General features: G+C 56.7%; 97 protein-coding genes and 2 tRNA genes (1 of these 99 cut by a window edge). 59 read left to right on the top strand and 40 right to left on the bottom strand.

The features are described 5' to 3' along the window. Both C5Y96_RS04900 and ruvX read left to right on the top strand, forming a co-directional pair. Positions 1-386, top strand: partial view of a mannose-1-phosphate guanylyltransferase gene (locus C5Y96_RS04900; protein ID WP_105350463.1) — the end only. The gene continues 691 nt to the left of window position 1, outside the view; the window shows 386 of its 1,077 coding nt (coding positions 692-1,077); its start codon lies off the left edge, out of view; its stop codon occupies positions 384-386. Positions 387-398: 12 nt separating this feature from the next. Continuing rightward, entirely contained in the window at positions 399-878 is a 480-nt protein-coding gene (ruvX, locus tag C5Y96_RS04895) for a Holliday junction resolvase RuvX (protein ID WP_105350462.1), read from the top strand. Here ruvX and C5Y96_RS04890 read toward each other — a convergent pair. Then, complete coding sequence (locus tag C5Y96_RS04890) at positions 875-2,143, bottom strand: MFS transporter (protein ID WP_105350461.1); 1,269 nt, start codon at positions 2,141-2,143, stop codon at positions 875-877. The two genes, ruvX and C5Y96_RS04890, sit on opposite strands and share 4 nt — an antisense overlap. 137 nt (positions 2,144-2,280) lie before the next feature. On the opposite strand from C5Y96_RS04890, the gene C5Y96_RS04885 reads away from it, so the two are divergent. Both C5Y96_RS04885 and C5Y96_RS04880 read left to right on the top strand, forming a co-directional pair. Next, positions 2,281-3,561 (top strand): phenylacetate--CoA ligase family protein, encoded by a 1,281-nt coding sequence (locus tag C5Y96_RS04885; protein WP_105350460.1) that lies wholly within the window; start codon positions 2,281-2,283, stop codon positions 3,559-3,561. Between the two features lie 4 nt (positions 3,562-3,565). After that, positions 3,566-3,895, top strand: coding sequence for a gamma-butyrobetaine hydroxylase-like domain-containing protein (locus C5Y96_RS04880; RefSeq protein WP_105350459.1), 330 nt, complete (start codon positions 3,566-3,568; stop codon positions 3,893-3,895). A 4-nt stretch (positions 3,896-3,899) separates the two neighbouring features. Here the strand turns inward: C5Y96_RS04880 and C5Y96_RS04875 are convergent, their stop codons facing one another. From C5Y96_RS04875 to C5Y96_RS04865, 3 genes are all read right to left on the bottom strand, one after another. Further along, positions 3,900-4,574 carry a hypothetical protein gene (locus C5Y96_RS04875; RefSeq protein WP_105350456.1) on the bottom strand — a complete coding sequence of 225 codons (675 nt, stop codon included), beginning with the start codon at positions 4,572-4,574 and terminating at the stop codon, positions 3,900-3,902. Between the two features lie 152 nt (positions 4,575-4,726). Continuing rightward, on the bottom strand, positions 4,727-4,990 hold the full coding sequence (locus tag C5Y96_RS04870; protein ID WP_105350454.1) for a hypothetical protein: 264 nt from the start codon (positions 4,988-4,990) through the stop codon (positions 4,727-4,729). A 145-nt stretch (positions 4,991-5,135) separates the two neighbouring features. Continuing rightward, positions 5,136-5,393: a hypothetical protein gene (locus C5Y96_RS04865; protein ID WP_105350452.1), complete on the bottom strand. Its 258-nt coding sequence runs from the start codon at positions 5,391-5,393 to the stop codon at positions 5,136-5,138. Positions 5,394-5,707: 314 nt separating this feature from the next. On the opposite strand from C5Y96_RS04865, the gene C5Y96_RS04860 reads away from it, so the two are divergent. Both C5Y96_RS04860 and C5Y96_RS04855 read left to right on the top strand, forming a co-directional pair. After that, a tRNA-Leu gene (locus tag C5Y96_RS04860) sits at positions 5,708-5,793 on the top strand. 29 nt (positions 5,794-5,822) lie between these two features. After that, entirely contained in the window at positions 5,823-6,317 is a 495-nt protein-coding gene (locus C5Y96_RS04855) for a DUF1569 domain-containing protein (protein ID WP_199188629.1), read from the top strand. Between the two features lie 43 nt (positions 6,318-6,360). On the opposite strand, the gene amt is transcribed toward C5Y96_RS04855, so the two are convergent. After that, positions 6,361-10,374 (bottom strand): ammonium transporter, encoded by a 4,014-nt coding sequence (amt, locus tag C5Y96_RS04850; protein WP_146115516.1) that lies wholly within the window; start codon positions 10,372-10,374, stop codon positions 6,361-6,363. A 516-nt stretch (positions 10,375-10,890) separates the two neighbouring features. On the opposite strand from amt, the gene gcvT reads away from it, so the two are divergent. From gcvT to C5Y96_RS04770, 16 genes are all read left to right on the top strand, one after another. Further along, on the top strand, positions 10,891-11,994 hold the full coding sequence (gcvT, locus tag C5Y96_RS04845) for a glycine cleavage system aminomethyltransferase GcvT (protein WP_105350448.1): 1,104 nt from the start codon (positions 10,891-10,893) through the stop codon (positions 11,992-11,994). A 59-nt stretch (positions 11,995-12,053) separates the two neighbouring features. Next, positions 12,054-12,449: a glycine cleavage system protein GcvH gene (gene gcvH / locus C5Y96_RS04840; protein WP_105350446.1), complete on the top strand. Its 396-nt coding sequence runs from the start codon at positions 12,054-12,056 to the stop codon at positions 12,447-12,449. A gap of 114 nt (positions 12,450-12,563) precedes the next feature. After that, positions 12,564-13,937: an aminomethyl-transferring glycine dehydrogenase subunit GcvPA gene (gcvPA, locus tag C5Y96_RS04835; RefSeq protein ID WP_105350444.1), complete on the top strand. Its 1,374-nt coding sequence runs from the start codon at positions 12,564-12,566 to the stop codon at positions 13,935-13,937. Then, the gene (gene gcvPB / locus C5Y96_RS04830; RefSeq protein ID WP_105350442.1) at positions 13,930-15,390 is read left to right on the top strand and encodes an aminomethyl-transferring glycine dehydrogenase subunit GcvPB; all 1,461 of its coding nucleotides are present in this window, start codon (positions 13,930-13,932) and stop codon (positions 15,388-15,390) included. The genes gcvPA and gcvPB overlap by 8 nt, the downstream gene beginning before the upstream one ends. Positions 15,391-15,559: 169 nt before the next feature. Continuing rightward, positions 15,560-16,300, top strand: coding sequence for a biotin/lipoate A/B protein ligase family protein (locus C5Y96_RS04825; RefSeq protein WP_105350440.1), 741 nt, complete (start codon positions 15,560-15,562; stop codon positions 16,298-16,300). A 369-nt stretch (positions 16,301-16,669) separates the two neighbouring features. Beyond that, a complete protein-coding gene (locus C5Y96_RS04820) occupies positions 16,670-17,356 on the top strand; it encodes an FHA domain-containing protein (RefSeq protein ID WP_105350438.1) in 687 nt (228 codons plus the stop codon). A 251-nt stretch (positions 17,357-17,607) separates the two neighbouring features. After that, positions 17,608-18,180, top strand: coding sequence for an RNA polymerase sigma factor (locus C5Y96_RS04815; RefSeq protein ID WP_105350436.1), 573 nt, complete (start codon positions 17,608-17,610; stop codon positions 18,178-18,180). Between the two features lie 40 nt (positions 18,181-18,220). After that, a complete protein-coding gene (locus C5Y96_RS04810; RefSeq protein ID WP_105350434.1) occupies positions 18,221-18,961 on the top strand; it encodes a hypothetical protein in 741 nt (246 codons plus the stop codon). Positions 18,962-19,156: 195 nt separating this feature from the next. Next, positions 19,157-20,140: a DUF1559 domain-containing protein gene (locus C5Y96_RS04805; protein ID WP_233198785.1), complete on the top strand. Its 984-nt coding sequence runs from the start codon at positions 19,157-19,159 to the stop codon at positions 20,138-20,140. Between the two features lie 66 nt (positions 20,141-20,206). Then, a complete protein-coding gene (locus C5Y96_RS27010) occupies positions 20,207-20,581 on the top strand; it encodes a hypothetical protein (RefSeq protein ID WP_146115515.1) in 375 nt (124 codons plus the stop codon). Between the two features lie 253 nt (positions 20,582-20,834). Then, positions 20,835-21,326 carry a hypothetical protein gene (locus tag C5Y96_RS04795; RefSeq protein ID WP_233198783.1) on the top strand — a complete coding sequence of 164 codons (492 nt, stop codon included), beginning with the start codon at positions 20,835-20,837 and terminating at the stop codon, positions 21,324-21,326. Between the two features lie 253 nt (positions 21,327-21,579). Further along, positions 21,580-22,236 (top strand): tetratricopeptide repeat protein, encoded by a 657-nt coding sequence (locus C5Y96_RS04790; protein ID WP_105350931.1) that lies wholly within the window; start codon positions 21,580-21,582, stop codon positions 22,234-22,236. Between the two features lie 289 nt (positions 22,237-22,525). Next, a complete protein-coding gene (gene serC, locus C5Y96_RS04785; protein ID WP_105350429.1) occupies positions 22,526-23,611 on the top strand; it encodes a 3-phosphoserine/phosphohydroxythreonine transaminase in 1,086 nt (361 codons plus the stop codon). 54 nt (positions 23,612-23,665) lie between these two features. Then, positions 23,666-25,288: a phosphoglycerate dehydrogenase gene (gene serA, locus C5Y96_RS04780; RefSeq protein WP_105350427.1), complete on the top strand. Its 1,623-nt coding sequence runs from the start codon at positions 23,666-23,668 to the stop codon at positions 25,286-25,288. A 144-nt stretch (positions 25,289-25,432) separates the two neighbouring features. Continuing rightward, on the top strand, positions 25,433-26,266 hold the full coding sequence (locus C5Y96_RS04775; RefSeq protein WP_105350426.1) for a M48 family metalloprotease: 834 nt from the start codon (positions 25,433-25,435) through the stop codon (positions 26,264-26,266). Between the two features lie 128 nt (positions 26,267-26,394). Continuing rightward, positions 26,395-29,355, top strand: coding sequence for a PAS domain S-box protein (locus C5Y96_RS04770; protein WP_105350424.1), 2,961 nt, complete (start codon positions 26,395-26,397; stop codon positions 29,353-29,355). On the opposite strand, the gene C5Y96_RS04765 is transcribed toward C5Y96_RS04770, so the two are convergent. Then, the gene (locus C5Y96_RS04765; protein ID WP_199188628.1) at positions 29,352-30,218 is read right to left on the bottom strand and encodes a glycerophosphodiester phosphodiesterase; all 867 of its coding nucleotides are present in this window, start codon (positions 30,216-30,218) and stop codon (positions 29,352-29,354) included. The genes C5Y96_RS04770 and C5Y96_RS04765 overlap by 4 nt on opposite strands. Before the next feature lie 211 nt (positions 30,219-30,429). On the opposite strand from C5Y96_RS04765, the gene C5Y96_RS28105 reads away from it, so the two are divergent. The 3 genes from C5Y96_RS28105 (at position 30,430) to C5Y96_RS04750 (ending at position 32,560) form a co-directional block, all read left to right on the top strand. Further along, entirely contained in the window at positions 30,430-30,597 is a 168-nt protein-coding gene (locus C5Y96_RS28105; protein WP_105350930.1) for an SEC-C metal-binding domain-containing protein, read from the top strand. A gap of 98 nt (positions 30,598-30,695) precedes the next feature. Then, positions 30,696-31,436 (top strand): RNA ligase family protein, encoded by a 741-nt coding sequence (locus C5Y96_RS04755; RefSeq protein ID WP_105350421.1) that lies wholly within the window; start codon positions 30,696-30,698, stop codon positions 31,434-31,436. Beyond that, entirely contained in the window at positions 31,433-32,560 is a 1,128-nt protein-coding gene (locus C5Y96_RS04750; RefSeq protein ID WP_105350419.1) for an AAA family ATPase, read from the top strand. Before C5Y96_RS04755 ends, C5Y96_RS04750 begins: the two co-directional genes overlap by 4 nt. 116 nt (positions 32,561-32,676) lie before the next feature. On the opposite strand, the gene C5Y96_RS04745 is transcribed toward C5Y96_RS04750, so the two are convergent. Beyond that, positions 32,677-32,749, bottom strand: a tRNA-Glu gene (locus C5Y96_RS04745). 190 nt (positions 32,750-32,939) lie between these two features. Further along, positions 32,940-33,971, bottom strand: coding sequence for a bile acid:sodium symporter family protein (locus C5Y96_RS04740; protein ID WP_158261096.1), 1,032 nt, complete (start codon positions 33,969-33,971; stop codon positions 32,940-32,942). A gap of 206 nt (positions 33,972-34,177) precedes the next feature. Here C5Y96_RS04740 and aroC point away from each other — a divergent pair, with 206 nt between their 5' ends. Continuing rightward, positions 34,178-35,323 (top strand): chorismate synthase, encoded by a 1,146-nt coding sequence (gene aroC, locus C5Y96_RS04735; protein WP_105350417.1) that lies wholly within the window; start codon positions 34,178-34,180, stop codon positions 35,321-35,323. A gap of 45 nt (positions 35,324-35,368) precedes the next feature. Then, positions 35,369-36,595 carry a hypothetical protein gene (locus C5Y96_RS04730; RefSeq protein ID WP_105350415.1) on the top strand — a complete coding sequence of 409 codons (1,227 nt, stop codon included), beginning with the start codon at positions 35,369-35,371 and terminating at the stop codon, positions 36,593-36,595. A 47-nt stretch (positions 36,596-36,642) separates the two neighbouring features. Here C5Y96_RS04730 and C5Y96_RS04725 read toward each other — a convergent pair whose 3' ends face one another. The 4 genes from C5Y96_RS04725 to C5Y96_RS04710 form a co-directional block, all read right to left on the bottom strand. Next, complete coding sequence (locus C5Y96_RS04725; protein ID WP_158261095.1) at positions 36,643-39,765, bottom strand: cytochrome c biogenesis protein; 3,123 nt, start codon at positions 39,763-39,765, stop codon at positions 36,643-36,645. A gap of 17 nt (positions 39,766-39,782) precedes the next feature. Beyond that, positions 39,783-42,905, bottom strand: a complete 3,123-nt coding sequence (locus C5Y96_RS04720; protein WP_146115513.1) for a YncE family protein — start codon at positions 42,903-42,905, stop codon at positions 39,783-39,785. Between the two features lie 436 nt (positions 42,906-43,341). Continuing rightward, positions 43,342-44,718 (bottom strand): helix-turn-helix domain-containing protein, encoded by a 1,377-nt coding sequence (locus C5Y96_RS04715; protein WP_105350409.1) that lies wholly within the window; start codon positions 44,716-44,718, stop codon positions 43,342-43,344. A 54-nt stretch (positions 44,719-44,772) separates the two neighbouring features. After that, complete coding sequence (locus C5Y96_RS04710) at positions 44,773-45,111, bottom strand: hypothetical protein (RefSeq protein ID WP_105350407.1); 339 nt, start codon at positions 45,109-45,111, stop codon at positions 44,773-44,775. Between the two features lie 641 nt (positions 45,112-45,752). On the opposite strand from C5Y96_RS04710, the gene C5Y96_RS04700 reads away from it, so the two are divergent. The 7 genes from C5Y96_RS04700 to C5Y96_RS04670 all read left to right on the top strand — a co-directional run bounded on the left by C5Y96_RS04700 (position 45,753) and on the right by C5Y96_RS04670 (position 54,828). Further along, the gene (locus C5Y96_RS04700) at positions 45,753-47,081 is read left to right on the top strand and encodes a MotA/TolQ/ExbB proton channel family protein (protein WP_105350403.1); all 1,329 of its coding nucleotides are present in this window, start codon (positions 45,753-45,755) and stop codon (positions 47,079-47,081) included. Beyond that, complete coding sequence (locus C5Y96_RS04695) at positions 47,078-48,742, top strand: hypothetical protein (protein ID WP_105350401.1); 1,665 nt, start codon at positions 47,078-47,080, stop codon at positions 48,740-48,742. The genes C5Y96_RS04700 and C5Y96_RS04695 overlap by 4 nt, the downstream gene beginning before the upstream one ends. Further along, positions 48,739-49,818 carry a coiled-coil domain-containing protein gene (locus tag C5Y96_RS04690; RefSeq protein ID WP_105350398.1) on the top strand — a complete coding sequence of 360 codons (1,080 nt, stop codon included), beginning with the start codon at positions 48,739-48,741 and terminating at the stop codon, positions 49,816-49,818. Before C5Y96_RS04695 ends, C5Y96_RS04690 begins: the two co-directional genes overlap by 4 nt. A gap of 84 nt (positions 49,819-49,902) precedes the next feature. Then, entirely contained in the window at positions 49,903-51,258 is a 1,356-nt protein-coding gene (bioA, locus tag C5Y96_RS04685) for an adenosylmethionine--8-amino-7-oxononanoate transaminase (protein WP_105350396.1), read from the top strand. Then, the gene (locus tag C5Y96_RS04680) at positions 51,255-51,977 is read left to right on the top strand and encodes a type 1 glutamine amidotransferase (protein ID WP_105350394.1); all 723 of its coding nucleotides are present in this window, start codon (positions 51,255-51,257) and stop codon (positions 51,975-51,977) included. Before bioA ends, C5Y96_RS04680 begins: the two co-directional genes overlap by 4 nt. Before the next feature lie 237 nt (positions 51,978-52,214). Then, positions 52,215-52,898 (top strand): hypothetical protein, encoded by a 684-nt coding sequence (locus C5Y96_RS04675; RefSeq protein ID WP_105350392.1) that lies wholly within the window; start codon positions 52,215-52,217, stop codon positions 52,896-52,898. Further along, on the top strand, positions 52,885-54,828 hold the full coding sequence (locus C5Y96_RS04670; protein ID WP_105350390.1) for an ATP-binding protein: 1,944 nt from the start codon (positions 52,885-52,887) through the stop codon (positions 54,826-54,828). Before C5Y96_RS04675 ends, C5Y96_RS04670 begins: the two co-directional genes overlap by 14 nt. Here the strand turns inward: C5Y96_RS04670 and C5Y96_RS04665 are convergent. From C5Y96_RS04665 to C5Y96_RS04655, 3 genes are all read right to left on the bottom strand, one after another. After that, a complete protein-coding gene (locus tag C5Y96_RS04665) occupies positions 54,825-56,273 on the bottom strand; it encodes an APC family permease (protein ID WP_105350387.1) in 1,449 nt (482 codons plus the stop codon). The two genes, C5Y96_RS04670 and C5Y96_RS04665, sit on opposite strands and share 4 nt — an antisense overlap. A 52-nt stretch (positions 56,274-56,325) precedes the next feature. Then, positions 56,326-56,613: an adenosylmethionine-8-amino-7-oxononanoate aminotransferase gene (locus tag C5Y96_RS04660; protein ID WP_105350385.1), complete on the bottom strand. Its 288-nt coding sequence runs from the start codon at positions 56,611-56,613 to the stop codon at positions 56,326-56,328. A gap of 110 nt (positions 56,614-56,723) precedes the next feature. Continuing rightward, positions 56,724-57,539, bottom strand: a complete 816-nt coding sequence (locus tag C5Y96_RS04655; protein WP_105350383.1) for an S-adenosyl-l-methionine hydroxide adenosyltransferase family protein — start codon at positions 57,537-57,539, stop codon at positions 56,724-56,726. A gap of 108 nt (positions 57,540-57,647) precedes the next feature. Between C5Y96_RS04655 and C5Y96_RS04650 the strand changes: the two genes are divergently transcribed. Next, positions 57,648-58,034 (top strand): hypothetical protein, encoded by a 387-nt coding sequence (locus tag C5Y96_RS04650; protein WP_105350381.1) that lies wholly within the window; start codon positions 57,648-57,650, stop codon positions 58,032-58,034. A 17-nt stretch (positions 58,035-58,051) separates the two neighbouring features. Here the strand turns inward: C5Y96_RS04650 and gatB are convergent, their stop codons facing one another. The 8 genes from gatB to C5Y96_RS04610 all read right to left on the bottom strand — a co-directional run bounded on the left by gatB (position 58,052) and on the right by C5Y96_RS04610 (position 65,109). Beyond that, complete coding sequence (gatB, locus tag C5Y96_RS04645) at positions 58,052-59,524, bottom strand: Asp-tRNA(Asn)/Glu-tRNA(Gln) amidotransferase subunit GatB (protein WP_105350379.1); 1,473 nt, start codon at positions 59,522-59,524, stop codon at positions 58,052-58,054. Between the two features lie 119 nt (positions 59,525-59,643). After that, on the bottom strand, positions 59,644-61,182 hold the full coding sequence (gene gatA / locus C5Y96_RS04640; RefSeq protein WP_105350377.1) for an Asp-tRNA(Asn)/Glu-tRNA(Gln) amidotransferase subunit GatA: 1,539 nt from the start codon (positions 61,180-61,182) through the stop codon (positions 59,644-59,646). A gap of 260 nt (positions 61,183-61,442) precedes the next feature. Further along, positions 61,443-61,736, bottom strand: a complete 294-nt coding sequence (gene gatC / locus C5Y96_RS04635; protein WP_105350376.1) for an Asp-tRNA(Asn)/Glu-tRNA(Gln) amidotransferase subunit GatC — start codon at positions 61,734-61,736, stop codon at positions 61,443-61,445. Between the two features lie 98 nt (positions 61,737-61,834). Further along, entirely contained in the window at positions 61,835-62,110 is a 276-nt protein-coding gene (rpmB, locus tag C5Y96_RS04630) for a 50S ribosomal protein L28 (RefSeq protein ID WP_105350374.1), read from the bottom strand. 100 nt (positions 62,111-62,210) lie between these two features. Then, positions 62,211-63,029, bottom strand: coding sequence for a histidinol-phosphatase (hisN, locus tag C5Y96_RS04625; protein WP_233198780.1), 819 nt, complete (start codon positions 63,027-63,029; stop codon positions 62,211-62,213). A 104-nt stretch (positions 63,030-63,133) separates the two neighbouring features. Then, positions 63,134-63,622 carry an RrF2 family transcriptional regulator gene (locus C5Y96_RS04620; protein WP_105350372.1) on the bottom strand — a complete coding sequence of 163 codons (489 nt, stop codon included), beginning with the start codon at positions 63,620-63,622 and terminating at the stop codon, positions 63,134-63,136. A gap of 541 nt (positions 63,623-64,163) precedes the next feature. Then, a complete protein-coding gene (gene lspA, locus C5Y96_RS04615) occupies positions 64,164-64,766 on the bottom strand; it encodes a signal peptidase II (RefSeq protein ID WP_105350370.1) in 603 nt (200 codons plus the stop codon). Next, positions 64,699-65,109: a TraR/DksA family transcriptional regulator gene (locus C5Y96_RS04610; protein ID WP_105350368.1), complete on the bottom strand. Its 411-nt coding sequence runs from the start codon at positions 65,107-65,109 to the stop codon at positions 64,699-64,701. The genes lspA and C5Y96_RS04610 overlap by 68 nt, the downstream gene beginning before the upstream one ends. 238 nt (positions 65,110-65,347) lie before the next feature. Here C5Y96_RS04610 and C5Y96_RS04605 point away from each other — a divergent pair, with 238 nt between their 5' ends. From C5Y96_RS04605 to C5Y96_RS04585, 5 genes are all read left to right on the top strand, one after another. Then, a complete protein-coding gene (locus C5Y96_RS04605) occupies positions 65,348-65,548 on the top strand; it encodes a hypothetical protein (protein WP_105350367.1) in 201 nt (66 codons plus the stop codon). Between the two features lie 324 nt (positions 65,549-65,872). After that, a complete protein-coding gene (locus C5Y96_RS04600; RefSeq protein WP_105350365.1) occupies positions 65,873-66,076 on the top strand; it encodes a hypothetical protein in 204 nt (67 codons plus the stop codon). Positions 66,077-66,282: 206 nt separating this feature from the next. Then, positions 66,283-67,683, top strand: a complete 1,401-nt coding sequence (thrC, locus tag C5Y96_RS04595; RefSeq protein WP_105350363.1) for a threonine synthase — start codon at positions 66,283-66,285, stop codon at positions 67,681-67,683. A gap of 234 nt (positions 67,684-67,917) precedes the next feature. Continuing rightward, positions 67,918-68,712 carry a 4-hydroxy-tetrahydrodipicolinate reductase gene (dapB, locus tag C5Y96_RS04590; RefSeq protein WP_105350361.1) on the top strand — a complete coding sequence of 265 codons (795 nt, stop codon included), beginning with the start codon at positions 67,918-67,920 and terminating at the stop codon, positions 68,710-68,712. Between the two features lie 145 nt (positions 68,713-68,857). Further along, a complete protein-coding gene (locus C5Y96_RS04585) occupies positions 68,858-69,613 on the top strand; it encodes a DUF1080 domain-containing protein (protein WP_105350359.1) in 756 nt (251 codons plus the stop codon). A gap of 74 nt (positions 69,614-69,687) precedes the next feature. Here C5Y96_RS04585 and C5Y96_RS04580 read toward each other — a convergent pair whose 3' ends face one another. Continuing rightward, positions 69,688-71,160: a sulfatase gene (locus tag C5Y96_RS04580; RefSeq protein WP_105350357.1), complete on the bottom strand. Its 1,473-nt coding sequence runs from the start codon at positions 71,158-71,160 to the stop codon at positions 69,688-69,690. Positions 71,161-71,404: 244 nt separating this feature from the next. On the opposite strand from C5Y96_RS04580, the gene C5Y96_RS04575 reads away from it, so the two are divergent. Both C5Y96_RS04575 and ubiG read left to right on the top strand, forming a co-directional pair. After that, positions 71,405-72,649 (top strand): FAD-dependent oxidoreductase, encoded by a 1,245-nt coding sequence (locus C5Y96_RS04575; protein ID WP_105350355.1) that lies wholly within the window; start codon positions 71,405-71,407, stop codon positions 72,647-72,649. A 56-nt stretch (positions 72,650-72,705) separates the two neighbouring features. Next, the gene (gene ubiG / locus C5Y96_RS04570; protein ID WP_105350353.1) at positions 72,706-73,500 is read left to right on the top strand and encodes a bifunctional 2-polyprenyl-6-hydroxyphenol methylase/3-demethylubiquinol 3-O-methyltransferase UbiG; all 795 of its coding nucleotides are present in this window, start codon (positions 72,706-72,708) and stop codon (positions 73,498-73,500) included. 111 nt (positions 73,501-73,611) lie between these two features. Here the strand turns inward: ubiG and C5Y96_RS04565 are convergent, their stop codons facing one another. Both C5Y96_RS04565 and C5Y96_RS04560 read right to left on the bottom strand, forming a co-directional pair. After that, complete coding sequence (locus C5Y96_RS04565; protein WP_105350351.1) at positions 73,612-74,088, bottom strand: hypothetical protein; 477 nt, start codon at positions 74,086-74,088, stop codon at positions 73,612-73,614. Between the two features lie 56 nt (positions 74,089-74,144). Further along, complete coding sequence (locus C5Y96_RS04560; protein WP_105350927.1) at positions 74,145-75,101, bottom strand: DUF1559 domain-containing protein; 957 nt, start codon at positions 75,099-75,101, stop codon at positions 74,145-74,147. Positions 75,102-75,552: 451 nt separating this feature from the next. Between C5Y96_RS04560 and C5Y96_RS04555 the strand changes: the two genes are divergently transcribed. The 3 genes from C5Y96_RS04555 to C5Y96_RS04545 all read left to right on the top strand — a co-directional run bounded on the left by C5Y96_RS04555 (position 75,553) and on the right by C5Y96_RS04545 (position 77,896). Next, entirely contained in the window at positions 75,553-76,932 is a 1,380-nt protein-coding gene (locus C5Y96_RS04555) for a sulfatase (protein WP_105350349.1), read from the top strand. 276 nt (positions 76,933-77,208) lie between these two features. Next, positions 77,209-77,532, top strand: coding sequence for a hypothetical protein (locus tag C5Y96_RS04550; RefSeq protein ID WP_105350347.1), 324 nt, complete (start codon positions 77,209-77,211; stop codon positions 77,530-77,532). A gap of 4 nt (positions 77,533-77,536) precedes the next feature. Continuing rightward, complete coding sequence (locus tag C5Y96_RS04545) at positions 77,537-77,896, top strand: hypothetical protein (RefSeq protein ID WP_105350345.1); 360 nt, start codon at positions 77,537-77,539, stop codon at positions 77,894-77,896. Between the two features lie 31 nt (positions 77,897-77,927). Here C5Y96_RS04545 and C5Y96_RS04540 read toward each other — a convergent pair whose 3' ends face one another. The 4 genes from C5Y96_RS04540 to C5Y96_RS04525 all read right to left on the bottom strand — a co-directional run bounded on the left by C5Y96_RS04540 (position 77,928) and on the right by C5Y96_RS04525 (position 81,731). Further along, positions 77,928-78,887 (bottom strand): ROK family protein, encoded by a 960-nt coding sequence (locus C5Y96_RS04540; protein ID WP_105350343.1) that lies wholly within the window; start codon positions 78,885-78,887, stop codon positions 77,928-77,930. Beyond that, complete coding sequence (locus C5Y96_RS04535) at positions 78,884-79,492, bottom strand: SIS domain-containing protein (protein WP_105350341.1); 609 nt, start codon at positions 79,490-79,492, stop codon at positions 78,884-78,886. Before C5Y96_RS04535 ends, C5Y96_RS04540 begins: the two co-directional genes overlap by 4 nt. Further along, positions 79,492-80,823 (bottom strand): MFS transporter, encoded by a 1,332-nt coding sequence (locus C5Y96_RS04530; protein WP_105350339.1) that lies wholly within the window; start codon positions 80,821-80,823, stop codon positions 79,492-79,494. The genes C5Y96_RS04535 and C5Y96_RS04530 overlap by 1 nt, the downstream gene beginning before the upstream one ends. 119 nt (positions 80,824-80,942) lie before the next feature. Further along, positions 80,943-81,731 (bottom strand): class I SAM-dependent methyltransferase, encoded by a 789-nt coding sequence (locus C5Y96_RS04525; RefSeq protein WP_105350337.1) that lies wholly within the window; start codon positions 81,729-81,731, stop codon positions 80,943-80,945. Between the two features lie 453 nt (positions 81,732-82,184). On the opposite strand from C5Y96_RS04525, the gene C5Y96_RS04520 reads away from it, so the two are divergent. Continuing rightward, positions 82,185-83,159 carry a hypothetical protein gene (locus C5Y96_RS04520; protein WP_105350336.1) on the top strand — a complete coding sequence of 325 codons (975 nt, stop codon included), beginning with the start codon at positions 82,185-82,187 and terminating at the stop codon, positions 83,157-83,159. Positions 83,160-83,654: 495 nt separating this feature from the next. Here the strand turns inward: C5Y96_RS04520 and thiC are convergent, their stop codons facing one another. Continuing rightward, a complete protein-coding gene (gene thiC, locus C5Y96_RS04515; protein WP_105350334.1) occupies positions 83,655-84,992 on the bottom strand; it encodes a phosphomethylpyrimidine synthase ThiC in 1,338 nt (445 codons plus the stop codon). A 174-nt stretch (positions 84,993-85,166) separates the two neighbouring features. Further along, positions 85,167-86,516, bottom strand: a complete 1,350-nt coding sequence (locus C5Y96_RS04510; protein ID WP_105350332.1) for a hypothetical protein — start codon at positions 86,514-86,516, stop codon at positions 85,167-85,169. Positions 86,517-86,708: 192 nt separating this feature from the next. Between C5Y96_RS04510 and C5Y96_RS04505 the strand changes: the two genes are divergently transcribed. The 3 genes from C5Y96_RS04505 to C5Y96_RS04495 all read left to right on the top strand — a co-directional run bounded on the left by C5Y96_RS04505 (position 86,709) and on the right by C5Y96_RS04495 (position 90,264). Continuing rightward, entirely contained in the window at positions 86,709-87,962 is a 1,254-nt protein-coding gene (locus tag C5Y96_RS04505) for an NAD(P)/FAD-dependent oxidoreductase (RefSeq protein ID WP_105350331.1), read from the top strand. 80 nt (positions 87,963-88,042) lie between these two features. Continuing rightward, positions 88,043-89,116: a leucine-rich repeat domain-containing protein gene (locus C5Y96_RS04500; RefSeq protein ID WP_158261094.1), complete on the top strand. Its 1,074-nt coding sequence runs from the start codon at positions 88,043-88,045 to the stop codon at positions 89,114-89,116. 320 nt (positions 89,117-89,436) lie between these two features. Beyond that, positions 89,437-90,264 carry an HPP family protein gene (locus C5Y96_RS04495; protein WP_105350329.1) on the top strand — a complete coding sequence of 276 codons (828 nt, stop codon included), beginning with the start codon at positions 89,437-89,439 and terminating at the stop codon, positions 90,262-90,264. Positions 90,265-90,331: 67 nt separating this feature from the next. On the opposite strand, the gene metH is transcribed toward C5Y96_RS04495, so the two are convergent. Then, complete coding sequence (gene metH, locus C5Y96_RS04490) at positions 90,332-94,042, bottom strand: methionine synthase (RefSeq protein WP_105350328.1); 3,711 nt, start codon at positions 94,040-94,042, stop codon at positions 90,332-90,334. A 319-nt stretch (positions 94,043-94,361) separates the two neighbouring features. Between metH and C5Y96_RS04485 the strand changes: the two genes are divergently transcribed. From C5Y96_RS04485 to C5Y96_RS04470, 4 genes are all read left to right on the top strand, one after another. Then, positions 94,362-95,687 (top strand): hypothetical protein, encoded by a 1,326-nt coding sequence (locus C5Y96_RS04485; protein WP_105350327.1) that lies wholly within the window; start codon positions 94,362-94,364, stop codon positions 95,685-95,687. A gap of 92 nt (positions 95,688-95,779) precedes the next feature. Then, entirely contained in the window at positions 95,780-96,874 is a 1,095-nt protein-coding gene (locus tag C5Y96_RS04480; RefSeq protein WP_146115512.1) for a tyrosine-protein kinase family protein, read from the top strand. Between the two features lie 35 nt (positions 96,875-96,909). Continuing rightward, positions 96,910-97,734: an ExeA family protein gene (locus C5Y96_RS04475; protein ID WP_105350325.1), complete on the top strand. Its 825-nt coding sequence runs from the start codon at positions 96,910-96,912 to the stop codon at positions 97,732-97,734. Positions 97,735-97,796: 62 nt separating this feature from the next. Continuing rightward, positions 97,797-99,329 (top strand): glycosyltransferase family 39 protein, encoded by a 1,533-nt coding sequence (locus C5Y96_RS04470; protein WP_105350324.1) that lies wholly within the window; start codon positions 97,797-97,799, stop codon positions 99,327-99,329. Position 99,330: 1 nt separating this feature from the next. Here the strand turns inward: C5Y96_RS04470 and C5Y96_RS04465 are convergent, their stop codons facing one another. Both C5Y96_RS04465 and C5Y96_RS04460 read right to left on the bottom strand, forming a co-directional pair. Next, the gene (locus tag C5Y96_RS04465; RefSeq protein WP_105350323.1) at positions 99,331-100,383 is read right to left on the bottom strand and encodes a hypothetical protein; all 1,053 of its coding nucleotides are present in this window, start codon (positions 100,381-100,383) and stop codon (positions 99,331-99,333) included. Positions 100,384-100,697: 314 nt separating this feature from the next. After that, on the bottom strand, positions 100,698-101,906 hold the full coding sequence (locus C5Y96_RS04460; protein ID WP_105350322.1) for an NAD(P)-binding domain-containing protein: 1,209 nt from the start codon (positions 101,904-101,906) through the stop codon (positions 100,698-100,700). Positions 101,907-102,156: 250 nt separating this feature from the next. Between C5Y96_RS04460 and C5Y96_RS04455 the strand changes: the two genes are divergently transcribed. Beyond that, positions 102,157-103,317, top strand: a complete 1,161-nt coding sequence (locus C5Y96_RS04455) for a chemotaxis response regulator protein-glutamate methylesterase (protein WP_233198779.1) — start codon at positions 102,157-102,159, stop codon at positions 103,315-103,317. Between the two features lie 6 nt (positions 103,318-103,323). On the opposite strand, the gene thiO is transcribed toward C5Y96_RS04455, so the two are convergent. After that, complete coding sequence (gene thiO, locus C5Y96_RS04450) at positions 103,324-104,478, bottom strand: glycine oxidase ThiO (protein ID WP_105350320.1); 1,155 nt, start codon at positions 104,476-104,478, stop codon at positions 103,324-103,326. Between the two features lie 76 nt (positions 104,479-104,554). Then, the gene (locus C5Y96_RS04445; protein WP_105350319.1) at positions 104,555-104,836 is read right to left on the bottom strand and encodes a glutaredoxin family protein; all 282 of its coding nucleotides are present in this window, start codon (positions 104,834-104,836) and stop codon (positions 104,555-104,557) included. 299 nt (positions 104,837-105,135) lie between these two features. On the opposite strand from C5Y96_RS04445, the gene C5Y96_RS04440 reads away from it, so the two are divergent. The 4 genes from C5Y96_RS04440 (at position 105,136) to C5Y96_RS04425 (ending at position 110,542) form a co-directional block, all read left to right on the top strand. Beyond that, positions 105,136-106,923 (top strand): serine/threonine-protein kinase, encoded by a 1,788-nt coding sequence (locus C5Y96_RS04440; RefSeq protein ID WP_105350318.1) that lies wholly within the window; start codon positions 105,136-105,138, stop codon positions 106,921-106,923. A 307-nt stretch (positions 106,924-107,230) separates the two neighbouring features. Beyond that, positions 107,231-107,947, top strand: a complete 717-nt coding sequence (locus C5Y96_RS04435; protein WP_105350317.1) for a hypothetical protein — start codon at positions 107,231-107,233, stop codon at positions 107,945-107,947. Positions 107,948-108,161: 214 nt separating this feature from the next. Then, positions 108,162-110,090: a c-type cytochrome domain-containing protein gene (locus C5Y96_RS04430; RefSeq protein WP_105350316.1), complete on the top strand. Its 1,929-nt coding sequence runs from the start codon at positions 108,162-108,164 to the stop codon at positions 110,088-110,090. Positions 110,091-110,101: 11 nt separating this feature from the next. After that, the gene (locus C5Y96_RS04425; RefSeq protein WP_105350315.1) at positions 110,102-110,542 is read left to right on the top strand and encodes a hypothetical protein; all 441 of its coding nucleotides are present in this window, start codon (positions 110,102-110,104) and stop codon (positions 110,540-110,542) included. A gap of 74 nt (positions 110,543-110,616) precedes the next feature. Here the strand turns inward: C5Y96_RS04425 and C5Y96_RS04420 are convergent, their stop codons facing one another. Then, a complete protein-coding gene (locus tag C5Y96_RS04420) occupies positions 110,617-111,132 on the bottom strand; it encodes a hypothetical protein (RefSeq protein ID WP_105350314.1) in 516 nt (171 codons plus the stop codon). Between the two features lie 167 nt (positions 111,133-111,299). Further along, positions 111,300-112,412, bottom strand: a complete 1,113-nt coding sequence (locus C5Y96_RS04415) for a tetratricopeptide repeat protein (RefSeq protein ID WP_158261093.1) — start codon at positions 112,410-112,412, stop codon at positions 111,300-111,302. Positions 112,413-112,610: 198 nt separating this feature from the next. On the opposite strand from C5Y96_RS04415, the gene C5Y96_RS04410 reads away from it, so the two are divergent. Then, positions 112,611-113,672, top strand: a complete 1,062-nt coding sequence (locus C5Y96_RS04410) for a peptidase M42 (RefSeq protein WP_105350312.1) — start codon at positions 112,611-112,613, stop codon at positions 113,670-113,672. On the opposite strand, the gene C5Y96_RS04405 is transcribed toward C5Y96_RS04410, so the two are convergent. After that, on the bottom strand, positions 113,669-115,252 hold the full coding sequence (locus tag C5Y96_RS04405; protein ID WP_105350311.1) for a serine/threonine-protein kinase: 1,584 nt from the start codon (positions 115,250-115,252) through the stop codon (positions 113,669-113,671). The genes C5Y96_RS04410 and C5Y96_RS04405 overlap by 4 nt on opposite strands. Positions 115,253-115,343: the final 91 nt, after the last annotated feature.

Genomic DNA, 115,343 nt, shown 5'->3' with positions numbered 1-115,343 from the left:
CGGACAAGCAGGAGGAAGTATTCGACAAAGAATTCGGAGCCATCCAGGGCAAGTCGATCGACTACGCGGTGATGGAACACCACGAAGCGATTGTCGTTGTCGAAGCGCCTTTCAACTGGGACGATGTCGGCAACTGGCAAAGCATGGCTCGCCTGCATGGGCAAGACGAACACGGCAATACGCATCTGGGTGATGTCCTGGCGATCGATTCCAACGGCTGTATCGTTCGCGGAGAGCATGGGCATCTGATCGTTACCCTGGGCACCCAGGAACTGATTGTTGTGCACACCCCAGATGCCACCCTGATCGCCGACAAATCGCGGGAAGAAGACATCCGCAAGGTGGTCAAGAAACTGGAAGAGGGAGGCCTGCGGCACCTTCTATAAAGGGCCGCCATCATGAGCAGCCAGATCCCTGAAATCCCCGATAAAGGACGCATCGCCGCGGTCGATTACGGCACGGTGAGAATCGGCGTCGCGATCACCGATCCCGATCGCGTGCTGTGCAGTCCGCTGGAAAACTACAACCGTCGCAGCCCCTCGAAAGACGCCCAGTACTTTAAGGAACTGGCCGAGTTGGAACGCATCGTCTTGTTTGTTGTTGGCCTTCCTGTGCATATGAGTGGCGATGAAAGCCAGAAGTCGTACGAAGCACGCCAGTTCGGCAAGTGGCTCTTCGAGACGACAGGCGTACCGGTAACGTTCTACGATGAACGCTTCACTACGAGCATGGCCAAAGACCTGCTGCAAGAGGCAGGCCTGACGAAGAAACGCCGCAAAGCGCGACTCGACATGCTGTCGGCGCAGATCTTACTCACGGCGTTTCTGGAAAACCCTGACCGAGCGTTGGGTAGCATTTCAGGATTGGAAGACCGTTAGGCCTCGCCGGCACTAAAGTCTTTTCCGCTACGTGAAGCCACAATCACTAGCAGCAGCCCTACGCCCATGATGATGGCCGAAATCAGGAACGGGGCCAAGATATTCAACTTCAACAGCGGTATACCCAACCCGGAACCGATAATGCGGGCCAGGGAGTTCACACTTTGACCGATGCCCAAGATCCCGCCTTGCTTATCGGGATCGCTACGCCGCGAGATGAACGAGTTGAGCGACGGCATCATGAATCCGAAACCGGCCACCACAATCGCCAACGATCCCATCAACAGACCAACGGACTGATCTTGCGTGGCTTTTAGAATCAGCAGCATGCCGATGGCCATCAAGATACAGCCAAACGAGGCCAGGATTCCTTCACTTATCCTGCCGGCCACGCGTCGCACGATGCCCCCCTGGACCAGCGCCAACGTGAATCCAATGTAGGCATACGTCAAACAGACCTGGCCAAAGGTAAACGAGAATGGCTGCACTTGCCCCTTGCGACCTTTGAGCAGCATCGAAAGCGTAGTCTCGAAATTCGCAAACGCGAACACCACCACAAACAACGCAGTCAACAGCATCGCGATCGACGGAACCGACAAGGCATCACGCAGGCCTGCGACGGAAAGGTTCTGCTTGGCAGCCGATGGGCTATCGACCGACAGGCTTTCCGGCAACTTGAAATAGGCCAACAGCAGTGCCACTAGCGAAAGCCCTGCAGCGGCGAAACCTGGGGCTGGCCCTGGATCGCCAACGCCGGTGGGCACGGCCAGGTATCCAAAGAGCGGACCAAAGGTAAAACCAAGGCCAAACGCCATCCCGATCAGTGCCATCCCTTTGGGACGTTCGGAAAGAGTCGTCGTGTCGGCGATGTAGGCCTGAGCGGTCGAGATGGTCGCCCCGGCGATACCGGCACCAATACGTGACACAAACAACAGCGTCAGCGACTGCATGATTGTCGCTACGCCAAAGAGCGAATAGAAGACAACGCTTCCCAGTAAACCGATCATCAACACCGGGCGGCGGCCGATGCGATCGGAGAGCCTTCCCCACAGCGGAGCGAAGATGAACTGCATGGCCGAGAAACTGGCCATCAGCAAACCAATCAGCCAGCCTGCTTCATCCACCACAAACTGATCGGCATAGATCGGCAACAGGGGAAGAACCATGCCGAAGCCCAACAGGTCGATAAAGACCGTCAGGAAGACAATGCCCCGGGCCGCTCGATTGCCTTGCGGTCCTTCCGTTTCAACTTGGGCATCTGACATGTACTTCTCCGGCTGGGTATGGGTGGGTAAGCGAAACCGTCCATCTTAATCGGAACACCCTGCACTGCGTTAGGAGGGGAAGTGAGCAATCGCCCACCCGACTGGTTTCTGTTGGTCCGACGTTTTATGATTCAAACATGGAATCAACTACCCCCCAACAGCGCGAAACATACCGTTGCAACAGTCCCGGCAACCTGGCCGAGTACCAGTTAGCCAAACTGAACGCGATGCTGGCCGAGATACTTCCGCAGAATAAGTTTTACGCCCAGAAATTCGCGGACGTAAAACTGCCGCTCTCGTCGCTGGAAGAGCTTACCAGGCTTCCTTTCACGTTTAAGGAAGAACTGATCGGCAGCCACGAAAGTGGCGACTTGGCCAATAACCGCACGTACGACCTCGACAAGTACGTCCGCTTTCACCGAACCAGCGGGACACGCGGACGTCCGATGGTGGTACTCGACACCGAGTCCGACTGGCAGTGGTGGGTCGAGGCCTGGCAGTACGTGCTCGATGCGGCCGAGGTCAGCAGCTCAGACCGCTGCTTCTTCGCGTTTAGCTTTGGCCCCTTCGTTGGCTTCTGGAGCGCATTTGATGCGGCGACACACCGTGGCTGCCTGGCGATTCCCAGTGGCGGCCTGAGCACGGCTAGTCGGCTGGAACTGATTCAACACAGCCGTGCCACCGTTGTTTTCTGCACGCCGACGTATGCGTTGCACATGGCGGAAGTCGCCCAGCAAAATCACATACATCTCGACGAACTTGGCGTACGCTGCCTGATCCTGGCAGGCGAACCCGGGGGATCGATTCCCGCGATACGTGATCGGATTCAATCTGCTTGGAACGCTAAAGTAATCGACCATAGCGGTGCAACCGAGGTCGGGCCGTGGGGATTTTCCGATGCCGACCAAACCGGCGTCTACGTCAACGAAGCCTACTTTCTGCCTGAATTCATTTCGCTGGATACCGGGACAGCGGCTGCTGAAGGAGAACTGTCCGAACTGATCATCACCACGCTGGGTCGAAACGGGTCGCCAGTGATCCGCTATCGAACCGGCGACCTGGTGAAGCCCTGTTGGAATACCGCCGGTCGCTGTAATTTCGTGTTGCTGGAAGGAGGCGTGCTCGGTCGTACGGACGACATGATGATCATCCGCGGCGTCAATGTATTTCCAACATCGATTGAGCAGATTCTGCGAGGCTTTCCGGAAGTCATCGAGTATCGACTTACGGCCTTAAAGCGAGGCGAGATGGACGCGATATCGGTGGAGGTCGAAGACCGCAAGCAAGAGCCAGAACGAATCGCCCACGAGTTGCAATTGCGATTGGGCTTGAAGGTCGAGGTCCACCTGGTCGAAGCCGGGACGTTGCCTCGCTTCGAAGGAAAAGGCCGCCGCTTCATTGATTCACGAAAAGGTTAACCTCATGACCGCCCAGCCCACTGCCCTGGCCTTGCTGCCTGACGGACGCCTGCGAATCGATTGGAGCGACGACACCGTTCGCGTTTATAAAGCTCGCGATTTACGGGAAGCGAGTCCCGACGCACTAACGCGTGAAAAGAAATCGCATCAAGCCGAGAAACCATCTAACCAGTTGACCGTTCTGAGTCCAGCCGAGACGGCTCCCCTGACAATCAAAGGGATGAACCCGGTCGGTCATTATGCCTATCAAATCGTCTTCAGCGACGGTCACGACTCAGGCATCTACCGCTACGAATATCTCTACGAACTCGGTGAGCGTTACGAGTCGCAGTAGCCAACTACACGTCTAAGTAGAACTCGTGCAGAAACAGGCTTACGAAGTCTCCGTGCAGGTACACCTGAATACAAACAGATACCAGCATGAAGATCCCCACGACCACTAAAAAGATGCCATAGGGATTGATCGAAAGCTTTTCGTGCTGGCGAGTGATCTGAGCCAAAGCTAGTTCCAGTTGCCGCCAGCCAGTGAAGTCTTGCCGGGGGCCGACTGATTTAATCAGGACGTTACGCGTACCGTAGTCTTCTTCCATGATCAAGTGCAGCTGTAACGTTGGCAGAAAGAGCGATTCGCCCGCCCAGCGAGCGGCCGGATCGAGACCATCAGCTACCTCCCGCAACAGGGGTCGAAGATGCTTGATCGTCGTGTTATAGGCCACGATCCGAGGTCGCCGAGTCAAAATAATGAAGGCCACCATCAGAAAATAAAGCGTCAGCATCATCAGCCAGGCATACGGACCGTAGACGCTAATCGACCAGCTTGGCATCATCAGAGCCAGAGGGCCAATCATCGCAAGCCCACTAAGCCCAATCGACAAGGCCAACGCGTCACGACCACCTGAGGTAATAAACGGTCCACGTCGCAAATTGATAAAGCCAATCAGCGCCAGATAGGCCGCCAGAGGGCAAATGGCAATTGCCAGTCGTACAGGGTCGCCCGTCAAATCGCCGGTCATGATCGATTCCCGAAAGAGTTACGTAAGTCGGGACTCATTTTAGGTTGCGCCAACAACTGCGGTCAATCGACCGCTTTAGAACCAGACGTACTCGGCGGCTACTGCGATATCCAGAAAGCCACCGGCACCCTTGAATCAGATGGCAAGATTTTCTACGCAACCAGTTCGACGTTGACGATTCCGTGCAGCTTGCACAGGCGAAAGACATCGGCTAGATGATCAAAGCGGCAGGCAGATGCCGCAAAAATACGCACGCGAGTGCTCTCGCAACGATTGTCACCGCACAGCTTTGCGAGTAACTCGGTCAATGCAATCATCTTGCCGTCGACGAACGTTTTGCCCGTCGGCGATAACACCACATCGAGTCGTTCCGACGCCGATGTGCCCGCCAAATGAAAATGTCGAGGTGCGATCATCTCTCTCGTTCGCCAATCCCCAAGGGTCAAGTTACCAATGTCTGTAGGACCCAAAGCCTGCCTGGAAAGTTCACTCGGCGTGGCCGAAATGGCTACTTCCTGACTTCGAGATTCAGCCGTAGTGCACTTAACGTGCCAAAATCAACTAACTTCGGCTGAGAACCTGACCTTCGATGATTGTCGGACGAACTCCTTGTTCCCTGGAATGTTGTTTGTGAATCGTCGATCTGCCAAAAATGCGTTGAAAGAACGAACGAGCCGCCTCACCTGCCATCCTTGTCAGTAGCATCACCGCCGTTACCGTTACCATCAGTAAGGTCACCCCAATCGCCACAAATAGGGCGATAGCGGCGGCGAAAAACCAAATCATGGTCTCTACGACGCTAGGCTGTCGGTAGTTCATGGTTCTAGATTTCTTTCTTGAATCCCTGATCAGCGATATGTGAAGTTATGATGCTACTTCGCGGGAATCGTTTCGATCTTGGTCAAAAAGTCAATCCAGACCATTGGGCTGCGGGACACAGAACGTCGATAAGTACGTGCTACCCAACTGTTTGACATCAATCCACTTGTGGTTCCCTGATTGGGGTGTCACAATGCGATTGGTTGCCAACGCCCAGCAATATAACACCGCACCACCGGTTTGGGTTACGAGGTGAGCAATAATTTCTCATTTTTTACCAGAAAACAGACCTGACGGCGGTTAATTTCTCATTAGGCCGAGTGGCGGAACTGGCAGACGCACAGGACTTAAAATCCTGCGAGGGGTAACCCTCGTGCGGGTTCGATCCCCGCCTCGGCCACTTTTTGCTTCACGCATCGGAGACCCTTGATGGGAAACCAGCCCACTCGCCGTGCAAACGATGCGGGTCGACTGCGCGATTTGCAATTCGCGACGCTCGAAGAGGCCGTGGTGGATGCCCGGCAGCTTCTCGCATCTGGTTATGTTCGCCACGGCAATTGGACGCTGGGCCAGATCTGTTGGCATTTGCGCATCGTCCAAGATCCAAGTATCGATGGCTACCCTTGGTATTTCAGCTTGTTTGCATTTCTGCGCCCGATCGTGCGGCGGACGCTGATGCCCAGGGTTCTCAGTGGCGATTCACCAAAGGGAATTCGCACGGCCCCCATCTTCGTTCCTGCGAACGAGCTGAAGGATGACGAGGAAGTCGCTGCGTTTGAGAAAAGTGTCGAGCGGTTCCTAAAGCATGGCGGCTCCTTCTATCCGCACCCTGGCTTCGGTCGCCTAGACCGCGAAACGCTGCATCGTATTCATGCAGCCCATGCCGCTCATCATCTTCGCTTCCTGCAAACAGCTGACGAATGATCGACCAGGGCTAGAGCCGATCATCTGGTAGCGACGCAGCGTTTTAAGAGTTCACTTCATCCGCATACGATGTTCGTTGCGATGCCGAAGTGTCGACAAGCTCCCGCACAAGCTGGATCAAGTGCTGGCGGTTGATGGGCTTGGTGGCGAAGTCGTCGCAACCAGCCTCGATACATTTTTGACGGTCACCGACCATCGCATGTGCCGTCAATGCCACGATGTTTCCTTTGTAGCCAGACTTGCGAAGCCTACTGACCGCCGTATAGCCATCGAGCACCGGCATCTGCATATCCATCAGAATCACGTCGAAAGCAGCCGCTTGGGCAACCGCGGTCAAGGCCGATTCGTAAGCGAGCAGCCCGTTTTCAACGACGCTTACCTCGGCTCCGGCCTTTCTGAGAACGAAAGAAATGAGACGCTGGTTATCAAGGCCATCCTCGGCAAGCAGGATTCGAATGCCCTCGAGAAGTTGTTCGGGGGTTTCTACCTTGGCACTCACCGAGGCCTTCTGCGATTCCACCTCTTCCGTGGCAAGCTGTTCGTTTTGTGAGTCGAGTTTCAGCTGTACCAGTGGTGACGAACTGACATCCCCGGTCGCAATGGAGATGGTAAACGTACTGCCGAAACCTTGCTCGGAATCGACAACGATCTGCCCCCCTAATAAATTCGCCAGGCAATTCGAGATGCGCAGCCCAAGGCCTGTCCCGCCAAACTCGCGCGTTGTGGATGAGTCGGCCTGACTGAAAGGCTCGAAATTGGCGATCTTCTCTAACTGCGCCGGTGTCATCCCCAACCCCGTATCGGTAACGCGGAATTGCATAAGCTGCCGGTGAGGGATGTAAGAAAGCGTAATCGCCACTTCCCCAATCTCGGTAAACTTGATTGCATTGCCAACAATATTCAGCAAGATCTGCCGTAAACGAGTCGGGTCCGATTGAATCGTTTCAGGGAAAGCAGAGTCATATCGGACACGCAGTGCGATCCCCTTGCCGACGGCGCGTACGTTGAGCAGTGAGATCACTTCTTCGACGATCGCATGTGGTTGCGTCGGCAGCACCTCCATGGCCAACTTGCCGGCATCAATCTTGGACATATCCAGAATGTCGTTGATGATCGCGAGCAAGTGCTCGCCGTTGCGATTGATGGTCTCCAATGCATTACGGTGTTCGTCCGTCAAATCCCCCATGGAAAGGTCGTTGAGCAGCAACTCCGAATACCCCAAGATGGCCGTCATGGGGGTCCGAATTTCGTGCGACATATTCGCCAGGAATTCACTCTTGGCCTGGTTGGCCGAGTTCGCTTGTTCGATGGCCTGATGCAGTTCCTGAACGTCGATATGGACGCCGACCATTCGCTTGGGGGAACCATCTTCGTGCCAGGCCACCACTTCGCCAACGTCACGAACCCACAACCACGCACCATCCTTGCAGCGTAGGCGAAGCTCGCTGCAGAAGACCGCATCTTCCCCCCGAAAATGCCGCTCCAGAGCTTCCATTGCGATGGGCAGGTCCTCGGGATGGCAAAGGGTGCTCCACGTATCGATACACATCGGCAATTCGCCAGGCTCGTAGCCAAGCATCGTATACCACATGTCGCTGAAGATGACTTCACCGGTCGACACCACCCAGTCCCAAAGCCCTGTGTTCGATGCCCCCAGGGCAAGGTCCAAACGCTCGGTCAAGCGGCGGTTTTCGTCTTCCGCTTGCTTGCGATCCGAGATGTCCTGCGCGATCCCAAGGTAGCCGATAATCTGGCCTTCCTCATCGTACCTGGCAGTAACCGTAAGGCTGACGCTCAGCAACGAGCCGTCTTTGCGAACATAGGTCCACTCTCGTTCTTCGTGACCATTGATCATGGCCTGTTTGACGAAAACCTCAAAACCTTCGACAGTCTCGCCAAGTAGTTCACTCAGTTCTTTCCCCCGAGCGATCACTTCCGATGCGACATGAATGATTTTCGGCGTTTGCTTTCCGACCATCTCGGCGGCCGTATAACCAAGCATCGCTTCGGCCCCGGCATTGAATGTTGAAATGATTCCTTCGCAATCGGTGGCGATGATGGAGACACGCGTCGCGGCACCGAGTACGCCTTGCAGTTCGTTGCTGGCCGCTATGGAGTTTTCCTCGGCACGCTTTCGGTCAGTAATATCAAACCGAAGCGATATCAGCTTCTCGATCTTTCCCTCAGAATCCAGGAAAGGAATGTTCGTGGAGTCCACCCAATACAGGTGGCCATCTTTAGCACGATTGCAAACTTCACCGCGCCAGGTCTCGCCTGCAAAAAGGGTTCGCCACATCTCTACCCAAAACGATTTCGGGTGATAGCCGGAATTCAGAATGCGATGATCTTGACCAATTAGCTCTTGAGCGCTGTAGCCTGAGATCCGGCAGAAGCCTTCGTTTACCTCGGTAATTTTTCCCGATCGATCGGTAATCGAATAGAGCGTGTGCATATCGAGGGCAGACTTGAGTGAATGTATCTGCCGGCTCGACTCACGCAATTCCTTTTTCGCATGGTAGAGCTCTTCGATCGCGATTTCTACTTGTCTTTGTTTCTCTTTTAGCGATGCAACAACACTATTGTATGCCTGTGCAATCTGGCCCACATCGGTTTGCGATTGCAGGTCCAGGTCAATCGCAAAGTTGCCGGTCTCGGAGTGCTGCTCCATGACGTACAGCAGGTCGTGGAGTTCCGACTTATCGCCGTGTTCGGCCACGTTCAGCCCTACCGTCTCCGTTTGACGATCGACCCGAAATGGACTGAATCGATTGATCGACCACAAGACCCCGAAGCCAACCAGAAAAGACCAGCCAAAACAGACACATACGCCCAACAATTGCACACCCAACTGTTCCCAGCGTCCCAGACCAGTATCAAGTGTCGCCAGGTTGCCAAATAGGGCAACGGACAATGTTCCCCATACGCCAGCAGCGGCATGGACAGGAATTGCCCCGACGACGTCGTCAATCCGAAGCTTCGCGAGCAATTGCGCAGTAGCCATCATGATCAGGCCGGCCACAAATCCGATGACCAAGGCATCGAACAAATTCACCACATGGCAACACGCCGTAATCGCAACAAGCCCCGCCAGAAGACCATTAATCAACAGTTCCAGCTCTCTCCGAATGTGGAGCAGTCGCGCGACCACGAGCGTTGTCGTCGCACCGGCAATGCCAGCGAGGATCGTTGTCGTCACTACATGCGGAATCCGGTCGTCTAATTGCAACGTGCTTCCAGCATTAAATCCTATCCAGCCAAAAGCCAGGAGCATGGCCCCGAGCGCCGCCATCGGCAAGTTGTGGCCATTACAGGTCGTTGAATCCTTGGTATCGAAACGCCCAATTCGAGGACCGACGATGAGGCAAACCGCGAGGCTAATCCAACCGCCCACACCATGCACCACCGAGCTTCCAGCGAAGTCGACAAAGCCCAACTCAGCCAACCAGCCTCCTTCACCCCAGACCCAATGCGCGTAAATGGGGTAGATCAGAGAGGAAACAACAACTGCCGTGAGCAAGTAACTTGCAAACCGCATCCGCTCTGAAACGGCACCGCCAATGATCGTGGTTGCTGTCCCGCAGAACATCAACTGAAACAGGAAAAAGGCCTCGACGTTCCCTCCCTGCGAGTCACCGTCGAAGAAGAAGTCGCTAGTCCCAAACCACCCCATGTACGAGGCACCAAAGATCAGCCCAAAGCCAAAGGCCCAGAAGATCATCCCAGAGACAGCAAAGTCGGCCAGGTTTTTCGCAGCAACATTAATACTGTTCTTCGAACGAACCGATCCGGCTTCCAAGCAACAGAAACCGGCTTGCATGAGAAAGAATAGGGCCGCACTACCAACGAGCCATACATCGTGTAACGTGCGCGAAGAAATCTCCACAAGATGCCCCTCGATGTAGTACCGATAACGCCTTCTGCCCTTAGTGGTCCCCTGCCAGCCCCCCGGCAGATTCGACAGCCGAGAGTCGCCGGAAGGAAGCTCGTTGTAAATCGCCGCGATGAGATCATCGGTCCTCAGAGACCATTGGTTGAGATCACCGTCAACAGACCTCACGGTCGAATTACTTTGTTAAAGAATCGGGTAAACGTGCGCGGATCGATAACCTATTTCAGCTGACCGGATTAAGTCGTCTGTATGGATTGCGACGCACCTCCACAGGCATACCCAGTCCTCCCCCTCGGGGCACCGACATGGCCATTTCATAACCAACCACGGAAGACCGCAATGGATTCCGGCTTCTCGCAGTAGGGTCTCTGTCTGACTGGCAAGCGGGGGGAATCCTTGGCCACCAATCACCGCTAATCCTTTCCCCAACACATGCAATGGTAACAATCTCAACTGTTACCCCCACTTTCTCCTGTAGCTTGCCCCTGTTCACTCGCGCCGGATCGTATACAATCGCAAGCTATCACTTTGTTCCTTTGCTTATTGGCATCTTAGCTCGACTGAGCCCCGCACTTTTCGCGGCGACGCGGTCACCGACACTGGCTTTTTCTCGAAAGGGGAATCGACCAGAGCACTCTACTTGCGCGGTGACCGGCCTGGACGAGAAAACGAGACGTTCGACGGATGACGACCGAAACACTGAAAAAGACACCACTCTACGACTGGCACGCCGCGAACGGGGGACGAATGGTCGACTTTACCGGCTGGTCGATGCCGGTTCAGTACACCTCGATCATTGACGAGCACAACGCAACCCGAAACGCCGTCGGCCTATTCGATGTTTCGCACATGGCCCGCTTCCGCTTCGATGGGGCTGGCGCTCTGGAGTTGATCGACGGATTAGTCACCCGCAAGGTGGCTGATCTGAAGCCAGGCCGCATTCGCTATGGGCTGGTTTGTAAAGAAGATGGCGGCATTCTCGACGACATCCTCACCTATCATCTGCAAGACCGCCAAGGCAAATCATACACCTGGATGGTGGTCAACGCCGGCAACCGCGAGAAGATCGCCGCCTGGATCAACGCTCGTCTGCCTGAAGAGGTGACGTTCACCGACTACACCGAGAAAACGGCCATGATCGCCGTGCAAGGTCCCCGGGCCATGGCCATCGCCCAGGAGCTGATTGAAGGGGACATCTCAGAGCTGAAATACTATCAAGGTCGTGAAGCGACCATCCTCTGCCATCCGGGGCTCGTAAGCCGCACCGGCTACACCGGCGAAGATGGTGTCGAGCTGACCGTCCCTGCCGAAAACGCTATTTCCGTGTGGGAAGCCCTGCACGTTGCAGCCGCCGAAGTGGGTGGCCATGCGGTCGGACTGGGTGCTCGCGATACGCTGCGTCTGGAAGCCGCCATGCCACTCTACGGGCACGAGCTTTCCGAAGAGATTACACCACTGCAGGCAGGCCTCGGCTTCGCCATGTCGTGGGACCACGAGTTCATCGGCAAAGTTGCCCTGGAAGCAATTGACAAAGACTCGCTTCCCGTTCGCGTCGGCCTGGTGATGCAGGACAAACGCGTCCCACGCGAGCACTACCCGCTTTACGTCGGCGACCAGCAGGTCGGCGAAGTGACCAGCGGTTCGCAATCGCCGACCCTGGGCATGCCCATCGCCATGGGTTACGTCGCTCCGCAATTCTCAGCCGAAGGAACGCTGATCGATGTCGACGTCCGGGGCAAACGCCTCGCGGCGAAAGTGGTTCCACTGCCGTTTTACAAGCGGAAGTAGTCCCCCTCCCCTTCATTCCATTCAATTTCCACGCAGGTTAGTTTAGGAGTTTCCCGATCATGTCCACGGACAATTTGCTTTTTGCCAAGACGCACGAATGGGTCAAAGTGGAAGAGTCGGACGGTGCCAAGATTGCCACGGTCGGTATCAGTGCCCACGCGATCGAAGCCTTGAACGACCTGGTTTACCTAGAACTTCCCGAAGTCGGCAAAGAAGTCACCGCCGGCGAATCTTTCGGTGAAATTGAATCAGTCAAAGCGGTTAGCGATATCTATGCTCCCGTTAGCGGTGAAGTGATCGAAGCCAACTCGGCCCTGCCCGACAACCTCGATTCACTGCATGAAGATGCGTACGACAACGGCTGGATTGCCAAGATCAAAATCAGCGACGACTCGGCCCTGGCCGACCTGATGGACAAAGCCGGCTACGACAAGATGTGTGCGGAAGAAGGCTAAGGACTTCTTCGTTTGAAGTTTTCAGTGTGAAGTTTTCAGCAATGAAGGCTTCTTCTTTCTCCCGCTGAAAACTGAACACTGAGAACTGAACACTATCATTTTGGAACAGATTGGATGAGCTATCTCTACAACACTCCGGACGATCAGGCAGCAATGCTGAAGTCGATCGGGGTCGATTCGATTGAAGAGTTGTTTAGCACCATTCCGGAAGATCTGCGGCTCAAACGCGATCTCAATCTTCCGCCGCAAATGGGCGAACTGGAGCTGACTCAGCACCTTTCGGCCCTGGCCGCGAAGAACGCTTCTCCGGCCACCCATGCCTGCTTCCTGGGTGGCGGCAGTTACGATCACTTCGTGCCGGCTGCCGTCGACGCGTTGGCATCGCGGGGCGAGTTCTATACTTCCTATACCCCTTACCAGCCAGAAGTCTCGCAGGGCAACTTGCAGGCCATGTTTGAATACCAAACACTGATCTGCGATTTGACCGGCATGGACCTTTCCAACGCCAGTCTGTACGACGGCGGCAGTGCGTTGGCCGAAGCGGTCATCATGGCACTCAACACCGGCAAGCGGGGCGAAAAAGTCGTCGTTCTCGGAACGGTTCATCCTGAATACCGTCAGATCCTGCAGACCTACTTCACCGACCTGGGTATCGAGATCGTCGAAATTGCCTGCCCTGACGGCATTGCCGATCTGGCCAAGGTCGAAGCTTCGATCGACGCGAGCACGAACTGCGTGATCGTCCAGTCGCCGAACTTCTTCGGCGGAATCGAAGATGTCGCCGCGATTGCGGAGATCGCTCACAAGAATGACGCCGTCGTCATCCAGAGCTTCGACCCGATCAGCCTCGGCTTGCTCAAGCGTCCCGGGGACCTAGGTGCCGACATTGCCGTGGCTGAAGGGCATTCGCTCGGTTCGCCGATGCAGTACGGCGGCCCTTACCTGGGCATCATGGCTTGTAGCGATCAGTTCGTTCGCCGCCTGCCTGGTCGTATCGTGGGCCAAACTGAAGACCGCCGCGGCAAACGCTGCTGGGTGCTGACGCTGCAAACGCGAGAACAACACATTCGCCGCGAGAAAGCGACCAGCAACATCTGCACCAACCAAGGCCTGTTCGCCCTGCGTGCTTCGATCTACTTGTCGTTGCTGGGGCCAAGTGGCCTGAAGCAAGCTGCGATCCTCTGTACTCAGAAGGCGCACTACGCCCAGCAAACGTTGACCGAAATCGAGCGTCTCGAGCCCGTGTTCGGAGGCAGCCCGTTCTTCAAAGAGTTCGTCCTTCGCGATACGCAAGGCAACGTCGAAGGTCTTCTGGCCGAAGCACGCGAAGCGGGCTTCCTGGGTGGCGTTCCCCTGGGGCAATTCTTCCCCGAGATGGAAGACTGCTTCCTGGTGTGCGTGACCGAGAAACGCACCAAGACCGAAATCGACGCCTTGACCCGAACATTCTCCCTCTGTCACACCGGGGGTTCCACGATCCATGCGTAATCAACAAGCAACCCAACTACTGTCAGAGCTTTCCCACCCAGGCCGCGTGGCCGTTCAGTGGCCGGCGTGTGATGTCCCTGAGCAGCCGCTCGAAGACATCATTCCCGCCAACTTCCTCGCGGAAGAAGCACCACGGTTGCCGGAATTGACCGAAGGGGAAGTCGTTCGTCACTACACGAACTTGTCGACCAAAAACATGTCGGTCGATACGCACTACTACCCGTTGGGTTCGTGCACGATGAAGTACAACCCAAAGCGGAACGAGCGGCTCGCTTCGCTGCCAGGCATCGTCGATCTGCATCCTTACCAGGACGAATCAACGATCCAAGGCATGCTGCAACTGCTATACGAATTGCAGGGCATCTTCTCCGAAATCTCAGGCTTGCCGGCTTGCTCGCTGCAACCAGCTGCCGGGGCTCACGGAGAACTCACGGCCCTGATGGCCGCGGCCAAGTACTTCAAGAGCATCGGCGAAGATCGCAAGGTCGTCCTGGCTCCTGATAGCTCGCACGGCACCAACCCAGCCAGCGCCCAGATGGCCGGTTTCAAGGCCGTCAGCATCAAGAGCGACCCCAATGGCGGCGTCGACATGGAAGACTTCCGTAAGAAGTTGACCGACGACATCGCCGTGCTGATGATCACCAACCCGAGCACCTTGGGCCTGTTCGAGAAGAACATGCGCGAGATCGCCGATGCGGTGCATGAAAAAGGTGGCCTAGTCTATCTGGATGGTGCCAACATGAACGCCATTCTCGGCATTGCCCGTCCAGGCGACTTCGGTGCCGACATGATGCACTACAACCCACACAAGACCTTCAGTGGTCCGCATGGTGGTGGTGGTCCCGGTGCTGGTCCGATTTGCGTGACCGAGAAGCTGAAGCCGTTCCTACCATCGCCAATCGTCGAAAAGGATGGTGAACGATACAAGCTCGACTTCGATCGACCTGAATCGATTGGCCGCGTTCGTAGCTTCTTCGGCAACACGGGCGTGCTGGTTCGAGCTTACTGCTACATCCTTTCGCATGGCCCTGTAGGGCTGCGGGAAGTCTCTGAAAATGCCGTGCTCAACGCGAACTACCTGTTGAGCAAGGTAAAGCACTTCCTGCCGGTTCCACGTGGCGAACGCTGTATGCACGAATTCGTCGCCTCCGCTTCCGATCTGAAAAAGGAACGGGGCATCACGGCGATGGATATCGGCAAGCGACTTCTCGACTATGGCTTCCACGCTCCAACGGTCTACTTTCCGTTGACCATTCCGGAAGCGATCATGATTGAGCCGACCGAAACCGAGAGCAAAGAAACGCTCGACGTCTTCGTCGAAACGCTCTTCAAGATCACCGAAGAAGACCCGGAACTGCTGCACGATGCACCTCATACGACGCCGATCAGCCGTCCGAACGAGGTCCAGGCCGCACGAAGCCCATGCCTGCGGGCCGACTTCTGCAGCAGTTAATCGCCTGACCTGATGTCGGGACGACGTCCTTCTGTCCCCTCTCCCTCGTCAATGGGAGAGGGCTAGGATGAGGGATTTCTTCGATCCAATATGGAGTCTTTCTCCATGCTTGTGACTTCAGCCGCGTCCCCCATGATCTAGATCAAGCTGGAGCCCAGAGCGAGTTTCCATGAAAGAGATGCGTTTAATCGTCGACCCACCAGCCAGCGGCACGTGGAACATGGCAGTCGATGAGGCGATATTGCGTGGCGCGGTCGATTTGGGGGTTCCTACGCTGCGTTTCTATGGCTGGGACGAGCCAACGCTCTCGCTGGGCTATTTTCAGAAATATGACGATCGCCGCCAGCACCAGGCAAGCGTCAACTGTACGTGCGTCCGCCGGGCATCTGGTGGCGGGGCGATCATGCACGATCGCGAATTGACCTACAGCTTCGTCGCTCCCGTGCGAGATTCGCGATCCGAAGAGACAACCCGCTGGTTCGATCTGTTCCACGAGACGCTGATCGAAGTGCTAGCAAAGTGGGGCATCAACGCTCATTTAAGCGGAAAACCGCAGTCCACTTCCACTCCCGATCCATTTCTTTGCTTTCTACGTCGCCACGAAGTCGACGTAATCGTCGATGGCAACAAGATTTGCGGTAGTGCCCAGAGACGCCATCAGGTTGCCGTTTTGCAACATGGGAGTGTGATCTTGCAACAATCGGCCTGTGCACCAGAGCTGCCGGGCCTCGCAGAAATTACTGGGCAGCAAATTTCCTCCGAAACACTGATCGAGCAATGGAAAGAGTGCTTAAGCGCTACATTCCAAAGCACTTATGTTCCAGGGGAACTTACCGCCAAAGAGGTAGAATCCGCCCAAGAGATCGAATCGGCGAAATTCTCACATCCCGACTGGACCCATAAACGGTAAGCAATATCAAATTCAAAACCGTTGACCTTGGCTTAACGGCGACATATGCTTAGTTAAGGATGAAAGCCAGATTGCCGATATAAGTTTTAGAGTTATCGATTGGCGGCTGCGGAAAAAACGCCCCGCGTGGTTTACCGCACCCCCAAAGAAACCATTTGCAATCGCGCTTGAAACGGTTATTTTAATGAGACTTTTCTGTGGCTTCAGTTTGCCGATTTAATCTCATTTGTCTTCACTCTCGGCGCGCTGATTGCATCGGAACAGATAGACCCCTTCGGTCGGCTCGGTGAATCCCAAATCAATCCTTTAACCGCCATTATTTGAGTTTCTCAAAGGTGGGATTAGCCGTTGCACAGGAAGGATTTAAATATGCAAGTCATGCTACAAGTAATCCGAGGACCAAGTGCCGGCAAGGAGTTTAAACTCCCAGTCGACAACTTCGTCATCGGACGAGGTGATGGATGTCACCTTAAGCCCAAAAGCGACATGGTTAGTCGCAAGCACTGCGCACTCGCAGTACGTGATTCCAAGCTGTTTCTGGAAGACTACGGAAGCAAGAATGGAACATACGTCAACGGCGAACGCGTCGAGGGCACCATCGAGTTGAAGATGGGAGACGAGCTCCGTGTAGGACCACTCGATTTCCTGATTCTGATCGACCACACCCTGGGTGCGGCCAAACGCTCGAAGGTTAGCAGTGTGAAAGAAGCTGCCAGTCGCGTGGCAGAAGCAAGCGGCCTTGGAAACGATGTCGCAAGCTGGCTCGAAGAAGCCGACGAAGAAGAACGTCAGATGCGGATGGAGAATCCAGAAACGCGTCAGTTCCGCGTGGACGAAACGCGTACGGTTTCCCTCGACGAACTCCGTGAGTTGGAAGAGGAAGAAGCAGCCGCTGCAGACGCCAAAGATGGCAAGACCAAAACGGGCCTTTTGGGCATGTTTGGGTCGAAGAAGAAGACCTACGGCAAATTGCCCCAGGTAGAAAGCACTGGCTCGAAGGATAGCCAATCGGCTGCCAATGACGCCATTCGCCGACTGATGGATAACCGCCGTTAATTGACGGTCTCCGCGCTAATGTAAACGCTTCGTTACAAACCACTTAAGCCACTCATCACTGAGTGGCTTTTTTTATGGCTCCTCGGCAGGCACGGCAAAATGGGACATTCTCACTCGCGGCTTCCAAGAATACCCGCTAAGCTAAGAATAACTGGTCAATTTCCCTCACTTTCTCTAATTCCACGAAACCGTCTTTTCCCATCGTGGGTATAAGTATTCAGAGTGGATGTGATCAGTCCAGGAGCGGTCCTTTGACGAACTTCAGCCTGCTAGTCGACCAGTGCATGGAAGGGGACCAGAGCGCAGTCTCTGAGTTCGTGCGTCGATTTCGAAACCAGGTTTACCTGCTGTGCTATCGAATGGTGGGAGAACACCATGAGGCTGAAGATATGGCCCAGGAAACATTCCTGCGCGTGTTCCGAAACCTCCACAGATGGGATCGAAGTCGTCCGATTGAACCTTGGATCATGACCATCGCCGGCAACCGCTGCCGGACTCACCTGGCTCAAAGAAACCGTCGACCGATCGCCTGCGAGACGCAGGATCATGTCGAAGACCACCGTGGAATCGATACCCGCGGCCAGTTGCTGGCCGAAGAAGTTCAGTTAGCCCTATCCCACGTCCGAGAAGAATATCGCAAGGCGTTCCTTTTGTTCCACGATCACCAGCTATCCTATGGCGAGATCGCCGAGCAGATGGACTGCCCGCTGGGAACCGTAAAAACCTGGGTCCATCGTGCCCGGCGTGAACTGGTCCAACGACTCGCCAACCGTGGCGTTACCCAGGAATACCGTGCGAGCCAACTTGCTCGTTCAGCCGAATAGAAACACGTAATACCAAAAGACATTTGTCAGGAATCGATTCGTGAAGTTCGAAGAGTTTGAAAACACGCTGCAAGACTGGCTCGACGAAGGTCGCCTCGACGAGGTGGAATCGTTGTTACCGCTAGTATGCGAGGCCGATCGGGCCGAGTGTGAAGAGCTCTTATTCACGTATCACGCGCTTTTCGCAGGCCTTAATAGTGCTTCTTCGGTGGAATTGCCACCCGATCACGTATCGCCTGCCACCCACAGGAAACAAAGCCCTTGGAAAGAGGTCTCTTTGCCGGCGATTGCGATGAGTTTGGCTTTGTGCCTGACCATCATCGCCGCCGTACCGGGTCTCTTCTCTGGCTCCAAAGCGGCGAACTCACAGCCTTCGCCGTCGTTGGCTACCGTTCCGCAGCCGGCCGAAGTCGTGCCTGGTCCCCTGCCCCAGCTATCTTCTACGCCCCAAATCGCCTCACGTGAGCCTGGTCTGACGCGATTTGCGACGGTGTCGTTTGAGCCATTGGCTCGGAGCATGGTTAGCCAGACAGACATTGCCCTTAAGTCGATTAATCGCGTGGCAACCGACTTGAACCCGATTGATCATCAGTTCTCGGCCTATCAGGACGCGGCTCCCCTGCTCGATACGCTCACACGCGGCTTCCTGCCGGGAACTCGTTCGCTGGGAAATGCTTTCTCCGTGCTGCATGAATCGACCATCGAGCCGACCGCTCCGACTCAAGAACAAGAGTCGAGCCCTCTTTCCCCCAGCTCTGAGCAGAATCCCGTCGTTAGCTAGATCTAACAGACAAACCCCTCCATTAGCGGGATACCCCCTCCTCGTTTTTTGAATTATTATCAATTTACAGCTTGATCCCTGCCTGCGTACTCATTCTCGGTAATTCACTCCTACCCGCCGGAATAATTTCTCATGCACCCCCATCACTTGCGCGCCCAAACTCGAAATGCTTTCACCCTCGTGGAGTTGCTGGTCGTGATCGCCATTATTGGCGTTCTGATCGCCTTATTGCTGCCCGCAGTTCAACAGGCGCGTGAAGCCGCTCGCCGCAGCCAATGCGTGAACAATCTCAAGCAGCTCGCTTTGGCAATGCACAACTTCCACGACACGAACAACATCTTTCCCCATTGCTTCTACACCAAGAATCCTGGAAATACCAATACCTGGGAACAATGGCACCGGTTCAGCGCCAGCTACAAGATCTTACCCTTCATTGAACAAGAGAATCTCTATAACCAATTCAACTTAGATGGGACATGGGGTTACAACCGCGATAATCCCATGAACGTCCGACTTGAGGCTTTCCTATGCCCTTCTTCGCCGCCCGCCACGGATGCAGCCGGGATCAGCTGGGGGGGACCTGGTTCCAATTACGGCTGGTGTTCAGGTAGCTCCCCTTACACGGCCCACTCGTGCGACCGCAGCGGTTGCAACGGCATGATTACCACGAAAGTCGAAACCAAGATGGCGGATGCGACCGACGGTCTGTCCAACACTGTCTTCGTTTCGGAATTCCTTTCCGGTGACGGAAAAGATGGTACGCCACGCTACCCGTTTGACATCCTCTACACCGGTGACGACACGCCGTTCAACAACATTGTCAACAAGGACTTCCCAACCCAGGCCGAAATCGACGCCATCGGACAAACGGTTGAAGGGGGAGCATCGGGCGAACGCAGCAACAACGGTACCTTGTGGGGATGGTATTCCCATGGTCAGTCCCTCCTGAACACGGCGGTCCCCCCGAACTGGAAATATCCATCGGCAGGTGGTAACTGCTGCCCAGGTGGTGCCCACGACTGGGGCCGCGGCTTTATCGGTGCTCGCAGTATGCACCCAGGCGGCGTGAATGCAGGCCTGGGGGATGGTTCGGTTCGCTTTGTTCCTGAAACGGTCGACCTGCTTACCTGGCAGCGAATGGGGAACGCACGCGACGGTCAGGTAGTCACACTGCCGTAGTTCTTCGCCTGACGTTCAGACTCTTTCCTAATTTGATTAAACGCCTTAGCTGCCGGATAGATAGTAATGCGTACCCGTTCCGTTAATTCACTTGGTCTGCAACTTGTTCTCTTGGCCTGTCTTTGCACCCTTCCCTTGCTCGGCTGCTCTCAGTCGAGCCAGAAGGAACGCGTGATTCCTCTTAAAGCTTCCGCCTCGATGAACAACGCCCGATCGATCCTCGAGAACTATGCCAAAGGCGCACCGATCACGAGCGAGGCCGACTCGTTCGACGCGGTTGTCGCCGGCGTTCGTAAGGATGACGAAGCAGCAGCTGATACGCTGGACAAAGCCTTCAAGCAAATCCGCGAAAACCCTGGTAATCGTGCCAAGATTGCCAAGGAAACGCTGAAGCAGCTGCCAGCCAAGCCGGAACCGGAACCTGCTCCGCCGACAGAATAACCGTAGCAACTACGTTTAATCTCAACCCGAAAGGCCGTGCGAAGCGATTCGCACGGCCTTTTTTCGTATGGCCTACCACCCAGAGTCAGGAACCATGCATTCTTTGCGCAGCCCCAAGGGTCGCGTTAACCAGAATAACCTGCACAAACTGCAAGCTTTACGGAATGTTGCAAAGTTACCACATAAGACTCCGATGAGTTGAGTATTCCCAACACATCCTCCCCAACCATCCAAGTCAACGGAGCTTACCATCGTGGCCAAAGCAAAAACGACAACCCGCAAGACGACTGCTTCCAAGACCTCGACCAAGGCAAAATCGACCAAATCAACCAAGAGCAGCGCTGGTGAGCAAGAAGTTGTGATGGATCGCCGCCGTACCGATCGCCGCAGCAAGGCCGCTGCTGATAAGACCAAGAAGCCAGAAGCTGTTGTGGAAGCCACGAAGGGCCCTGAAGAAGCTCAGCCCAAGATGGAACGTCGTGCAAAGGTGAACCGTCGCCGTCAAATCGATCCAACGACCTGCGAACGCGATTACACCAACGACGAAATTGAATTCATGCAAGCTTTGGACGCCTACAAGCGTTCCAGCGGTCGCATGTTCCCAACGTGCAGCGAAATCCTGGAAGTGATTCGCGACCTGGGTTACAGCCGAGGTGGCAGCCCCCTCAGCGAAGTGACTGAAGAAGCACAAGTCGAAGAACAAATGCCAGCCTTCTCGGACGAAGTTCCGGCAATCGAAGGCTAGGCCGCCAATCACGACAACAAACCAACGTTGCTAGCAAACTCGGGAGGCTTTTCGGCCTCCCGAGGTCTTTTCTTGAGCGAATTCGTCTTGATTAAGGAAGAAGTCGCCACTATTCTCCCCCGACGCATGAAAATAAGTCGCCTGACAACAGGATAATGGGGTTGATGACGTGCATCGACAAACGACCTTTCAACGAAAACTGATTCTCTTCGCACTCTTCGTTCCGCTTACTAGCGCGGGTGTCGGCTGCCAGATGGCTGCTTCAGGATACAACGTCGCCGGTGTACGCGCTGTGGAAGAAGGCCAGCCGCAGGTCGCGGTCAATCAGTTTCAGAAAGCTCTTGGGCACGATCCCACCAATCCTGATGCGTACTACAACCTCGCTGCAACCTATCATCAGATGGGCAAGCAGTCGGGGGACCAAAACACATTGCACCAGGCTGAAGCTCTTTACAATCAGTGCCTGGACCTGAACCCCAACCACACCGAATGCCACCGCGGTCTGGCCGTGTTGTTGGTCGATACGAAGCGCAGCGATAAGGCCTTCACCCTGATGGAACGCTGGGAGCAGCGTGCTCCGCAGTTGGCAGATCCCAAGATCGAACTGGCTCGCCTGTATCAGGAATTTGGCGACAAAGAAAACGCCATGAGTCAGTTGAACCAAGCCTTAGCCGTCGATGCGAATAACTCTCGCGCTTGGGCGGCGATAGGCAGCCTGCGTGAGCAGAATGGCGAACTTGGTCAGGCCTTGGCCAACTACCAGCGTTCGTACCAGCTGAACAACCTCGACGCGGGTGTCGGCTCGCGAATTGCGGCCCTGCAACGTCAGGGAATCCAAAGCGAAGTCCCCATGGCCCCAACCAACGGAACGCAATTGGCCAATCAGCCGAACACCCGCAAACGATACTAATGTGTGCTAACGCGCAGCACACTTGGTCGGATTGAACATTTTCGATCCATTCTAAAACCAGATTGCCGACCAATCTGAACCTCCTTGGGGCATCTGTATCCTTCTGTTATTAGCCAATTTGCGCCCAGTGGATTCAATTCTTTCCTCGTGGCGTGGGGGCCGCTTCTATCGAAAGGGAATTCCCCTTAAAATCTGGGTTTACTTGCTATCTGCCGGTTCCGTCTGGGATGTCTTGCGAAAGACACAGGCGGGCCCAATCGGTTGACCATCTCCCTTTGAGCCGACTGTCATGCCAGAACGCGTATTCAATTTCTCTGCCGGTCCTGCCGTAATGCCCCTTCCAGTGCTTGAAGAAGCCCAACGCGACCTGGTCGCTTTGCCGGGCGTTGGCAGTTCCGTTATGGAACTGAGCCACCGTGGTAAGACCTACATGGATATCCACGCAGACGCGAAGGCCCGGCTCGTTTCGCTGTTGAATATTCCCGACACCCACGAAGTCCTGCTTCTGCAGGGCGGTTCACGGTTGCAGTTCTCGATGATCCCGATGAACCTGCTCAAGGGTACCGACAAGGCAGCCGATTACGTTCTGACCGGCACCTGGGGTAAGAAGGCCCTGGAAGAAGCCGTGAAAGAAGGCAAGACCAACGTGGCCTGGGACGGCAAGCCTGGCAACTACAACAATCTGCCTGGCCCAAGCGATCTGAAGCTGACTTCGGACGCTGCCTACGTGCACATCACCTCGAACGAAACCATCCAAGGTGTGCAGTTCCAAAGCGAACCCGAAGTGGGCAACGTGCCGCTGGTCGCGGACCTTTCGTCCGACTTCATGAGCCGCCCGGTCGACGTCTCGAAGTACGGCATCATCTATGCCTGTGCCCAGAAGAACGCCGGCCCAGCTGGCGTGACCGTTGTGATCATTCGCAAAGACCTGATGGAGCACGCCAGCAGCGATCTGCCCGGCTACATGGTTTATCGCAACCATGCCGAGAACGACTCGATGTGGAACACGCCACCAACGTTTGGCATCTACCTGCTGGGCTTGGTCTGCAAGTGGCTGCAAAACGAGTTCGGTAGCTTGGAAAAGCTTCAGACGCAGAATGAAGCCAAGGCCCAAATGCTGTACGATGCCATCGATCAGTCTGGCGGCTACTACATCGGCCATGCAGTGCCGGAAGTTCGCTCGATGATGAACGTCACGTTCAAACTGGGCGACGAAGAAGCAGATAAGAAGTTCCTGGCCGCAGCCAACGAGATCGGTCTGACCCAACTGGGCGGTCACCGTAGTGTTGGCGGTATGCGTGCTTCGATCTACAACGCGATGCCTGTCGAAGGTGTCGAAAAGCTTCGCGACTTCATGCTTGAATTCAAGAAGTAAACACCCCACACTTCCCTAACTTCGCTGGCAAACCCTCAGCCAAAGAAACGCATCATGCCTAAAGTCATTGTTTTGGATACGCTCGCTCAGGAAGGTCTGGACCTGTTGGATCAGGCCCCTGGGATTGAATACGAAGTTCGCACCGGTTTGAAAGGTGAAGAACTACGCAGTGCCCTCAACGAATTCGATGGGGCGATCTGCCGCAGCGGCGTGAAGATCACTGCCGAGTCTCTCGAAGGCAACACCAACATGAAGGTGATTGCTCGAGCCGGCGTCGGCACCGATAACATCGACTCCAAAGCGGCAGCTCGGCATGGCATCGTGGTGATGAACACCCCCACGGGCAACACCATCAGCACGGCCGAACATGCGTTCTGCTTGATGATGGCTCTTTCGCGAAACGTGCCTGCTGCCAATCAAAGCCTGGTGGAAGGTCGCTGGGATCGCAAGAAGTACATGGGTACGCAGCTGGCCGACAAGACACTCGGCGTGGTCGGACTCGGCCGCATCGGGATGGAAGTCGCCAAGCGTGCGTTGGCGTTCGAGATGCGAGTGATCGCCTACGATCCCTTCGTCAGCCCCGAACGTGCCGCGGAACTGGGTATCGAGCTTTCCGAAACCGTCCCCGGCATGCTTCCGCACATCGATTACCTGACGGTGCACACCCCGCTAACCCCTGAAACCAAGGATATGATCAACGCCGAGTCGATCAAGACCTTGAAGCCAGGTGCTCGTTTGATCAACTGTGCTCGCGGTGGAATCTACAATGAAGAAGCCCTAGTCGAAGGTCTGAAGTCAGGGCACCTCGGCGGTGTCGCTTTGGATGTTTATGCCGAAGAGCCTTGCACCGACAGCCCCTTGTTCGGCATGGAAAATGTCGTCGCTACGCCGCACTTGGGTGCGAGCACTGAAGAGGCTCAAACGCAAGTTGCCGTCGAAGCAGTCCAGTTGGTGGTCAATTACCTGACGACCGGCGAGATCCGTCACGCCGTCAATGTGGCTCCGCTCGATCCGAAGACCCTGGAAAGCATTCGCGGCTATCTGGACGTGGCCTATCGCTTGGGCCTGATTGCCGCCCAGGTTCATTCCGGTGGCGTGAAGTCGGTCAAGCTGACCTATCGTGGCGAAGTGAGCGGCAAGAACACCAAGCTGCTAACCGCTTCGTTCTGTGCCGGCTTCCTGGCCAAGGCCCTCGAAGACGAACCGAACATCATCAATTCCGAGATGCTGCTGCTGGACCGCGGCGTTGACCTCTCGACCGAAACGAGCACCGAACTAGGCAGTTTCTCGAGCAGCATCACGGCAACGATCGAAGAAGGTGGCAAGTCGCACCAGGTCGGCGGTACGCTGTTCGGCAGCAACATGCCTCGCTTGATCTTGCTGGATGGGCAGCGGTTGGAAGCCTATCTCGACGGTACCTTGTTCATCTTCGCTCACAACGATGTCCCCGGCATTATCGGCAAGGTGGGAACGATCTTCGGCAACCACAAGGTCAATATCGCCCAGATGGCCGTCGGTCGATCGAGCACCAACCCAGGCAGCGCCGTGGGCGTTCTGAACCTGGACGGTCTGCCGAGCGAAGAAGCTGTCAAGGAAGTCATGACCAGCGACAACATCACTTCCTGCAAAGTGATCGAACTGCCGGCCGCTGGCGAGATGCCCACCTGGATGCGATAAGACCGCTACAAACGAAATAGCCTGCAAAACCGGCACAGCTTATCTGCTGGCCGGTTTTTCTTTGCGCTGATGGGAATTGTATCCACGACCCGGCGAATTACTTTGAGACCTGGCTGTACGTCTCCCTTCATTTAAAGAACTCCGTTGCTATCCGATTTCCTCACCTCACTTCCGATTGCCTACGTCCCATGGGACTGGAGCTCATTGCTGTGGCTCTCGTTGCTGATGATTCCAGTGGCGGCAGTGATTGCGTACCCACTTTTGGCCAAATCGCTTTTTTCCCTCAGTAAGCTTTCGCGTCTACAGAAACGCAAGCTACAGCGAGCGATGCCAAGTCTCGACGACCAGTTCGCGGAAAAGTTTCGTGTGTGGGAAACCGGCGATCGTGTTTGCAACGCGGCCGTCTTGGGATGCATACCAGGCTTCTCGTTCGTACTGGTGAGCGATGCCCTGCTCCACCGCCTGTCCCCTCGGTATGCCGCTGCGATTGTCGCGCACGAGGTGGGGCATCTTCGCCTGTGGCATGTCCCCATACGGTTGAGCATTGTATTTGCCGGTGGCATCCTGGGCATGACACTGGTACACATGGTCGAGCACTTAACTCAGTGGCAGATGCTCACGCAAAGCGTTGTCATCCTGGGCACGATTGCCTACATGACGTTGATGCTCCATTTCGTATCCCCACTTCTCGAGTTTCAAGCAGACGCATTTGCGGTCGATTTTCTCGGCAAAGACGAGCGCGGCCGGCGACGTAGCGCTCGAGTGCTGATCCGAGCCTTATCCCAACTGACCCTCTTATCTGGGATCGCCCCGAACCAGAAAACCTGGCTCTATCCAAGCTTCGAACAACGCCGCCGAATGATTCTTGGCCTGCAGTACTCCACGCGTCTGCAAAAGTCACTGCGATGGTTCATTGCCGCCGTATTTCTTAGCCAGCTTACTCTGGTTATCTGCTGCTTACTCCTTCTGATCGGTTAGGCGACCAGCGTCAGGAATAATTTAGCGCCGGGAGGCAGGTTTCGGTTTTGACGCTTCGCCTCGATTTCTTGATAATCGAAGGCAACTTGCCTCTTCGATAGCCATCTCGGAGCTGAAGCTAATCCACCGTGAACCTACTTCGTAAATACTTCCTGCTCGGCGCAATCCCGGCGCTGATCGCGGTGGGCCTTTCGACCATCCTCGACTACCAGATCACACAGCGACTGCTTCGCGAGCAGATCGATCAGACGCTGGAAGCCAAGCTAGATGCCAAGCGGAACGAGGTCCGTTTCTTCCTGGAAAAGCACTTTTCGCTGCTAGATACTTTGGCGGCAACCCCGCTGCTGAAAGATGGCACGATTCCCGAGATTCTCAATTTCTTAAAGGTCCAAGAGTGGGCAGTCCGTAATCAAATCGAAGGGCTGTACTACGATGAGCTAGACGGAACGGTTCACACAACCGAAGGCGCGACGTTTAGTGTGGCCGACCGTGACTACTTTGCGGAAGTCCTCCAAGGGAACAAGGTAACCACGCGAATCATGAAGAGCCGCGGCAAGGGCAAAGACGTTCTCTTACTCATCGCTCCCGTTTATACGGAAGACGGAACGCTAAAGGGAGCGGTCGCGCTCGCCCTGCTCGATAGTCAGCTGATTTCGTTTGTACACGGCATGGAGGTTACTCGCGGCGGCTTTCTTGCCCTGGTAGACGACTCGGGGCGTATGATTGCGTCATCCAGCAAGGCAGAGTTCGTACGGCAGCAAGACCTACTTACAAGCAATACGACCGTGATCGACGATAAGGGTACTCGATTCCTGGTTTCTTACACTCAAGTTCCGGACACTTCCTGGAAGCTGATTGTTGCGATTCCTGAAATCGAGATCCAAGGCGTCTACAACCGTATGGCCTGGTCGAAAGTTACCGCGGTGGCATGTGGCATTACGGCCGCTGTTATCTTGGCTCTTTTCTTCAGCGAACGAACACTTCGACCGCTGCAGAAAATTATTCAAACGTTCCGCCAATACGCCAAAGGTGACCAATCGGCGCGTTTTTCCGAAAATGCTCGTGGCGAATTTGCCATCATTGCCGAGTCGTTTAACCACATGGCCGACGAACTTGACGAGGCTCGCATTCAACAAGAAAAACACCTGCGAAAGATCGAGTCGAGCGAAGATCGTTTCCGAAGACTTTTCGATGGTGCTGCCGACGCGATATTCCTACGTGATCTCGAAGGGACCGTCATCGATGCCAACCAGGAGGCCTGCCGTATCCTGGGCTACTCGCGAGACGAGCTTGTGGGCATGTCCGTTTCTCGAATCGATACCGATTGGAATCAGGAAGATGCCCGAAAGGTTTGGAACAAGCTCGCTAGCGAAGGTGGACGGTATCACCCACTGGTCGAGCGAATCCATCGCCGAAAAGATGGCAGCACTTTTCCGGTCGAGATTCGGTTAACGCTGATCGAACGTGGCGGCGAGGTCATGGTCATGTCCGCCGCACGTGATGCAACACTGCGCAAAGCGGCAGAAAAACAAACGAAGGAAGCGAAGGAATTTGCTGAGAAAGTAATCAATGCGTCCCCAGGCGTAATCTATATCTTCGACCTGATAACCCAGTCGATCACCTTCATCAATCGAAACATCGAGAAGGAGTTAGGGCACTCTAAGGAAGACCTGGAGGAACTTGGAGCACGTTTCTATACCGAGATCATCCATCCCGACGACGTCGCCCGCGTCCGCCTGGCATCGACCCGCTGGTACGAAGCTGGCGAACCGGAAGTTCATGTAGACACCTTCCGCTTGAAGCATGCCAATGGCCAATGGGCGTGGTTTGAATTCCATCGGGTGATATTCCAGAAGGATATCAACGGACACCCCACCCAGATCCTGGGAGTCGCCACCAACACGACCGATCGCGTTCTCGCACAACAACAACTCGTCTGGGAGAAGGCCCTACTCGACCAGGTTATGGAGACCAGTGTCGCGGCGATCATGGTGGTCAATACCGAAGGCAACATCCAGTTTCTCAACCCAGCGTTGGAAAAGACACTGCGTATCGGTCGCGACTACGTTCAAGGGAAGAACATCTACGGATTTCCTTGGGAGATCTTCGACATGGCAGGCAAGCCGCTCGCCTTAGAAGCTCGCCCGTTTGCTCGCGTTAAGAGTACCCTCAAGCCGGTCAACGATGTGCGATACCGAATTCAGTTTGGTCCAGACGCCTACGTTACCGTCTCGGCCAATGGTGCCCCACTGTTTGACGAGAAAGGAGAATTCGCTGGAGCCGTTTTTGCATTGGCAGACATTACCGAACGCATCGAATCGGAAAAGGTGCGTGAATCTCTGATCCGCAGCCTGGAAGCCACCAATACCGAGTTAAAGCAATTCACCTACACCGTATCGCACGACCTCAAGTCACCGCTGATTACGATCAAGGGCTTCCTGGGAATTCTCAGTGAAGATATCGAAAACCAGGACAAGCCTGCCATCGAAGAAGATCTTTCGATCATCGGCTCTGCTGCCGACGGTATGAAGCAGCTTCTGGATGACCTGCTGGAACTTTCGCGCATTGGCCGCAATGTCAAATCTCGCACGATGATCTCGCTCGACGAAGTGATCTCAGAAGCAATCACCTTGCTTGCCGGACAGATCGAAAGCCAGAACGCTGACGTAAGAAGCGATATCGAAGACGTGCACCTTTATGGCGATGCCATTCAGATTCGGCAATTGATGCAAAACCTGATCGACAACGGCATCAAACACAATCGCAGCCCCAACCCCAAGGTTACTATTACTGCCCGCGAAGAAGATGACTTCATTCTGATCGAAGTCATCGACAACGGCCCGGGAGTCGCGATCGAATACCAGGAACGCGTCTTTCAGCTATTTGACAAACTCGATCCCGATTCAGCAGGAACCGGGATCGGCCTGGCCATTGTCAAAAGAATCGTTGATTTCCACGGCGGTACGATCGAACTCGATTCCGACGGCCAAGGAAACGGCTGCACGTTCCGCTTGCGTCTGCCAGCGGTCATGCCAACCCTCGATGCTACCTTCAACCTGTCCGATCACAACGAGTCGACTTTGCCTTAGCTTCCTCCCAAGATCGCCTTGCGAATCTCGGCTGGTTTATCCGTGGTAATCGAATCGAATCCCAGTTCGGCGTAGCGTTTGGCCTGATCGGCTTCGTTTACGGTCCACACGTGGCATTCGATACCTGCCTTGCGAATGTCACGAACAAACTCGGCGGTCACCACTTCGTCTCGACCTTGCGTACCCAGGCCCGTCGCTTTGGTGCTCTCCAGCTTCTTCAAGACGGTCCCCAGGTCAGGTGCCCATTTGCCGGTCAACTTATTTTGCTTGTAGCTCGTCAGCCAGTTGGCTTTGTACTGGGGCATCTTTTCGCGACACTGCTTCACGACCTCTTCGTTAAAACAAATGATCACGATTTGCTCTGGTCGCAAGCCGGATTTTTCCAGCACGATTCGCAGCGGCTCGACGATCTCAGGCCCGCACTTGATCTCGACCAGAATCTTGCCGGTCTGCGGAACGGTCGCCAGCACTTCTTCCAATAGCGGAATGCGTTCGCCAGCATACTTTTCATGCTTCCAAGACCCAACATCCAGGTCTCGCAACTGCTCGAGGGTCGATTCGGCCGGGTTGAGCTTGGCCACACCGGCCGTGGTTCGCTCGGTGGTCTTGTCGTGCAAACAAACAATATGGCCATCCTTGGTCAGGTAGAAGTCCCCTTCGATGGCATCAGCCTTCTGCTTCCAGGCTTCCTGAAACGCGGCCAGGGTGTTCTCCGGCGCGTCGAACGATGCCCCTCGATGCCCCACGATCATCTGCGCTTCTCCCGTTGCCACGACACTTGCCCAACAGGCCACCACCACAAAACAATAAACAAACGTTCGCATCATCAAAGTTCCCTTGGCCATCGAAATGAGACGCCTCATCAAATCATGCCTGAATTATAGCCCACGAAACATCCTCACTTCATTCCCCCACGATGGCCGGAAGCACTTGGGCAAGGGGGTGAACCTTTCCCACGTCGTGGCTGTCGTAGCATCGTCCTTCCATCGATATCGAACCCAATCAGCAAAGGCAGGTGTTCCGTGAGCAACGACGATCAAAAAGACTTTGAAGAACAACCATCCTTTCAAGCCGATGAGCAAACGTCGCTACGGCTATCCTTCTGAAACCAACGTCAAACGCGGAGTCCGCATGGTTCACGGCGATAAACTTCTGGAAGAAAAACTGGGGCGAAACGATCTTTGCCCATGTGGATCGATGAAACGCTTCAAGAAGTGTTGCCTGAAAAAGGGACGCTTTTGATGGCACTAATCGGGACGACTACTTTTAGAGAGTAGTCGACCTTCCGGCGACCCTTCCAGGAGGGACTGCATGCCTGACCAAAGCCAAGGAATATGATCATGGGCACCTCCCACGGAAATTTCACGAAGTACCCCCGTACGCCGCACCTGTTCGGTTCCCAAGGAACCGACGATGATAAGCATATGGGGGAACCTGAGTCCCTGGCGTTCATTCAGGACCAGTCGTTGATCGTCGAGGAGAAGATCGACGGCACCAACGTCGGCATTCATTTCTCGGAAGATAACCAGTTGATTCTGCAGTGCCGCGGTCACCTGATCACCGAAGGAATGCACCCGCAGTACGACCTTTTCAAACAATGGGCGACCGTCAAACGGCATGAACTCGAAGCACGGCTGGCGAATCGGTACCTGCTGTTTGGCGAATGGGTCTATGCTCGGCATTCGGTCGCGTACCGAAAATTGCCGCATTACTTTTTCGAGTTTGATATCTTCGATAAACAAAAGGATGTGTTTCTTGACTTGGCCTCGCGGATCGAACTCCTGGGCGGAAGTGGGATCCACACGGTACCGATCATCCATCAAGGCCCTGTCATGCGAAAGCAGTTGGCCAGGCTAATCGGTCCGTCACGGTATGACAGCCATTTCGACAACCCATTTTCCGGTCAGGCCGACAACTTGATGGAAGGCATCTACCTTCGCACCGAGGCCAGAGGCAAAGTCACCGGCCGTGCCAAATTCGTACGCCCCGAGTTCGTCGAGAAGATCAAACAGAGCACCCATTGGCAACATCAGGCCATGGTCCCCAATCAACTGGAAGACAAAGCAGACATTTGGTCATGAACTGGACGCAGCTCGCTACAGCATCGATTCATGAACTCATTGCCTGGGCCCAACCTCAGCCATGGTGTCAGGCCATGGCTGCCTGCGCGCAAGATGCCCAGTGGCACAGCGAAGGAGACGTGTGGACACACACCAAGCTAGTGCTACACGAATTGAAATCACTTGAAGAGTGGCCATCTTTATCATCTCATGAGCAAACCATCCTGAAGTTCACCGCCCTCTTCCACGATATCGCCAAGCCACTGACAACTGAGATCGATTCCATCACCGGCCGCGTGACGTCTCCCAAGCATGCGGTGAAGGGAGAACACCTCGCGCGAAATATTCTCCGCGATCTAGGTTGCAGCCTGACAACGCGGGAAGAGATTGCCCGGATGGTTCGCTACCACGGACGCCCAGTGTTTCTATTGGAGAAACCGGAACCGATACACGAAGTGATTCGTCACTCATGGCTTTTGCATAACCGGCTGCTCTACCTGTTCGCGTTGGCCGATACCCGTGGCCGCGATACCGATTCAATGACGCGACCGGAAGAGAACCTGCACTTCTGGAAAGTCGCGGCTGAAGAGACCGACTGCTTCGATCGCCCTTACGCGTTTGCTTCCGACCATGCCCGCTTTACGTTTTTCCACACTTCGCAGCCCAATCTTCATTACCAGCCTCACGAAGAATTCTCATGCCAGGCAACCCTCATGTGCGGCCTGCCGGGTGCCGGAAAGGATACCTGGCTGGCGCGACATCGGAGTGATTCACCAATCGTCTCGCTCGACGACATCCGAGCAGAAATGGACGTCGCCCCGACCGAGAACCAAGGCCAGGTCGCTCAACTTGCACAAGAGCGTTGTCGAGAACTCTTGCGGAGCGGCACTTCCTTCGCGTTGAATGCCACCAATACCATGCACCAAACGCGCTCGCGCTGGCTCAACCTGTTCGCCGACTATGACGCAAGAATCGAGATCGTCTACCTGGAACCGAGCCTGGACGACCTACTGCAGCAAAACAAAAAGCGAAGCAACCGCGTGCCAGAAGCCGTCATCGAAAAACTAGCCTCACGCTGCCAAGTACCAACCTGGCTAGAATGCCACACCCTCATCTCCGATGCCGAGCCGATTCAGGTCACGTGAACAGAAAACCCCCAATCCCCAGTCGAGCCCTGCCCGCCACAAAACATAATCACATACGACCACGAGAGTTACGAAAGCCCGCGCACAAAAAAAGCCGCAACAAGTGCGGCTTTAGGCACCCCCTAGGGGAGTCGAACCCCTGTTTTCGGGCTGAGAACCCGACGTCCTGGGCCACTAGACGAAGGGGGCGTGAGGTGCTGTCTTGGGGAAGTATCGGCTTGGGATGATGGGTTTCATCAGCCAAGGGCGATCTTCTAAGACCTAATCAAGTTATAACGGTTTTTCCTTCGTGTCTAGGCCCTGCCGCAGGGCGAATTTCTGGAAGAAAAAGCCGCTTTGATTCTGACACCAACTGGCTTCATAGGTTCAAGAGGTGGAGCTAGTCTCCTTCGATGAGCGGCTCTTCGGGATGGGCTTTCTCGAATTCGGCGGCCATGTAACGGTCGGCAACCGCGGTATCCAGGAAGAGCTGGCCAACATGAAACGCCACCATTGGTAGGATCGCCAAGGGATTCGCCGTATAGAACTCACTGGCGATCGCCAGGCCGATCATCAAAGTCTTTTGACTGCCAGCGAAGGCAATCGCGATCTCCTCACTGCGGGGAAAACGAAGTTGTTTCGCTACGCCAACGCCTAGCAGCAAAGCCGACATATGGATGGCCAGGACCAGGCCAATCATCACCCCGAACGATAATATGGTCGGCATCTGATCTGTGGGAAGATTGCGTAATTTGAGACCGCAACTGATGCACCCCAGCAAAACCATGCAAAGCACACCGATCTGAGCCACGATTCCTAGCTGAAATTTGTTCTTTGTGGCCCAACTACCTGCCCCCGGCAGAAGCCGCGCGAGCTGGCCCAGGGCCATCGGCAGCACGACCAACAAAAAAAGTTTCATCATCATTTCGGCCAACGAAAGACCTTTGCCGTCGGGGCTCGCCCAAAGGGTGATTGTGATATGACTTCCGGTGGTCCACAGCAGCCAGAACGGAGTGATCAGAAAGCAAAGGGAATTGGTCACGATCGTGACGATCAAAGCGATCGAGTCGTTCCCCCCTGCCCTGCGTGTCCATACGGCGGCCGACGCCAACGTGCAGGGGATCGCTGCCATCAAGTTGATGCCGATAGCGAAATCGCCGGACGAAAGCAGCGAGCCTCCCCAGGCAATCAGCGGCAAGATGCCGGCATTGATCAGCGTTGCCAAGATGGCAGCTGCCGGCCGGCGGATCGCACTGTGCAGGTCGCCGAAAGCAAGTGGAAAGGCCATCAGAAACAGAACCGTGACCACGATCCCATTTCGCAGTATGTGCATGTCAGGAAGGTGCCGCAGCGGCTCGGAAAAGGCAAATCCCACGATCACCACTGCTAGCAGGCCAGCCAGGAACCAATGTCGCTTCAAAAGTGATCGCACGAGCGTCTCGCTTTCCGGTTCCAATGTGGGGGTTGGCGGCCAGACTCTTTTGCCTAACCGATCTATCTGTCGATCGGGGTTGCGGTTAGAATCGAAGATCGGTTTGCACTTAACCTCGGTACCTGGGGAAGTTACCCCGAACAGCGTCGCTGGAATCGAAGCGATCGCTCGGAACTGGCTCAGGACCAAAGTCTTTATTTTGCATAATGTTGCGTTATTGGACAGCGGGCGAATCCCACGGAAAAACTCTTCTCGCCATGATCGACGGCTTTCCGGCCGGCCTGGCAATTGACGAAGAACCCATCAATCGCGAGCTTGCTCGACGCCAGGGAGGGTATGGCCGTGGTGGACGACAGCGAATCGAGACCGACAAGGTCGAAGTGATGACCGGCATCTGGAAGGGTCTCACGCTGGGAAGTCCAATCGCTTTGCAGGTTATCAATCGCGACTACAAACTGGAACGCCTGGAAGATCTGCCGCGTCCGCGTCCCGGCCATGGCGACCTCACTGGCGCGATCAAGTTCCTCGGTCCGATCCGAGCTATCCTCGAACGTGCCAGTGCTCGCGAGACGGCTGTTCGCGTCGCCGCTGGTGCCCTGGCCAAACAGCTTCTGGCTGAGTTCGGCATTCAGGTTTACGGCTTCGTGGACGAGCTCGGAGGCATTGCCATCGATCGTCCGGAAAACGTGGACGATGTCGATGCGATGATCGCCAAACGGGATGAGAGCATCATCTACTCCCTCAATCCTGCACAAGATCCCCAGTTCAAAGAACTGATCGACAAGACGGGCAAAGCAGGCGATACGCTGGGCGGGATTGTCGAAGTCCGTGTAGTCGGTGCTCCGTTCGGTTTGGGCACCCATGCTCAGTGGGAACGCAAGCTCGATGGCAAGTTGGCCCAGGCGGTCATGGCTGTGCAAGCGATCAAAGGGGTAGAGATCGGCATGGGCTTCGAGGCGGCTCGCTTACCGGGCTCTCAGGTTCACGATCCGATCCACTACGACGCAACCCAATTGGAATCGACCAACCTGGGCTATACCCGCCCCACCAACAACGCTGGCGGGCTGGAAGCCGGCATGACCAACGGTCAGACGATTGTCGTGCGTGCCGCCAAGAAGCCGATCAGCACGCTGGCCAAGCCGCTGGAATCGGTCAACCTGGAAACGAAAGAGTCGGCCACGGCTTCGTACGAACGAAGCGACGTGTGTGCCGTCTCGGCAGCAAGTGTGATTGTCGAAAGTGTGGTGGCATTCGAGATCGCCACGGCTCTGGTCGACAAATTCGGTGGCGATAGCCTCGAAGAAATGAAGGCCCGTTACCAACTGTTCATGAATATGGCTCGGAAGCGTTAATCCGCGGCCACCAATTACCAGGCACGCCAAGCAAGGATGTTCGGCATGCATGAATCTACGAGACGCCTGCTCTGTCGGGTCGCATTCCTGCTGGGATGCGTCGTACCGACGATCTGCACCCTCTCGTGGATTACGTACCGGCAGTCTTCCTGGTCGGTCGCGGCGGTCGAAGACCAACTCTCCGAAACGATCGGCCTGAAGTGCCATATCTCGAAGTACTACAACCCCAAGCCAACCAAGTGGGTTTTCGAGGACGTACGTCTTGAACGAGCTGGCAGCGATGCGGTCGTCTTTCCAACCCTCAAAGCCGAACTGGTCGACAATACCTGGCAGCTCTCGGCCGATGAAGTCGAAGTCGACTGGGCTTCCAGGCATCGCCTCTGGGAAACGCTGCAGGAAGGGGTACTACTCAAGCGTACCGACGGCAAACGGCTGCAACTGAACGTGGCGCACGTTCGTTTTCGTGAAGAGGTACTTCCGTCACTGCAAAAGCTGGAAGTGAAACATGATCCCGAACAGCAGCCTGCCCTGTCGAGCTCGCTGCTGGTAGGCGATTCGCTCGCTGCTCCGCCATTGATGGCGAGTGTCGACACCTCGAATCCGCAGCATTGGCAGGTACAGCTTGCCACCACCGAGCAGCCGATCCCTACGCATCCGCTGCGTGCCGCAATGCCGCAGCTGGCAGGCCTGGGCATCGATGCCAACTTCATGGGGCAGATTACGTTCGAGCTGAACCACGCTTCGACCAACGTGGAGATGGCAGGCGTGTTCCGGCAGATCGACCTGCAATCGGCATTGGCCACCAACTATCAGCACGGTGCCGGCGGTGCCGACCTCTACGTGACACGGCTTGTTGTACGGAACGACAACATCCTGGAAGCGTTCGGTGGGATCCTCTCACGCAATGGGCAGTTGTCGCGACGCCTACTTGATCGTGCCGCTCAACACTTGAATGTACAAGTGGTTCCACCGAGCCGCCATCAAGACTTGATCGCCTATCACGAGATGGCGATCGGTTTCAACTTCGATCGCGGCAGCATGACGCTGACTGGCCTATGTGACAACATGCCGCCAGGAACGATGCTGGCCGGGCTGGAACATCCGCTCGTCTACGAAAGCCCCGTGAACATCTTGCCGGCCACCAACCTGATCAGCGTCTTCTTCGACAACGACTCGCCCACCATTCCCGCTTCCCAGCCGTCGGTTGATTGGGGAAGGTGGCTCACCGCTCCGATGATCGCGGATCGGCCCAGTGGCTCGATGCCGCGATAGGGATCGTCGACACAGCACCACTCACGGTGTGGCCGATGCAGACTGGTCTACTTCGTATCGACCAGGTCTTCTTCCTCGGAAGCTTCTTTGTCGGCTGGCAGGTCATCCTTGATGACCACTTCTTCGACTTCGTTTTCGTCGACCACGGATAGCCGTGAGAGCTGGAACCTAAGAGCAACGAAACCGAGGGCAATCCAGTTGGCGGCGACGAAGCCCATCACCATGATTTCGCTTCCCTTACCACCACTACCGTACGAGTGCAGACCGACGGCATCGCCACCTTTGAATAGCGGCAACAGGAAGTTCACCCCGTACCAGCTTCCGACAATCGCCGAGAAGCCGATGATCGTTCCCACGACCAGGCCGAAGTTATTGAACCAGCCGGCGAAGCGGGCATGCAGAATCGCTACATAGATCAACAGCGTCACCAACGCCCAGACTTCTTTCGGATCCCAGCCCCAGAAACGGCCCCAGGAAACGTCCGCCCAGATACCACCCAGAATCGTTCCCGTAGCCAGCAGAAGCACGGCCACCTGAATAGCGCGGTAACAATGCTGACCGAGGGTGAAGCACTCTTCCGGTGGACGATAGCTCATTTGCGGGCTGTGCCCCTGAGCCGGAGCCAGACCAGCATTCATCGGGCTGGCCACGACCGGAGCACGATACTTGCCGAACATGTAGTAACCCAGCGCGAGCCAACCCAGGCCCCACGCCAAAATACCGGCACCGTAGCTGGCAACGATCGTGAGCACGTGAATGGTAAGCCAAACGTTCGACCGCAACACTGGCTGCAGCGGCGAGAACTCGGTGTTCAGCACGCGTGACGAACCGGTATCGACAATCGGAGCGATCGAAGCAACGCACAACAGGAACGTTCCGCATGCCGACGCTGCCAACCCGTAGTAGTTGCGGTGGTAGGTTTTCTGGAACTTATCTTTCAGCTGCGAGTCGATTGACCAGTCATACGCACAGAAGATGGGCAATGCGACCGTGGCGATCAAAAGCCGCGGGATATACCAGACGCTCAAACCAAGCACTAACAATTTGACGAACAAAAAGATCGACGCGTAGATGACACCATGCGCGGCCATCTGCTCGCTGAAGTCGGTCAGGTTGATGATCGGGCGGTTCCCATCGTAAACCGGACGCATCGTCATGAACTGAATCATGGCGAGCATCAGCGGAACACGAATCAGAAGCGAGCCCCAGTTGAAGATACTCCAAACGCCCGCCGAGAACATTTCGCGCTGGCTCGGCTCCAGGTCTGCTTGTTCCCAAGTAAACGGAGCGGCTGTCGCCCGCCAGGCGGCCAGGCGACCACGATCGATCAGTGGAAGCACCAGGAACATCAGCCCCAAACTGCACACCACCCACGGAACGAAGATGACGGTTTCATACATGTTGGTCACCGGGGCCCAGCCAGTCACGACAACTCGCATATAGAAGCCGTACGTCGACCAGATCAAGCCAAACACCAGGAACACCATGCCCATCCAGAACATCGGTTTCCGCATGACGGCAAAGGCCAGCGCGAAGCCGATCGTGGCGATGAACGTGAATACCCAGGCATACATGAACGGGTCCATCGTGTTGTAGCGGACCTCGGTCGCAATCCGGTAGCTATTGGCTGCTGGATAGGCCGTGTAAGCGAGAATACCAGAGTCCTTCTGGTCGCTGCCAAGCGTGTCTTCGATCACCGCAACGCGTTGTTGGGTATCCTGGTCCCCCAAACGCTGCAGGCTTTCGGCCAGCTTCTCCATCGCGGGGCGAACATCTCCACCACTCAGGTAGGCATCCTTGGCGGCTTTCCAGTTGGAACGCACGGCTTTGACCAGGCCCATGTCGTAGCCTGCCAACACATCGTCCGAACCATACAGGAGCGTTGTCAAACCGAGCCACGGCTGCGACAGGTCGCTCGGATCGCGTGACTTGCTAAGGGCATAAGGATTGAGCGAAGGAACGATCTGCAGATGATTGCCGCTGCGATCCATCGACGTCGATGCCGTCAGTGCACCAGCATTGGCATTCTCGTACAGTGCCAGGTGAATTTCGATCGCGTTATGTTCCAACTGACGAACGCGAACCAACATCGACTGAAACATCGGCTTGATGTTGTTATACTCTTCGTCGGTGAGGGTCGTGCTGTCGTTCACGTTATCCCGCTGTTCTTCCAGGATGTCTCCCAGCGACTTCGCGGCTGCCTGAAACTCTTGCACCAGTGGCTCGGTCTCTTCCGTGGTCGGAGCAAACTCAGGCTTCAGCGGCTGATCGGCCGGCGTATTGAGCACCGACATGGGGTCCATGTAGGCAGCTGAAGACAACTCGTGCAGGTCTCGATACGAATCGATCAATCGCTTCGAGGCGACGCTCAGCGGATGCTCACCGCCAAACTGCTGTAACGTTTGCAGCTGGCTGTTGAGCGTGCGTTCTTCACCCGAGTTAGGATCGCCGAACAACGTTTTCCCAGCGGCATAGACCTGTCCGATGAATCGATCGCGTTCGCCTGGGGTGGGTAGTGGATTGGTCGAAACGACATCCTTGCGTGGATCAAGCGAGACTTCGCGGAAGACGGCATAGCGGAACAACAGCTCTCGCCAGATGTGAGCGTCCATGGCAGTCTCTTCGAGCTCGCCACTTGCGGCCTGTTCCTGGCGACGCTTCTCCATTCCCTTCAGGTATTCGCGCAGTTTCTCCGACGTCGCAATGTCGTGCGGCGAGACGAAGTTCAGCTTCATGCTGTTGTGGCCGTTGATCGGAAAACCGAGTTCTGCACGCACGTCTTCGCGGCCCAAATAGATAAACGGTACGCGTTCCCATTTCTCAGGACGAACGGTCCATTCGTAGACGAGTTCGCTTGGCGTGAACTTGCGCAGCTCACCATCCGGGAAGATCTCGAGTGCGTCCTTGAACTCTGGCTTTTGAAGCTCTTCTTCCGTGTAGTAGTCGGTCAAGTTGAACTTGGGCTTCGACTTATTGAACTCGGTGATCTTTTGCACCACCTGACGAGCATAGCCATCCATTGGCTTGACGCGGCCATGGTGATAGACGGGGATCTCGCGCCAGATATCATCCGGGAAGGCCTCGTCCGCACGGCCGCTACCCGATGCGATAAACGTACCGCACATTACCAGTACGAGGGTCCAAGTCGTGCGAAGAATTCCGCTGTTCATGTTGTACCTAGTCATTATCACGAAACCACTTCTGTCTGAATCTTCGCCGGGTGAGCTTTGGCTCGGGCCTGCGGATCAGACGATCGTTTAGTTTTGAAGAAATAGGCCCGCATGTAGAACATGCAAGCGATGCCTCCGATCACAAACAAGCAACCCCAGTAACGCAGGGCCGTGCCGGGATCGTAGTTGACCGAGAACACCGATTTGTAAACTTCAGAGTCATTGCTACGCTCAGGGACGAACTCGCGATACTGCGGCGTTCCGGCCAGGTAAGGCCCTTCGAACGATTCCTGGAAGATACGCAGGTCACGTCCCCCAGCCGGTTCGGTGAAATCGTCTGGAGCGTTCATCGTGATCCAGACGTCCCGCTTCAAGAGAGCCGTCTGCGTAAACAGTAAATCGCCCGAAGCCGGATCGATCGCCAGCCCATCAGGCTTGGACAACAAGTCGGTATGCAGTGTCTTCGGTTCTTTGTCCTTCCCTTCGAGATCGAGCACCCGAATGACGGTGTTGATCTCCTGCGGCTTGCTACGATCGAGCGAAGGATCCCCCAGTTGCTTGCGGGCATTGGGGTCCAATCCATTGGGCGTATCGTCGCTCCAATACAGCAGCCCCTTATCGCTGACGACGAGACTGTTGGGATGACCATCCTTCGAGTAGGTGTAAACATACGAGACACGCGGCTCATCCAGCGAAGACTGACCGATCGCGTTGTTCAGCACGTCGGTGAAGTACAGCCTTTTCTTGGCCGGATAGAGAGCCACATCGGCTACCAGTCCAGTACCGGCGAGCCAGTTGGCTTCCATCTCACTGCCATCAGTCTTCACGCGACCGACCGACTTACCAGCAGGGTTACCAAAATAGGCCCAACCACCGGCCGAATCAACGGCCAAGCCACGCGGAGCCCGGTCGAACATGGCCACGGCTTTGGGGCTTCCGCCGACCATATCGGCCTCCATAAGGACATCGACATCCGAGCGAGCCAGGCGACTGGGCTGCTTGGCCAGCCACCAAAGCTTGTTGCCAGTGGTATCGACCACCAGGTTTCGCGGATTCTTGCCGGTGCGCGTCGTAAGCTCCGAGGCGGGCTCATCGGGCTTGCTCAGGTCTTTCACCAGGATTTTCTGGCCACTATCGGAATCGTCGATCCAATAGAGCATCGTGCCGGCCATTCCCAGCGAAACGGGGTTGCGGGCCTCGGCGATATCCATGTGCTCGATCTTATCGCTACCGACCAGCGAGGCCATGATATATCGATCGTGCTGGCGGTCGAGGTACTGCACGTCGCTCGAGTAGTGCGACGGCTGCGAGGTGCCTGGATCGAGACGACGCTCGAATTGATCGAGGTGAATCCGGAAGCCAATCGGGTAAGACTTGATCGGCATCGAAAGCTTCACTTCCCGGTCACCTACCTTCAGCGTATGCAGCGTCGAACCATCATCGAGCCCGACGTCTGGTTCGTTCATGTGGGCTCGCAGCCAGAATACTTCTGATTTGTCGTCGACGGTCAATCGCACTTTCACCGCAGGCGTATTGCCCATCGGACCGGAAACGCCAAAGGCAACCGGAACTGGTTGAGCCTTCGGTTCACTAGCGGCAACCAGGCTCTTCACATACATGCGAAGCGTAGCAAACGGCATCTTGAACGCTTCGACCGCGTCGACTTCCGTCGCGTCATCTTTGAGTTCGCCAGAGGCCACGACCTTCTTGCGATTCCAGTAGCGATAGTAAACGCGTTTCGCTCCGGGATTATCTGGGTCACTGGTCCCTTCGACGACTCCCTGAATGAGGTCGATACGCGAGCCCCCTTCTCCACCCCGCATCAACTCTTCGGTCGACTTCTCGCCGTAGTCATACCAGAAGTGACCAAAGACGTCGGAAGCAAAGCCTTGCATGTTCATCTGCGGCATGTTGGCCAGCAGCGTCAGCTGATCGACCTTCTGGTCACCATCCAGAATATCGATCACCACCGTCGGATTGCGTGGTTCCGCTCCTTCTGCTTCCGGAACTTCCACCCAGGCAAACTCCTGACCGTCGACCTGATCGAGCTGAGCCGTGGGGTAGTAAGCTTTGACCTGGTATTTCAGCTTCGACCCTTCAATTGGCTGAGGATCCTTTTCCAGTTGCTCTTTGACGTCGATGACGGTCGTTTTGCCGCCGACGTACAGAATCGCTTGACCGCTCTCGCCGATCGATCCTTCTTCCGGCACGCACTTCAGGAAAGCTTCGGTCGCGGCGCGACTGCCTGCCATGTGGAACGTCATGTTACCGCCGCCGCTACGCTGGCTATCGCCGATGCCGAACTTATACTTCGGCTGCTGCGTGGCCTTAAAGACCGACAAGCGAATAGGAATCCACTGCTCGCCAACGGCTTTCATCGTTCCGTCTTCGGCACGCTCGGTCGTTTTGGGCATGCTCATCATCAACTGCACGGTGGGTGTATTGTCCCACCAGTTGCAGTCGGCATAGTAATCCAGCACTTCCAGCTTCACGCCATCCTGGTTGTACATTACGTTGCCGGCGCGGTTTCGCATCGAGATGTAGAACACCGGCGTGAACCAACGGGCCAGTTCAGGCTCAGCGACCTTCCACTTCGAGAACCCATCGTCGTACGACGACCAGTTGAACATCCCTGGCTGGAATTCGATCATGTGCCGCTCAGCTTCGCCAGCGTCAGCGATCGCCATGGGGATCGTTTTAGTGTCGTTATCGACTCGCAGATCAAAGTAATACGAATTGTCGAATGCCAGTTCTGACGAGTCGTGCTCCCAGACATGAACCTGGGCATCGATCCCCTTGGAACGACTGATCGCACCACTTAGCAGCAACATCAATAAACCGATGTGCGTGATGACGAAACCGGTTTGGTAACGTTTCCAGGGATAGCGAATCGCGGCGGCGCAGAAAATATTGACGGCCAGCAAGCCGTAGATCAAACCGAACCACCAAGACTGATAGACATAGAACTGCACCACGTCCGTGTTGAAGGTCGCTTCGACGAACGTAGCAAAGATCAGCGAAATCGCCATCAAGCTTAGCAGCACCACGGCAAGGCTGAGCGAGGCAGCGAATTCGTAAATATGCAGCAGTAGCCGAACAGGTAGGGGCTGGTCTGGGGAGACAAGTCTCGGTCTTGCCACGAGTTATTCCATGAAGTCAGGAAGCTCGAATCGCGGGGTGAGCAAGGCGGGGTGGAGGTGAAACCGAATAGGAAGGAGTTCGGTCCTGAGCCACGCCTTCGACACCACGATCGCGGCTTCGTAGTTCTTGCGGTTTGGGGGAATCGGAAAGCGGGGCCCAACTCCCATCGCCAAATTGGTCTCATCATCCAGTACAGTAACGAGTTACGCCTATGTACTCGTCCTCTGCCTGAACGCTTTTCTTTATTATAGCGCCCGAGCCCCGATCGGATACATGGTCTTGGGGAACCCGCAGTCAGAAGTAGCGAGAATTGGTAGCGATTTTACGGCGTGATGCCCCGAATCGCCCTAACTACCAACCGCCAAAAACAAAAAGAACCGCGTCTCCCGTGGGGGAAACGCGGCTCCTGTTTGATCAGATTCAAATCATGAATCACTACGAAGGTAGCAGATTCAAGATACCGTCCATCAGCGTGCTGGTCAGGGAATAGGGCTCGCTGAAACTCCACATGTTCCACATCAGGTCGGTCACCATCAGGCCGCACACTAAAAGCAGCAGCGCGGTGGCCCCCAGGCTGAGAACATTCATGAACGAGTAAGGCACCTCGGCTGGTGCTGCGGCCACAGGAGCCGCGGCAGCCATCGTTCCGGCACCGGCCATCACTGAGTCGTCCGCCTCCAGGCCGTCGCTATCACCCAAGCCGCCGAAATCAGCCCCTTCGAGCGATGCACTTCCAAACAGGCCCGATTCCGAAGACATCGAATCCGAGTCCAACGCAATCACTTGCGATCCGCTATCGTCGTCTTCCAGATCCCCTTCGACCGGGGTCAACAGGAAGTCATCTTCCGCGGCACCGCCAGCTACGGCTTCGCCGATCTCGTCGTCGTCGGTGCTGTCGGCGACCATTTCTTCCGCTTCGTCAGCGCTGATCAGTTCGAGACCACTGTCGCCGGTCGAAAGCGAAAAGTCATCGTCTTCATCGGCTTCCGCAACCAGACCCAGGCCACTATCGTCATCAACCAGGTTGATTTCGCTATTGCCGCTTCCCGCCTTCGCTGCAGGTTCGTCGGCCAGACCAAGTTCACTTTCCGAGGCCAGCAGATCCATGCTGCTGTCTTCGTCATCTTCGATATCGAGCGTGAGTTCACCACTGCTGTCGTTGTCGTCCATGCCGATACCGCTGGTACCAAGGTCCAGCGATTCATCTTCCAACGCAAGGCTCAAACCGCTGCCGGTCCCTTCCGGGTCGGATGGTTCACCCCCCAGATCGATGTTCGCATCGCTGCCTTCATCGCTGAGGCTCAGCTCTACGTCGTCATCTTCCAGGCTGAAGCTATCGTCGTCGAGCGGCTTGTTGATCGACGAACCTTCGAGAATGTCGGAGCCTTCGCCGAGGCTCAAGCTGCTTAGATTCGATTCCCCGGCAGGGTCAACGCTGCTGGAATCGTCGGCCAAACCGATATCACTATCCAGGCTCAGCGAGCTGTCGGAATCTTGTCCGATGATATTGGACGAACCGCTGTCGCCGCCTTCGCCGGTATCGGAAATCAGAATGCTGTCCATCGAACCGGACGAGCCTTCATCGGAATCGGTAATTCCGCTGAGCTCGAATTCCTGGCTCTCACTGTCACCTCCACCGAGATCTTCCTCGGCCAAGATACCACGGGCCTTTTCGAGTTCGTCTTCCTTGAACTTCCAGCTCGATCCATCGCGGAACGCACGCACCTTGCCGCGCTCGCGCAGATCTTGAATCGTGTCTTCAGATACGCCTAACTTGGCAGCGAATTCAGAAAGCGGAAGATAGTCAGCCATGATGGCTCCCAAAAGGTCCAACCTAGCGGAAGCCTATGAGCTTGGACTTCGTCGCTACGATTGGTTGATCAGTGTACGAATCTCACGCGGGCTCGGCGTGCCCCCGTTAAATTCCTCGATGAGTAAATCCCATTGTAAGTTGCGAACGCTTTTCAGGGAAACTTTCCCTGTATTTCCGTCCACGTGATACACGGCCATAACCCGGGTCTCCGGATCGACCATGATCATGAGCTGCCCGCCGTCCTCTGTCTTGGCCGCATGAACGACCAGACTACTCGAAACCGGTAGCCCACCATGTTTCTGGGCCATTGCAGACGGAGTACTGCGGAAAAGTTCAACGCTTAGCGTTACCGCGATCATGACAACGATCGCCGAAAGAAGCGACTTCCACATAAATCACCTAGATTACGCGATTTACGGAATCGTTCCTCCAAGACTTATTCTAGAAGCCCAATTCCGAGATGCAACTAATTATCTGATGGTTAGTTAGGGAGAATTCACAGGCAACAACAGCCACTTCAGGGGGTTCAGTGTTGCAAACAAGCCATTTTCGCCCTAAGAAGCGGCAGTTTATCAGTGCTGGGGAAACCCACAAACAGCGATTTTGAGGGAAGAAGGGGTGCTGGCGGATACCCGAAAATTATTTGGTCAAGAAAGAACATCGGCCGACGGACAAGTCCGTCGGCCGAACATTCATTTCCCCCCCGGGATTTAATTCGACGCGCTTTTGCGCGATTGCATTTCAGCAAGTCCGCCTGTGGGCGGTAGTTATCGAAGCGTTGATTGCCTCGACGGTTAAAGTTATCGGCACTCCGGCGATCGCTATTGAAGCTCTTTTGGGGCGAAACTCGAAAAATCTATCGCATTATCGCAACCCTCCGTATCTCCCCAGACTAACAGCGTTCGAAAACGACTTCCGATTTTGTCTGATTAGTTAGGGGTCGAAATGTCGATTCTAACGATTAACGCGAGTTTCCCTTTTGTTCCGCCCCCTTACCCCGGGATGAGCGGTGCCATCGAGAAGGAGTTCGATTGTGCAACAGACGGACGCCCCCAAAATTTCCCAGTCCATCGCCGCAAAGTTGGGTTGGCCGATTCTGATCGGTACGGCTCTGACGGTCTTGTTCTATGGTGCTATCCACTTTGGCATCATCCCCCATCACCCTCTGCTTCGCTACGTTACCGCTCACCCGGTCGAATACGCGGAAGTTGCCATGTTTATGGTGGGTGTAGCTGCATTGCTATTAAAGGGAGGTCAACTGATCGGCGAGTTTCGCTCGCTGAGCCAGGTCGATCTGCCGCCGCAAGAGAATGGTCGCGACAAGATTGAGAAGGCCCCGCTGCTGCTCAATGCGTTGCATGAATTGCCGGAGTGCTTCCATCCAACACTTTTGTTTCAGCGGCTCACCAAGGGCCTGCAGCATGTTCATGCCAGCCAGACGGCCTCGAATCTGCAAGATGAACTGAAATACCTGGCCGATATTGATCAAGAGAAATGCGAACACGATTATTCGATGGTTCGCATCGTGATCTGGGCCACTCCGATGCTGGGCTTTTTGGGTACCGTGATTGGTATCACGCTGGCACTGGGTAACCTTTCGCCCGAAGCATTGGTGAACGAACCTAAGGTCGCCATGGAGAGCCTGCTACAAGGTCTCAGCGTGGCGTTCGATACCACTGCACTTGCGTTAACCCTTTCCATTGGGCTTATGTTCGCCCAGTTCGTATTGGGGCGTGTCGAGTCCGAACTGCTCAGCAATGTCGATGCGATCGCCGCCGACGAACTGACAGCACGATTCGAAACCGAAGGTAGCGCGACCGATCCTAGCGTACTGGCCGTCAAGAAGATGGCCGAACGTACCATTCAGACTACGCAAGATCTTGTCGTTCGCCAGACAGAACTATGGCGAGACACGGTATCCTCAGCTCATCAACATTGGCAACGGTTGATCTCGGCAAGTAGCGAGCAGATGGAAACGGCCCTGCACAACGCCATGACCGAATCGCTGAAAACACATGCCGACGCATTTGCTGCTGCCCAGCAGCACACGATTCAACGTTCGGCCGAGCAACTTAACGGCGTGATTGATGCTTTGTACCAGGTCAGTTCGTCCATTCATGCCCAGCATGAACAATTGACGGAGCAAGGGACCATCCTATTGAAGGTGGTCGAAGCGACCGGCGAGGTTGCCAACCTGGAACACTCCCTCAATCGCAACCTGGAAACTTTGGCCGGCAAGCAGCACTTTGAAGAAACGGTGCAAAGCCTGGCCGCGACCATTCACTTGCTCAACTCGCGGATGTCCAGTGGTGGACATGCCACGGTTCAACTCGATCGCAAGGATAAAGGCCAAGCCGCGTGAGTCGACGTCGTTCAGCACGACATACGGTCGAGATCTCGCTGTTCCCCTTCCTGGCCGTCCTGATCTGCACTATGGGAGCCTTGATTGTGCTCTTCGTGGTGATGGTCCTTCAGGCCCGTACGGAAGCGGTCGCGGTCGATCTACCGGCGCTCTCAGTCCCTGCTCCTGTAGAACCAGAGCTTCCTGCTCCGGCACCAGAGCCGGAACCGGTAGAAGACTACACCGAGCAGATGAAAGAGCTCGAGCAACTGCGAGTCGCACGACTCAAGCAACTGGAAGAGGCTCGTCTGCAACTTTCCGGCCTGGAAGACCATAGCCACCGTCTGACCGAAAAGATCCGCAAGCTACGCGGCGATATTGCCGTCCTGGAAGGGGAAACGGAAAACGTCACCGGTAGTGCCGACGACTTTGAAACGCAGAAGCAGCGTCTGAATCAACAGATCGCCGAAGCCCAGACTGAGCTCGAAAAAGTTCGTCAAGAAATCAAAGGACGCAAGCCAGCCTATGCATTGGTTCCCTACGACGGCCAGAGCGGTACCCGCCGCCAGCCGATCTACATTGAATGCACGGCCGATCGCGTGATTATCCAACCGGAAGGGATCGGTCTGACCGGCATCGATTTTCAGGAACCGCTCGGGCCTGGAAATCCGTTGGCCGCCTCGTTGCGGACGATTCGTGAGTATCGACAATCGCAAGGCGTACCTGGCCAAGGCAATCCTTATCCCCTGTTGATCGTGCGTCCTGGCGGAGCCGAGTCGTACGCCGCGGCTCGTGAAGCCTTGAATGGCTGGGACGACGAATTCGGCTACGAACTGGTCGACGAAGATACCGAACTTGCCTATCCACCTGCCGATCGCTTCCTGGCAAAGCGGCTAATCGAAACTGTCGAACTAGCCCGACGCCGCAAGATCGAGCTAGTCATGGCGGCTCCCAAGAAATATGGCCGGATCGAAGATCAGTATCTCACCGCAACGCGCAACGGCGGCTTCCAAGCTGTCGGTGGTGGCGGCGGCGACGACGAAGAGTTCCTTGAAAATCGCTTCGTCGAACGTGGCAATGGTAACGGTGACATGCCTGCCGAAGCGTATGGTGGTTCCGGCCAAATGGGAACCGGTCGTGCGACAAGCCCTGTCGACGGCACGCAGCAAAAGCCACCCCAACAGCAACTATCATCCGCCTTCTATCCTCAGCAAGCTCCACCCGAGTTGCGCACCGGGGAAGGCAAACATGGCGTTCAGTACGCTCAACCCAACGGTCCCGACCAAAAAGACGCTTCCGGCGGAACAGGCGGAAACCGTTCGTCCGCCAAGCCTATCGCGGCAACACGTGGTGGCAACTGGGCTTTACCTTCGGCAGGTCCTAAGAATACGGCCATCACCCGTCCTGTCACGCTAGTCGTAAGTGGCGAGCAAATGACATTGGTTCAAGAACGAGGCGTCCTTGGTCCGGCGGAAACCGTGCCGGTCAATGGTGACATGGAAGCAGCCGTCGACAAGCTGGTTCGCCTGATCCATACCCGCATCGATAGCTGGGGCATGGCCGGCCGTAACTTCTACTGGAAACCCATCCTGCAAATCACCGTCGAACAAGGCGGCGAGCCCGTGGTGCGGCAGTTGGAAACGCTCTTGTACGGTTCCGGGATCGAGGTGAATCGCAAGTGAGACGTCCAGCCAAATCCAATAGCGTTGACAAGAACGCCCCGTCGCTCGATTCATTTCTCGACGTGGTGACCAACCTGGTTGGGATTCTGATCATCCTGATCATGGTGGTGGGCATCACGGCCCGCGATGCCATCGTGGACGCTGCCATTGGCAAAACGGACGAGCCCGTCAAACCGCCGTCCCTATCGATCCCAGCCCCCACGCCCGAACCCGAGTTGCCCAAGTCGCCACCCAAACCGCAAGGCCCAACGCTGGCCGAGCTGAACAGCATGGCCCAAGACGTGGCGACCATTCAGCAAGAGATTGTCAGCGTTCAACAACAAGCGAAGCTGGCCTTCGAAGAACGCAATCAGCTGCAATTGTTTCTGACGGCGGCAGAAACCACGCTAAATCAAAAGCAGCAAGAGCTTTCTAGCACGAAACAAGAGGAAGTCGCCCAGCAGCGCGAATTGCTGCATACCACTTCCCAGTTGGAAGAACTGTACGATCAGATCGAGAGTCTGCGTGACTACCGGCCCGAAGTCAAAGAACTGGCCCACTACCCCACGCCGCTGGCCAAGACAGTTTTCGGCCAGGAAGAACACTTCCGCCTGCGTCATGGACGTATCTCGTACGTTCCGATGGAACGCCTGGTTGAAGCGATGAAGAATGATGCTCGCAGCCATTTGGACCGTGCTCGGCGAGACGGTCAGGCCGTTGCTCGCGTGGGCCCGATGAACGGCTACGTCATGCAGTACACGCTGGTCAATCGTTCCTACGAAATGGAAACCTCACTCGGCACCGCCACGCGGGGTGGTATCGAGCTGAAGAATTTCACGTTGGAACCAGAGACGGAAGAGCTCGGTTTCCCGGTGAACGAAGCCTTGCAGCCAGGCTCGCGTTTCCGTGACATCGTCGCCTCGCTCGATCCGTCTCGGACCACGATCACCATCTGGACCTATCCCGACAGCTACGGCGACTTCCGCAAAGTCCGCGACGACTTGTACGAAATCGGGTTCACGACGGCCGCACGTCCGCTGCCGGAAGACTACCCGATTGGTGGGAGCCCACAAGGTTCTCGCTCCTCTTCGCAGTAGCGAGCGACCGGTCCCAGCCTGACCTTGCTTGCGTCTTGCTCTACAATAAGGTCTTTCCTTTCGGGCCTTATTTCTGTTTCGCATATGACTCCGACCACGCAGCAGCTAAACGACTGGGACAAGCACTACGTCTGGCATGCCTTCACCCAGATGGCTTGCTACGAGCCGCTGATCATTGAATCGGCCCAAGGGTGCGAACTGATCGATACGTCAGGTCGCCGGCTGATCGATGGGGTGAGCAGCATGTGGTGCAACGTCCACGGTCACCAGCACCCGACGATTGATGCCGCGATCAAAGAGCAACTGGGCAAGGTCGCCCACGTGACGAACCTGGGCTGCTCGAACAGCACAACCATTCAACTGGCCAAGCGTCTGGCAGATCTTACGCCAGGAGATCTCGATCACACTTTCTTTTGCAGCGATGGCGCATCGGCACTCGAAGTCGCGATCAAGCTGGCCTTTCAATATTGGCATCAGTGCGAGAACCCCCAGCCGCAGAAGACATCGTACATCGGATTTGAAGACGCCTATCACGGCGACACCATCGGCACGATCAGCGTGGGGGGCGTCGATCGCTTCAACGCGGTGTTCAAGCCGTTGATGTTTCCGGTTCATCGCCTGCCTATTCCTGATCGCCGCACACCGACCAAGGACACCAGTTGCCAACATCATCTTCAGATACTCGAAAAAACCTTGGCCAAGCATCACGAGTCGATCGCTGCCGTGGTGATCGAGCCGCTGATCCTCGGGGCGGCAGGCATGATCATGCAGCCGGAAGGATACCTGCGAGGTGTTCGCGAATTGACGCGAAAGTATGGCGTATTGATGATTGCCGACGAAGTGGCCGTGGGCATGGGGCGCACAGGCACCATGTTCGGCTGCCAGCAAGAGGATGTCGTGCCTGATATTCTGTGCCTGGGCAAAGGGCTTTCCGGCGGTTACCTTCCCATGAGTGCCGCGATCGCGACCACTGAAATCTGGAACGCCTACCTGGGTGACTATGCCGAGGCGAAGCAGCTTTGTCATGGGCACACGTTCGGGGGTAATCCATTGAGCGCCGCAGCGGCGATAGGCACGCTCGATGTCTTCGAGCAGGAAGATACGCTCGCCCAACTTCCTGCTAAAATCGAACGCATCGCGCAGTACTTAAGCCGCCTTAGCGAGCATCCTCACGTGGGCGACGTGCGGCAATATGGCATGATCGCGGCCGTCGAACTGGTCAAGGATCGCGAGACCGGCGAGCACTTCCCCTGGCCCCAACGGCACGGCAACCAGGTCTGTCAGTTTGCTTTGGAGCATGGCCTGTGGATTCGACCTCTGGGGGATGTAATTGTGATCATGCCTCCCTTGGCCGTTTCCCCCGAGCAAATCGATACCATGTGCGAGGTCATCGCCCAGGCAATTGATTACGTCACTTTGCATAAAGCGACTCTGTCATGAACGACTATCGTTACCTGCTGATTCAGATTCGCGATGCCGATGATCCCATTCGCGAGCAAGAGATCGGCTGCTTTGCCGACGCCCTGCGGTGTCCGCAAGAGTCGATCACGGTCTTCGACTTGCTTTCCACAAGCCTGGATGCTTCGCACCTGGCCGAAGTCGACATGGTCATGATTGGCGGCTCGGGACGTTACAGTGTTACCAGCAATGCCCCCTGGATGCAGCACGCGTTGGTCAGCTTACAGCGACTACTGGACAGTGGAAAACCAACGTTCGCGTCTTGCTGGGGATTTCAATCCTTGGCCAGGACAGCCGGCGGCAAAGTCATTCACGACCTGGAGCACGCCGAGTTGGGAACCAGCCTGGTGAGCCTGACCGAAGCAGGCAAGCTCGACCCCATCTTCTCGCATCTGCCCGAAAGCTTCGAGGCCTATATGGGGCACGAAGATCGCGTCATCGAGCTGCCACCGGGAACCACGTTGTTGGCCTCGACCGAGACTGTCGCCCAGCAAGCATTTCGCTTTGATGGACGCCCCATTTACTGCACCCAGTTTCATCCCGAACTGACGTTACCAACGCTGCTCAGTCGCGTCGAAGCCTACCCGGAATACTGCGAACGAATCGCCCAGGTTCCTTACTACGAATTTCGCAGTCAGTGCCAGGCGGCCCCCCAGTGCGAAACCTTGCTAAAGCTCTTCCGAGATCACTATCTGCGCTAGGTCATCAGGGAACGCGGTTGCCCAAACGCCAAAGCTCACTTCCAGACACCCCTTCTAGGTGTCCCACCGCTCCGGCACAACCGGAGCAACCGTCAAAGCCGTTAGAGCTTACCTACGGTTAGCCTCATCATCATGTTGAAATAACGCATCGCGTTTCCCACTGACCTAAGCTTTGGCTCAGACGGGAATCAGTGGAGAACCCGGCTGGTGCAGGTTCTTGATCGGAATTTCACTCCTATGTACGACCAATGGCAACAAGCGATGAAGGAAGACACCCAACCGCGTGGGATATCTCACGCAGGGCGGTCCCTACTTCCCGTGATTGCCGGTATTTGGGTGGTGTTAATCGGAGGCGCGTTCACGGCCCTGCTGGGCTATCACAATATCCCGGGGCAACGAAGCGACCATGGCATGGTGTGGCCGATCAACCACTCCATCAAGCTTGACACGCAGCGTCCCAATCTGATGGTCTTCATTCACCCCCAATGCCCTTGCTCGGTTGCAACGCTGAATGAACTGGCCCGCATTCAAGCGGTTTGTGGCGTTCGCCTCAATACGCAAGTGATTTTTTATTCACCAACGGAAATGCAGTGGGAAGATACGAGTAAGGTTCGTCAAGCATTGGCAATTCCCAACGTACACATCACCAATGATGCCGACGGCCAACTCGCACAACAGTTCGGTGCTTTAACCTCCGGCCATACGATGCTTTACTCCGGCGACGGACGAAGAATCTTCAGTGGCGGCATCACGCCGACACGAGGCCACGAAGGGGACAACCTCGGTCGCAAATCGATCGTCCAGTACGTTCTCGATGGAGAAACCGACTGCGACCGAACGAATGTTTTCGGCTGCCCGATACTCGTTACGCCATCTGAAGTCGTGATCAACAGCCGAGGATCTGAACATGGCGTTAAGTGAAGATCGTCCCATCAACGACCGAGCTCGCGAGTTGCTGGAAGAGCATCGCGATTCGATCTATCGCCGCACGGACCACATGTTCGCGTGGCTCATGCTCTTTCAGTGGATTGCTGGAATCGGGATCGCGCTGTGGGTTTCGCCTTACTCCTGGGCTGGTCGAACGCAATACATTCATCCCCATATCTGGTCGGCCTTGGTCGTCGGCGGGCTGATCTGTAGCTTACCGATATTGTTGGCCAGGTACTATCCCGGCAAGGCCATCACCCGGCAGACCATTGCGGTCGGGCAGGCTTTAGCATCGGCACTGCTGATTCACCTGATGGGTGGCCGCATTGAAGCGCACTTTCATATCTTCGGTTCGTTAGCGTTTCTCGCGTTCTATCGAGACTGGAAAGTCCTGGTTACCGCGTCGATCGTTGTCGCGGTCGATCACCTGGTGCGTGGCTTACTGTGGCCGGAATCGCTCTACGGCATTTCGCTATTCGGTTGGCATCGGTCCCTGGAACACGTCGGCTGGATAGTCTTCGAGGATGTCTTCTTGATTTACTCGACCTGGATCAGCTGTCGCGAAATGACAGTGATCGCCAATCGCCGCGCCGAGATGGAGAAGATGCAGGCCGAAGTCGAACGGGAAGTGACCGAGCGAACCCGCGAGATTGAACTGCAGCGTTTGGTTCTGCAGGAATCGCACGAACGCCTCGAACGACAAACCATCGAGCTTCGCAAGGCCATCGAATCCAGCGAGGGTGCCAACCGGGCCAAGAGCGCCTTCTTGGCAAACATGAGCCACGAAATCCGCACTCCACTGACCGCCATCCTGGGGTTTGCCGACGTGCTGCTGGAAACGGGCGACATTTACAAGGCACCTGTCGAACGCATTGATGCCATCGAAACAATTCGTCGAAATGGCTCGCACTTGATTTCGCTGATCAATGACTTACTGGACTTCTCGAAAATCGAAGCCGGCAAGTTCCAAGTCGAGAACTTGCCCTGCTCGCTGCATCGCCTGATTGCCGACATTCGCCAGTTGATGCAAGTCCGCGCAGAAGAAAAGAAGCTGAACATCAACGTGGAATACAGTGGTCCGATTCCCGAAATGATTCTGACCGACCCAACCCGACTGCGGCAGATCCTGATGAATCTGCTCAGTAACGCGATCAAGTTTACGCATGAAGGCAACGTAAACATGAACGTCGGCCTGGTCGGCAAGGCACCCAATCGCAGAATTCAGATCGATGTAACCGATACCGGCATCGGCATCTCGGAAGAAATGCGTGGCAAACTTTTCCAACCATTCACCCAAGCGGATGGTTCGATGTCGCGTCGTTTCGGTGGAACCGGCCTGGGACTGACTATCAGTAAACGCTTCGCGGAACTCCTGGGAGGAGATCTGACGATTCTGGAAACATCGCATACCGGAACCACCTTCCGCCTGACCATTGACCCAGGCCCGCTCCACAACGTGACCTTCCAAGAGCCGGAAACGACCTATTCCGCACCGGATCTGGAAAAGAGCAAGCCGAGCGATACCAAGAATGCGCTGCGTGAGCTGAAGATCTTGCTTGTCGAAGATGGCCCGGACAATCAGCGTCTGATTTCGTTCCTGCTGAAAAAAGCAGGGGCTGAAGTCGACATGGCAGAAAATGGCGAGCTCGGCTACCAGAAAGCGACGGCTGCCAGCGAATCGGGCAGCCCTTTCGATGTTATCCTGATGGACATGCAGATGCCGATCATGGATGGCTACACGGCCTCGACCAAACTGCGTGCCGACGGATACAACGGACCGATTATCGCGTTAACCGCCCATGCGATGGCCGAGGATCGTAATCGCTGTATCGAAGCGGGCTGCACGGACTACACGACGAAACCAGTCGATCGCGCCAAGCTCATCGAACTAATCCGCTTCCATGCCGAAGCCGCATCGGTTTAGGCGGGACGACTACGTCGAGCCAGGAAGTAGGCCACCGGCAATCCCAGCAAGATCGTCAGCAAGCTGAGCATGGTTGTCGGCAATTTGGGCTCGTCGAGTTGTAGCCCCTGCACGTCTTGCAATAACCCCGTCGCCACAATCCATCCCATTAGGGCCAAATACAAAACTGGGGGCAGCGGATAAAGCGGCAATCGATAAGGGTGCGGCAAGTCCTCGCGATGCCGCAGCGGAAAGATGCTGGCAACCACCAGCCCTGATACCACAGCCAGACCGATCGCCGTGTAGTTCAGGATCGCCAAAAATGGGCCTGCCCAAACCATGCCGATCGCAACAAGACCTTGTGCAATAATCGCAGCGACAGGTGTCTGACGGCGGTCATGCAGCCTGGAAGCGAAGCGAGGAAACGCACCGTCGTTGGCCATCGCGAATGCAATACGTGGTCCGGAAAGCATATAAGCACTCACGGAAGCCAACATGCCCAGACCCAACAGAATCGAAACCACGTCTGCGACCTGGCTGCCAAAGAGCTTCTTGGCCGCCAACTGAGCAACCGGAATGACTTCCGGAATACTCAACTGAGTCATCTCCTGCGGATCCAAGGCGAACACGTACGTCAGGTTCACCAGCAAATAAAGCCCCATCACCGACGCACACCCGGCGATCAAACTGCGCGGCAACAGACGTTCCGGATCGCGCACTTCGCCAGCCACGTAGGCCGCTGCATTCCAGCCGGTGTAAGCGTAACTGACGTAAATCAATCCTATTCCCAGCGTGAAAAACTCGCTCGAATCGGGCACATGGCTGGCAGCAAAGTGCCCCCAGTCCCCCTGGCCGAAGCTCAAGCCAATCACGACCAGACTCACCAGCAGAAAGATTTTTACGAGCGTCGAAAGAACCTGCAAACCGCTACTCTCGCGATGCCCCAGGCAATGAATCGTCATCAGGATTGTCACAAACAGCGTGGCCAGCCCTGGCTCCAGATAAGGTGCTGCAAGCCCCAAGTCGAAGTGCTCGATCATGGGAATCGAAAGGTAGTTTGCCGACAGGCGTGCCACAACGGCCGTCGGTGCGGCAAAGCCCAGCACGAACGTCGCCCAGCCGACGACAATGCCAGCTTCGCGTCCGAATGCTTCTCGCACGAAGAGATAGTCACTACCAGCCCTGGGAAGCATGGTGGCCAGTTCCGCGATGGTGACCGTTCCGCACAAAGCGAGCAGCCCGCCCAACACCCAGATCACCATCAACGCCGCCGGGTTGGCGGTGTCGTGCAAAGTGAACCCGGACGAAGTCAATATCCCAGCCCCAACCATGCTGGCGACAACCAGAAAGTAAGCTGCCCAGAAGCCAAACTTCCGCGGCTGATGATCCACTTCGGTCTGTGCATCTGACGAGGTCACGCCAGAAGAAGCGTTGGACGCTGCCGATTCGTTAGGGTTGTGCGTCATACGAAGAACTCTTTGCCGCTAGAGAAAGGACGCACATGATGAGTTGGCCTGACTACCACTTAATCGTGACGTCGTCGTTGACTTTCAGTCCCAGGAACTTCGCGGCACTGTCCCCAATGAGCGACAATTCCAGGTATCCGCTACCGCCGAGAACCGCCACATAAGTCATCTCAGGCTGGTCGTGATCAAGCGGATAAATGCCTAGCGTAGTGTGCCCCCCGCACTCGATGGAAGTCCGATCGTCTTGAGGGACGTCCACCAATTGGTCATGAGCCAAGTCGGTAATGGCGTCTCCCGTTTCCGAGATGGATACGACTTTTCCGGAGATGCGACTCGGCACGTTGACATGTTCCTGATGTGGGGAAGAGAAGGAATCTTGCGAGCGATTCTAGCTATCTCCGCCCATTTCGCCAAGCATCTTGTGACTGCTAAGGGCAGATAACCACCCAATCAAGCCTTTTCACGCACGATCTTAACCGCCATCCCCGCCTCAAACCCATACTTTTGGGCGGCACTTCCCTGAACGACCGCCCACTCCACCTGCCCAGACGAGCCCAGCAATGCCGCGGATTCCCCTGGCTCACGCTCTCCATACGTGGAAACGATACCGTCGACCGAGAACAATCCCGACTCTACTTTCAACTGCCTTCGATCCCAGTCTTCGGGGATGTCGTCTTCAAAAATGCTCGTCACACAGTTCCCGAACGAGTCGGCGTAGACAAACTGCCCGTGAATCTCGTCTCCTTCGCGTTCGGCGAATACCTTGGCCTTCGCCTGGTCGGTAACCAGCGGACGATGAATAGCTTCGCCGAGACTCATCAGGGGAATCCCACGCACCAGGTGCGCGGCCACGGGGGCCATGATGTCGCGTCCATGGAATGTACGAGAGCGACGCGGACCGAAATAGACTTCGTTATTCAGTTCGATCGCGGCTGCAACGTGGTACCTGGACGCGATCACATCAAATAGCCCGTTGTCCGGCGCAATCACTGCCTGGCCGTGAATGATCACAGCCAAAATCTTACGCTCGGTGCCCACACCTGGATCGACCACGCAAACATGCACCGTCCCTTCGGGGAACGCTTCCAAAGCGCGAAGTAGCGTCCAACTCGCCTGCTGGATATCTTGCGGAGGAATAGCATGCGTGACATCGACGATCATCGCATCACGCGCAATCTGATGCGCGGCGACTTTCATTTCAGCGACGTAGAACGAGTCACTCTGAAAGTCGGTGGTAAGAGCGATGATTCCGCTAGGAGTGAACATGATGCGGCAATCTGAAGGGATGATTCGATCAAAAGTTGCGGCGACACGGCGTCAATCATTATAACGACCGAGTAGACACGCTCCCACTTCGTACTGAGTACCGCATCAATGACGCCCCTCAAAGTTAATCCGTTTGAGTCGCCGAAAATCGACACCGGCCAGGTGCCAAACGAGACCGGCGAGGCGACCCTTCGGGTCACGCGGCCTTGGGAGCTTCAGGGATGCGCGCGGGCCTACCAAATCTTCGTCGATGGCATCCGCTGCGACTCCGTTCGGATCAACCAAACGATCACAATCCCTGTGCATTCTGGCGAACTGGTCGTGGTCGCCAAGGTGGACGGATGGAAAAGTGAACCCATTGAGCTGAATGTCCAACCCGGAGCCCTGATCGACCTGGAGGTCAGCGGCACGTTCAAACGCTGGCGAGTTTGCCTCATCGTGCTGTATGCACTATTCGCTCCGTCGCACAAATGGCTGTGCCTGAAACGGACCTGAACTCGCGTATCCGAGTTCTACATATCCTTCACCAACTCCAAGCACTTCTCGCGGAAGGTACCGGGGTCGATGTTGGGGTTCTTCTTCTTGGCTTGACCGATCAGCGCACCCACGGCCTTTTGCACGCCGTTTTTCAGGTCTTCGACCGCCTTGGGATTGGCCAGCAGGATCTCTTTGACCAGGTTGTCGAGTTCCGAGTCATCGACCTTCTCGATCCCCATTTCCTGCATGATCGCTGGGGCGTCTTTCTCGCTGTCGAGCATCTGCGTGAAGACATCCTTGGCCCGCGTTGTGTCGATCTCTTTGTTCATGATCGCTTTGAGAAGGCCCGACAGCCGCTCGACCGTGATCGGGAATTGATCGAATTCCAGATCGCGTTCCTTCAGCACACGCAGCACATCCTGCTGGACCCAGTTACTGGACATCTTCGCGTCGCCTGTCTTGAGGGCCAGGTCCTCGAAGTACGTCACGGCAACGATGCCTTGGTTGACGATCACGTCGGCATCGTAGGCGGGTATACCGTACCCATCGTGCAGACGTTCGCGAATGGCCATCGGCAGTTCACATAGAGCTTGCTGTACGGCTTCCACTTCTTCTTCGGTGGTGATCACCGGGGCCAGGTCGGGATCTGGGAAGTAGCGATAGTCGCTCGAATCTTCCTTCTCGCGCTGCGGCCGCGTGACCTGGGCCTGATCGTCCCAACCGCGCGTCGTCTTTGGGGCGTCTTTGATCGTCTTGCCCGTTTCCTGCCACTCGTCGTACTGGCGAATCGCCTCGTAAGCGAGGGCCCGCTCGACGGCGCGGAAGCTGTTCATGTTCTTGATTTCGACAATCGGCGTCGCGATCTTGTGGGGGTCGTCCGACTTGATGTGCAGGTTGACGTTGGCATCGACGCGGAGGCTGCCTTCCTGCATGTTGCAGTCGGAAACGCCAAGATAGGTCAAAATCAACTTCAGCTCGTTCAGGTAGGCCTTCGCTTCCAGCGGCGAACGCATGTCCGGCTGGCTCACGATTTCCAACAGCGGCGTCCCGGTGCGATTCAAGTCGATGCGTGTATCAGCCTTACCGGCGGCCTCGTCGTGCATCGACTTACCGGCGTCTTCTTCCAAGTGAGCCCGGATGATACCGACCTTCTTGGCCTCGAACTGTTCTTTCGGATCGCTGATCCACAGGTAGCCATCTTCCGACATCGGCAGATCAAACTGGCTGATCTGATATCCCTTAGGGAGGTCGGGGTAGTAGTAGTTCTTGCGGTCCCACTTGGTGAAACGAGGAACATTCAGATTCAACGCACAGGCCGTCTTCAGCCCTAGCGCGAATGCCTCGCGATTCATGACCGGCAACGAGCCTGGCATCCCCAGACAAACAGGACACGTCTGCGTATTGGGCGAAGCCCCGAACTTCGTACTGCAGCGACAAAACAGCTTGGTCTTGGTCGCCAACTGCACGTGAACTTCCAGCCCGATAATGATGTCGTAATTGTCGCTCATGACTTTTCCTAATCCGCAAACCTCGCTGGTGCGAGCGTCCATCTCTTGAGCCCAAACGGGCGACTCAACTCTTGGCCCTGATGCAATAGCCGGGGGCGAATGCCCCTGGTATTTGCCTTCTACAAACTCGGCGTCTTGGCGTGCCAGTCGGTTTCCTTCTGGAACATGTAGGCGGCCCGCAACAGGCGATCTTCTTCCAAGGCCGGGGCCTGCATGTGCAGACCGACCGGGAGGCCGCCGCTGGTGAACCCGCAGGGAATCGACATCGCCGGAATGCCGGCCAGGTTGGCAGTCACCGTGTACAAGTCTTCCAGGTACATGGCCAGCGGATCGTTGGTCTTCGAGCCGGCAGCGAACGCTGGGTTCGGAGCAGTCGGCCCCACGATCAGGTCGACGGTCTTGAATGCCTTGTCGTAGTCTTCGCGAATCAAGCGGCGAACCTTCAAGGCTTTCAGGTAGAACGCATCATAGTACCCCGCGCTAAGCGTGTAGGTACCCAGCATAATGCGCCGCTTCACTTCCGGACCGAACCCTTCGGCGCGGCTCTGGCGGTACATGCGAATCAGTGGCGTATCCATCCGCTTCACGCCCAGTTCATCGCCGGCTGCCACCAAAGCATCCTTTTCCTTCTGCAACTCCTCCAACATCGTCGCCTCATCGCAACGATGCCCGTAGTGGGCACCGTCAAAGCGAGCCAGGTTACTCGAGGCCTCGCTCGGAGCGATGATGTAATAGGTCGCGATGCCGTACTTGTTATGCGGCAGCGAAATGTCGACCACCTTCGCCCCCAGTTTTTCGTAAACCGAGACCGCTTCGCGAACCGCCTTTTCGACGTCGCCATCGAGACCTTCGCCAAAGTGCTCTTTCACCAGGCCAATGCGCAAACCTTCCAGAGGTTGATCGACCGTCTTACTGAACAGCGGACAAGGAACGTTTGCCGAAGTCGAATCCTGCGGATCGTGGCCGCTCATCGCTTCCAGGAAGAGGGCCGTGTCTTCCGCCGTGCGTGCCATCGGGCCGATCTGATCCAGGCTACTGGCGAATGCGATCAGACCGAAACGGCTCACACGGCCGTAGGTTGGCTTCAGGCCGACGACACCACAGAACGAAGCTGGCTGGCGGATCGAACCGCCGGTGTCGGTACCGATCGAAAGGGGAACCATCTGGGCGGCCAGGCACGCCGCCGCACCACCCGACGAACCTCCAGGGACGAGGTCGGTATTCCAAGGATTGCGTGTCTTGCCAAGGGCCGAGTTCTCGGTCGAACCACCCATGGCGAACTCGTCCATGTTGGTCTTACCGACGATCACCGCGTCGGCGGCTTGCAGCTTCTTGATCACCGTGCTGCTGTACGGCGGGACGAAGTCTTTGAGCATCTTGGAAGCACATGTGGTGACTTCCCCTTCGGTACACAGCAAGTCTTTCACCGCGACCGGCACGCCAGCCAATAGGCCCAACTCTTCGCCTGCTTTACGCTTGCGATCAACTTCGGCAGCTTGGGCCAGCGCCTTCTCGTCCATCACTTTCAGAAACGCACCCACGGCACCATCGTGCTGGCGGATACGGTCGAGACAGGCCTTGGTTACCTCGACCGAGGTGACTTCGCCTGATTCAAGCTGAGACAACAACTGGGTGGCGGACGCTTCGTACAAAGCCATCGTGCGTTTTGCCTTTTCTTTCCGACAGTGATGCGAACAAGCCGCATTAAGTGATTATTGAATTATGGACAGGTGTACTTAATTCAATGCCTATGATGGCGGAATTGGCCGCAGTTGACTAGTCGTCGTAAGGGGCAATCACCGAGAGAAGTGAGAGCGATTTACCAACAAGAAGGTGACCATTCGATCAGACGCAGCACCGAGGTGCACACCGATATCGAGGGTCATAATTTAGGCACTGCGAATAACGCGGCAGCTACCTAGTCGCCCAAAACGGCCGGAACGCGGAAGCATTCGTCGTCCCGCTTGGGGGCATTGGCCAGTGCCGCATCGCGTGGCAGCGACTCGTGCACGGCGTCTTCAGCAAATACGTTGTGCTGCTCGACCGCGTGAGCCATCGGCTCGACGTCGTCGGTGTTGACTTCTTCGAGAAGCTCGACGTAGCTGACGATCTGGCTCATCTGCTCGGTCATCGTCGAAAGCTCTTCCTCCGACAATCTCAAACGCGCCAGCAGCGAAACCTTTTCGACTTCTTCTCGGGTCAGCGAGGACATCGAACTTCTCCAGAGTTAGCTCTTCACAGAACCCCTCACCCTAACCCTCTCCCCTCAGGGGCGAGGGGACCGGACAAAGAGCAAGGACGAAGCAGGCCTTAGCGACCGCGTTCTTCCGAAGGCAGCTTGAAGGGGCGATGACGCACAACCTTCTTCACGTAACCGCTGCGAATGCACTGGGTGCAAACACGCAGCTTCTTGTGTTCGCCATTGGGCATAACGGCTTTAGCGGTCTGCAAGTTCGGCTTGAACTTACGGCGAGTGATGCCCGTGATTTTGGTACCGACACCGCCCAGGTACTTCGCCTTACCACGGAGGGTAACCTTATTGCCCATGCTGTGGCCCTTGCCACAAATTTCACACACGTTGGCCATTGCCAGCGACTCCTAGACGGTCGTCCAATGCTTAATACGAAACGGACCAGTTTACCGAGATACGGCCTGGTCCGCAAGGTGCCGAGAAAAATGAACCGAGCTACTTAGGCATCGGATAGTTGCGGCAAACTTCCAGGATTTCCTCGAGCACCAGCCCGTTGGTTCCAATTCCGTCGCCGCTGTAAATGGTCGATTCACCGGTCCAGCTGGTGAACGTCCCGCCAGACTCTTCCATGATCGGCTGAAGTGCGGCCGCGTCCCAGATGCTCATCATCGGGTCGATCATGCAGACCGCGCGCCCCGTGGCTACCAGCATATAGCCGTAGCAATCACCCCAAGTCCTGGTGACAAAAGACCTTGCTTCAAGCTCAAGAAAGCCCTGCGTGGCGTTACGCTTGTTGAACGTGCTCACCTGGCTGGTCACCATCACCCCGTCGGCAAGCTTAGGCGTCTTGTTCACCTGAGCCCGAATTGGGTCGTGATGGGGACGTTCGTACCACGCTCCCTGGCCTTCAGCGGCCGAGATCATCTCGTCTAGCCCTGGAATGTAAACCACCCCCAGGCGAGACTTTCCGTCCTTTTCGACCCCAATCATGGTGCCGAACAGAGGAACCCCAGCGATGAATGCTTTGGTCCCGTCGATCGGATCGACGATCCAGTTGTAGCCGGTGGTGCCGTCTTCACTACCAAACTCTTCCCCGATGATGCCATCGTCGGGGAATTCGTCCTTAAGCCCTTTGCGGATAATCTTTTCCGCATTTTGGTCCGCCACGGTAACGGGCGAAGCATCTTCCTTCTTTTCGAAGGAGAGATCAGCACGTTGGAAGTGCTCCAACGTGCTTTTCCCGGCAAGACGAGCCAGACGGCGTGCTGTTTCCAAACGCTTTTCGAGATCGCTATGTGAGTTGTTCATGGACATGAGAATAAATTGGCTTGGCGCGGGGAACAAGCCCCCGAAACCGCTTCACACAACCTAAATACACATCCACCCATTCACACGCTATATCAAGCCGCAGAATGGATTCACGTCGCTGCCTGTGAAACGCTACCACTGAGCGCTTCGCTGCGTGTGGGCGACAGTGGCACATCCATGTCTTCGTCATCCTCTCCCTGCGACGGCTCTAGGATCAATTGCGAAATCTTGATCGAATCCAACTGCTGACGCGCGGTCGCGGTGACCTCCTGCAAAGCCTTTTGCAGGTTCTGTTGCGTGAAGTCCCCCGGAGCGGCCGGCAGGGGCAACTTCGAGTCCAAAGGACCTTCAATCGCCTCGATGACGTCAAGCAACGAGATTTCGTCGGGAGATCGAATCAACATGTATCCCCCGTCAACACCGCGGGTGCTACGCAGCACTCCGTGATTCACCAAACTACGCAGGACTTGCAGCAAAAAACGCTCTGGCATGTCCCCTTTAGACGCAATTTGACTGCATGGTACTGGTGTGTCTGAATCAGACACGGCTAACTGCATGGTCGCTTGCAAAGCATAGGCGACGGTTCGCGAAAGTTTCATTCCACTGCCCTCTTGAAAAATGGAACGACTTTAGTTCGGACGCATCTGTGAAAAACTGCTTCGATCAAAGCTGGCCGAAGTTCAACATGTGCGTCGTAATTTCCCCGATATCCAACGAACTAACGCGACGCGACGTGCTCTGAGTTAACCTTCCCCAAAAGCAGCTCAGAAAAAATGGGACCAAGAGACGAAGGATGAGCAACTGACAAAGACAACTGGCTTCAGCGCGAAAAATTCACCACTTCGGCAATCTTATTACTTACACCCCACATGCGGTAAAAATGAAAGATACACCCATTGCATAGGGGTTTCAATAGAAAAGGCAGATAAAAACGGCATTTTTAATCGATTCATTATCCGTCTCCCCGATTAAATGCCAATCATGCCCCTCTGCAGCCGCACTAATGCCTAACACTCTTACATTGATGTAACTGTTTCAGCAATACGCCGAGGACGTAGAAAAGCCGGGGTGCGCAAAGGACGACGCTGTCATGCGCAAATCAGAGGTAGTCGCGTAGATCGCGAAAGACGCTTGAGGCGTTTAAGAAGGATCGCCAGAGACTTCCTCGCTTTTGGAGGCAGTACTAGCGAACACAGAGTGCCAAAGCATCAGAATCGCGCCACACACCAACAAGGCGTCCGCGATATTGAAGTTCGGCCAGACGTACTGATCGTTGTAACGAAAGAGAATAAAGTCACGCACCGCCGGCTGTCCCCAAATCCCCAGACGATCGTACAGGTTGCCGAAGATGCCGCCGGTAATCAGCCCCAGCGCGGTGGTCAGAATCGCATCGTGCGCTGCTTTAGCAATGAACAGCCAGTACAAAATACCCAGCGCGGCCACTACGGAAAACACCGCAAATACCGAGGTATATCCCTGGCCTAGTCCAAAGAGCGCCCCTTCGTTGAGCGAAGTTTGAAAGCCAACGTACGGCTCAATGAACCAGTGGTAACGGTTCTGCCCCGGCATACCCAGCCAGGCAAACACGGCGTACTTGCTCCAAAGATCGATACCGCATCCCACGACAGCTAGCGTAAAGAAAAGTACGTAACGGCTGACGGGAACAGCACCCAGGCTATCCGCGGCTTTCTTGGTCTCGCTCGCTGGCACAGTCGATACAGTAGTGGGTGAAGGGGATGGCATTGAGTCGCGACTTTTTGATGCGTTGTCCACACTCGACGCAAGCACCATACTCGCCTGATTCAATTCTGGCCAGGGCAGAATCGATCTCGGCCAACGTCACCTGCTCGGCTGCGAGAAGATTCAGAGAGAATTCCTGCTCGTAATTATCCGACCCGATGTCGGCCATATGAATGGGCATTTTCGACAGATCGCCGGCAGCTTCACTTCGCGTCCGCTTCAGCGCAGAATCCGCGAGATAGTTCGTATCGCCGACCATTCTGGCGCGCAATAGCTTCAGCTTCTCGTGGTAAGGTTCGGCCTCACTCTTGGAGTAAGCTCCTTTACTATTGCGTGTACTTCCCATGATTCGCCTCGCGTTGATGGGCCCGTTATTGCCAAAAACACCTCGATAATAAGCAGAATTCCCAGTTTACGGCTTTTGTTAGGAAACGGTCAAACTTAATCCCGTCAATTTTGGGGTTAAGTAGAGTTTTCGGATTGCACCTCTTCTCGCAAAAAGCGCAAAATGCATTTTCACCAAAAGAGGGATTTCATGGCATGACGCCTGGATCGCGAGAATTTCGGTCTGGAGAGCGTTTGCCATGCTTCACCTGACGTTGATAACGGTAGCCTTAGCCATTCTCTTGGCAGTTCTTGGCAACGGAATACGCGAGCTCTTTGCTCCTCATGCCCCCAGCGAAGAACCCTTCGCAAAGATCACCACGCGAATTGGGCTCGCGGCTGTGGGAGGCATTATCACACTTCTCTGTGCGACGTTGCCGTGGATCATCGCGTCCCTCTAGTCGACGAACTTGGAGCTTCTGTTTTCGTCCGAAAAGACTTTGCCTGGCTCCAATCATTCCTGATTGCTACCCAATCAAAGTGATACGAAGGTCGCAATTTACGACGGACTTGGCCTCTCGAACATTGCCTAGATTCCGATAATGCCCGGCGAATTGTTTGATTCTTGCACAAATCCTGCGTGAATCTGGCCGCCAAACCTGCCTTCCTCCTCCAGCTTAAGACTCGGAAAAGAAAGCACTGAAAGGCACGCTGATTGCTCCAGGGAAGATTGGCATGCAAACGCGTTCTCGATCCAGGTCTGCTAGAAGTGGGGAATCCTCGATATGCTGCAATTCGCCATCGTTTTTGTCGGTACGACTCTGTTGCTGGCGATCCTTTCTGATCGCTTGCAGGACGTAATCTTCGTGGGATCCTCCACCGAGTCTCCTGTTTCGGCTTGGAAATCGAGCAAACTCTTCATCATTGCATTTAGCGTGGGTTTCACACTCCTTTTCATCATGTTACCGCAGTGGGTCGCCGCCATCTGACGTACGCTTGTGCGCGGAGTTGCTCTCTGGTCACACTCAATACGGTCATTTCCCCGCGAACCGTTCTTTTCTAATGACACTCCCCTCCGGTAGAATCGCTACCGTGTTCTAAACTCAAGTGAGCACAAACAATTCGGGCAAACTGCGGCGCGGCGACGCGTCTCCCGTGACCACCCAAAACCCTTTGACGATAAGCAATTCAAAGCGTGACCACGACTCCTGCTGCCTTTCAGCGCTGCATCTCGCCCGAGTGCGGCCAGACCTATGATTTGTCCCAAGTTCTCGTTGCCTGCCCCGAGTGCGGTGATCTGCTGGATATCGCCTACGACTGGGACCGCTGCGCACCACCCAAGACGTGGAAAGACATCGAAGCCAATTGGGCCCGGCGCACCAACCCGCTCAACTTCAGCGGCGTCTGGCGTTTCCGCTCGCTATTTCCTTACGCCACTGACGAGCAGATCGTCACCCTGGGCGAAGGGCAAACGCTGCTGCAGCAGACCGACCATGTCGGCAAGTTCGTCGGGCTCGATCCCGGCAAGCTGCACCTGCAGTACGAAGGGATGAACCCCAGCGGCAGCTTCAAAGACAACGGTATGACCGCCGCGTTCACGCATGCCCGCATGGTGGGTGCCAAGCGTGCCGCGTGTGCTTCGACGGGCAACACCAGTGCCTCGCTGGCCATGTACTGTAGCGTCACCCGGCTGATGAAGGCCGTCATCTTCATCGGCAGCGGTAAGATTTCGTACGGCAAGCTTTCCCAGGCCCTCGACTACGGCGCGCTAACGCTGCAGATCGCCGGCGACTTCGACGACGCGATGGCCCGCGTTAAGGAAGTCAGCAAAGACATGGGCATTTACCTGGTCAACAGCGTGAACCCCTTCCGCCTGGAAGGGCAGAAGTCGGTCATGTTCCGCGTGCTGGAAGCTTTGCAGTGGGAACCGCCAGATTGGATCGTCGTTCCCGGCGGTAACCTCGGTAACAGCAGCGCCTTCGGTAAGGCGTTCGCCGAACTGAAAGAGTTGGGCCTGATCAGCCGCATCCCGCGCCTGGCCGTGATCAACGCTAGCGGGGCCGATACGCTCGATCAACTCTACAACAACCACAACGTTCGCTGGAACGATGGCCACTACCCGCGCGAGATCATCGGCGACTACTATAAGAAGATGGACGAAGAACAGCGCAAAGCATCGACGCTGGCCAGTGCCATCGAGATCAATCGCCCGGTCAACTTGCACAAGTGCCTGCGAGCTTTGAACGACTGCGACGGCGTCGTGCGTCAGGTTTCCGATCAAGAGATCATGGACGCCAAAAGCCAGGTCGGTGCCGGCGGTATGGGCTGCGAACCGGCTAGTGCCGCCAGCGTGGCCGGTGCGAAGATCCTGCGCGAGCAAGGGATCATCGCCCCCAGCGACCGCGTCGTCTGCATCCTGACCGGCCACCTGTTGAAAGACCCTACCGCGACGGTCGCCTACCACACGACCGACCAGGAAAACTTCAACAAGGTCCTCGGCAGCCGCGGCGTCAAACGAGCCACCTTCGCCAACCGAGCCGTCGCCGTGAAGAACGACATGGACGACATCGTCCAGGCCATTCAACTGTACGGCTAAACGGACATAACAATCTCGGGTGCCATACCCACGTCTGCGTGGGCATGCTCTTTCGCTTTCTCGTCCTCTCGCCCCAGCGGGGAGAGGGATAGGGTGAGGGGGGGCGAACCTGGTACCCGCTTCCCAACCCTCACCCTTTGAAAGCGGAGAGGGGCATGATGGAAAGCATGCCCGCGCAGTCGTGAGCATGGCACCCATCCCTTAAAACATCGTTCATCACGAAAGAAGCAAATCATGGCCACTCGAATCGCCATCAACGGAGCCGCAGGTCGCATGGGGCAACGCCTGGTTGCCTTGGGTAGTGCAGACAAGGACCTCGATATCGTGGCCTGCTTTGAATACAGCGGCCATCCGAAGTTCGGCCAAGACGCCGGCACCGTCGCTGGCATCGGCGAGATCGACGTTACTCTAGCCGAGGAAACTGCGGCCGAGTACGCCGCGATCATCGACTTCTCCGTTCCAGCCGGCGCGCATGCCGCGGTCGAGCGAGCCGTGAATGCCAAGGCCGCGCTGGTCATGGCCACTACCGGCCTGGAAGAAGAACACCAGGCCAAGATCCGCGAAGCCGCCCAGGTCATCCCCGTCGTCTGGGCACCCAGCATGAGCACCACGGTCAACCTGACCATGAAGCTATGCGAGATCGCCGCCGAAGCATTGAAGGACATCCCTGGCGGGGCCGACGTCGAAGTCCTCGAGCGTCACCATCGCTTCAAGGAAGACAGCCCCAGCGGTACGGCACTTCGGTTTGGGGAACTGATCGCCAATAAGATGGGCATTACCAACTTCGTGCATGGCCGCGAAGGGCGTCCCGGGGCCCGGCCCCACAACGAAATCGCCTACCACGCAATCCGCACCGGCGACAACCCAGGCGAACACACCATCATCTTCGGCCTGCTCGGCGAAACGATCGAAATGACCGTCCGAGCCAGCAACCGCGACTGCTACGCCACCGGAGCGCTGCAAGCCGCCAAGTTCGCCGCCGGCAAAAAGCCAGGGCTGTACAACATGAACGACGTTCTGGGGCTGTAAGAAAAAAGCCTACAGTGCCGGTGATTTAAATGCTTCGCCCCCAAAGGAAAGGGGGACCATTCTCCTTTCCGATGGGCTATACTTGTGCTCCACCCTCATCCTCTTTCCCTCACCGAAGTTACCCTTCCTTACTTTGGAGCACACCATGAATCGTCTCTTTCACCGCGCGATCGTACTGAGCCTGGTCTTGGCTGGTGCGTCGTTTATCGCTTCCACCAATGCCGCGGAAGCTCAGCCTCCTGAAGGTTTCACGCCGATATTCAATGGCAAAGACCTGACCGGCTGGCACGGCCTGAATCCGCATGCTTCCGCCAAGCTGACCGGCGAAGCGAAAGAAGAGAACCACAAGAAGCAGCGGGCCGAGTTCGCCGATCACTGGACCGTCGAAAATGGCGAGCTCGTCAACGACGGCCACGGCCCGTACGCCACCACCGACAAAGACTACGGCGACATCGAACTGCTGATCGATTACAAAACGGTTCCCAAGGCCGACAGCGGGATCTACCTGCGTGGTACGCCTCAGGTGCAGATCTGGGACATCACCACTCCCTTCAATCCCAAGCAGCCTGACATCAAGCGTCACCTCGGTTCCGGCAGCTTGTGGAACAACGCCGTCGGTGCCCCCGGCCGCGATCCCCTGGTGCTGGCCGATCGCCCGTTCGGTGAATGGAACGAAGTGCGTGTTCGCCAGATCGGCGACGTGACCTGGGTTTGGCTGAACGACAAACTGGTTGTCGACGGTGCCGTGATGGAAAACTACTGGGATCGCAGCAAGCCGCTGCCGGCCACTGGCCCAATCATGCTGCAAACCCACGGCGGCGAGATCCGCTGGCGAAACATCTTCATTCGCGAGATCAGCGAAGAAGAAGGCAAAAAGATCCTGGCCGAAGCGAAGAAGTAAACCATGCTTCACGCCCAAGACTCAATAACCCATTGCCCCGGTTCCTGCCGGGGCAATGTTGTTTCGAAGGGGCCTTACTTCACCCAGCCTGCTTCCCGCACGCCGGTGCCTTCGACACCGGTCAGCGAGTCCCCCAGATCTTTGCGAACCGGCACGGCCAATTTCGACAGCCGTTCGACCACTTCGGGATACTGGCTGGCCAGGTTCTTCGTTTCGCCGGGGTCGTTTTCCAGATCGAACAGGCTCAGCTCGATGTGCTCGACACGTCCCCCGTGACGACTGGCGATCCCTTCGATACCGCTTTGGGTGATCGATTGGGCCGGGTTCTTGCCCCAGTTCGAAGGCTTACCACCTTTGCCGGGCTCGCCAGCGACGGTGATGTAAGGATGCGGGAAGTGCAGTTTCCACTTCCCACTGCGAACGGCCTGAAGCCCCGTGCCGCCAAAGAAGAAGTACGCCTCGTGCGGTGTCTTGCCATCTTGCTTGATGAGCACGTCAGAAATGTCGAGCCCGTCGATCTTCTTCATCGGCATCTGGCCCCCGACGATCTTGGTAAGCGTGGGTAACAGGTCGATCGACATGATCGGCTCGGCACACACGCGACCAGCCGGGATGTGCCCAGGCCAGCGCATGATGCACGGCACACGCACGCCTCCTTCAAAGGTAGTCAGCTTTCCTTCACGGAATGGGCCTGCGTCGCCGGCATGTTCCCCATAGCTGGGCCACGGTCCGTTATCGCTGAAGAAGATCACGATCGTATTGTCGGTCAGCTTCAATCGATCGAGCGTTCGCATCAGTTCCCCCACCGACCAATCGAGCTCTTCAATCACGTCCCCGTACAAGCCGTGCTCGGTTTTGCCCTTAAACTGCTCGGAAGCAAAGATCGGCACGTGCGGCATGATCTGTGGGAGGTACAAAAAGAAGGGGCGTTCCTTGTTACGTTCGATGAACGAAACGGCCTTCTCGGTAATGCGTTTGGTGAACTGGCTTTGATCGGGATCGAGTTCGATAACCGTCTCTCCTTCGTACAGCGGAAACGGAGGCATCTCGTCGGCCAGCACCGGGTGGTACTTCGTGTTGTCGTTGGAATAGGGCGTACCGAACCACTCGTCGAAGCCGTTACGTGTCGGCCAGAATTCCATCACGGTTCCCAGGTGCCACTTCCCCATGCCGGCCGTCGCATAGCCCAGGTCTTTCAGCATCTCTGGCAGCAGATACTCCTCGGGATGAATCCCATTCTTGCTGGTGTGATTGAGCGCTCCCTGCAAGCTCAAGCGGTTCGGATAACAGCCACTCAAGAACGCCGCACGACTGGCCGTGCACACCGGCTGAGCGACATAGAAGCTCGTGAATCGAGTCCCCTGCCCCGCCAGTTTGTCGAGGTTAGGCGTGCTGAACCCTTTCGCTCCCTGGCTGCTCATATCGCCGTATCCCATGTCGTCTGTCACGATCATCAGGATATTGGGCAACTTATCGACAGAACCCTGGGCGAGCAGATCCGCGGCAAAGATCAACAGAAGCAAAGGAGCGACGCAGGCAAATTTCATGGTGGGATCTCGACGTGTTGGAATGGGGAAGAGTCGGGTTTCATTCTGAAACAGTGAGTTGCCGCCGTCAACGAAGGGAAAGTCCGTCCCTCCTTAAATAGCCACCCTCAAGATACCTTTTCAATTGGGAACAAAACCCTCCTAAACGGTAGATTCCACCCATTCTTCCCAGTATTTTATAAGAACCCCATTCTCGCGCTTTCCTCATGTTCACTCGCATCCTGAACTCCATCCTGAAATTCGAATGATTGCCGACCGCTACGACATCGTCACCATCGGAGGAGGCATGGGCGGTGCCACGTTGGCCAAAACAATGGCCCAGCATGGTGCCCGTGTCCTGGTTCTTGAGAAAGATCGAACGTTCAAAGATCGCGTCCGTGGCGATGCGATGGCCCCGTGGGGAAGCCCTGAGGCGAAAACTCTGGGCATCTTTCAACTGCTGCTCGACACGTGTGCCCAAGAGGTCCCCTGGGTCGATGGTTATCTCGGGAAGATGAAGCTGGAACACCGCCATCTTCCCACGACCACGCGTTGCCAATCGTCGGAGCTTGCGTTTCATCACCCGCAGATGCAGGAGGTGCTGATCCAGGCTGCCAGCGATGCCGGAGCCACGGTGCTGCGTGGCGCGGTTGCTCGCGATGTGCAAACAGGTCCACAGCCAGCTGTCACCTACATGCTTGACGGTGTCGCGCATACGGTCCAGGCTCGAATCGTCATCGGTGCCGACGGTCGCACATCGGCTTGTCGGCGGATCGGGGATTTTGAAGTCTTGAACGATCCCCCCGAGCGGATCCTCTCTGGCGTGCTGATGGATGGCATGAACATCCCGCAAGACACCAGCGTTTCGATCTTCGATACACGGCAGAGCCAACTGGTGGCCCTCTTCCCACAAGGTGGCCAGCGCGTCCGCGTCTATTTCAGTTACCTGAATACAGCCCGGCCGCGGCTTCAGGGTCCGAAGGATGTCAACGAAGTCGTCGAGCAGTGCATCATCTCTGGTGCCGAACCCCAGTGGTTTGAAGGCTCCGAAGCGGTCGCGCCACTGGCCAGCTTTCCTTCCGACGATATCTGGATTCCACATCCCTACAAGAACGGGATCGCATTGATCGGAGATGCCGCCGCCAACAACGATCCGATGTTCGGCCAAGGCATGGCGGTCACCTTGCGTGACGTGCGCGAACTGACCGATCGGTTGAAGGCCACCGACGACTGGGACGCCGCCGGCCATGGTTATGCCGAGACGCACGATCACTACTTCAACATTATTCACACTTACAGCCACTGGTTCGAGCGTTTGTTCTATTCCAGTGGCAAAGAGGGGGACGCACTTCGGTTCCGGGTGCTGCCTCTGTTGGCCAAAGATCATTCACGGATGCCCGACTATCTCTTGAGCGGCCCGGATGGCCCGGTAACGGAAGAAATCCGGCAGCGGATGTTCGGGGAAGACGTTCTCCCCGCAGCCGCAAGTTCCCAGCAGACGATCTCGTAAGAGACCTGGGCCGGATCGTACATCACCACGATCCCCTTCGCAAAAAGAATTGTCGCATGCCTGCTCCGCCTGACACCATGATCGATAACGAAGTCTACTCGCGCATCGCCGATACGTGGTGGACGGAAGACTCGGTGCTTTGCCTGCTGCGGCACCATCTCAATCCTTGCCGCTTCGACTATTTCGAGGAAGTCCTCGAGCAGCGGCTAGGCAAGAAGCTGGCCAACTGCCGCGTGCTGGATGTCGGCTGCGGTGGTGGCTTCCTGACCGAGGAGTTCGCCAAGCGGGGCTGCGAAGTGGTTGGCGTCGATCCTTCGGCCGAATCGATCGAAGTTGCCCGGGCACACGCCGCCCAGTCGGGCCTCGATATCACCTACCATGTGGGCTACGCCGAGAACCTGCCTTGCGACGACGCCTCGTTCGACGTGATCTGCTGCTGCGATGTTCTGGAACACGTCCAAGATATCGAACAGGTCATCGCCGACGCGTCGCGTGCATTGAAACCGGATGGTGTCTATTGCTTCGATACCGTCAACCGAACGTTCATCAGTTGGCTGTTCTACATTAAGATCGCCCAGGAGTGGTCGTTGACGTCGTACATCCCCGAGAACCTTCACGATTGGCGGATGTTCGTTCGCCCGAAGGAATTGGAAACGCTGTTCCAAAACAACGGCATGGCCGCGCAAGACTTTATCGGCATGGGACCGAACATCAACGGCATTCGTGTCGTCCGCGAACTGCGCCGCCTGAAGACCGGCAAGATCGACTTCCGCGGATTTGCCGACCAGATGAAGACCATCCGCACCCGTGACATGGCCTGTTCGTACATGGGTTACGCCACCAAAGTGTGAGCCGTGCTGGCCATAAAAAAGCGGGCCGAGAAATCCCCCACGTTTCTGCCAAATCGTGGTGAACTTCTCGAACCCGCTTAGGTTCGCGTCGTTTGCATTAACCAGGCAAGCTTAACGACGACCGCCTGCCTGCAAATTCATCCTCCGCTTGTCTTCCGTCGAGAGCCCACTCTTGGGCTGCAGTTCGCTTCCTTCCAAGGCCACCTCCAACGTCGGATTGGAAGCCGTGATGTCCATCTCGAGTGTCGATTCCGAATTAAACTTCGGCGGTACAAACTGGAACATGATCGGCTTCGCTTCCGGAATGCGATCGGTGGGGGGCGTTTCACCAATTTTCTTTTCGGCAGTTACTTTCACCAACCGCTTACCAGGCGTCGTTTGCAGACGGAACTTGCCATCCACGATCTCGGCACTGGCAAAGTGCCCGTCGCCGACCGGCTGCAGTTCGATGTACCCTTTCTGGATCGGTTGCCCGTTCCAGGTTGCCGTGCCATCGATCGACAATTTGCCGTCACCGTTGCACCCAACCAGGGCAACGATGACCAGTAGTGCTGAGCACATCAGGCTGCGAGATGAGGTTATCGCCATGATGTTTAATCTCCCGTTTATTAAAGACGTTGTTGGGATCGAAGTTTCCCAGCCGATTAGTAATCGGCCAGAACTTCACCACCACTGCGAGTACCTAGTCCACGCCAGACCGTCAAGTTAACCGTTTCGGCGACAAAACGAACCGAACCATCGGTCAGGGCCACGTTCACACCACCAGGGTGCCAGCTGCGCGGAGCGACCACGTTGGCTCCCCAGTCCCAGTCGGCATGCTGCGTGCATTTCTGCCCTAGCGAACCACCCAGGTTCAAGTGGCAGCGGTTGGTTCGATCGTTCGCATCGGCATTCGGGGTGAGGTAAGTCGTGAAACCGGCACCCATGGCGACCTGAGCACGCCCGACGCTGCTCCAGTAATCCTCTTCCGACGGGGTAATGATTTCCGAGAACAACAGCGTGTTGGAAAGACCATCGGTGCAATCACGCAGACCGGCTGCTTTTTCAGGGACGAACATGCCCGCCTTGCCGGCGTAGCCATCGACCACGTTCCAAGGGGTGCCTGAGTTGAAGTTCGAGTCGCCGTAGCAAACAACATAGTTGTGCAGCGAGTTCTGCCAGTCGTCGGCCCCCACTTCCTGAATCTTCGAGTCGTCTGAAGGACACAGCATCGCATCCAGCAGTTGCATCCGAGCATAGCTGCGAACCGAAGAACCACCGTTGATCTTGTTGGACAGGTTCAGCTCTTCGTACATCGCGTTTTCTTCAATGAACGGCAGGATGTAGCAGTACCACGAGTAGGAATCGCGTCCCCAAGAGGCATTGTTGTAGCTACCGGCCGGCAGCTTACCGTACGTATCGTGATGATTGTGCATCGCCAAGGCGAGTTGCTTTTGCTGGTTGGTGCATTGCATCCGGCGAGCGGCCTCACGGGCTTGTTGAACGGCCGGCAACAACAATGCAATCAAAACACCGATGATGGCGATCACCACCAACAGTTCGACCAAAGTAAAACCACGTCGCTGAAGACGTCCAAACAAACGGCAAGAGGCTTTGCACATGACTTGAAACCTTTGAAAAGAAGGAGGCAGATCCCCTGACTAAGTTATGAGGCGCTTAGTACCGGGGTTCATTAGGACTCGTAATAAGTCCCAGGCGAAAAAAGGAAAAAGGAAAACATGCCGAAATGGCGACATCTCTCTGAGCGGCGAGAAAGTGAAGATTACTCATAGACAAGGAGGCTGACCTGCCCTTTAATCTCGCTTACCGCGTCAAGTGATTTCATCAGAATAGCAACGGGCAAGAGATAGCCCAATGAAACTTTATTCATACATGCCTTAGTAATTTACATGTATAATTTACGGGTGCTTTGTCGCAAAAACTCCGGTCGACACTCAGAACTTTGCCACGAATCTTTCCCGAAATGTTGCAAAGTTTCGTCTGTCGTGAAAAGAATGAATGGCAAACCGCTACTCCCCGTACCTCTTGCCTCTGTAACGGAATTCCCCCCTTATGTTTCGTGCAACTCTCTTCCTACTGCTATCCCTATTCTCAATCACCACTCTTCAGGCAGCCGACCGCCCCAACGTGTTGTTTATTGCGGTCGATGACCTACGTCCTGAACTGGGCTGTTACGGGAAGTCGCATATTCATTCACCGAATATCGATCGCCTGGCGTCGCAGGGTACCGTCTTCGAGCGTGCTTATTGCATGGTTCCGACCTGCGGAGCCTCGCGGGCCGCTTTGATGACCAGCATTCGCCCCGCCCCCAAACGCTTCGTGACGCACCTTGCTTCGGCCGAAGAAGAAGTGCCAAACATCACTACGCTGAATACCCACTTCAAGAATGCCGGGTACACAACGATTTCCAACGGCAAGGTCTTTCATCACATGACCGACAACGAGAAAGGTTGGAGCGAAAAGCCATGGCGTCCTAAAGGACCGGCTTACAAGCTGCCTGAGAGCCTCGCCGCGGCGAAGACCACCCCCAAAGGACGCGGTCCCGCCTACGAATCGGCCGACGTCAAAGACGACTTCTACAACGACGGCAAACTGGCCAACAAGGCCATCAAAGACCTTCAACGACTGAAAGAGGCGAACCAGCCGTTCTTCCTGGCCGTCGGCTTCTTGAAACCTCACCTTCCGTTTGTGGCTCCGAAGAAATACTGGGATCTGTACGATCCCAACTCCATCGCGCTCCCTGAAACGTATCACCGCCCCAAGAATGCACCCGACGCCGCGATTCACAACTCGGGCGAACTTCGCGCCTATGCTGGCATTCCGAAGAATGGCCCCGTGAGCGATGAAACGGCCCTCAACATGATTCGCGGTTACTATGCATGTGTCAGCTACACCGATGCCAACATCGGCAAACTGCTCGACGAACTCGATCGCCTCGGCCTGGCCGACAACACGATCGTCGTGCTATGGGGAGATCATGGCTGGAACCTGGGCGAGCATACCCTCTGGTGCAAGCATTCCTGCTTCGAGACCTCGATGCACGCTCCCCTGATCGTGAAGGTCCCCGGCAAGTACGCCGGCCAGAAGACCCCGGCCCTGACCGAGTTCGTCGACATCTACCCTTCCCTGTGCGAGTTGTGCGGGCTCGACACGCCAGAGCACTGCCAGGGCGAAAGCTTCGTACGGTTGCTGAAAGATCCGACCGCCCCCGGCAAGCCGTTCGCCATCGGCCGCTTCGGAGCTGGCGATACCATCCGCACCGATAACTTCCGTTACACCGAGTACTCCTCCAACAAAGATGGCGTGCATGCCAAAATGCTGTACGACCACCAGCGTGATCACGCCGAGGACACCAACATCGTCGGTCGACCCATGCTGAAAGAAAACGTCCAACAGTTGTCTGAGCAACTCAATACCAACAAAGGCAAATAGGTTTAGCCTCGACCACCTCCAGCGTTACCCTGTGCCCGCCTTACTCGATCAGGCGGGCACGCGTTGGTATCTTGTTGACTAGAGCATTTCCATGAGAGTTGTAGCGTCACTGGCGTAGGCAAGACAAGCAAGTGAACGTGGTTACAAGACTTCAGCAAGCCGCTTCTTACGTCCCCCGGAAACGCAGAAAACGTTAGAATGCATGGTGGATAACGGATCCGCTGGCCAGTCTCGGCAACCCCTCTCGCTTCATGTTCGACTTCCCCAGGTTTTTGGATGAAATACTTCTACTTCGACAGCGTTACGCAAGAAGGCGTCGAGTCCAGTTCGACGATCGACGGCCAGGAAGCCGATATCCTCAACCGCTGGCAGACACTCTCGCCGGAGCATGGCTCGTTCCTGGGGGTCTACTGCGACAATGGCCAGATCCTGCAGTTCATGTGGGAAGAGAACTACCTGCAAGTCGACATCCCCGACGCCGATCGTGGCGGCTCGATGCAGAAGCCGGTCACCCGCGACCAGGCGAGCGAACTGCTTGTCCAGGCCATTCGCGGAGCCGATCCCGGCGAGATCCCCGGCCTCGAATTCTTCAAGTGGTAAACCGATGGCCAAGTGCGACGAAGGTTATCTGTGCGATGTCTGCGGCCAGCCGGTCGAGCGTCTGTTTGAAAGCGACCTCTACCTGCGTTACGTGATCGGCATGCTCGATCCCGAAGTGCTACATACCACTCCTGAACGCCACACCCGCTGCAACCCTGCCCTGGCCCAGTTCATCGTGCACGAGAAGTTCACCCCGGTCGATTGCCCCGGCGACTTCGACAAACGCAACCTCGACCCCGACTTTGTCCGCCAGCGCGAAGAACTGATCAGCCGCGGCTATGATCGCCTACGAGAACTGGCCCGGCTCGATCTACCGATCGTCGACTATCCCCTGCCAGAGTTTCGCGGCAAGTACGTGAAGTAAACGCATCCTACGGGACGGAACCACTTATATTTCAGCCAAGAGACTGCCTGGCCAGCAGCAGTGCCCCTTTCACGACGACCGCTTCGCCGAGTTCGGCCCGGACGATTTCATAGCTGCCGGCCAGCGGTGGGAAGACATACGTGGCGATGTTTTCCTTGAGTGGGCTCAGAAAGAGTCCTTCCGGCATCAGCGAAACACCGCCGCCGATCACCACCACTTCCGGTGCCATCAGCGTGATCATCTGGCCAATAGCCCAACCGAGCGTCTCGACTGCTTCGGCTAATACCACACACGCAATACCGTTGCCGCGGGTAGCGGCCTCGGCAATGTTTTGCGTGGTGAGTGCGTCGAGGTTGCCGTCGCACGCGTTCACCAGTTCCCAGTAGTCGTCCCCTTGCTCTTCGCTGCCGATCCCATGCAGGATATAGCGAACCTGGCTCGTGATGCCGAAGCCGGAAGATTCCGCTTCAACCGTGTTCGCCGCTTCGGTGTTCAGCACGCCGGGACGCAGGTGACCGATCTCGGCAAACGCGGGCCGACCAGTCCCCATCAGTTGCCCGTCGACAACATACCCGCCGCCGATTCCGCTGCCCACGGTCACATAGAACGAGCTCTGCTTTCCCTTGCCGGCACCCAGGGTCGCTTCGGCCAGCGCGGCCGTGTCGCAGTCGTTGCGAATGACGGTCGGAATCCCAAACTGATCGCGGCACCAGTGCGCCAGCGGGAATTGATCCCAGCCGCTAACCTGGTGGCTTGTGGTGATCGTCCCGGTCTTCGCGTCCAAGGGGCCACCAAACCCGATGCCCATTGCATCGATTACATGCGTAGCCTGAAGCGAACGAATCATCGCTTCCAGCTGATGGCGAATCCCCTGGGCACCCTTGGCCGGGACGATCGTCTCGCGCAGCGAACCAATCACTTCCAGCGATGCGGAATCGGCCAGGGTGGCCTGCAGCTTGGTGCCGCCGATCTCTACGCCTACGACTTTCATTTTGCGTAGCGGCCTTCATCGTTGATGCGGGCAAAGACATCGTTAAGCACCCAGTGGAAAATGGCCAGGTGAATGCTTTCGACCATTCCCATGTCATCCAGCGGTACGTGGAAACTATGGTGTGCCAGGTCACGCAGCTTGCCGCCGCCGTAACCGGTCAGGCCCAACGTCTTCAGACCGTGACGATTGGACCAGTCGACCGCCTTGAGGACGTTGTCGCTATTACCGCTGCCGCTGATCGCCAGCACGACGTCCCCTTCCTGACCGTAGTTCATCACCTGCTGCAGGAAGATCTGGTCGTAGCCGATGTCGTTACCCACGGCCATGATCCAGCCGGCGTTGTCAGTCAGACTCAGTACCTTCAAGCGTCGCAGCGATTCGTCACCCAGGTCACTTTCGCGAAGCGAGCTCTTGCCGAAGTCTTCGGCCATGTGGCTGGCATTACAGCCGCTGCCGCCGTTGCCGAAGATGTAAACGAACTTGCCATTTTCGTACGCTTCGTAAACCAGGTCGGCCCACTTCTTGATCTGAGCCTGATCCAGCTTGTCGAGTTCGGCCTTGAAGCGATCGATATAGGCCGCGATGTCGAGCGATGCTCCGAGCATTACTGAGTATCCTTATCCGATTCGAGCGATTCCGAGTGCGGGTGATAAAACAACGCCACCGGAAGCATAATGAGTAGGGTGAATCCAAACAAATAACAACGTTTCCAGTCTCCCCAGATCAGAACCTGATCGAAGACCGAATACAAGAACCCCGACAGGAAGATGGCCAGCCAATTCGCGCGGGACATCTCGGCGATGACCTGCCCTTTCTGGTCTTCCGGGGCTTTCGCTTGCAAGTAAACCTGAATCGGAACCGAAAACATCCCGGTGAATATCCCCATCAATACCAGCACCGGCAAGCTGCCCCACAAACCCAGCAGGTGACCATGGTACCCGCCAGGGGTGGCCATCAATGCCAGGCAAAACAAAATGCCCCAGGCACCAATCTGCACCAGGCGAAACTCGATCTTGCCGCTCGAAAGCAAACCGGCCAGCATGCAGCCCAGCCCGATCCCCAAACCAATCGCTCCGCCGAGCCAGCTGGTTTGCGTGTCGCTTAGCTCCAGTTGCACTTTACCCAGCGAGTTGACCGCTTGCTGCACAATGCCGGCACATAGCCAGAACATGCACGAGGCCAACAGCGCCTTCAAGATCGCACGATCCTGCATGAACAGTTGCCGCGTCTTCTTGGGAATGCCGATCGCCTGGAGCGTGAACTTCGCCTCCGGCGTAGCTCGATGGGTGCGGCGAATAGGAATGGTCGTCAGCGTTCCCACGATAGCCACCACCACACACACCAGCGAAGCCATCCACAAGTTGCCTGGTAGCGAGTCACGCAAGATGCCGGCGAGCACCGTGCCGAAGATGATCGCCAGGAAGGTGGTCATCAGGAACACGCCGTTTACCTTCGGCAGATCGCGTCCATGAAACAGCTCTGGCAGAATGCCATACTTGGCCGGTGCGAAGAGCGTGCTTTGAAAGCCCATGAACGCCAGCACCACCATCAGCCCTGCCATGCCCAGTTGGTCGTACCAATAGAACGCCGCCACCCCAAGCGCCATCGCCACGATCTCAAGCACCTTCGAGATGCGAATGATCGACGTCTTACTATATTTATCTGCCAGAAAACCTGTTGGCCCGGCAAACAGCACAAACGGTGCCGCGAAGACCACCATGGCCAGCCCCTGATAGTCGGCATCGCCACTACTTTGCAGAGCCTGGTTCACTGCTACCAATAGCAGCAACTGTTTGAAGATGTTGTCGTTGAACGCACCAAAGAACTGCGTCGCGGTCGTCCCCCAGAAAGACGGATCACCAGCGAGACGATCAGGGATCGTATCGTCAGTTGCACCACCGGTAGGCGACTGGTAGGGATTCGAAGGGGCGTCCATGAGAGCATTATCAACACTATCGCGAATTCGTCCTAGGCGAGTGCCTACAGAAAACGCGATGAAATCGCCCCACCCTGGTTAATTTTCCCAAAGTTTTTCCGCGTGCTAGTGCTGCCACATTACTTGGTCAGCACGGTGATTCCGCCAGCTACGAGCGAATGATCGATCAATCGCCCGACACGTTGCTTGGTACGCCGCCGCTGCCGACCTGCGCGCAAGTCGCGCTGAATTCGCTCGATCCACCCCCACAATCCCTGCTTGCTGGACTGCAGTGGACGTCCCTTTTGAAACTTCAAGCTATCGACAATCTCGCTGGCAAACGGCAGACACCGAGCCGACGAAAATCCAATCTCGGTCGCCAGGTCGATGATGTGCCGCGCCGGCATATCCTTCTCGGTCACACCGTACTTCTGCACCGCTTGAAGCGAGATCTCGGCCACCGCATGCCCCTGGCCAGGCTCATGCGTCACGAGAACCCCTCCTGGTTTCAGCGCGCGAAAGACGGTCCTAAGCGCCAGGCTTTCATCCTCGGCATGGTGCAGCGAATCGTAGAAGCAGGCCGCGTCGAATTCATCCTGAAAGTCGAGCGACTCGTAATCACTCACGACAAAGCGAACCGACGAGGCATCGAATCGCCGCTGATTTTCCGCAGCGGCCTGAATCATGTCCGGGGCGATATCCTGCCCCACCACGTCGTAACCCATCAGGGCAAAAAAGCAGGACGTCCACCCGTTGCCACATCCCAAATCGAGCAGCCGCGCCGGTGGATCAGGCAGCAAGTTCCGCATCATGCCGATGTCGCTCAGATGCCGCCCCCGATAATCGGGCGAGAACGGCTTGTTCGCCAGCCGCGTGGCCCCTTTCTCATCAAGGTCGCGAAAGTAGGTCAGTTCTCCAGGTTTTGCCATCGCCTCGTTCCATCTGTGATCGCCTCCTGGCGGAAACCGTGCATGCCAATCCGTGCTCCAACACCGACAGCCGACACACTTCAGGAAGCAAAGTATGGGGATCGAATCATGCGAAGCAAGAGGAATTCCTCAGCAAGACAAGCCCTGAAAAATATTTCAGACAAATATTTGACATGTATACACATGTTCATATATCTTAGGGGGACCCCGCGAGTCTCACACAACTCCCCGGGTGCCACGCCCAAGTCTTCTTGAGGGTGTCCGATAATTCAATTCCGGAAAAAGCATACTGTATAGCCGTTTAGCAATCAGCGAGTTTCCTATTGGTTGAACCCGTCGCTAGAGTGCTTCTGGTATGCCCATTTTCTCGGGGGTTTATACGATTTGAATTATCGGACACCCTCAAGTCTTCTTGGGCGTGCGAACACCATTTCCACCCAACCCACAAGAAAAATGTCCCATCCCGACCCCCAACCTGAACCCCCCGGAGCCGGCCATCACAGCCAGACTCCGCAGGTTGCCGTGCGCGATGGGAACCGCATCATCTGCCCCTGCTGTGGTGAAGTCCTGATGGTCATCCCCGATCGCCCGATCGAAGAGATGACCATCTTCCAACAGGCCAACCAGGTCCGCGTCTCTCCCAAAGGAGACCCGCGGCGAACGTGCGCGGCCTTGGAAGAAATGATTGCCCGGCAAGAGGCCGAAGAACGAGGCGATCACAAACCTCCGCAAGAGGAAGAACCGCCGCCTGAGCCGTTCGTCTACGTGCCAGACCCCAACCGGCTAACGTACCGGGCCGACCCGCTCGTCGAACCGATCGACCCCGAGGTCGCCGCCCACCAGTTCCCCGACATGCGACCTCCCTGGGTCGTCCCCCAGGCCAAGAAACCGCGGAAACCGCCTGCGTACCGAGCACCGCGCGAACGCGACGACAACACGCGCGAACGGGAATGGCAACTGCGGCGCATGAAACGCCCGCCCGAAGAGGCCTGGACGTACGAGTTGGCGCGGCTCTACGCGTGGACCTATTACCGATTGCAGAAGCTGGACCGGCAATTGCAGGGAGAAATCTGCGCGAAGCAGGCCGAGCTGGATCGGCTGGAACAAGAGTTGTTCGAGTTGAACCCGGAACTCCTGCCCTTCCAAACGCAACCACGACAACCAGCGCTAACGGCAACACGTTTGTTAAGTGAAGCGAATGTGAGCGCCCCGACATGTAATGCGAGCGAACTGCCAACCGGCGCTCCGCACGCCCAAGCAGACTTGGGCTTGGCACCCGGGGAATCGTCTGGTGTGTCGTCCGAAACGTTGAGCAACGTTTCATCTGGCGAGTTGGTTTACGCGTCATCTGCCAAGTCGATCGACGAGCCGACCGTCGAGTTTAAACACGAAACGCCTCACGCCAACGAACGCGGCCCGCCAGGCTAATGTCAGCTCCAACGGAGCGACCGTTAATAGCCAGGGGCGGCAGCCCCTGGTACCCGTGCCACCAACATCGAGTCCTAAGCCCCAAGGGGGCGGCCGAGTGTGCGCGCACCGGTTCGACCGCCCTTTCAGGGCTTAAGATGTGTTTAATGAGATCGCTTTCCAGGGGTTTCCACCCCTGGCTATGAACGGTCGCCCCTTTGGGGCTGGCGAGAAGAAGATTGCGCGCGCACATGGCGTTGCCATAATGGACCGCAGCAAATGCGATCTCCATCTCAAAGGCCGCGGGTTAGCGTTGTGTCTGGTGCGACTGGCTGCGCTGTTCGCGTCCGACGTTTTCCATTGGAATGTCTGCTGGCGAAACACCCCTCACCCTAACTCTCTCCCCGCCGGGGCGAGTTTGTGATCCGCTAGGTAACACCGGGCACGAAACCCAGCAGCCCACCAAAACACCACGCCCAAGTTGGCTTGGGCGTGCTTGCTGCGTGGGCCGAGGGATTAAGAACCCTTGTCGGTCTGCAAGGCGATCAGTTCGTCTTGCGAGGCCATCGCGCGGATTTCCTCGGTGATCTTCATGCTGCAGTACTTCGGACCGCACATGCTGCAGAAGTGGGCGCTCTTGAAGGTGTCTTGCGGCAAGGTTTGATCGTGGTACGCCTGGGCCGTTTCCGGATCGAGCGACAGACGGAACTGTTCGTTCCAGTCGAACGCGAAGCGGGCCTTGCTCAATGCGTCGTCACGATCGCGAGCACCGGGACGATGACGTGCGACGTCGGCGGCGTGGGCGGCGATCTTGTAGGCGATCACCCCTTGCTTGACGTCTTCCGCTTCCGGCAGACCCAAGTGTTCCTTCGGGGTGACGTAGCACAGCATCGCTGCACCGTGCCAGCCAGCAAGGGCCGCGCCGATCGCGCTGGTGATGTGGTCGTAGCCTGGGGCAATGTCCGTCACCAGTGGACCGAGCACGTAGAACGGAGCACCGTCGCAGACTTCCTGCTGACGCTTCATGTTCATTTCGATCTGATCCATCGGCACGTGGCCTGGTCCTTCGACCATGACCTGCGTTCCGTTGGCACGACCACGTTTGGTCAGCTCACCCAGAACGTCGAGTTCCGAGAACTGGGCGTCGTCCGAAGCATCGGCCAGCGAACCAGGACGCAGGCTATCGCCCAGGCTCCAGGTTACGTCGTACTGACGCATGATGTCGCACAGATCGTCAAAGCTGGTGTACAGCGGGTTTTGCTTGCGATGAGCCATCATCCACTTGGCGATCAGCGAACCGCCGCGGCTGACGATACCGGTCACGCGGTTAGTCGTCAGGTGCAGATGTTCGAGCAGAATGCCGCAGTGGATGGTCATGTAGTCGACCCCCTGCTTGGCCTGATGCTCGACCATATCCAGGAAGTGCTGCGGCGTCATGTCTTCGATATTGCCGCCCAGGTTTTCCAACATCTGGTACATGGGAACCGTACCGATGGGAACTGGGCTCTTTTCGATGATCTGAGCGCGGATTTCGTCGATGTTCTTTCCGGTCGAAAGATCCATCACGGTATCGGCACCATGATGCACGGCGACGTGCAACTTGTTGAGTTCGCCGGTCAGATCGCTCGTCACGGCACTGTTGCCGATGTTGGCGTTGATCTTGCACTTGGCGGCCAGGCCGATACCCATCGGCTCGAGAACCCCTTGAAGGTGAACCTTGTTCGCTGGGATCACCATGCGACCGGCGGCGACTTCGTCCCGCACCAACTCAGGAGAGATGTTCTCCCGCTTGGCCACATACTCCATTTCCGGGGTGATCGTCCCCTCTTTCGCTGCAAGCAGTTGCGTCGACATGAAATTTAGAATCCTCGTTCAGGCCGCCGGCCTGTTTCGTGTGACGCGGTTTTGGTCGTAACCGCTGAATTTTTAAAGGCTTTCGCTCAGAGTTTCATGGTATCGAGTCCCCCTACCGTGTCAATCTGGTAGAGGGGCCATCCAGGGGGCAAGTGGCCTGTTTTCGCCCGAAAATCAGAGGGTTTTCAGATACTCGAGGAGGTCCTCTTTTTCCCGTTCATCCAGCACATTGGGGAAGTCGTGCCCCGCAGCACTCTTACCAAAGCGCGACGTATCAAAGACTTCACGTTTGTCGATGGATGACAGCCCGCTTGGCACCTCATTAAGTACTTCGACCGAAATGCCCATATGTTGGTGGTCATAGTCCAGGTCCTTCCACCGCCAAACCGGGGGCCGTTTGTCAGGATGCAGCAGATGCCACAGTGTCGGCACCGATCCGTTATGCAGATAAGGAGCCGAAGCCCACACACCATCCAGCGGTGGTGCCACGTAACCGGCGGGATCGGCGATCAGTCCTTTTTGCTCGCCATAAGTATTGAACCAGCTTTGGCCGTACCCTTCGCGGTGGGCTGGCGTCAGCGAATCCAAGCGGGCCCGATCGGTCTTCACCTCGTCGATCGGGACCATACGTTCGGGGTACTCGGCTTTGTCGCCGTAGGTGCCGTGACACTCACTACAGTGACTGGTGAAAACGATCCGGCCTTTGTCTGCTTTCGCCTGGTCGACTGGGCCTGGGTACTTGGGAGCTGCGAGCGAACTCAAGTAAGCGTACACATCGCGGAAGTCCTCTTCCCGATCGCGAAACGCTTTGGCCTTGTTATCCCTCACGAGCGTGAACTGCAAGAGCCCCCGATGCCCCTTGGGGGCGAAGCCATCGAGGTAGATGTTTTCCTTCTTGGCGAAATGCCACCACGGCGGAGGTTCCATATCGTGATGCAGCATCTTCGGAAAGCTGGCACCCGGCACGAAGTTCAAATCGGCGTCGCGCAGCGAAAGCAGCGCCACGCCAAAGTTCACCGCGTTGGTTGTTCCTTTATTGTTCCCCATCGGGAAGACGAGCGAGCTGTAATCGGTTGGGACCAGCTTCTTTCCCAGCAGGGCCTTGGCCAGGCGAATCTCGTCGGTGATCCCGGCGAAGTCGAACCGATTGTTCGGCAAACCGGGAATCGTCTTCCCATCGACCTGCCCGCCGTGACACGAGAAACAGTTGAGCGTCCAGTTCCCTTTTGGATCGACCACATATTGCAGCGGCTTGGTCGGGTCCTCAGGCCGGCCCGTCAGACCGTACCGCTCGAACGCCATGCGTCGCCGCGTGTCGGCATCGGCTTGTTCGGCCTCGTCCCGCAATGCCTTCGGCCATACCTTCCAGACATTGTCGAAGGTCTCCTGATCGAAGTACGGCGGCAGATACGGCGTATTGATCAGGTGATCGTACCCGGCCTGCGGATCTGGCGTGCGGTCCTCGGCCACAAGCACGCTCGATAACATAACCGCGATCAAAAGTGCGACGATTCGCTCCATCATGAAATCTCGATAGGGATCCAACTTCGTACACTGCAACTGTTCATATTAATAGGTAACCGCAGGCCGCCTACGCGGGTAACGGTGCCTCCTGATTATAGAAAGACAGACGATCGATATGCCAGTTTACCTGCCAGCCCCTTGTCATCGGCCTTCCCGGCAACCACATTACAGGGCACCAAGGGGAACCATGCATTGAGTGAATCGAAGACGTCAAACCGAGCCGACCTAGCCATCGTGGGTGGTGGCGCGGCCGGGCTGTTTGCGGCCATTTGGGCCGGGCGAACCAATCCCGATCGCCGCATCGTCATCCTGGATGGGGCCAAGCGGATTGGGGCCAAGATCCTCATTGCCGGGGGAGGCCGCTGCAACGTGACCAACGAAAAGGTCACCCCAGCCGACTTCTGCGGCAGTTCCCCCAACGCCATCAAGAAGGTCCTGGGACGTTTCACCCAGCCGCAGACGATCGAGTTCTTCGCCGAGCTGGGCGTCAAACTGAAGCGAGAACCAACCGGCAAGCTGTTCCCCACCACCGACAAAGCACGCACCGTTCTCGATGCGATGCTGGCGGAAGTCGAACGGCTGGGGGTCAAGATCTTCTTGAACCACCGCGTCGAAAACATTCGCCCCCCATCTGCAGCAGACGAGCGACCTCACTTCGAGATCGCCGGCCCCTGGGGACACTTAGTCGCCCCGAAGCTGATCCTGGCAACCGGCGGCAAAAGCGTTCCGCAAACCGGCAGCGACGGCCACGGCCTGGAAATCGTGCGGCGGCTGGGGCATGAGCTCACGCCGAAGATCTTCCCCGCGCTGGTTCCCCTGCAACTGGCCGACGGCGATCCACTGAAGCAACTCTCCGGCATTGCCCTGCCAGCCATGCTGCAGCTAAGCGAAACGAGCGGCAAGCGAATTGAAACGGTTCACGGCGATATGCTGCTGACGCACAAAGGGCTCTCAGGGCCGGCAGTGCTCGATATGAGTCGCCACTGGATCGCTGCTTCGTCCGAAAGAGCCGTTCGCCTGAGTGCCAGTTGGCTGCCTGAGTTCAACGAGGATGCCCTGCAGGCCGAGCTTCAGTCGCTCGGTCGGCGTTCGATCCGCGGCCTTCTGCGCGAGCGTCTGCCGGACCGGCTGGTCGATCATCTGCTGACCTACGCTGACATTCCGCCTGAGCAAACTGGCGTCGATCTGTCGAAGATGCAGCGGAAGAACCTGGTAACGGCAGTCTGCAATTATCCCTTGGATGTCACCGGCACGCTGGGCTTCAAGGTCGCGGAAGTGACGGCCGGGGGTGTGCCTCTTGCGCAGATCGAACTGAAGACGATGCAATCGCGCGTCACCCCGGGGCTGCATCTGTGCGGCGAGATCTGCGACGTCGACGGACGCATTGGCGGGTTCAATTTTCAATGGGCCTGGTCGAGCGGCTATGTGGCCGGAGTTTCTGTCTGAAATCCCAGTGCCTCCGTTCGGCAAAAAGCGATAGAATAGTGAGAACCTCCGCGACTGGCTTCTCTAGAGGACCCTCGATCATGCGTCTACTGCTTCCCCTCCTGCTGTGCACATTGGTAATTGGCTGCTCTTCCGGCGATGTACCAACAGACTCCCCGCCCGCTGCCCAGGCACCCACGCAAGATGAGCGCGCGGCTGAAGCAATGATCGTCAACGCAGGGGGGCGAATCGATAAAGATGCCAGTGGGGCAGTCGTGCTGGTCGATTTTTCCGGCAAGCCGATCGACGAGAACCTGATGAAGCGGATCGGCACGCTGCCCAAGCTGCAGAAGCTGCTGCTGCGAGGCTGCCCCGTCGATAACGCCATGCTGAAGGCAGTGGGCTCGCCCAAGGATCTACAGATACTCGACCTGCGCGAAACGAAAGTCACCGGCACGGCGCTCGATCAGATTGCCAAGTGCACCAAGCTGAAGAGCCTGCAATTTCGGGGCAATCCGATCACCGATGCCGACCTGCGGCAAGTCAGCCGGCTGGAACAACTGAAGGTGCTGGGGCTCGACGAAACGGCGGTCGAAGGAAGCTCGCTCGAGAGCCTGGCAGGCCTGAAACAACTGGAAGAACTGTACCTGTTCGGCACCCCATTCCAGGAAGCCAACCTGGCAAGCCTGGCTCCGTTTACCAAGCTGAAGCGGATTCGCCTGCGTGGGACCAAGATCGACGGCAGCGGCTTCGCGGCCCTCGGCGACCTGACCTCGCTGGAAGATCTCGACGTCAGCGAAACTAACTTCAGCGATACGGCGGTCGAACATCTGTTGGGCTACGCCGGCCTGAAGAAGCTGAACCTGTGGGCGACCAAGATCACCGACGCTTCCCTTCCCAACGTAGCCAAGCTAACGACGCTTGAATGGCTCAATCTCGATCGCAACTCGATCGGCGATGCCCAGATCGAGGAGCTGACCAAGCTGCCCAACGTTACCTGGCTGCATCTGGGTTCGACGGCCCTGACCAACGAGGGGCTCCAGAAGCTTGCGCCGATGACGCAGCTCAAAACGCTGATTGTCACGCGAACCGGCGTCACCGACGAAGGAGCCGCGGCCCTGGCCACGAAGCTGCCGGAAACGGAAATCCAGCACGTTTACATGCCGGAAAATTAGGCCTGTCCACTTCGCGACAAGCCACACATCGTGCGGGGAATTGCCTGCCGATATTCCCTTCAACCGCTGTAATCGTTACTAGCGGTCTGCTTCTTTGCGGTGGATACCCCGCGGGTTTAAGGACGTTACGTATCGTCCTCATCCACCGACACATTTCGATGCTATAGTTTCACCGACCGACCAGGAGTAAAAGCACGAGCGGCAATCGTGCTGGGCAGCCCGTCGGTTCTAATCTTTTTCATCCACGACGATAGAGTCGCTTGAGGGCAGGCCACTCGGCCCCTCTCTCGACCGGAAACTTGAGAAGACGCCAGGGAAGTATGACCGCTATCGAAACGATCTCGAAGCAATTGCAGGGTACCGTCAAGGACGTGATGTCGGTTAAGGTGCATACCGCGACCGTAGGCACTCACGTCAATATTGTCGCGGACCTGATGGCTCGATATTCGTTACGCCGCGTGGTGGTCGTCGATAACGCCAAGCAAGTCTTGGGGGTCGTTTCCCAGCGCGATATCGTGCGTGCGCTGATGAGTGCCATGAAGCCGGAAGGTCAGGAAGTCGTTCACAAGCGTGTCGAACAACTGATCAGCATCGAGAAGCCAATCACCGTCGGTCCCGAAATTCCGCTGGCCCGCGCCGCTTATGTGCTGGCCACCAATAAGATCGGCTGCCTGCCGGTCGTCGACGAACATCGAATCCTCGCCGGTGTGCTTTCGATTTCCGATATCATTCAGTTCCTGGCCGATGATAACGTCGAAGGCATGGAAACGGCCTTCCAGATGTATTCCCCCAAGAACGACGCTAAGACCCGCAGCCCCGCGTACGTTCGCAAGATGAACGGCGACCTGGTCATCCCACTGAAGAACATCGAGAACAAGCGTGCCCGGATGGATTACGCCGTGCTCGGCTACGATCCACCCACCGGCCGCATTCTCATCAAGTTCGTCCGTGCGACTGCCGACGAAGCGATCGCCACAAAGGTGCAGGACGATAATCTGATCATCCCCGCCAAGGGCTTCGTGCGTCACTTCAGCTTGATTGGCAAGGTGGCCGCGTTCGACGTCACCGACCACAACCAAAGCAAGTTCCTGGTGCTATCCCCCAAGAACGCCAGTAGCGGCAACGTCAACGCCGTCGGCACGACGTAGTGCCCTACGCCATTTAGTAGAGATCGCTACATTCGCAGGATGGCTACCGGCGTCAGCATAGCGGATCTTACGGATCGTACGAAAGGTTCGGCGAGAGCCACTTCTCGACGTCTTTCAGCGGCATTCCTTTGCGTTTGGCGTAGTCTTCGACCTGATCGCGGCCCAACTGATGGATCGCGAAGTAGCGAGCCGCCGGGTGAGCGAAGTACATGCCGCAGACGCTCGCCGCCGGCATCATCGCCAGGCTTTCGGTCAGCTGAATGCCTGTTTCCTTTTCCGCATTGAGCAAACGGAAGAGGGTCCATTTCTCGGTGTGGTCAGGCTGAGCCGGGTAACCTGGGGCGGGTCGAATGCCGCGGTAGTCTTCGTCGATGAGCTGCTCGTTGGTGAGCCCTTCCGCTTCGCCGAACTTCCAAGCCTTGCGGGCTTCCAGGTGCAAGCATTCGGCGAACGCCTCGGCCAGTCGGTCGGCCAGGGCCTTGGCCATGATCGAGTTGTAATCGTCATGGTCGGCATCGAACTTGGATGCCAGCTCCTGACAGCCAATCCCGGTCGTTACGGCGAAAGCACCCAGGTAATCGCGTCGACCACTTCCGACCGGAGCGATGTAATCGGACAGAGCCCGGAAGTCGCTTTGCCCCTTGCGTTCCCACTGCTGACGCAGGGTGAAGAAGCGTTCGATCTCCTTCTCGGGGTCGTTGGGGTCGTAGATGATGATGTCGTCCCCGTCGGCGGCCGCTGGCCAGAAGCCGAAGATCCCATTGGCGGTAAAGAGCTTCTCTTCGATGATTCGATCCAACAGCACGTTCGCATCGTCGAACAGTTTCTTCGCCTCTTCGCCAACGTACTCGTCCTGGAAAATCTTGGGGTACTTCCCCTTTAGTTCCCACGAGTTAAAGAACGGCGACCAGTCGATGAAGTCACGAAGCGTTTCCAGCGGAAATTCTTTCAGCGTCTTCGTGCCGGTGAACGATGGGGTGGGGATATCGACGCTGGCCCAGTCGGTTTCGAAGTGCTTTTCGCGGGCCTGCTTCAGCGATACAAGCGAGATCGCCTGACGCTTGCGATACGATTCGGCCAGCTCCTGTTGCAGCTTGCGGTTCTTTTCCAGAAACGCCGGCGAGTTCTCTTTGCTTAGCAACTGATCGACCACACCCACGCTCCGCGAAGCATCGAGCACATGCACCACGGCGTGATCGTACACCGGAGCAATCTTCACGGCCGTATGCTTGGCACTGGTCGTGGCTCCGCCGATTAGCAGTGGGATGTTCATGCCGGCGGCCTGCATTTCGGCGGCGACGTGCACCATCTCGTCGAGGCTGGGCGTAATGAGCCCGGACAGACCAATCACGTCGACCCCATGTTCCTTGGCCGCGGCCAGGATCTTGTCGCAATGAACCATCACACCGAGGTCGATGATCTCGTAGTTGTTACAGCCGAGAACCACGCCCACGATATTCTTGCCGATGTCGTGCACGTCCCCTTTGACGGTCGCCATCAAAATCTTGCCGCGGGCATCTTCGTCGGTGGTGCCCAGCTCTTCCTTTTCCTTCTCCATAAAGGGAAGCAGGTAGGCAACTGCCTTCTTCATCACGCGAGCACTTTTGACCACCTGCGGCAGGAACATCTTGCCGGCACCGAACAAGTCGCCGACGACGTTCATGCCGTCCATCAGCGGGCCCTCGATGATATGCAGGCAACGTTCCACGTTCTGGCGGCACTCTTCGGTGTCTTCGATGATAAAGCGATCGATCCCTTTGACCAGCGAGTGAGCCAATCGCTTTTCGACCGGTTCTTCTCGCCACGCCAGATCTTCCTGCTTCGGCCCGGCACCCTTTTGATGCTTGACCGTTTCGGCGAAATCGACGAGACGTTCGGTCGCGTCGGGTCGCTTGTTGAACAGCACGTCTTCGATCAGGTCTTTCAGGTCGGCCGGTACTTCGTCGTACACGGCCAACTGTCCGGCGTTGACGATCCCCATGTCGAGACCCGCTTTGATGGCGTGGTACAGGAACACCGCATGGATCGCTTCGCGAATGACATCGTTACCGCGGAACGAGAACGAGACGTTGCTCACACCGCCAGAGACCTTCGCCCCGGGGCAGACTTCCTTGATCTTACGCGTCGCTTCGATGAAGTTGATCGCGTAGTCGTTGTGTTCTTCGATACCGGTGGCGACCGTCAAAATGTTCGGGTCGAAGATGATATCGGTTGGTTCAAAGTCGAGCTTCTCGACCAGCAGATCGTAGGCACGTTTGCAAATCTCGACCTTGCGTTCGAGTTCGACTGCCTGGCCCACTTCGTCGAAGGCCATCACCACGACGGCGGCTCCGTAATCGCGGCACAAGCGAGCCTTGTTGAGGAACTCTTCTTCCCCTTCTTTCAAACTGATCGAGTTGACGATCGACTTCCCTTGCACGCAGCGCAGGCCAGCTTCGATGACCGACCACTTCGAACTGTCGATCATGATCGGCACTTTGCAGATATCTGGCTCGGCCGCGATCAGGTTCAAGTAACGCGTCATGGCCGCTTCGCCGTCGAGCAAGGCATCGTCCATGTTCACGTCGATGACGTTGGCACCACTTTCGACCTGTTGCAGAGCGACGGCAATCGCTTCTTCGAATTGCTCTTCGCGAATCAGCCGGGCAAACCGCCGCGAACCGGTCACGTTGGTTCGCTCGCCAATCATCACGAAGTTAGTGTTCGGGGTGATCGTGAACGGTTCCTGACCGCTCAGGCGGGTGAGGTGCGGCAGTTCGTGCAGATGGCGAGGTTCGATATCGCGAACCGCTTCGGCGATCGCTTTGATATGGGCAGGCGTACTGCCGCAGCAACCGCCGACGATGTTCAGCCAGCCGTTCTCGGCGAACTGGCGAATGGTGGCCGCCATTTGATCGGGCGTCTGGTCGTACTCGCCCATTTCATTCGGCAAGCCGGCATTGGGATGGCAGCTGATATAGCAGGACGAAATCTGCGAGAGCTCTTGCACGTAAGGACGCATCAACTCGGCACCCAGGGCGCAGTTGATCCCCACGCTGAGCATCGGGAAGTGGGAGACCGAATTCCAGAACGCTTCCACCGTTTGACCCGATAGGGTTCGTCCCGAGGCATCGGTGATTGTGACCGAGGTCATCACCGGCAGTTCGATTCCCTTTTCGCGATAGTACTTCTCGATCGCGAATAGACACGCTTTCAAGTTGAGCGTATCGAAGGTTGTTTCGGGGAAGAGGATGTCGACACCCGCTTCGACCATCGCATGGATCTGTACCAGGTACGAATCGACGAGTTGATTGAAGGTCACATCGCGGAAGCCAGGGTCTTCGATCCGACGCGAGATCGAGGCGGTCTTGCTGGTGGGGCCGATCGAACCGGCAACGTAGCGGCGGTTGTTGGGATCGCGGTCGTTGAACTCGTCGCACACCTTCTTGGCCAGCTTCACCGCGGCCACGTTGATATCGGTGGCCAACGATTCGCTCAGCGAGAACTCTTCCATCGCGATGGGGGTCGCGCCGAAGGTGTTGGTCTCGATGATGTTCGCCCCGGCCTCGAGGAACTCGCGGTGGATTCCTTCAATGATCTCAGGCTTGGTCAAACAGAGCAGGTCGCTGAAGTTCCGCAGATCCTTCTCGGCATTGGCGAACTGTTTGCCGCGGACATCGGCTTCGGTCAGCTTATACTTCTGAATCATGGTCCCCATGGCACCATCAAGAATCAGAATACGCTTTTGGATGTCGGTGAAGATCGGGTGCTGGCGGCCGGCGAATCGAGGACCTGGCATGGACTGCTTCCGGGGGGACTGAAATGCCCGCCACTATTCGACTTAGATGCTGTCAGCAGCGGTGCAGCCAGCTAGCAGGTCGCAGTATGGCGAGGAGGAATTCTATGCGTCAAATCTACTAAATATCCCAGATTTCCGGTTCCCTCACAACCGGCATGCTAGCGCAGCTAATCGCTAAAGTTTACCTAGCCAGAAATCCTGATTTTTCTTATCTAGAGCTAAAGACCGCTACAAACCGAACCGATGGATAGGACAACGGGCCACAATCAGCGCGTGGCCGTTGTGCGTCGATCTTACGTCAGGCAAGGAAGCCGAAACGATGACGAAACCATTGGGAACTCCCCAGAATCGTGAAACCCAAGACACTCAAGGCACCTTCTACGGTCATCCGATCGTCATTCGCGTGAAGGACCTGACGTGGCAGCCACCGGCACCTGAACCGGTTGCCGTGCCACAGCAAGATTGGGTTTCGAACCTGCTGGGCGAAGACCCACACGAAGCCGACTACCACGAAAGTCTGCTCGTTCCCCCGACGACCAACTTGCCGCCGGAGCCACAGCCGGTTGCCGCTCCCCTGCCGCAGGAGCCGGTTGCCGCTGCACCTGAGCCACCAGAAGAGCCAGTTGCCCCGGCCAAGCCAAGCTACATTCATAATTCCAACGAAGCACGCCAACAGCGCCGCGCGACCATTCTCAGCAGCCAGATGAAAAATCGCCTGGCCCTGGGTGGCGTTGCCGTTTCGCTGCTGCTGGTCAGCTTCTGGGCACTTAGCGGTAGCGGCGGCTCCGACGAGTCCCCTGTCGAAAACGTGCCGCAAGACTTGTTTGTCTCGACCGGCGAACTGGGGGATGCCCCAGCCTGGAATGCCAGCCCAGCCGCTACGGACCCTGGCGAAACGATCACCGTCGAGCCGTTCGAGGGCGAGATTCCGCATATGGCTTCGCTGCCGGTGCGTAACAACCCGTCGAATCCGACAATGTCGAATCCATCGCGCGATACGCAGATGACCCAGATCGCGACGCCTAACATGCAGCAGCAAGAGACGCTTCCTGCTTCTTACGGCAACCCAGCCCAAGAGGACATCGGTTTGCCGATGGGCGGTTCGCCAGCCGATCAGATCTGGCAGTTCGGTCCTTCGAACATGAGCCCTCAATACGAAGAAGTTCCGATCAATCCTTACTCCGATAACGGCAGTTCGGTTCCGACCGGCAACATTCCAAACTTCGATGCCTCGCAGTCGCAACCATCGCAAACGCGTCCTCTGCCAGGCGGTTCGATGGACCTGAACGATCCGCGCACCTCGCAGTACCAGCAGCCTGCCGCCGAAAACGACGGCCGTCACTGGATGCAGCAGGAATCAGGCAACTATTCCTATGAGAATGGAACCTTGACGGAAAACCGTTCGAGCGGCAGCACTGCTTCGTCTGGCACACAAATGCCTGCGATTTACGAAGGCTACCAACACCAGGCCGGCATGCCGGTGGTGAACAACCAGATGCCAACGAACGCGCCAGCACCCACTGCCCAACAAGACAACAGCCAATGGGGTTTCGGTCCCTACTCAGGCTCCTCGATGCCGCAGGAAGCGGTTCAGCCTCGTGCTCGCCTGGGTGGTATTCAACCTCTCGACTTGGAATCTCGCTAATGAGCCAACTCGACCGCGCTTTTATCCGTGCTTATAACTCGGAGCAAATCGGCTCCACGGCAGACGCCTCGGTCCCATCGTCGGAATCCGTCATGAATGCATCCCAATCATCGCAGCAAAAGTCTTCCAATTCGGTTCGCAGCATGTCGCGTAAGCCGACCCTCAGCGAACTTCAGCACTGGAAGAACCAAGGCATCCGCATCGACATGCCTGGCTCGCCCCTGGTCGGTTCGTACGACGACTCCAGCAGCCAGCAAGAGGCCACCCAAGACGAGTTCATGCTGGCCGCCCAGAACACGGCCGCCGTGGCTGAAGCACTCGATCGCTTGATGCTTCGTGCCGGCCGTAAGCATACGCCGGTCAATCCGGTTTCCGCCCAGGCCCCCAAGCCTGTCAAAGCGGAACTGCCAACCCCGACTATCGAGATCGACACCTACGAACCCCCGATCGAACCGGTCGCCGAAGAATCGGAGGAAGCAGGCTTCACCTTCGTCGCTGGCATCCCCACGACAGAAGCACCCCAGAAAACGGAAGCGGCTGCCCCAACTGCCGCGGCGGCAACTTCGCCTGCGTATCGTCAACGTCGACTCGCTCATCCCAAGTGGGAAGCCGAAACACTTACCTGGCCGGAAGAGACCGACATGGTGCTCGACCTGTGCCACGACCAATGGGTCAACCTGGCGGCCACCATTGCCGTTTCGATCAAATCGCTGGCCCTCGTTTCGCTGGGCGAAGGTACCGGCTGCTCGACGATGACCATGTGCCTGGCCAAGCTACTGGCCGCCGTAGGTCGCCGTGTGCTGATCATCGACGAAGGAACCGGCAGCGAAAGCCTGACCGTTCGTCTCGGGCTGAACGAAGCCGCCGCAAGCAGCCAGCCAGTAGAGACCTTGTACGAAGCGATGATTCAAGCCGCCGATCAACCGATCGCGGTCTTGCCGGCCGGATATCGCAACCTGGCCGACCTGTCGGCTCACCAGTTGCAGCAGTTCACCAACGATTTCGACGTGGTGCTGTGGGATGGTGGCGATCACGCAGAAGTGTGGAAGCGACTAGCCCTGGTCAGCGGCGTGCTGGTCGTACGCGATGCCCGCGGTACTCACGATCACGAGCTCAGCCAGATTCTACCTAAGCTCCAGCAGCGCAAGATCAACGTGATTGGCATCGCCGAAAACTTCTGGCGATAAGTTATCACCAAGCGTAGGCGGAAACGGAAAGCTCGATGTACGAAGCGTACTGGAATCTGAAATCTCGCCCGTTCGAGAACACTTACTCGGAAGCGTCTTACTACCCTTCCGAGTCGGCCCAGGCCGCGCTTCTGAAGCTTCGTTATGCCGTCGAGAATCGCCGCGGTGCGGCCATTTTGGCCGGTGCTTGCGGGCTCGGTAAAAGCCTGCTCGCGCGAACACTGCTGATGCAACTGCCCGATACGTTCTCGCCCAAGGCGCACCTCGTTTTCCCGAAGCTGCCCAGCGATGCGCTCATTCCGTATCTGCTGTTGAACCTCGGCCGCAGTCCGAAAGACAACCACATCGCCAGCAGCCCCAGCGAAAACGTCTGGCAGTTGCAACAGTTTCTGTCCGAAAACACCCGAGCAGGCAACCACGCCGTAATTGTCGTGGACGATGCCCACCTGCTAAGCGATCACGCTTCCCTGGAAATGCTACGGCTTTTGACCAACTTCGAGACCGACGGCAAGCTCGACCTGACGCTGGTTCTTGTCGGGCAAACGGCCATCATTCCGGCGGTCGAACGCTTCCCTTCTTTGGAAAGCCGTATCGGCGTGAAGTCGCTGATGCGCTGCTTCACCCCCGATGAAACGGCCGCCTACGTGACGCATCGCTTGCGAGTTGCCGGCTGTGCCGAAGAGATCTTCGTTCCCGAAGGTTTGCAGCGTCTATTCGAGATCACCCGCGGCAACCCGCGCGAGATCAACCGCCTGTGCGACCTGGCGTTATTGATCGGCTACGCCGAAGAAATCCGCGTCATCGACGCCGCCCAGGTCGAATCAATCCACGACGAATTGGTAACCGTCGTCCCGGAATAAAGCGGTTCTCAAACCCACCTGCACCCTAGCTTCATCCCTCTGGCCGATTAGAATCAGTCGGCGTGAATACCAACGAGCTTAACCCGTCCCCTGCCCTGCCATCTTGGAAGACCAGTGCGCTATTGGGCGTAGGCACTGCGCTGTTGGCTGTTGTTTTACGCTGGCCTGCGATTGGCGAGAGCTTGTGGGTCGATGAGCTTCACACGGCCTGGGTCGTTTCCGATGGCATTGCCGATGTTCCCTATCGGGCCGAGATGGGGAACCAGGCTTCGTTTTACTTTCTGATTGTGTGGCTCTGGACGCAGCTAACAGGGCTGCATGAATGGTCGTTGCGATTGCCATCGCTGGTCGGCGGTGTGCTGTGTGCGGGGCTGATCGCGGCGATTGCTCATCGCTGGACGCGCGACGTTTGGGTCGCCGCCGCGGCCGGAATCATTGCGGCGATGGATATCGACTGGATCTTCTTCGCCACCGAGGCCCGCGTCTATGCCCTGGTACAGGTCATGGCCGTGGTGCAGGTTTTACTCGCATGGCAGCTTCTGCAGCACGATCGGCGGAACGACTGGATCTGGCTGGTGGTGGTCACGGTCGCCAGCTTCTATCTGCATTACAGCACCATTCTGTTTTCGTTCTGCCTGGCCGGCATGATCGTGGCACTGGCGGATAATCAGCGGAAACGGCAACATCTGCTCATCGCCGCCGGATGCGCGATGATGCTCATTGTGATTGTCTTGCCGGTGCTGGCCGGAATCTTTCAGCGCCGCGAAAACTGGGCTCAGTTCATCACGGCCACCTCCCGCAACGAATGGACACGCTGGGGAACCGCGCTGGCGGCTTTGGTTCCGTTCGTTCTTTTGACCGCGATGTATGTCCGCCACTGGTCGGCGGAAGCCAGGCGAGCCGTGCTGATCGGCGGGATGGTCTTCGTGCCGATCGCGACGGCGTGGCTCACGACCGCCACAGGCGTGGCGGCCCTCTTCTTTGGCCGCTATTTGATCTCGTCGGAAACGCTCATTCCACTGCTGCTGGTGAGCCTGGCCGCGCTGGTGCCGGCTTCCAAGTGGCGAATGGGGGGGCTCGTTCTTGCCGTGGTCATTGCCTTCGGCCTACGTGCTCCACAGTACCTGGGTCCGATGCGGGGAGAAGACTGGCGAACGATCACCCAGGCCGCTTCGCGCGAACTGGAAAGCAACCCTCAGCCGACCGACGTGCTGATATCGGCGGGGCTGATCGAGACCGATATCCTGGCACGCCCCCCCAAACGATTGATGCTGTTTATGCACGTCTGGGAATCCTACGCGCGGCTGCCGATCGAATCGATCTATGCGTTGCCTGAGCACGAGGGGGATCATTTCGGCCTGACGTACACCAACCCAGGTAAAGCGACCCCGGAGTACCGCCGCGATTCCCAAGCGGATCGGCCGATCGTGTTGATCGTACGCGGCACGCAGCCGGTAGCGGACCAGGTTGTGCAGAACTTTCTGAACTCGATGCCGGATCGCCAGTACGTGGTAACGACCCCGGAAACGCAAACAGCACGCGTGCAATGGCGCGTGCTGCTTCCTCGAGATCAGGCCGCTCAAACCGAGCCATAGATTACGAAGCGTCGGCCGGTGCTTCGATTCGCTTCAAAGCTTCATCGAGACGCTTCAGGTCGACATGATCGATCGCGTCGGCGTCGATCTCTTCCAGACGCTTCAGTACGTCGGATAGTCGCTGGCGGACTTCTTTCAGTTGCTTCTCGTCCACCTCTTGGCTTGGGGCAGCGACTTGCGGAAGTTGGCGACGGTCCTGCATGTTCTGTCGGAGCTCGTTGACGAACTGCTCGTGCCGGGCACGCATCTCTTCCATCCGTTGATCCATTTCGGCAAACGGATCGAAGCCTTCTCCTGCACGGGGAACGCGAACATGAACACGAGGAGGATCCGGCATGCCGGGCAGGCGGCCAGGACCGGCGTCTGCGATCTTGTTCAGCTCTTGGAACTTGGCCAGCGCTTGTGGATCTTTCTGTTGCAGCTTGTCGATGCTTTCCGCTTCAACCTTCTGCTGCTTACCGCCTGGCAAATGCCAGGTGATGCTGACGTGACCGTTGGCCATGGTGCGGGCCACGACTCGCTCGCCGTTCTCGGTGACGTCGATTACTTTATCGCCGTTCACATCGTTCGAGATTCGCACCGAGCGATTGAAGTTACCAGGGGGCAGAACCGGCGGCTGCTCTGGCTCGCCATCGGTAATGCGATCGGGGCCGAGCTTTCGCTTGAGTTGGGCGATCGCTTCTTCGGCGATATAGCCGGCAGTCTGGTTGCCACTGGCCGCGAGCCGTTTGAGAGCCGAGTAGGCCATCGACGAAATCTCGTCGTCGGGAGAGCCAGCATACCCTTTGAGCAAATCGACCGAGCGGCTGGCGACTTCACCGGTACCCGTTAGCGCGGCCTTCTCGATTTCAGGAATTGCATCCTTACCAAGCTTGGCCAACTCGTCGGCGGCTTGCTGGCGTTCGGCATAGCGATCGGCGTCGAGCTGCCGAATCCATCGACGGATCGTCTGCTGCTGGTCGCCGTCGACTGGCTCGGCAGACAGGCTGCCCACCATGACCAGCGTCAAAAGCATCATTCCAAAAATCGACTTCAACACGGCAGGCAAACTCATCTTCAGGCCTTCGTAGACTCGGCGTGGGGCAGTATCTCGGAAGTGTCCGGCGCGGGAATCCCCGTAATATAAGGGATACGTCAGGGGAACGCACGCCAAGCTGTACGAAGCGTTTCAAGAAATGGTTGGCGCGCAGTGGGGGCTTTTTACCTGCATTTCTCGGAGAAAACAGGCTCTTTTCATGAATCCACGTCGAAGATTGACCAAACTTTGATCACAAATTACGTGATAGCAGAGCCATTCTCCACACGACAGGTGGATGTTGCCTCTTGGATATCACGTGCTGGTGACTGGCAGAGATTCCTCTCGCGGGCCTAGGCCATGTTCGAGGGGCCTGGGGGTTCGGCGTAGAGGTCAAGGTTCTCTCGATCGCCGATGATGGCAAAGACGCGGCGGATTTGATCGAAGCCGTCCGACAGCAGGTAGCTCGAATCGCGGCCGAAGCTCTTCGAGCCGAGGATGTAGAAATTGGGCTCCGGCTGAATCAGGCCCTTGGTCCCTTCGGTATTGGGGCATAGATCGAGTTGCAGTTCGTGCAGCATCTCGAGATTCGGTCGGAAGCCGACATTGGCCACAATGCGGTCGAACGTATGCACGCCGGAGTGTTTCCCTTCCAGCGTCACGTGGAAGTGATCGTTCTGTGGTTCGTAGTGCAGCGATTTCACGGTCGTTTCAGGCCAATGGTCGAGGTGGCCGTTCTCGTCGATCAAGAGCTGATTCGCTTCACTGGCAACACGCTTGCGCTGGGGTAGCGGGTCGTCTTCGATCACCGGTACCGGGCCATTTTGCCCCTCGGCTTTGCCATCGCGGGTCACCCAGGTCACGTGCGTTTCCAGGGTTTCGCGGGCCAATAAGCCGAGCTGGCAGATATTGGTTGCCGCGGAGTGCCCTGCCCCGATCACCAGGATCTGCTGATTGGCATAGCGATTCGAGTCGCTGCCGTGGGCATCGACCAGGCCGGTTTCGAAGTGGGACCTGGCTGCCAGTTCGCCGACCGCGGGACTCCCCCCGCCGCCGATGAAATTGGGCTGACCCCCGACACCGCTGCAATCGAGGACGATGTCGCTTTCAAAGACGTGTTCGTGCCCGTCCTGATCGCGGGCCAGGGTCACCAAAGGGGTCTCGCTGCGGGCCGGCAGGCCGTAGTTTTCTGCTTTGGTCTGCGAGCTTCGCGCGATCGAAATCACCGTGTGATGCGGCTTCAAGCAGTCCGCCACCAGGTCGGTTTTGGCCAGCGGCAGCAGGTACTGCTCTAGATACTGCCCGGCGGTCACGTGCTGATCGGCCAGCGGGAACGAAAGATCTGGGTACTGAGCTGCCAGGGCAGACCTGCCCAACTTGGTGCAATTCGCCCGAAACGGAGTGAACATGCGGACGTGTGCCCACTTCCGCAAGTGAGCCCCGACATCGCCAGAATCGAGGAGGGTTACCTGGTACCCGAGAAAGCGGGCATACAACGCGGCTTCGATGCCAATCGATCCGGCACCAACAATCACGATATGGGCTGGCGATTCGACTGCCATCCGATGGCCTTTGCTATGAGGAAGGAGGACCAGGCGATTAAGTAATGTACGTACGACGCTGCCTGAGCGACGCCCGATGCTAACGATTATAAGGAAGAAATGGTCTCTCGCTCTTACCCCAGGCAGCAATGGTTAAAAAACACCGCAGATTCTACCGTGTCCATCTCCCCCCCGGCTGGCATGACCTACGTTTTCCCAGGGAATTTTTGAGCACGTTATATCACACGTCGCTCTTCCCTAAATGATTGCAATGGAAATAAAACCACAGACTTGGGGCGGGATGATGGTCCAACGCACACTACGAGTACTCGTAGTCGATGACTCGAAATTGATCCAGACCTTGATCTCGGATCTGCTGGAAGAAACGCCTGACATCGAGGTGATTGCCACGGCTGCCGATGGACACGAGGCCGTTCGACTTGCGCGCTCCTTGAAGCCAGATGTCATTACGCTCGATGTCCAGATGCCCAAGATGGACGGACTGGAAACGCTCGATGCCATTCTGGCCGAGCAGTTGATCCCGGTCATCATGGTGAGCGCCACCACGCAGTTGGGTGGACAGATCACGCTGGAAGCACTCGACCGTGGGGCGATTGACTACATCGCCAAGCCCGAAGGTCTCAAAGAAGCCGAGACCACCCTGCGGACCGAACTGGTCCGCCGCATTCGCATGGTCAGCAATACGGACGTCCAGAAAGTGCTCACCATGCGCCGCGAGCGTGCGCAGAAGAGAAAAGAGCGTCGCGAAAAGCTTGGTCTGTCGAACGATTCAAAGATCATACCCAAGCCCATTTTGACCGAAAAGCTACCCGTATCCGACAAATGCATCGCACTGGGCATCTCGACCGGCGGCCCGCCTGCGTTGGCTGCGATGTTCGAGATCCTGCCCGATACGTTGCCGCCGATTGTGATCGTGCAGCACATGCCGGCCAACTTCACCGAGGCATTCGCTGGGCGACTCAATAGCCTCTCAAGGGTTCGTGTCAAAGAAGCCGAGACCGGCGACGTGCTTCAGCCAGGGCATGCCTATCTGGCCCCCGGTGGTAAGCACCTGGAAGTGGTTCGCAGCGGCACCCAAGGAGGCAAGCTTTTGGTGCGTGATGGGGACTTTGTCAGTGGTCACCGCCCTTCGGTCGACGTGATGATGTCGTCGGCGGTGAAGGTTTATAAAGACCGACTACTGGGAGTCATCATGACCGGCATGGGGCGTGACGGCTCGGATGGCTGCGGAGAAATCCGAGCGGCCGGCGGCTACGTGCTGGGGCAGGATGAAGCGACTTCCGACGTATACGGCATGAACAAGGTCGCCTTCCTGGAAGGGAACGTCGATCGTCAGTTTTCGCTGGACGAAGCCGCCGCGACCGTCACCGCCCAGGTTCGACGGCTGTGGGGTACCGCCACGGTTAGCTAGTACGCGTTAAGCTCGATTGACGCGGAAGGGATGCAGATCGATTTGGGGGGTCTCGCCGCACATCAACTGGCTCATCACCGTAGCCGTCGCTGGCGAAAGATGCAGACCGCTGCGATAGTGCCCGGCCGCTAAGTAAATATTGGCCATCCCGGGAAGCTGCCCCAGGTACGGAATACGATCGACACTGGCCGGACGCAGCCCCGACCACGCTTTGACCTGCTTCGCCTCGGCCAGCTTCGGCACCCACTGCCGCGCGAACTGCGTGAGATCTTCGATCGCTTCAGGCGTATTCGATTTATCGAAACCAACCTCTTCGACCGTCGCTCCGACCAAGACGAGTCCGTCTCGGCGCGGCACGATGTAACGCACCCCTTCATTGATCGGCGAGGTAAAGAACCTCCCTCCGGCATCGAGCAGGACTAGCTGCCCGCGGATCGGCTCGATCTCGGGGCGTTGGATGCGACCTGAAAAGTTCCCCCGGTCGAGCACCTGATCGGTCAATAGCTGCGACCAGGCCCCCGTCGCCAGGCAGCAGGCCCCCGGCGAGATCTCTTGGCCGTCGATCTCGACCGCCGTGAGCTGCGTGTCTTGAAATCGCCAGCGTGCGACCTCGGTGTTCTCGAGAAACTGAACACCTCGGTTGCGGCAGCCCTGGACCAGGGCCTGGAGGTGACGCGGGTTTCGCACGACCGCTTCCCCTGGCAGAAAGACAGCGTCTCGAATCGATTGGCTTGTCTGCAAATGGGGGAAATGTTCGGCGAGTTGCTGGGGATCGAGCCGCTGGACTTCGACCCCTTCCTCTTCGTAATGCACGCAGGCCATCCGCAGCGAAGCGGCCTCACCAGGATCGCGAGCCAGGTAAAGCCCGCCGGTGATCTCGAACTGGTTATCGATCTGTGTTTCGGCTTTAAGGCGGGCCGACCATTCAGGGAACAGCCGATGGCTTAGTCCGCGTAGCTGTTCCTGAGGATCCCAGGCCTCTTTCTCGTTGGCTGGTGGTAGCAAGCCAGCTCCGGCCCAGGAAGCCTCGCGCCCCAACGGTCCCTTTTCCACCAGCAGTACCTGGTGTCCTTTGCCGGCCAGTTCATAGGCAAGGGAAAGTCCGATCACCCCTCCTCCGACAATCAGGAAATCAGGGCGAGTCGTAGCAAGCGAGGGCAATTCAGATCACCTAAACCAAGGAAAACCGCGAACCCAAGATCGGTTCACGTGGATAGTAGCAACAACGACCGATGGCTTACGACGCCGGCCCAGCAGCTTGCCTGGCTTCGGCAGCCAAGGTTCGCTCGAGCAGCATCGGCGAGACTTTGCCGCGAAAGCGAACTTTGCCATTTATTTCGACCACGGGCACAAGCGTATTAAATTTCTGTAACAGTTCCGGATCGCTGTCGATATCGACCCGGGTAATGTCCGACACGAACTTGCGGACCACGGCTTCGGCATTTTCGCAGCAATGACACCCTTGCCGCGTGTAGAGGACAACCTGAGCATCGTATTGTGGAGGGGAAACGTCGCTCACGGATCGATCACCTTGTTAAGATTCGTTGAAGCCAATCGGCACCCCTGTAAAGGCGGGGCCACTACAAATGGATGTAGGGATTTGATTTTACCCTTTAAGCCGACCGGCGGTTTCTGGGGGGCTTACAGCGCGTGAAAATTGCCAGAGATTGTTGTTACCAGCAATGTGTGTCTGTTAGTCTATACACTGTATTTATCCCGTGACTTCGCCTGATTAGAGAATTTTCCTCCCAACCGAGCTGGAAGTAAAGCACTTCCCCGGTGAATGAGGTCGTCCGTTTCGCGTCATTTCGGATTCGTATGCCAGCAGTAGTTGATTCCCAACGATTTATCGAGCTGATCGACAAGAGCAAGCTCGTTGATCCGGCTGCCTTAGAGCAGGCCGTGGAAGCCCTGCGCGCTTCCAACGAAGGGGAACTGCCTAACGACCTGGATGCCCTGCAAAAGTACTTCGTCGAGAAGCAACTTCTGACTAGTTGGCACTGCGAAAAGCTGCGTAATGGCAAGTACAAAGGGTTCTACCTCTCGAAGTATCGCCTGCTGAAGCACTTGGGCACCGGGGGGATGAGCAGCGTCTACCTGGCCGAACATACTTTGATGAATCGCAAAGTGGCGATCAAAGTCCTTCCGCGACGCCGCGTGAACGACGCTTCGTACCTCGCTCGCTTCCATTTAGAAGCCCAGGCAGCCGCTCACCTCGACCATCCGAATATTGTCCGGGCCTTCGACGTCGACAACGAAGACAATACCCATTACATCGTGATGGAGTACGTTCCCGGGGCCGATCTCCAGCAGATCGTGCGAGAAAGTGGCCCCGTTCCGTTTGAAGCGGCGGCAGATTACATCGCCCAGGCGGCCGATGGCCTGCAGCATGCCCACGAGAAAGGGGTCGTACACCGCGACGTTAAACCAGCCAACCTGCTGCGTGACGATCGAGGGATCGTCAAGATCCTGGATATGGGTCTGGCCCGTATCAGCCAGGACGAAAACGCCTCGCTGACGATCGCACACGAAGAGAACGTGCTAGGAACGGCCGACTATCTCTCGCCTGAACAAGCCGTCAACAGCCACAAGGTCGACCACCGGGCAGACATTTATAGCCTGGGTTGTTCCTTATATTATCTGTTGACTGGGCATCCTCCGTTTCCCGAAGGGAGCCTGGCCCAGCGAATTGCCAAGCATCAAAGCGTGATGCCGGATCCGATTGCCAAGTCGCGGCCGAATTGCCCTCCATCGCTGCAGCGTATTTGCGAGAAAATGATCGCCAAGCGGCCAGAGGACCGGTTCGATAGCGCAGCGGATGTGGCCCACGAACTTCGCATGTGGATGGAATCTCGCGGCAAAGAACCCACCCAACTGGATGAGCAACCTGGTTCGGCGATCTTATCCACCTCGGCCCTGGAAGTGGCCAATCGGTCGCGAGCGGCCCATCATTCGAACCTTCCGCGTGGTGGTGGAGGAGGAGGATCCTCGTACGAGGTAGACGACCTGCTTCCTCCTGACATGCGGGATTCACCCTCTTCGAGCAACTTCGATCCGGCGGTCGGCGACACGATAGCCGATCGATCAAACGATACGTCGCAGCGTCCCATCGCCCCCAAGCGTCCTTCCCGCAGCGGAGAGTCCTTGCCGGTTGCCAAGGCGCTGGACGACGACGAACACGTTGGCCCCGCTTCGATTGACTCTCTTTCGTCGTCAGGCTCGTCCCTGTTCGATTCTCAAGAGTTCGACGCCGATCCCTTCAGTATGGATGTCCCGGCGAGCGACGTGGGTGGCTCCCTGTTGATCTCGTCAGCAGAACTCAAGCAACAAGCCGAAGACCGCCATGCCGCTGCTGAAGCCAAGAAGCGACGAACAGAATCGCAATCGGGCCTGGGAGATTCCATCAACACCCTGAATGCTTCGATTCAAGGGATCCCGATTGTCATCTGGGTGGTGGTCGCGGTGCTCTTCATGTTGATTGGCATCTTAATCGCTATCAGCTATCAAACAGCGGAAGAGACCTCGGAACCCATTGACCCGAAAAAGGGAAATCTCGAGGCCCGTCGTTGGATCCAGCAGGGCAAAAGCCCCCGGGTTCTCGCCTAGAGACCCACTCTGCAGAGGTATCTTGACAGAGCTGTTTTGGCCTGTTTCTTGTGTCCCCCGGTGCTGTCCGGTCACTGCCAGCAACACGCTAAGCCTATACCAAATAGCAACTTAACAAAATCGCTTGAAAACTGCTCGGACCGCGACGTAGGATAAGGTAGAAGAACAGAGAGCCCAAACAGCGGCCATCTGTTCCCGAAAACCTGAAATGGAATTCGCGGTTCCGCATGTCGCAGGAAGACCGACCCAGATTGACACCATGAGCGACTTGTAAGCGTCGCTCGACAGGCCTAACTCAGAGAATTCCATGGCACGCATGTCGCATCGAGGCATCACGCACACGAAAGTGGCGAAGACGAAAGTCGCGTCACGCGATTTTCGTTTGCCAACGCAAGCGTCGCGTCGCCGTGGAGGAGAATCGGGCCGGACAGCCGAATGCGGCGGCTACTTCGTGCCGCCAGAGGATTGGCACGAACCAACCGGCAATACCGGCTCGAACTATAAGTTTATCTATCAGGACGCTGGCGAAGGCTTCCGTCACATTCTGACCGAGGACGAGATTCGTTCGCGACTGGCCGAGCTTCCCTCGTGGATGATCGAAGGGCTGGAAGTCGTGCAGTTGAGCCGGCTGACCAAAAAGAAGCTGAGCTTTCCCTGCTACGGCATGCAGTGGGGTGCAGCAATCTACTTGTACCCGATGGACGAGTCCCTGATCGAATACTTCCCTCATCCACCCCGCCCCGAGCAGGTGGTGGAAGCGAAGATGTTTGGTGCCATTTGGGAGCAAGACGAAGACGGTTTCTGGAGGTTGGAGTGGAGCGAAGACACGATCCGCGACTTCTACCTGAACAATGTCCTGATTCACGAACTGGGTCACCTGCTCGATACGCGGAATAACAACTACCTGGCCCGCGAGCGGTACGCCGAATGGTTCGCGATCGAGTACGGCTATCGCCCCACGCGGCGCAAGCAAATGGCCGAACAAGCGGCGAAAAAGGTCACTCGCCGCCACCACCATACCTAAGCAATACATGCTATGCTTTTACGATACTTAGCCGTAAGTAGCTGTGCAGCCGAAGTTTAGGGTTCTTATCCGATCATCCATGGACGATCGTGGGTACATTTCGCCGTGCCGGGCGTTCATTCCTAATGCATCGGTTCGCGGTTCTCGCTACCATGGCGTTTAATATCGATGCTTCTTTATTCAACTTGTCACCGTCGTCTCACAGGGCCGAACATTGACCAGATTACCCTCCATCAAGACCACGGCCATCGTCGTTCTGCTTAGTGGACTGTTTGTTTCGAGCGCTTATGCTGCTCCCAATGCCGAACAGCAACGACAGCTTCAGGCCTTGAAGCTCGACATCCGCAAGACGTCGAACTTCCTCAAACGAGGTATGATCGCGGAATCGGTGGAACTGGTACGCGACATTCAATCGCGCATGGAAAAGCTGGGTACCGCTGGCGACGCCGAAGTTACCCAGGAGCTACAAAACCTGGCCGAGAGTCTGGCTGTTTCCCACGGCGTGTTGGAGCTGGAAGGCTACACCCTGAAGCCGTTGACCGCTGCTTCGATGGCTTCGGCCCCGATGATGATGGCCAACCAGCCTGGCACACCTCCGCCGGCCGCGGCAGCTCCGGCTCCTCTGCCGACGACATTCCCCACTGCCAATATCAGCTTCACCAAGCACGTCGCGCCGATTCTGAATGCTCGCTGTGGCAACTGCCACGTGACCGGCAGCCGAGGTGGTTTCAGTGCGAGTACCTACGAGATCCTGATGAAGGGCCCAGCCGAAGGGAAGGTGGTTTTCCCCGGCGACGATATCGGCAGCCGCTTGATCGAAACGATTGAAACCGGCGACATGCCGCGCGGCGGTGGTCGTGTTCTTCCGCCGGAATTGACCGCTCTGAAGACCTGGGTCAAAGAAGGGGCCAAGTTCGACGGCCTCGATCCAAAGGCCCCAATCAACCAGGCAGCCGGTGCGGCTGCGAACCCAGCGGCCATGATGGAACTGCAAGTCACTTCCGCTACCGGTAACGAACAGGTTAGCTTCGGCATGGATGTCGCAGGCGTGCTGGCCAATCGCTGCGTCAATTGCCACAGCGGCAACAACCCGCCGGGTGGCCTGGGCATGGACAACTTTGCCCGCTTCATCCGTGGTGGTGACAGTGGTGCCCCGTTTGTCCCTGGTAAACCCGAAGACAGTATGATTGTCCGCCTGATCAAAGCGACCGGTGATGGTCGGATGCCGCGCAATGGTCCACCGCTGACTGCTGAGCAAATCACCAAGATCGAAATGTGGATCCGTGAAGGGGGCAAGTTCGACGGCGAATCCCCCAACGACGCTTCGATGCTGCGGAATAACCAGATCGCCCTGGCCAAGAAGGCAACCCACGATCAACTCGCCGCGATGCGGGCCGAAAGCAGCCAGCAGATGTGGGACCTGGGCATGCCGAACGTGAAGTCGTCCAAGGTCGACTCTCCTAACTTCCTGGCCTACGGCACGATGGGAGAAGCCTCGCTGCAAGAGCTTGTGGGCGAAGCGGACAAAGCAGCCGACAAGGTCCGCACCATCCTGAAGATCCCAGGCACCACGCCGCTAGTCAAAGGGAAGATGACCCTGTACTTCTTCCAGAAACGCTACGACTACGCCGAGTTCGGCAACATGATCGAACGCCGCGATCTACCGCCTGACTGGAAGGGACACTACCGCTACAACGTGACCGATGCCTATGGCTCGATTCAAGTGCCGTCCGACAACGAGTACGACCTTTCCGTCTTGATGGCACAGCTGATTGCCTCGAGCCATGTGGCTTCGCTGGGCAATGGAACGGTGCCTGATTGGTTTGCCGAAGGGGTCGGCCGCGTGGTCGCGTCGCGTATGAGCAAGAACGATCCACGCGTGGTTGCCTGGGACAACCAGATCGATTCGGCCCTGGGCTCGATGGCCAAGCCGGACGACTTCGTCATGAACCGGTTGTCGCCTGATCAGGCCTCGGTGGCCAGCTACGCGTTCATGAAAGCGATCATGGGACGCGGCAACTCGTTCGACGCGATGATGAACTCGCTCCGCAAAGGAACCAGCTTCGACGAAGCATTCCAGTCGGCGTTCAACATGTCGCCATCGAAACTGGCCGAAGCCTGGGCTGCGTCGGGAAGACGATAAGGTACCCGGGCATGAAAGTGTACGAACATCCCACGATAGGGAAGTTTATCCTCGGCGACGAAGGCTACACCCAACAGCAAAAGTCCAAGATCGGCAAGTTTCCCTTGCTGCTTGATTCCGACTTCGGTCCCAAACAGCAGTGGGACGCCAACCGGGAAGCCGCGGCCAAGGTTGCCACACGCTTCTACGATCGCATCGATCAACTGGTGATCGATGCATTGGATCAGGCAGCCAAGCGTTTGCTAAAAGGGTGCAACATCGTCCGCAACATCGAAGGCAAAGCCCCCCTGACGAGCGATCAACTGAAGAAGAAGTTGAAGCTGATCGACGTGTGCGTGAGCCCGGAAGATTTTGTCGTGACCTTTGAAGGTCGTGCATTCGACGACGAGCACAATTTGTTTCGTATTCGCTACGGTCCCAAAGGGGGTCTTCGCGAAGCGTACATTGAATAGGCCTGAACACAAAAAAAACGCGATGCCCGAAAGCATCGCGTTTTTCATTTCTTAACCAGGACGAATCGAAATGATTAGTGATTGTGGTGCTCGATTTCGCCTTCGAAGGGGGTCCCTTCGATTTCGAGCGTGACGGTGGCTTTGGCCTCGTCGGCAGTCACCAACGCAAACAGGTCGGCGTCCTTGGTTTCAAACTTGGCGGTCTTGTCGGCACCTTCTTCACGCACAGCTGGGACTTCGAAGTCCTTCTTGTCTTCACCCACCGCCACGGTGATCTTGATGTTTTCGCCAGCGATAGCCACATCGTTCTTGGCGTCGCCATCCAGAACGAAGAAGGTCAGGACCTTGGCTTCGTCGTCATGCTCCCATTCCAGGTGATACTTTTCACCACCCAGTTCGATCAGGTGACCACCGTGCGGGCCCAGCTCGTGGCTGTGACCTTCTTCGCCGTGATCGTGATCATGGTCGTGACCGTGGTCATCGGCATGTTCGCCGCTAGCGGCCGTGTCGGTCTTGCCGGTGTTACAACCACTTAAAGTAAACGGCACCGCCAGGGCACACAAAACTAGTAACAGCTTTCCAATCTTCATCGCGCCAAACTCCTCAGTGGCTTCGGTCGAATCTCAAAACAGGCTTGCCGCTCCATCAAGCGGCACCTTCCGCCTCCCGTACTATTCGCGGGAAACCATCGATTATTCGGCAGAAATTCGCGTGCGCCAATCACAGACGATTTGAATTACGATGCGCAGGCGGCGTTCTAAATGTTTAATCCGTTGGGATTTGTGACCGTTGGATGAAGATACTTTTCAAACGCATCGATGTCGTCTGAATCTCCCCCGGCTTGCCTTGCCGCCTGGAAACACTGCAGGGCTCGGTCTTTATCGCCATCGAAAAAGAGGAGCACACCGACGCAGAACAGGTACTCGGGATTCTGCGGATCGGCCACCGCGCGGCGGGCATTGGCTTCGATAATCGAAGTTTTCGCCAGGCCGTTATTTCCCAACAAAGCATCCATCGTCAGGCTGGTGCCGGCGACCTCGGGGTTCTGCTGAATGGCCAGCTCGATCGCGTCGACCGCCTCGTCTGGGCGGTTGGTAGCCAGGTAAGCGAGCCCTTTGCGGAGGTGACCTTCCGCATAGCCAGGTGCCGCGGCGATAGCATCTTTGTAGCGGCCCAGGGCTTCCTGGTAACGCTGCTGCTGGAAGAGGTTATCGCCGGCCTGAATGAAATGCTCGGCCCGCTCGATCGCCTGGTCGCTGGGCTGTTGGATCGTTACCGGCTTGGCTGCTTCGATCCTCAAAGGACTCGGTAGCGGGGTGACCAGGGACTCGAATTGCCCGGTTCGCTGCGGCTCGATGGCGAAGTCTCTCGGCAGCCCCATGAACTGCTTCATGGCCTGGGGGCCATAGTTCAGTTCGGCAGGCTGGGTCGGCGGCAGAAAGTATTCGATATGTTGATCGCCGGGGCGGTAATAGGTGCCATAAGGAAAGAGGCCCGAGTAACCATAGGTGTAGGGGTAACCCGCCGCGAAGAAACGATCCGTGCCGTACGCCGGTGGAAGCCACCATCCGAATGACACGCCCGTTCCGCCCCAGAAACTACCGGTGTAGGGATAGCCACCGTAGCCGCCGCCATATCCACCACCGTAGCCACCATGATAATGGTGGTGATCGTTGTGGTAATTGTCGTGGTGATAACCGCTCGAGTATCGCCCGGTGCTCCAACCGGGGCTGGTGACGTCGGCATAGCCGCCCCGTCCGACCGAGATGTTGCTGCGGCTTTTGTACTGGTATTGCCCCAAACCCTGGGCTTGAACGCTACTCGCGGCGACCAGAATCGCCAGACCAACCATGATCGAAAGGGTACGCACTGCGACATCTCCGGGAAAAAAGAATTCACCGATTCCATTATCCTCACGTTCTGCACAAAGGGCAAAGAAAAATCCCCCCGTGGGCATTCGAGGTGATCAGTTTGGGGCCTTCCTCTTCCATTTTGGCAGAGAAAGTAACTACACTAAGCGAGGAGATTCCCCCTTTGATTGATTCGACTTGCTTGATGAAGTCATGCCGTGACCAAGTCCGACCTCGACGATTTCCTCGATATCCTGAAACAGCTTGTACGTCATCCCTCGGTGGTTGGCTCCGAGCATGCTTTCTTCCGCTATCTCCAGCGAGAGCTGGAAGAGACCCACGCCAAGGTCACCTTGTACGAGGGGTTGTTGGTGGCCAGCGGTTCGCGGCCTGACCACATGCATATCTCGGCCCACGTCGATCGGCACGGCTTGATCTGTACCGGTCCGAACGAGTTCCAATACGCGGCCTTCGTGGCCCGCAACCGGGGCGACCTGTTGGGGGACTCGGTCTCGGAACAAACATTTCAGACCATCGCCGAGCGGTTCCACGAACGATTCGTTCAGGCCTACGTCCCTTGGAGCGGTACCTACCTGGGCAAGGGAACCATCAAGCGTTCGTATCTGTGCGAGCGTCGCGGGAACCTGGTGTTCGAAGTGGAAGGGCTCGACCACGTGCTGCCTGGCACGCCGGTCGCCTATCAAGATCGTCTGACGGTGAACTACAGCCGCGTATCGGCCCAGCTCGATAACGTGCTGACCACGGCCATGCTGGTCTACCTGTTCCGTCACGGCTTTCAGGGAACGGTTCTCTTCACGGCCCAGGAAGAAGCAGGCCGCAGTTGGCGTTTTCTGCTGGAATGGTTCCGCCGCTGTGGTATCGAAACGCAAGACCTCTTGGTGCTCGATACGAGCCCCTTCCCCGATATCGCCACGGCCGACGCGCAGCAGGTTGTGCTGCGAAGACGCGACGCCAACGCGGTGTTCAACCCAACCGTGGTCGACAAGCTGGAAGCGGCCTGCAACAAGTACGGCATTCGCTATCTGTTCAAAGACGAATACATCGCCCGGCAGAATGAAGTGCGCGTGGCGGAAGGGAAGTCTCCTACTTCGCTAGGCAGCACCGAACTGGGACGCGTCGTGCTGGCTTCGGAAGGAGCGATCCAAGGAGCCACGCTTCAGGTTCCGACGACCGGCTATCACACGCCAGAAGAGTCTGCCGCATTGGCATCGATCGAAGCGATGCTCGACGTTCTGTGCGAAGTGGCCCTGGACGACTAAGTCTGCCCGGTCAATTGGCCGCGAATGGCCTCGAACATGGCAGCGAACTCTGGGTCGGCTTCGCGGAGAGCGTTCAGGTACTCGGTGCGTGAGGCATCCGCGGCGGCCTGTTCCGCTTCTGGGATTCGGTTCATCTGCTTCAGACAGATTGCCTTGCCGGCGAAGCCAAACGCTTTCGCTTCGACGTAGATTGCCTGCTGCTGGGCCATGCGATCAAAGACACGTAGCGCTTCGGCATTGCGTCCCCGGTTCATCAGCAGCACGGCTTCCTGCTTCATCGCTTTGAGCCCCCAGACACGGTTCTCTTCGCTTTGATCCAAGGGAAAGTTGCGGTAGACGCTGGCGAAGAATTCGGGATGCTGATCTTGCCCGAGGTTCTTGTTTTTGAACATCGCAAAGTCGAATTGCTCTTGCGCCGTTCGTCCCAGCTTAGGCAGCAGTTCGGCCTGTTGTTCCGGCGGAATATCGAGCAGGTTGGTCTGCTTGGATGCGAGTGCCAAGGCCCCGCCGACGATCAAACAGACCAGCCCCAGGCCACCGATCATCACGATCCGCTTGCCCCACGAAGGACGGCGGTAAACGGTGACGGCGGATGTCTTCATCACGTCGGAAAGCTCTTGCAGTCCGCCGCTGCGAATCTCGGACAGAGAAGCCAGTTCGGCGATCGACCAGTCGGAAGGATCGCTGCCGAACGCATCGCTGCCGAGCGACTTTTGCACTTCGCGCAGTTCACGCAGCAGTTCCGAGGCACTTTGAAAGCGGTCTTCCGGCTTCTTGGCCAGCATCTTGTGGATCACCCGGGCCATTGCCGGTGGAACGCCGCCGCGTACCTTTTCCAGCCGCTCGGGCTCGGTGTTCAAGTGCTTCACGGCGACCGTTAGCGGGTTGTCTCCTTCAAAGGGAGGTCGCCCGGCAAGCAGTTGATAACAGGTCACGCCCAGCGAATAGATGTCGCTGCGTTGATCGAGCGATTTGCCTTCGGCCTGTTCGGGGCTCATGTACAGGGGTGTGCCCATGGTGATGCCGACCTGGGTCAGGTTCATCCCGTCGGCACCGGGGGCAATCACGCGGGCCAGGCCGAAGTCGGCCACTTTCACTTCGCCGGTTGCCGTGATCAGGATATTCTCTGGCTTGATATCACGGTGGACGATCCCCTGCTCTGCCGCTTTGTAGAGTGCCGCACCGACCTGGCGGAGAATGGCCCCGACCAGCTTCACTTCGAGCGTGCCCTGCTTGTTGAGTAGTTGTTTCAGGTTTTGCCCCGGAACGTATTCCTGAGCGATGAAATGGATCCCCTCCGAGTTGCCCACTTCGTAGATCTGCACGATGTTGGCGTGGGTCAGGGCCGCGGCGGCCTGGGCTTCGCGATGAAAGCGACGGACGTAGGCCTGGTCTTTGGCCAGTTCCGGCATCAGAATTTTGACGGCCACATTTCGCTTCAGGCTCTGCTGTTCAGCCAGAAAGACCTCGGCCATCGCCCCCCGGCCAAGTCGACGCAAAATACGGTAGTCCCCCACAGACCGCCCTGCCAGGTCGAGTTCCGGGGCGGGTTCACCGCCGTTTTTCTTCTGCTGGGTCATCAATGTCTCAACGTGGGGGCGTCAGTGAGGTCAATCACGAGGGGACGACCCTCGGTGCTCTTCATAACTACTTACCGAGAACGAAGATGGA

The organism is Blastopirellula marina (assembly GCF_002967715.1).
Lineage (GTDB): Bacteria > Planctomycetota > Planctomycetia > Pirellulales > Pirellulaceae > Bremerella > Bremerella marina_B.
This window is presented reverse-complemented; position numbering and strand designations above follow the sequence as displayed.

Excerpts from the sequence above, each read along its gene's own strand:
- C5Y96_RS04550 (WP_105350347.1), top strand. The coding sequence starts at position 77,209 with ATGAAATACTTCTACTTCGACAGCGTTACGCAAGAAGGCGTCGAGTCC.
- C5Y96_RS04680 (WP_105350394.1), top strand. The coding sequence starts at position 51,255 with ATGAACGACTATCGTTACCTGCTGATTCAGATTCGCGATGCCGATGAT.
- C5Y96_RS04500 (WP_158261094.1), top strand. The coding sequence starts at position 88,043 with ATGCGTCTACTGCTTCCCCTCCTGCTGTGCACATTGGTAATTGGCTGC.
- serA (WP_105350427.1), top strand. The coding sequence starts at position 23,666 with ATGCCTAAAGTCATTGTTTTGGATACGCTCGCTCAGGAAGGTCTGGAC.
- C5Y96_RS04885 (WP_105350460.1), top strand. The coding sequence starts at position 2,281 with ATGGAATCAACTACCCCCCAACAGCGCGAAACATACCGTTGCAACAGT.
- C5Y96_RS04665 (WP_105350387.1), bottom strand. The coding sequence starts at position 56,273 with ATGACGCACAACCCTAACGAATCGGCAGCGTCCAACGCTTCTTCTGGC.
- C5Y96_RS04530 (WP_105350339.1), bottom strand. The coding sequence starts at position 80,823 with ATGGACGCCCCTTCGAATCCCTACCAGTCGCCTACCGGTGGTGCAACT.
- C5Y96_RS04575 (WP_105350355.1), top strand. The coding sequence starts at position 71,405 with ATGATTGCCGACCGCTACGACATCGTCACCATCGGAGGAGGCATGGGC.
- C5Y96_RS04755 (WP_105350421.1), top strand. The coding sequence starts at position 30,696 with ATGGGCACCTCCCACGGAAATTTCACGAAGTACCCCCGTACGCCGCAC.
- aroC (WP_105350417.1), top strand. The coding sequence starts at position 34,178 with ATGTTGCGTTATTGGACAGCGGGCGAATCCCACGGAAAAACTCTTCTC.
- C5Y96_RS04580 (WP_105350357.1), bottom strand. The coding sequence starts at position 71,160 with ATGAAATTTGCCTGCGTCGCTCCTTTGCTTCTGTTGATCTTTGCCGCG.
- C5Y96_RS27010 (WP_146115515.1), top strand. The coding sequence starts at position 20,207 with ATGCGTACCCGTTCCGTTAATTCACTTGGTCTGCAACTTGTTCTCTTG.
- C5Y96_RS04820 (WP_105350438.1), top strand. The coding sequence starts at position 16,670 with ATGCAAGTCATGCTACAAGTAATCCGAGGACCAAGTGCCGGCAAGGAG.
- C5Y96_RS04495 (WP_105350329.1), top strand. The coding sequence starts at position 89,437 with ATGACCGCTATCGAAACGATCTCGAAGCAATTGCAGGGTACCGTCAAG.
- thiC (WP_105350334.1), bottom strand. The coding sequence starts at position 84,992 with ATGTCGACGCAACTGCTTGCAGCGAAAGAGGGGACGATCACCCCGGAA.
- C5Y96_RS04455 (WP_233198779.1), top strand. The coding sequence starts at position 102,157 with ATGGAAATAAAACCACAGACTTGGGGCGGGATGATGGTCCAACGCACA.
- C5Y96_RS04435 (WP_105350317.1), top strand. The coding sequence starts at position 107,231 with ATGGCACGCATGTCGCATCGAGGCATCACGCACACGAAAGTGGCGAAG.
- C5Y96_RS04520 (WP_105350336.1), top strand. The coding sequence starts at position 82,185 with ATGTCCCATCCCGACCCCCAACCTGAACCCCCCGGAGCCGGCCATCAC.
- ubiG (WP_105350353.1), top strand. The coding sequence starts at position 72,706 with ATGCCTGCTCCGCCTGACACCATGATCGATAACGAAGTCTACTCGCGC.
- gcvPB (WP_105350442.1), top strand. The coding sequence starts at position 13,930 with ATGCGTAATCAACAAGCAACCCAACTACTGTCAGAGCTTTCCCACCCA.
- lspA (WP_105350370.1), bottom strand. The coding sequence starts at position 64,766 with ATGCCATCCCCTTCACCCACTACTGTATCGACTGTGCCAGCGAGCGAG.
- bioA (WP_105350396.1), top strand. The coding sequence starts at position 49,903 with ATGACTCCGACCACGCAGCAGCTAAACGACTGGGACAAGCACTACGTC.
- C5Y96_RS04545 (WP_105350345.1), top strand. The coding sequence starts at position 77,537 with ATGGCCAAGTGCGACGAAGGTTATCTGTGCGATGTCTGCGGCCAGCCG.
- C5Y96_RS04655 (WP_105350383.1), bottom strand. The coding sequence starts at position 57,539 with ATGTTCACTCCTAGCGGAATCATCGCTCTTACCACCGACTTTCAGAGT.
- C5Y96_RS04525 (WP_105350337.1), bottom strand. The coding sequence starts at position 81,731 with ATGGCAAAACCTGGAGAACTGACCTACTTTCGCGACCTTGATGAGAAA.
- C5Y96_RS04440 (WP_105350318.1), top strand. The coding sequence starts at position 105,136 with ATGCCAGCAGTAGTTGATTCCCAACGATTTATCGAGCTGATCGACAAG.
- metH (WP_105350328.1), bottom strand. The coding sequence starts at position 94,042 with ATGCCAGGTCCTCGATTCGCCGGCCGCCAGCACCCGATCTTCACCGAC.
- C5Y96_RS04540 (WP_105350343.1), bottom strand. The coding sequence starts at position 78,887 with ATGAAAGTCGTAGGCGTAGAGATCGGCGGCACCAAGCTGCAGGCCACC.
- C5Y96_RS04425 (WP_105350315.1), top strand. The coding sequence starts at position 110,102 with ATGAAAGTGTACGAACATCCCACGATAGGGAAGTTTATCCTCGGCGAC.
- C5Y96_RS04480 (WP_146115512.1), top strand. The coding sequence starts at position 95,780 with ATGAATGCATCCCAATCATCGCAGCAAAAGTCTTCCAATTCGGTTCGC.
- C5Y96_RS04670 (WP_105350390.1), top strand. The coding sequence starts at position 52,885 with ATGGCGTTAAGTGAAGATCGTCCCATCAACGACCGAGCTCGCGAGTTG.
- gcvH (WP_105350446.1), top strand. The coding sequence starts at position 12,054 with ATGTCCACGGACAATTTGCTTTTTGCCAAGACGCACGAATGGGTCAAA.
- C5Y96_RS28105 (WP_105350930.1), top strand. The coding sequence starts at position 30,430 with ATGAGCAAACGTCGCTACGGCTATCCTTCTGAAACCAACGTCAAACGC.
- C5Y96_RS04790 (WP_105350931.1), top strand. The coding sequence starts at position 21,580 with ATGGCTGCTTCAGGATACAACGTCGCCGGTGTACGCGCTGTGGAAGAA.
- gatC (WP_105350376.1), bottom strand. The coding sequence starts at position 61,736 with ATGTCCTCGCTGACCCGAGAAGAAGTCGAAAAGGTTTCGCTGCTGGCG.
- C5Y96_RS04485 (WP_105350327.1), top strand. The coding sequence starts at position 94,362 with ATGACGAAACCATTGGGAACTCCCCAGAATCGTGAAACCCAAGACACT.
- gcvT (WP_105350448.1), top strand. The coding sequence starts at position 10,891 with ATGACGACCGAAACACTGAAAAAGACACCACTCTACGACTGGCACGCC.
- gatA (WP_105350377.1), bottom strand. The coding sequence starts at position 61,182 with ATGGCTTTGTACGAAGCGTCCGCCACCCAGTTGTTGTCTCAGCTTGAA.
- C5Y96_RS04535 (WP_105350341.1), bottom strand. The coding sequence starts at position 79,492 with ATGCTCGGAGCATCGCTCGACATCGCGGCCTATATCGATCGCTTCAAG.
- C5Y96_RS04825 (WP_105350440.1), top strand. The coding sequence starts at position 15,560 with ATGAAAGAGATGCGTTTAATCGTCGACCCACCAGCCAGCGGCACGTGG.
- C5Y96_RS04875 (WP_105350456.1), bottom strand. The coding sequence starts at position 4,574 with ATGACCGGCGATTTGACGGGCGACCCTGTACGACTGGCAATTGCCATT.
- gatB (WP_105350379.1), bottom strand. The coding sequence starts at position 59,524 with ATGAGCGACAATTACGACATCATTATCGGGCTGGAAGTTCACGTGCAG.
- C5Y96_RS04475 (WP_105350325.1), top strand. The coding sequence starts at position 96,910 with ATGTACGAAGCGTACTGGAATCTGAAATCTCGCCCGTTCGAGAACACT.
- C5Y96_RS04870 (WP_105350454.1), bottom strand. The coding sequence starts at position 4,990 with ATGATCGCACCTCGACATTTTCATTTGGCGGGCACATCGGCGTCGGAA.
- C5Y96_RS04560 (WP_105350927.1), bottom strand. The coding sequence starts at position 75,101 with ATGTGCAAAGCCTCTTGCCGTTTGTTTGGACGTCTTCAGCGACGTGGT.
- C5Y96_RS04620 (WP_105350372.1), bottom strand. The coding sequence starts at position 63,622 with ATGAAACTTTCGCGAACCGTCGCCTATGCTTTGCAAGCGACCATGCAG.
- serC (WP_105350429.1), top strand. The coding sequence starts at position 22,526 with ATGCCAGAACGCGTATTCAATTTCTCTGCCGGTCCTGCCGTAATGCCC.
- C5Y96_RS04675 (WP_105350392.1), top strand. The coding sequence starts at position 52,215 with ATGTACGACCAATGGCAACAAGCGATGAAGGAAGACACCCAACCGCGT.
- C5Y96_RS04610 (WP_105350368.1), bottom strand. The coding sequence starts at position 65,109 with ATGGGAAGTACACGCAATAGTAAAGGAGCTTACTCCAAGAGTGAGGCC.
- C5Y96_RS04565 (WP_105350351.1), bottom strand. The coding sequence starts at position 74,088 with ATGGCGATAACCTCATCTCGCAGCCTGATGTGCTCAGCACTACTGGTC.
- C5Y96_RS04510 (WP_105350332.1), bottom strand. The coding sequence starts at position 86,516 with ATGATGGAGCGAATCGTCGCACTTTTGATCGCGGTTATGTTATCGAGC.
- gcvPA (WP_105350444.1), top strand. The coding sequence starts at position 12,564 with ATGAGCTATCTCTACAACACTCCGGACGATCAGGCAGCAATGCTGAAG.
- C5Y96_RS04460 (WP_105350322.1), bottom strand. The coding sequence starts at position 101,906 with ATGGCAGTCGAATCGCCAGCCCATATCGTGATTGTTGGTGCCGGATCG.
- C5Y96_RS04605 (WP_105350367.1), top strand. The coding sequence starts at position 65,348 with ATGCTTCACCTGACGTTGATAACGGTAGCCTTAGCCATTCTCTTGGCA.
- C5Y96_RS04890 (WP_105350461.1), bottom strand. The coding sequence starts at position 2,143 with ATGTCAGATGCCCAAGTTGAAACGGAAGGACCGCAAGGCAATCGAGCG.
- C5Y96_RS04650 (WP_105350381.1), top strand. The coding sequence starts at position 57,648 with ATGACGCCCCTCAAAGTTAATCCGTTTGAGTCGCCGAAAATCGACACC.
- C5Y96_RS04585 (WP_105350359.1), top strand. The coding sequence starts at position 68,858 with ATGAATCGTCTCTTTCACCGCGCGATCGTACTGAGCCTGGTCTTGGCT.
- C5Y96_RS04880 (WP_105350459.1), top strand. The coding sequence starts at position 3,566 with ATGACCGCCCAGCCCACTGCCCTGGCCTTGCTGCCTGACGGACGCCTG.
- C5Y96_RS04420 (WP_105350314.1), bottom strand. The coding sequence starts at position 111,132 with ATGAAGATTGGAAAGCTGTTACTAGTTTTGTGTGCCCTGGCGGTGCCG.
- C5Y96_RS04855 (WP_199188629.1), top strand. The coding sequence starts at position 5,823 with ATGGGAAACCAGCCCACTCGCCGTGCAAACGATGCGGGTCGACTGCGC.
- C5Y96_RS04715 (WP_105350409.1), bottom strand. The coding sequence starts at position 44,718 with ATGGCTGACTATCTTCCGCTTTCTGAATTCGCTGCCAAGTTAGGCGTA.
- ruvX (WP_105350462.1), top strand. The coding sequence starts at position 399 with ATGAGCAGCCAGATCCCTGAAATCCCCGATAAAGGACGCATCGCCGCG.
- C5Y96_RS04600 (WP_105350365.1), top strand. The coding sequence starts at position 65,873 with ATGCTGCAATTCGCCATCGTTTTTGTCGGTACGACTCTGTTGCTGGCG.
- C5Y96_RS04725 (WP_158261095.1), bottom strand. The coding sequence starts at position 39,765 with ATGAACAGCGGAATTCTTCGCACGACTTGGACCCTCGTACTGGTAATG.
- C5Y96_RS04750 (WP_105350419.1), top strand. The coding sequence starts at position 31,433 with ATGAACTGGACGCAGCTCGCTACAGCATCGATTCATGAACTCATTGCC.
- C5Y96_RS04865 (WP_105350452.1), bottom strand. The coding sequence starts at position 5,393 with ATGAACTACCGACAGCCTAGCGTCGTAGAGACCATGATTTGGTTTTTC.
- C5Y96_RS04555 (WP_105350349.1), top strand. The coding sequence starts at position 75,553 with ATGTTTCGTGCAACTCTCTTCCTACTGCTATCCCTATTCTCAATCACC.
- rpmB (WP_105350374.1), bottom strand. The coding sequence starts at position 62,110 with ATGGCCAACGTGTGTGAAATTTGTGGCAAGGGCCACAGCATGGGCAAT.
- C5Y96_RS04405 (WP_105350311.1), bottom strand. The coding sequence starts at position 115,252 with ATGACCCAGCAGAAGAAAAACGGCGGTGAACCCGCCCCGGAACTCGAC.
- dapB (WP_105350361.1), top strand. The coding sequence starts at position 67,918 with ATGGCCACTCGAATCGCCATCAACGGAGCCGCAGGTCGCATGGGGCAA.
- hisN (WP_233198780.1), bottom strand. The coding sequence starts at position 63,029 with ATGTCCATGAACAACTCACATAGCGATCTCGAAAAGCGTTTGGAAACA.
- C5Y96_RS04710 (WP_105350407.1), bottom strand. The coding sequence starts at position 45,111 with ATGTGGAAGTCGCTTCTTTCGGCGATCGTTGTCATGATCGCGGTAACG.
- C5Y96_RS04730 (WP_105350415.1), top strand. The coding sequence starts at position 35,369 with ATGCATGAATCTACGAGACGCCTGCTCTGTCGGGTCGCATTCCTGCTG.
- C5Y96_RS04765 (WP_199188628.1), bottom strand. The coding sequence starts at position 30,218 with ATGAGGCGTCTCATTTCGATGGCCAAGGGAACTTTGATGATGCGAACG.
- C5Y96_RS04465 (WP_105350323.1), bottom strand. The coding sequence starts at position 100,383 with ATGAGTTTGCCTGCCGTGTTGAAGTCGATTTTTGGAATGATGCTTTTG.